Source organism: Streptomyces coacervatus (genome assembly GCF_029223485.1).
Classification (GTDB): Bacteria; Actinomycetota; Actinomycetes; order Streptomycetales; family Streptomycetaceae; genus Streptomyces; species Streptomyces coacervatus.
This window is the reverse complement of record NZ_JARHTP010000017.1, coordinates 1-112,217: the sequence shown is the minus strand read 5'-3', so window position 1 is coordinate 112,217 and position 112,217 is coordinate 1. Positions and strand designations below refer to the sequence as shown.

Below are 112,217 nucleotides of genomic sequence, written 5' to 3'. Positions count from 1 at the left end.
CCGGTGTTGCTGCGCGACCGCACGCCGGCGCAGATCAGGCTGCTGGTGGAGCAGGGGTTCCTGGAGCCTGCCTGAGGCCGGGGGCGGCGGACGGGCGCGCGGCATACCAGTGGCCGACCTGTCCCGGTCCGGACGCCTACGTCGTGCCGCCGACGAAGAAGGGGTCCACCGCGGCCGGCAGCGGTACGGCATATCTCGTACACAAGGGAGCCGGCAAGGGTTACCGGCAGTCGCCCACCGACGTGCACGGTGAGCCGGACCGGCAACAAGAAGTCGACCGGAAACATACCCAAGCCCGGTTCGGTCGAGCGCGTGCCATGAGTGAGGGCCGGGTGAGAGTCCGGGTGAGTCCACAGGTCCGTCGGCTCCGCGTTCACCCCGGGTTCGCCTGTGCGCCGCCCGCGCGTGTCAGTCTCCGTGGGCTGGGCACTCGTGAACGGGAGAAAAGGGGCACGCGGAGCCATGGAGAGCGGACCGGCGATCTTCGCGGGAATGGTGTTCGCCCTGTTCGGCGGGGCGCTGCTGATGTGGACCGTGGTCCGGGTGCGGCACGGTGAGCCGGTCGCCCACGGTGTGAACCCCGTCGCATCGGCGACCCTTGCCAGCCTTGCCTCGGTGATCATGCTGGTCCTCGGAACCTGGTGCTTCACCCGGGTCTGAAAGCCGCCCCGGAGCTGCGGCTCCGTTAATTGAGAGGTGATCCTCCGGACAGGCTCGAAAAGGCTGGTGGGCACTCCGGGCGGCAGGAATGGCGGTAGTCGGGTTACCGTTCGAGTGGCCGTTGCGGGCTTTTCCCGTTTGACACGGGGGCGGGATGTACCGTCACACTCCGCAGCGTCACCATGACCCGACCCCCGGGACGAAGAAACCCGGGGAGGCCCCAGCGTCGACCGGAGAGAAGAGCGAAGTTGTCCCCGACCAGCGAGACCGCACACGGCGGCCGCCGACTCGTCATCGTCGAGTCGCCTGCCAAGGCGAAGACGATCAAGGGCTACCTCGGCCCCGGCTACATCGTCGAGGCGAGCGTCGGGCACATCCGCGACCTTCCCAACGGCGCCGCGGAGGTGCCCGAGAAGTACACCGGCGAGGTCCGCCGCCTCGGTGTGGACGTCGAACACGACTTCCAGCCCATCTATGTGGTCAACGCTGACAAGCGGGCCCAGGTCAAGAAGCTCAAGGACCTGCTGCGCGACTCCGACGAGCTCTTCCTCGCCACCGATGAGGACCGCGAGGGCGAGGCCATCGCATGGCACCTCCTGGAGGTGCTGAAGCCCAAGGTCCCGGTCAAGCGCATGGTGTTCCACGAGATCACCAAGGACGCGATCCGCGAGGCCGTCGCCAACCCGCGCGACCTGAACCAGCGCATGGTCGACGCCCAGGAGACCCGCCGCATCCTCGACCGTCTCTACGGCTACGAGGTCTCGCCGGTCCTGTGGAAGAAGGTCATGCCGCGTCTGTCGGCCGGCCGTGTCCAGTCGGTCGCGACCCGACTCGTGGTGGAGCGGGAACGCGAGCGCATCGCGTTTCGTTCTGCTGAGTACTGGGACCTGACGGGCACCTTCGCGACCGGCCGCGCCGGGGATTCGTCGGACCCGTCGTCGCTGGTCGCCCGCCTGGGGACCGTCGACGGCAGGCGGGTCGCGCAGGGCCGCGACTTCGACTCCCTGGGACAACTCAAGAGCGCGAACACCCTCCACCTCGACGAGGCGAACGCCCGCGCCCTCGCCGCCGCCCTGGAGCAGACGCAGTTCTCGGTCCGCTCGGTCGAGTCCAAGCCGTACCGCCGCTCGCCGTACGCCCCGTTCCGTACGACGACGCTGCAGCAGGAGGCGAGCCGCAAGCTCGGCTTCGGCGCGAAGGCCACCATGCAGGTCGCGCAGAAGCTGTACGAGAACGGCTACATCACCTACATGCGTACGGACTCCACGACGCTCAGCGACACCGCCGTGGCCGCCGCCCGCGCCCAGGTGACGCAGCTGTACGGCGCCGACTACCTGCCGCCGCAGCCGCGGACGTACGCCGGCAAGGTCAAGAACGCGCAGGAGGCGCACGAGGCGATCCGGCCCTCGGGTGATCGTTTCCGCACGCCCGCCGAGACCGGCCTGACCGGCGACCAGTTCAAGCTGTACGAGCTGATCTGGAAGCGGACCGTCGCCTCCCAGATGAAGGACGCGACCGGCAACAGCGTCACGGTGAAGATCGGCGGCACGGCTGCCGACGGCCGGGACGTCGAATTCAGTGCCTCCGGCAAGACGATCACCTTCCACGGCTTCCTGAAGGCCTACGTCGAGGGCGCCGACGACCCGAACGCCGAGCTGGACGACCGCGAGCGCCGGCTGCCGCAGGTCGCCGAGGGCGACCGGCTCAGCGCCGAGGAGATCACGGTCGACGGGCATGCCACCAAGCCCCCGGCCCGCTACACCGAGGCCAGCCTGGTCAAGGAGCTCGAAGAGCGCGAGATCGGCCGCCCGTCGACGTACGCGTCGATCATCGGCACGATCCTCGACCGCGGATATGTCTTCAAGAAGGGCACGGCACTCGTGCCGTCCTTCCTGTCCTTCGCCGTGGTCAACCTCCTGGAGAAGCACTTCGGGCGGCTCGTCGACTACGACTTCACCGCCAAGATGGAGGACGACCTCGACCGCATCGCCCGCGGTGAGGCGCAGTCCGTGCCGTGGCTGAAGCGGTTCTACTTCGGCGAGGGCACCGACAACGGCAACGCGGCCGAGGCGGGCAACGGCGACGGGGACCACCTCGGTGGCCTCAAGGAGCTGGTGACCGACCTGGGTGCGATCGACGCGCGCGAGGTGTCGTCGTTCCCGGTGGGCAGCGGCATCGTGCTGCGGGTCGGGCGCTACGGCCCCTACATCGAGCGCGGCGAGAAGGACGCCGAGGGCCACCAGCGGGCGGACGTGCCCGAGGACCTCGCCCCGGACGAGCTGAGCGTGGAGCTCGCGGAGGAACTGCTCGCCAAGCCGAGCGGCGACTTCGAGCTCGGCGCCGACCCGGAGACGGGCCACCAGATCATCGCCCGGGACGGCCGCTACGGCCCGTATGTCACCGAGGTGCTCCCCGAGGGCACCCCGAAGACCGGCAAGAACGCCGTGAAGCCGCGTACGGCCTCGCTGTTCAAGTCGATGTCGCTGGACACGGTGACGCTTCAGGACGCGCTCAAGCTGATGTCGCTGCCGCGGGTCGTCGGCGCGGACGCCGAGGGCCAGGAGATCACCGCGCAGAACGGGCGCTACGGGCCCTACCTGAAGAAGGGCACGGACTCGCGCTCGCTGCAGACCGAGGACCAGCTCTTCACGATCACGCTCGAAGAGGCGCTGGCGATCTACGCCCAGCCCAAGCAGCGCGGTCGCGCGGCCGCCAAGCCGCCGCTGAAGGAGCTGGGCACCGACCCGGTCAGCGAGAAGCCGGTCGTGGTGAAGGACGGCCGCTTCGGGCCGTACGTCACCGACGGGGAGACCAACGCGACCCTGCGCTCCGGCGACAGCGTCGAGACGATCACCCCTGAGCGCGGCTTCGAACTGCTTGCCGAGAAGCGGGCGAAGGGGCCCGCCAAGAAGACGGCCAAGAAGGCGCCCGCGAAGAAGGCTCCGGCCAAGAAGGCGACGGCCGCCAAGAAGACGGCGGCGAAGAAGACGACGACGGCTGCGAAGAAGACCGCTGCCAAGAAGACCACCGCGGCCGCCGCGAAGAAGGCGACGGCTTCGAAGACGGCGTCGGACGACTGAGCGAAGACGTCTTTCCCCACGGAGACTTCGGAGATTTTCTTTCTCCGGAGACTTCGCAAAACGAACGCCCCGGTATCGCTTTGGTGTCGGGGCGTGCGCACGTCCGGACGCGCGCCCCGGGCTGTCAGTCGGTCCCGATAGGCTGAAAGCATGACGCGAGCCGAGCAGCCAACGGCCCACCAGCCGGACCCCGACGACGCCCTTGTTGCGGACTCCCGCGAGCGCGCCGTCCGCGCCCTGCTGCGCCGACCGCAGCTGAGGCGGCTGTGGAGCGCACAGCTCGTGGGCGGAGTCGGTGACACCCTCGCCCTCCTCGTGCTGGTGCTTCTCGCCCTGCAGGCGGCCATCGCCGAGGGCTCCTTCGGCGGGGGCTACCGCGGCGTGGCGTTCGCAGTGGCGACCGTTTTCGGGGTGCGCATCCTGGCAACGCTGCTCTTCGGGGCCGTCCTGCTCGGACCGCTCACTTCGCTCACTTCACATGAGGGCCCGCTCGACCGCCGCTGGACCATGGCCGGCGCCGACGGCGTCCGGGTCCTGGCGCTGATCGTCGCGCCCCTGTGGATCGACTGGACGCCCGACAACGCGCTGGCCGTTGTGCTGGTCACGGCCTTCGTCACCGGAGTCGCCGAGCGCTTCTGGACGGTGTGCCGGGAGAGCGCGGCCCCCGCCCTGCTGCCCGCCCCGCCGCTGGAGGGCGCGACGGTACGGCCGCTGCCGGACCACATGGACGCGCTGCGCCGTCTGTCGCTGCGTACGTCCTTCGTGGCCATCCCGCTCGCGGCCGCCGCGCTGGTCGCCGCGTCGCTGCTCAACAACCTGCTGGGCGCCGGGATCGACTGGTTCGACCAGCACCAGGCGGCCCTCGCCTCGTATGTGGCGGCAGGCCTGTTCGCCGCGTCCCTGTCCGTGGTGACCTTCCTGGAGCTGCCCGACACGCGCACCCCGCGCGCGCGGTCGCCGCTCGAGGGGCTGCGCCGCCCCAAGACCGGCACGGGCGTGGACAAGGGCCGCACGGGGGCCATCCCGCTGCTGGTGCTGGCTGCCGCCGCCGTCGCGGGTGCGATCTCCGCGGCCGTCGCCGTCTGCGTGCTGCACGCCAAGGACCTGGGCGGCGGCCCGGTGACGTACGGGCTGCTGGTGCTCGCGCTGACGGGCGGTGTCGTCGTCGGTATCCGTACGGCGCCTTCCGTGCTGCCGACCCTGTCGCGGCGCCGGCTGCTCGCGCTGGCGATCGCCTTCACCGGCGTTGCGCTGCTGGCCGCCGGGCTCGTCCCGGACGTCACCACCGTGCTGCTGATCGTCGCGCTGGCCGGCATCGGTGCGGGTGTGGCCGCCAACACCGGACACACCCTGCTCGACCAGGAGGCCGAGGACTTCCGCAGGGCGCGCACGACCGAGCACCTGCACGCGGTGGTACGCGTGTGTGTGGCGCTCGGCGCAGTGATCGCGCCCGTGGTCGCTGCGGGGATCGGGCCGCACCGGATGGAGAACGGCAAGTTCGTGTTCGCGCACGGCGGTGCCGCGTTCACGCTGATGCTGGTCGGCGCGCTGCTGCTGCCGGTGGCCGCGCTGGTCCTGGCCAAGGTCGACGACCGCTCCGGCGTGCCGCTGCGGCACGACCTGCGGGACGCACTGCTGGGCGGCGACGACCCGGTGCAGACGCCCACGGCCGCCGGTTTCTTCATCGCCCTGGAGGGCGGCGACGGGGCCGGCAAGTCCACGCAGGCCGAGGCGCTGGCCGAGTGGATCCGGGCCAAGGGCCACGAGGTCGTGCTGACCCGTGAGCCGGGAGCGACGCCGGTGGGCAAGCGGCTGCGGTCGATCCTGCTGGACGTGTCGAGCGCGGGACTCTCCCACCGCGCGGAGGCGCTGCTGTACGCGGCGGACCGCGCGGAACACGTGGACACCGTGGTCAGGCCCGCGCTGGAGCGGGGCGCGGTGGTCATCTCCGACCGCTACATCGACTCCTCGGTGGCCTACCAGGGGGCGGGCCGTGATCTGTCCCCGACCGAGATCGCCCGCATCAACCGCTGGGCGACGGACGGCCTCGTACCGCATCTGACCGTGCTCCTCGACGTCTCGCCGGACATCGCACGCGAGCGGTTCACGGAGGCGCCGGACCGGCTGGAGTCGGAGCCGGCCGAGTTCCACGCGCGCGTGCGGTCCGGTTTCCTCACGCTGGCCGCGGCCGACCCCGGGCGGTACCTCGTGGTGGACGCGGGCCAGGAGCCCGAGGCCGTCACCACCGTCGTACGGCACCGGCTCGACCAGATGCTGCCGCTGTCCGAGGCCGAGGTGAAGGCCCAGGAAGAGGCGCGGAAGAAGGCCGAGGAGGAGGCCCGCCGCAAGGCCGAGGAGGAGGCCGCGAGGAAGGCCGAGGAGGAGCGGCTGGAGCGCGAGCGCCAGGAACAGCTGGAGCGGCTGCGCGCCGAGGAGGAGGAGCGCAAGCGGCGCGAGCTGGAGGAGGCGCAGCGCCGCGAGGCCGAGCGGCAGGCGGAGGAGGCCCGGCAGCGCGCCGAGGAAGCACGCCGTCGCGCCGAGGAGGAGCAGGCACGGCTCCTCGCGGAGGAGAAGGCACGCGCCGAGGAGGAAGCCCGCCGCAAGGCCGACGAGGACCGGCGGCGCAAGCAGGCCGAGGAAGAGGCCCGGCTGCACGCCGAGGCCGAGGCGCGGCGCGTGGAGAAGCAGCGCAAGGCCGAGGAGGCGCTGCTGCGGGCCGAGGAGGCCAGGCGGCTCGCCGAACAGGCCACGGCCGCCGCGGAGGCGGGACCCAGGCGCCCGACGGCACCTGTGGCGCCGCCGGAGGCGTCCACCGTGCCTACGCCGGTGGTGACGCCGACGAACGTGTCGGCTTGGCCGGCGGAGGAGACCGCCGTGCTGCGGCCGGTGCGCGACGAGCGGCAGGGCGCCGGGAAGACCGGTGACCGTCCTGCCGGCGAGTCCGAGTCCGAGGTGACGGCGAAGCTGCCGCAGCCGCCGGCGCCCACGGGGGCGGCGGACGAGACCGCTGTGCTGCCGCCGGTCGTGCCGGGAGCGGCCGACGAGACGGCTGTGCTGCCGCCGGTGCGCTCAAGAGCCGAGGAAGAGACCGCTGTGCTGCCTCCTGTGCGGGACGAGGATCCTGCGCATCGGGTGCCGCCGGGGCTCTTCCGGGACGAGCACGCGGGCGGGCGACCGGACGGGGCCGAGGACCGTACCCGGGAGATGCCTCAGGTCGACGCCGGGGGCGAGCCGCGGCGGCGGGCGCGCTCGGACTGGGCCGAGGAGACACCGCTGGACGACCTGCCGACGCTGGCCGACGAACTGCTCGGACCGCGTGACGACGAGTACGACGACGGCGCGGGCCGCGGGCGGGGCGGACGGGGGCGTCAGGGCTGAGAGCCTGCCGGTTCGAGTTCGCTGCCGAGCAGTCGCTCGTCCGCCGTTGTCAGTGCCGCCCCGCACAATGGATCCCGCAACGTGAAACGTGACGAAAGGGCGGGGTGACCTGATGACCGTGTGGGACGACCTCGTCGGCCAGGAGAAGGTGGCCGAGCAGCTCGGCGCCGCAGCCCGGGATGCCGATGCACTGGTCACCGCGGCCGCCACCGGCACGCCGCCGCCCGAGGCGTCGAAGATGACGCACGCCTGGCTGTTCACGGGACCGCCGGGGGCGGGGCGGACGCAGGTGGCGCGGGCGTTCGCCGCGGCACTGCAGTGCATCAGCCCCGACCGCGCGCTCGGCGGGGTCCCGGGCTGCGGGTTCTGCGACGGATGCCACACCGCCCTCATCGGCACGCACGCGGACGTCACCACCGTCGCCGCCGTCGGCACACAGATCCTCGCCGACGACATGCGCGACACCGTCCGCAAGTCGTTCACCTCGCCGGCGAACGGCCGCTGGCAGGTCATCCTCGTCGAGGACGCCGAGCGGCTGAACGAGAAGTCGGCCAACGCCGTCCTCAAAGCGGTGGAGGAGCCCGCCCCGCGTACGGTCTGGCTGCTGTGCGCCCCCTCCATTGAGGACGTCCTGCCCACCGTCCGCTCCCGCTGCCGCCACCTCAACCTGCTGACGCCCTCGGTGGACGCCGTCGCGGACATGCTCGTACGGCGGGAAGGCATCGAACCGCCCGTGGCCGCCGCGGCGGCCCGCGCCACGCAGGGGCACGTCGACCGGGCCCGCCGCCTGGCCACCGACCCGGCCGCCCGCGAGCGCCGCGCCGCCGTCCTGAAGCTCCCGCTCCGCGTCGAGGACGTCGGCGGCTGCCTCAAGGCCGCCCAGGAACTCGTCGACGCGGCCGCCGAGGACGCCAAGCAGCTCGCCGAGGAGAAGGACGGCAAGGAGACCGAGGAGCTGAAGGCGGCGCTGGGTGCGTCCCAGGGCGGCCGGATGCCCCGCGGCACGGCGGGCGTGATGAAGGACCTGGAGGACAAGCAGAAGCGCCGCAGAACGCGTACGCAGCGCGACAGCCTCGACCTCGCCCTGACCGACCTCACCGGCTTCTACCGCGACGTCCTCGCCCTTCAGCTCGGCTCCCGCGTCGCCATCGCCAATGCGGACGCCGAGGACACCCTGGAGCGCCTCGCCCGCGGCAGCTCCCCCGAGTCCACCCTCCGCCGCATCGAGGCGATCGCCGCCTGCCGCGAGGCCCTCGACCGCAATGTCGCTCCGCTGCTGGCGGTGGAGGCGATGACGATGGCCCTCAGAGCGGGCTGACGGGCCGGTGATCAACGCGAGGTTGACGACGTAATTCATACGGGCCACGGTGTGCACGGAAAGCATCTGTACAGCTGCGCAGAGTTACGCTCGCCTGATGTACATCAGGCGCAGCTCCCGTCCCCGTCGTCCCAGAACCGCCGCCGCTCTCCTCGCCGCGGCCGCACTGCTCGTCTCCGCCTGCTCCTCCGGAGGCACCGCGAGCACCGGCGGCCGTGCGGCGGAGGCGGTGCTGGCCGCGCTGCCGCAGTCGACACCGTCCGCTCTCTCGCCGTACTACGGGCAGAAGCTGAGCTGGCGCACCTGCGGCGTCCCGGGCTTCGAGTGCGCCACGATGAAGGCACCGCTCGACTACGCCAGGCCGGACGCCGGGGACGTACGGCTCGCCGTCGCCCGCAAGAAGGCCACGGGCAAGGCCAAGCCACTCGGTTCGCTGCTGGTGAACCCGGGCGGGCCGGGGGGTTCGGCGATCGGATACCTGGAGCAGTACGCCGGTATCGGCTACCCGGCGAAGGTCCGCGCCCGCTACGACATGGTCGCGGTCGATCCGCGCGGTGTCGCCCGCAGTGAGCCCGTCGAATGCCTCGGCGGGCGGCAGATGGACACGTACACACAGACGGACACCACGCCCGACAACCGGAAGGAGAGGGACGAACTCGTCGATGCGTACAAGAAGTTCGCGGAGGGCTGCGGGAAACGCTCCGCGGAGTTGCTGCGGCACGTCTCCACCGTCGAGGCGGCCCGCGACATGGACATCCTGCGGGCGGCGCTTGGCGACTCGAAGCTCACGTATGTGGGGGCGTCGTACGGGACGTTCCTTGGGGCGACGTACGCCGGGCTCTTCCCGGACCGGGTGGGCCGGCTGGTGCTGGACGGCGCGATGGACCCCTCCCTGAGCAGCCGTCGGCTGAACCTGGACCAGACCGCGGGATTCGAGACGGCGTTCCAGTCCTTCGCGAAGGACTGCGTGCAGCAGCCGGACTGCCCGCTCGGCCGCAAGGGCACCACGCCCGCCCGGGTCGGCGACAACCTCAGCGCCTTCTTCAAGAAGCTGGACGCGCACCCCATCCCCACCGGCGACGCCGACGGCCGCAAGCTCGGCGAGGCCCTCGCCACCACCGGCGTGATCGCGGCGATGTACGACGAGGGCGCATGGGCACAACTGCGTGAGGCGCTGACCTCGGCGATGAAGGAGCACGACGGCGCGGGCCTGCTCGTCCTCTCCGACAGCTACTACGAGCGCGACGCGGGCGGCCGCTACTCGAACCTGATGTCCGCCAACGCCGCAGTGAACTGCCTCGACCTCCCGGGCGCCTTCGCCGGCCCCGAACAGGTGGAGAAGGCGCTGCCGTCCTTCGAAAAGGCATCCCCGGTCTTCGGCAAGGGCCTCGCCTGGGCCTCCCTGAACTGCGCATACTGGCCGGTGCAGCCCACGGGCGCACCGCACCGCATCAAGGCGAAGGGCGCGGCCCCGATCGTCGTGGTCGGCACCACCCGCGACCCGGCGACGCCGTACCGCTGGGCCCAGTCCCTGTCCCGCCAGCTCACTTCGGCCCGCCTCCTCACCTACGAGGGCGACGGCCACACCGCCTTCGGCCGCGGCAGCACCTGCATCGACTCCACGATCGACGCGTACCTGCTCCGCGGAACCCCTCCCACACAGGGAAAGCGCTGCTCATAGCCCTGCCGCCGGCCCCGGGGATCCGCCACCCGGGGCCGGTACGGAGCACCTCTCGAAACTGTGTAGACTTACCGACGTTGCTGATCGCACCATAGTGCGGACGGCGCGCCGCCTTAGCTCAGATGGCCAGAGCAACGCACTCGTAATGCGTAGGTCTCGGGTTCGAATCCCGAAGGCGGCTCCAGTGAAACCCCAGGTCAGGAAGCTGCCGACCTGGGGTTTTGGCTTTCGGTTTCAGCCGCCGTGGCAGCGGCCCGGCACCGAAAGGCTGAGGCCCCCGCGCTAGCGGCGAGCTGCGCCATGCTCACCCCGGCCCCCTCACCGACCGTCCGGTTCGTGCGCCGAGACAGGGATGGTCTCCTTGCGGAAGAAACTGGGACGGATCGTCTGGTACACCAGCATCAGGACGGCGCCGAGCAGTAGCGCGCCGATGCCGGTGACGAAGACGCCGCCGAGTTGCCAGTGCGGTGGGAACGGCAGTGTCCATGAGGTGCTGCCGTAGTCCGAGGCGGAGTACACGACGCAGGCGTTGAGGAAGAAGTAGAGGAGCAGGACGCCGCCGAGCCCGGGCATGATGCCCTTCGTCCACAGGTCGCGCGGGCTGCGGGTGAGGACCTTGCGGTAGTACCAGACGCAGGCGAACCCGGTGAGCCCGTAGTAGAAGGCGATCATCAGGCCGACCGAGCCGATCGAGTCGGCCAGGACGTTCTCGCTCACCCGGGTCAGCATGACGTAGAAGACGATGGAGGCCAGGCCCATACCCACGGTGGACCAGGTCGGGGTGAGGAAGCGCGGGTGGATGCGGGCGAAGCGGTCCGGGATGGCCTTGAAGGCGGCCATGGAGAGCGTGGTGCGTGCCGTCGGCAGGATGGTCGTCTGGGTGGAGGCGGCTGCGGAAGTGAGCACCATCAGGATCAGCAGTTTGGTGGCGGTCTCGCCCCAGCCCCCGGTGCCGAAGACCTCGGCGCCGAGACTGGAGAGGACGTCTCCGGAGTTGTCCGGGTTGGCGAGGCCGATGCCGTGCTCTCCGACTCCCGCGAAGGCCTGCGCGGATGTGGTGACGAGCACGTAGACGAGCAGCAGGATGACGGTGGAGATGACGGCGGCGCGGCCCGGGGTGCGATCGCGGTCGATGGTCTCCTCGTTGACCGATACGGCGGTGTCCCAGCCCCAGTAGATGAACACACCGGCGAGCACGCTCTTGGTGAGGTCGTCGAGGGAGTGGATCTGGGCGGGGTTGAACCACGACCACTGGAGCTCCGACGAGACGCTCGGCGCAGTTCCCCCGTACACCTTGACCAGCGCGGTGATCGCCAGCAGAAAGAGCACCACGATCTCGATGGTGAGCAGCACTTTCTGGAGGTTCGCCGAGATCTCGATGCCGAGATAGCAGATCAGCGTCATCACCGCGATCCACACCACGCCGACCACGGTGACCCAGAAGGTGTCCTCCGCCAGTCCGTGCGCGCCCACCAGCTGGAAGCCGTACGCCCCGGCGATCTGGGCCAGATTGGCCATCACGATGATGTCGGCCGCGACGATCCCCCATCCGCCGAGCCATCCGGTACGGGGACCGAACGCCCGGGAGGCCCAGGTGAAGGTGGTGCCGCAGTCGGGGTCCGCCTGGTTGAGCTCCTTGTAGCCGTAGGCGATCAGGAACATCGGGACGAAGGCGAGGATGACCACGGTCGGTGACTGGAAGCCCACGATCCCGACGATGACTCCGAGGGTCGCCGCGAGGCTGTAGGCAGGGGCGGTGGAGGCCAGGCCGATCACCGTGCTGGAGAAAAGTCCCAGCGCGCCGCCCTTGAGCCCCTTGTCCGTTGCTCCCGGGCCCGGCGAGGGGTGCACTGCGGGCTGCTCAGAAGGCAGGCTCATGGCGCCCTCCGGAAACGTATGGCGTACTCCGGTCGAAGACCCCGGAGCTGCTGTTCCCAGCATGAACCCGCTCACCGGCAACGAAAAGTCGGGGCCGGTGGGGAAGCGGGGCCCTGGAGGGCCTGCGCCGAACGTGCCCGGTCGGGAAGATACTGACCTGGGGTTCTGGGGTTCTGGGGTTCTGGGGTTCTGTGGTGAGTGGAGGCGGGACATGAGCGGATCCGCGGCTGTCGGTGGTGGCTACTCCGGCACGCCCCTCGCCAAGAAGATCGGCATCAAGCCGGGCCACCGCGTAGGGCTCCGGCACGCGCCGGAGGCCTTCGGCATCCCGGGGCTCCCCGACGACGTCGAGCTCACCCCCGACGGCCCCCGCGGTGCCGACGTCACCGTGGCTTTCTACCGTGCCCATTCCGACCTCGCGGCCGAGGCCTCCGGCCTGGTCGCCGGCCTCGACGATGACGCCATGCTGTGGATCGCCTGGCCGCGCAAGGCCGCCGGGCACGTCAGTGACATTGCCGAGAACGACCTGCGGGAGCTCTTCCTGCCGCTCGGCGTCGTCGACGTGAAGGTCGCCGCGCTGGGGGAGGACTGGTCGGGGCTGAAGTTCGTGAGGCGCAGGGAGAACCGCCGTACGAACCGACCCGCCTGACCCAGGACCATGACCCGCCACGCCTGACCCAAGAGTCGGCGTACTCAGGAAGTCCTCATTGTGAACGGTTAGCATCGCGGCCGGGATTGTCGGCGGCCGGGATGGGGTGAAGGGCATGCAGGACCTGGGAGCGCCGAGGATCGCCGTCGCCGTGGTGACCATGGGAAACCGGCCCGACGAGGTCGACGCCCTGCTGGAGTCCGTGGCCAAACAGGACCTCGCCCCGGCGCGGATCGTGGTCGTCGGGAACGGCTGTCCGCTGCCCGACTTCGCCGAGCGGCTGGCCCTGCCCGGAGAGGTCACCCTGCTCGAACTCGACGAGAACCTCGGCTGCCCCGGCGGACGGAACCAGGCGCTGGCCAGGCTGCGGGAGTTCGGGGACGTCGACATCGTCGTCGAACTGGACGACGACGGGCTGCTCGTCGACGTGGATGTGCTGCGGCGGGTCAGGGATCTGTTCGACGCCGATCCGCGGCTCGGCATCGTCGGCTTCCGGATCGCGGACGAGCACGGTGAGACGCAGCAGCGGCATGTGCCGCGGGTCGGAGCCTCCGACCCGATGCGGGGCGGTTACGTCACCGGGTTCCTCGGCGGCGGGCACGGGTTGCGGACCGCCATGCTCGACGAGATCGGGGACTGGCCCGCCGAGTTCTTCTTCGCCCACGAGGAGACCGATCTGGCCTGGCGGGCGGCCGATGCCGGCTGGCGGATCCTGTACGCGCCCGAACTGCTGCTCCGGCACCCGAAGACCTCGCCGGCCCGGCACGCCATCTACTACCGCGTGAACGCCCGGAACCGGGTGTGGCTCGTGCGCCGTCGCCTGCCGTTGCCGCTCATCCCCGTTCACCTGGGGATCTGGACACTGCTCACCCTCGTACGGACCCGCTCGCGGGCCGGGCTGCGCGCCTGGTTCGGCGGCTTCGTCGAGGGACTGCGGGAGCCGGCCGGCGAGCGGCAGCCGATGCGGTGGCGGACCGTGTGGCGGCTTTCGCGGCTGGGACGGCCGCCCGTCATCTGAGCCTCCGACGCAGAGGACCCGTGATCTGAGCCTCCGACGCAGAGGACCCGTGATCTGAGCCTCCGACGCAGAGAACCGATGATCCGAGCCTCCGACGCAGAAGACCTGACACTCCGCCGACAGATGGAGAAAGAAGGAGGGGACGAGGGTCCTGGTCGTTCACCTCCGCCGACCGGGACCCTCTGGCGTCCCCCGGATCCGGCCGCGGCGGCGTCACTCCCCCGAGTTGCGCGTCTTACGCGCGCACCCCCGGGGCCAGATCCGATGAAGTGATCACATCAGGTGGCGCCAACGGATCGCTAACATGTGGCCAACGGTTCTCCTTTCCGGCCTCGGTCGATTGGCGTGAAGCCGCCGGTCGGCATCGCCGGGCGGCCCTAGCCGTAGCGGATTCCGACGGAGACCGCCGTGAAGTGGGTGGCGGGAAACCGCTGTGATGAGGGCGGAAATCCGCCAAGGACGCAGGAAGGCAGTGGGCGGCGTGAGGCGGTGCGGGCTGCGGTTCGGACTGCTGGGGCCGCCGGTTCTCTACGACGTCCAGGGTGAGGTCGGTGAGAGCGCGGCTGCCCCTGCAGGCATCGGCGACACCGACGTCAAAGCCATCGGCAGCCCCAAGGTCCGCACCCTGCTCGCCGCCCTGCTCCTCGAAGCCGGCCGTGTCGTCTCCGTCGACTCGCTCAAGGACGCTCTGTGGGGCGGGGCACCGCCCGCGTCCGCGCAGGCCTCGCTGCACAACCACGTGGCCCGGCTGCGCCGGCTGCTCGACGACCCCGAGCGGCTGCGTGCGGTGCCGCCCGGTTATGTGCTGCGGGTCGAACAGGGCGAGCTGGACGTCCATGTCTTCGAGCGCCATCTCGCCACGGCGCGCGGTGCGTACGCCGCCCGTAACTGGGAGCGGGTCGTGCGCGAGTGCACGTCCGCGCTGGCGCTGTGGCGCGGCACCCCGCTCAGCGGGCTCCCCGCCGAGCTGGGCGGATACGCCTTCGTCCAGCGTCTGAAGGAGGCGCGGCTGCTGCTTCTGGAGTGGCGTTACGACGCCGAGCTGGCCGTCGGCGGCGCCCGACTGGACGGTCTCGTACCGGAGTTGGCGGCTCTGACCGCCGAACATCCGCTCCGGGAGGCGTACCACCGCCAGCTGATGCTCGCCCTGCACCGCACCGGCCGCCAGGCCGAGGCCCTGGCAGTCCACCGTGACCTGCGCACCCGTCTGGTCGAGGAACTGGGCGTGGAACCGGGCCAGTCGGTGCGGGAGGCACACACGGAGGTACTCCGCACCGCCCCAGCACCGGCTCCGGCCCACGGGCCCGCACTCGCCGAGGGCGAGGAACCCCCACAGGGGCCACCCGCACCCGACGACGAAAGCAGTACGGGTGGTGCGGGTGGCACCCCAAACCCGGCCGAAGGCCGGGTGCCCGCCCACACACCCGCACCGGCCCAACTTCCGCCACCCCCACCCCACTTCACCGGCCGCACCCCCGAACAAACGGACCTGCAGCAAACCCTGCTCAACCGGCGGAGCCACCCCGCCGTGCTCAGCGGCATGGCCGGCGTGGGCAAGAGCGCCCTCGCACTGCAGGTCGCCCACGACCTGCGGGAACGTTTCCCCGACGGTCAGCTGTACATCAACCTGCACGGCGCCACCCCCGGCATGACCCCGCTCACACCCGCCCAGGCCCTCACCGCCCTGCTCCGAGACCTCGGCACCGAGCCACGCCGTATCCCCGAACACCCGGACGCGGCCGCCGCGTTGCTGCGCTCCCTGCTCGCCCCGACCCGCACCCTCCTGCTCCTGGACGATGCCGCGAACGCCGCTCAGGTAAGGCCACTGCTGCCGGCCGGGGCCGGGTGCGCCGTGATCGTCACCAGCCGCTCGCCGTTGACCGCCCTCGACGGCGCCCGGCGCTTCCCGCTCACTCCCTTGGGCGCCGAAGAGAGCGCCGAGCTGCTGCGAGCGGTATCCGGCCGCGGTGCCCTCGACGCGTCGCACGCCCTCGTCGAACTCACCGGCCGTCTCCCGCTCGCCCTGCGCATCGTCGCCGCCCGCCTCGCCGCGCGCCAGGCGCTCACCCCGGACGTGCTCGCCGGCCAACTCGCCGCCACGGAAGGGCGGTTGCACCACCTGGAGTACGACGACCTGAGCGTCCGCCGCTCCCTGGCCGTCGCCCACGACGCGCTCGCCGCCTCGGAGCGCGAGGCGGACCGGGACGCCGCCCTCGTGCTGCGCGGCATCGGCGCCCTCGACCTGCCTGCGTACGGCGCACCCCTGCTCGCCCATCTGGTCGGCACCGATGCGCGCCGTGCCGAGGCCGCACTGGACCGGCTCGTCGACGTGGCCCTCCTGGAGGAGACGGCATACGGCCGCTACGCCCCCCACGACCTGGTCCGCGACTTCGCCCGCGAACTGGCCGGAGACGCCAGTGACATCGACGCCGCCCTGCCCTGGTACGCGGCCGTCGCCGAGCGCACCCTCACCGCGATCGTCGAACCGGGCCTCGACCAGGACGACCGCCGCCGCCCGACCGCGGCCCAGCCACCGGACCACGCGGCCCACGTCGCCGCCCTCCCCACCTTCGAATCCTCCGAACAGGCCTTCGCCTGGGGCGACACGGAGCTGCTGAACATCGTCACGCTGGTCGAGCGGTACGCCGACGACTCCGACCATGCCGCAGGAACCGATGGACAGGCCAAGGACCAGGCCAACGAACAGGCCAAGGACCAGGCCAAGGACCAGGCCCTCAGAGCCGCCCGCATCTCCACGCTGATCCGCCTCTTCTTCCCCTACGTGCTGCGCAGTGGCCGCGTCGCCGAGATGGAGGTGCTCGGCCGGGCCGCCCTGCGTATGGCGCGGCGGCTCGGTGACGAGGCCGCCGAGGCGTATGCGCTGGGCGACCTGGCCGGCCTGCACTTCCTGACCGGGCGGCAGAGCGAGGCCCTCACCCTCAACGACCGGGCGCTGACGATCTGGCGCCGGCTCGACCACGTCTCCTGGATGCGCCGCTGCCTCAACAACCGCGGCCTGCTGCTCGAAGGACTCGGCCGTTACGAGGAGTCCGGATGGGCCCTGCGCCAGAGCCTGGAGTACTCACGGCGGTTGGACGACCCGTACGGCGAGGCCGTGACCCGCAGCCACCTCGGCAACCTGTACGAGCACACCGACCCGCGGGCCGCGATCGAGCAGCACCGGCGCTCGCTCGCCATCGGCGACGAGATCGGCGCCGTGATCGTGCAGCACTCCGCGCACTGCAACATCGGCTACGCCCATCTGACGCTCGGCGAACCGGCCGCCGCCGTACCCCATTTCGAGGAGAGCCTGTGCATCCTCGGCGGTCACGGTGACTGGCACGGCGAGTCGCAGACCCGGCTCGGGCTGGTGCGCGCGCTGCGGCTGCTCGGTCGTACGGAACGGGCCGAGGACGAGTGCGCCGAACTGCTCCGCCGCGCGGACGCCCGCGCCGACCGCTTCACGGGCGGTCTCGCCCGCCACCAGCAGGGGCTTCTGCTGCGGGAGCGGGGCCGCGCCGAGGAGGCGTACGGACTATGGAGCGTGGCGCTCGACGCACTGGACGGGACGGACGAGAGCGCGGTGGTGGCCGAGCTGAGGGAGCTGCTCGGGCAGGCGGACATACGGTGATCCCCGCGCTCCCGCCCAACACCCGCCGCCCGCCGGTCACTTCGCGTCCGCATAGCACTCCACCACCGCCGTAGTGAACGGAAACCGCACCGGTGTCTCCCCGAATGTCAGCCGCCCTGCCAGCTCCGCCGCCTCCCTGATCGCCGTGACCACCGCTTCCGCCTCCTTCTCGGGGCAGTGCACGATCACCTCGTCGTGCTGGAAGAAGACCAGCTCGGCCGCCATGTCCGCGCAGGTCTGCCGCAGTGCGGCGAGCACCAGCAGGGTCCAGTCGGCGGCGCTGCCCTGGACGACGAAATTGCGGGCGAAGCGGCCGCGGGCGCGGGTGTTGGTGGAGGCGTAGCCGGGCACCCACTCGGTCCCGGCGGGGGCCTCGGCCGGGTCGTCCTGCGGGATGCCCGCCTCCTCCGCCGCGTCCTCGCCCGCTCCGGCCGCCGGCGGACAGGTCCGCCCCAGCCAGGTCCGTACGAGGCGCCCCTCCTCGCCCGCGCGTGCCGCGTCGTCGACGTATGCGACCGCCTTGGGGAAGCGGCGTCTGAGCGCGGCGAGGTTCTTGAGGCCGTCGCCGGAGGTCTGGCCGTACACGGCACCCAGCACGGCGAGCTTGGCCTGGGCGCGGTCGCCGGAGAAGGCCCGGTCGGAGACGGACTGGTAGAGGTCGGTCTCGCGGCCGGCCACCTCCATCAGCCCCGGGTCGCGGGAGATGGCCGCAAGCACGCGCGGCTCCATCTGGTCGGCGTCGGCGACGACGAGCCGCCAGCCGGGGTCGGCGACCACCGCGCGCCGGATGACCTTGGGAATCTGCAGGGCACCGCCGCCGTTGGTGACCCAGCGCCCGGTGACCGTCCCGTGTGCGAGGAACTCGGGCCTGAACCGCCCGTCCCGCACCCAGTCCTGCAGCCAGGACCAGCCGTGGGCGACCCAGATGCGGTACAGCTTCTTGTACTCGATCAGCGGCTTCACGGCCGGGTGGTCGACGGACTCGATCTCCCAGCGCCGGGTGGACTTGACCTTGATCCCGGCCTGGGCGAAGGCCTTGATGACGTCCGCGGGCAGATCGGGCCGTACCCGGCGCCCGAAGGCGGCCGACACCTCGTCCGCGAGTTCGGCCAGGCGCCGGGGCTCGCCACCGCCCGCGTACCGCTCGCCGAGCAGCTCGTGCAGCACCCGGCGGTGCACCTCGGCGCTCCAGGGCAGCCCGGCGCGGTTCATCTCGGCGGCCACCAGCATCCCCGCCGACTCGGCGGCGGTCAGCAGCCGCATCCGGTCGGGATGCGCGGTCGCGTCGTGCCGGCGCTGCTGCTCGGCGTACACCTCGACGAGGTCGGGCAGTGGCACATGGACGGTCTGCGGCTCGAAGAGCGGGGACTGGGCACCCGGCTCGGCCGAGCGCAGGGGCGGGTCGGGCGGCACGGGGCCGCCGCGGAGCCGGCCCAGGGCGGCAGCCGCCGAACGAGGTTGGCCGTACCGCCCCTCGTGGCCCAGCAGGAGGGTCTCGGCGTCCTCGATGTCGTAGCACCGCTCCACTCGCACCCCCGTGGCGAGCAGACGCGGATACACCTCGGCCGTGGACCGCCAGACCCACCGCGCGACCTCCGGCCGCCCCCGCACCGCGGTGGCGAGATCGGGCTCCCACCGCACCGCCCCGCCGAGCAGCCCGTCCGGACCGAGGGGGGCGATCTCCACGCCACCGTCCTCGGCCGGAGCGAGCGCCCAGCGGTCGGTCATGGTTGCGAGTGTGGCAGGCGGGTCTGACAACGGCCCCGCAGCCGCTTCAGCTCGGCTCGGGCGGGGCCTGCAAGTACTTCTCCAGCGCCTTGACGAGCTCGGCCTCCACCCGGTCCTTCTCGATGCCGAGGCCGGACAGCACTCCCGAGCCGTGCTCGAACTCCAGCAGGGCCAGCAGGATGTGCTCGGTGCCGACGTAGTTGTGGCCGAGGCGGAGGGCCTCGCGGAAGGTGAGCTCCAGGACCTTCTTGGCGTCGGAGGCGTACGGGACGAGCTCGGGGGCCTTCTCCGCGGCCGGCGGGAGCGCGGCGGTAGCGGCCTCGCGCACGGCGTCGAGCGAGACGCCCTGCAGCACGATGGCCTTGGCGGCCAGGCCCTCGGGCTCGGCGAGCAGACCGAGGACCAGGTGGGCGGGGACGACCTCGGTGTGGGGCGCGGCCTTGGCCTCGTTGTGCGCGGTCATCACCACGTTGCGCGCGCGCAGGGTGTAGCGGCCGAAGCCCTGGTTCGGGTCGAGCGCGGTCGATTCCTTGGGCACGAACCGCTTCTGCGCGGCCTGCCGGGTGACGCCCATGCTCTGGCCGATGTCCGTCCAGGACGCGCCGGAGCGCCGCGCCTGGTCCACGAAGTGGCCGATCAGGTGGTCGGCCACCTCACCGAGGTGATCGGCGGCGATCACCGCGTCCTGGAGCTGGTCGAGGGGTTCGGCGTGAACCTTCTTGATCGCCTCGATGAGGTCGTCGAGGCGTACGGATGACGTGGTCGGGTTCGTCGACATGTGTCAACCGTAGGTTGACACCCAGGTGTCGTCAACCCCGGGTTGACACTCGAAATGCGTCCACGCGTGCGTGCCTACTTCGGCGACGCCGCCAGCCGCACCGCCAGTCCCGTGAACACCGTCCCGCTGAAGATGTTCAGCCCGCGCGCCACCCGTCGGCTGCTGCGCAGCAGCGCGGAGAGCTTCCCGGAGAGCAGGCCGATCGACCCGTCCACTCCGAACCCCATGACCGTGATCGTCAGCCCGAACACCAGGAACTGCTCGCGCACATGCCCGAGCCCGGGATCCACGAACTGCGGCAGGAAGGCGACATTGAAGAGGATCACCTTGGGGTTGAGCAGATTGGTGACCACCCCTTGCCAGAAGGCACGCCGCCGCCCGGGCCCTGCCACCGCGCCCTCCCCGACCGGCACCGCACGGTCCCGGAAGGCCTTGACGGCGAGGTACAGCAGATAGGCCGCACCCGCCCAGCGCAGCACGTGATACAGCGTCGGCAGCGTCAGGAACAGCGCCGAAAGACCGAGCGCCGCGGCGACCGTGTGCACGAACATCGCGCAGGCCACGCCGAACGCGGCCAGCACTCCGGTCCTGGGCCCGCCCCGTCCGCCCATCGCCACGATGAACATCATGTCGGGGCCGGGAGTGATGCAGAGCGCGAAGGCGGCGACGAGGAACGCCGCATACGAAGACATGTCCACCATGCGGCCATGCTTTAACCGGCCCGGGACGGCCGCGACCGAATTTCGGTGCGTGAGACCAGTCCGCGAAAACGCCATGTGAAGCACATGGGGGCGGTGATTGACTCACCTGCCATGACCACGACCACTGCCACGACCACGGTGACGACGAACTCCTCCGCGGCCCCGGCCTCCGCCTCAACTCCCGCCCCCGTCACCGACGTTCCCGCGGTCGTCGACGAGACGGCCCGGCTCCTCACGGAGCACTACGTCTTCCCGGACGTCGCCGAGCAACTGGCCGCGCTCCTGCGCCGGCGCCTGGCGGAGGGGGCGTACGACGTGGAGAGCGCGGAGGAGCTCGGCGGCCTGGTCACCGCGGATCTGCAGTCGGTCAACGGCGATCTGCACCTGCGGCTCAAGTACCACCCCGAGCGGGTGCCGCAGGCCCAGGGCGAGGCCACGTTGGCCGCGATGCGCCGTGACTTCGACGCCTCCCTGGGCGGCGTGCCCCGGGTGCAGCTACTGGAGGGCGGCACCGCCCTGCTCGGACTGGCCCCCGCCCTCTTCCCGCTGTCCTGGGCGGCCGAGCCGCTCTCCGCCGCGCTCACCCTGGTCGCCCGCGCCGACGCGCTCGTCCTGGACCTGCGGGACAACGGCGGGGGAGACCCGGACACCGTCGCCTTCGTCTGCAGCTACCTCCTGGACGAGCGCACCCACCTCAACACCATGTACGCGCGCGTGGGCGACCGTTACGACCAGTCCTGGAGCCTGCCGCACGTCCCCGGCGCCCGCTTCGGCGGCACCAAGCCGGTCTACGTCCTCACCGGCCCCCGCACCTTCTCGGCCGCCGAGGAACTGGCCTACAACCTCCAGCAGCTGGGCCGGGCGACCATCGTGGGGGAGTCCACCCTCGGCGGCGCCCACCCGCGCGAGGGCTGGACGGTCCACCCGAACCTGGAGGCCACGATCCCCGTCGGCCGCTCGATCAACCCGGTCTCCGGCACCAACTGGGAGGGCACCGGCGTCCTCCCCGACGTCCCGTGCGCGGCCCCCGACGCCCTCGACCGGACACTTGCCCTGATCCGAGGCTGACCCGGTTGTCAGTGCCGCGTGGCACGATCGACGAGTGACCAGCACTACGTCCAGCACCGTCGAACGCGCCTTCCGGGCCGCCCTGTACGCCGAGACCGACACCGCCCTCGACACGGGCGCGTCCCTGCTGGCCGGGGACCCGGCGGCGGACGCCGAACTCGCCCGTCGCGGGCGCGAGTTCGTCTCGGCGGCCTGGCGGCGCGGGTGGCAGCCCGCCGATGTCGTCCGCATCGTGCGGCGCGAGCTGGACGACGTACACGTACGGCTGGCATCGGAGCTGATCCGCGCGCAGGCACCGGACGACCGGCCGCGGGGTCCCCGCTGGCGGGCGCAGCTGGACGAGCTCGCCGAGCAGGCCGCCGAGACCGCCGCCGCCCCACCCCGCACCGATCGCTTCACGCACGCGACCACGGTCCTGGAGCTGTACCGCCTGCTGCTGCGTCTGCCGGGCCTCGAACCCCTCGAAGAACACGAGCCCCCGGCCGGCCGGCAGCCCAGGCCCGAGTCCCGCATGCTCACCCGCATCCGTGCGCTGCTCGCCAAGGCGGAGGCGACCGGATTCCCGGAGGAGGCGGAGGCGCTCACGGCCAAGGCGCAGGAGCTGTCGGCCCGGCACAGCATCGACGAGGCGCTGCTCGCTGCCCGGGCGCCGTCCCCCGATGCGCCCGGCGCCTGCCGGATCGGCGTCGAAGCGCCGTACGAGCAGGCCAAGGCGGTATTGCTGGACGCGGTCGCCACCGCGAACCACTGCCGGGCCGTGTGGAACGAGCCGTTCGCCTTCTCCACGGTCGTCGGTTTCGAGGCCGACCTGGAGGCCGTCGAGCTCCTCTATACCTCGCTCCTCGTGCAGGCCACGACCGCGATGACGAAGGCGGAGACGGCCCAGCGAGCGGGCGGCCGCAGACGCACCAAGACCTTCCGGCAGTCCTTCCTCGCCGCCTACGCCCACCGCATAGGCACCCGCCTCGCGGCGGCTGCCGAGACGCAGGTGACGGACGATCTGCTCCCGGTGCTGGCCTCCCGCGAGGTCGCGGTCACGGCCCAAACGGACCGCATGTTCCCCGAGACGACCACGACCCGCCTGCGCGGAGTGAGCGACGAGGCGGGCTGGACGGAGGGCGCGCAGGCGGCGGACCGGGCACAGGTGGGGGCCCGGCCACGGTTGCCCTGAGGGCCGGAGGGCTTGAGGGCCTGAGGCCCCGGGACGTCAGTCGCCGGCCTGCTGGAAGGCGGTCACCGAGGCGTTCGGCTCGCCCGCGGCGCCCTTGAGGGCGACCTCGCCGTACGACCACGTGAAGCTGTGGTCGGCGGTGGAGCCGGGCAGGGTGAACTTGACCGTCTTCACCGGGAGGCTCTTCTTGCCGCCCGTCCCGCCCCGCACGTACGTGATCGTGAAGGAGGCGGTCGCGTCCTTGGCGAGGGTCAGCTTCTGGGTCTTCGCGGCCTTGTCGGCCGGGACGGTGCTGGAGACGTTGCCCGCGTAGAGGTCGACGCCCGGGAAGCCGTTCAGGGTGCACTTGGTGCCGCGGTTGGTGATCGTGACGGTGACGTTGCCGGAGTCCCCGGCGGACGGGGCGGCGCTCGCCGCGACCTGCACGCCGACGGTGTCGAGCGTGCAGGCGTCACCGGCCTTGTTCTTGTTCGTGGAGCTGCTGTCGCCGCCGTTGCCGCCGCAGGCGGTCAGGAGGAGGGCCGCGGCGAGAGCGGCGACGGTGATCGGGGTGGCGCGCATGTGGATCCTCTGGTGCTCTCGGTGCTCTGCGGCGTGACGCCGGTGATCATGGTGCTCTGCGTCGTGGACGCCGGTGATCGCGTGCATGGTTCATCCCGCACGATCCCATGAAGCGGTTGCCCGGCCCTGCCGGACTTGCGCCCGGCCCTGCCGCACTACTGCCCGAGGCTCGCCGTCGGCAGCCCCGACGGCAGGGTCCCGCCCTGCGACCTGGTGTACGTCTCCTTGCCGACGCTGCCCGACCAGGTGATCTCCAGCGAGCTCTTGGACACGGAGTCGACCATCCCCGTCGCCCGCTCCTTGCCGCCCTTCGTGCAGGTGAGGTGGATCATCTGCATACCGACCTCCTTGCCCGCGGTCCCGCTGCACACGGACCCGCCGGTCGAGAAGAGCCCGGCCTGCTTGCCGGTGATCACCAGGGCGACGGCCTTGCCGCCGGTCGTGGCGAGCCAGCTGCCCTGCAGGCTGCCGGACGCGCTCGTCGTCCCGCCGGTGCCGCCGCCCGTGTCCGCGGTGGAGGGCGCTGAGGCGGACGGGCTGGACGAGGACTCGTCCTTGGAACCGCCGCCGCTGCTGCACGCGGTCAGCACGAGCGCACCCGCCAGCCCCGCGGCGGCGGCCGCGATCCGCAGCTGCCGGCGCGACACCGTGCGGGCAGGACGCGTGAAGATCGCCGAAGTCACTGGTAGCTCCCAAGCTCTAGCAGGCGGTGGTCGGCCGCCCGGCCACGTGGCCGAAACGCCCGCAGCAAGCTACCAGCCGCGGCCGTCCGGTCCATGGGGAGCGCCTGTGAGACTTACCGGGAGGATTTGCGCACGCCGCCGCACGCCGCCGCACGCTGTCGCACGCCCCCGGCTCCTCGGCGATCACGACGGCACGTCCCCACTCACCACGAAACTCACCACGAAGACTTGCGCACCCCCGGCAAATACCCCGCATGCGCCTGCCCCCGCAACGAAACCCGCGACAGCCCGAACGCCCGGAAGTACCCCCGCGGCCGTCCGTCCACCTGGTCCCGGTTGCGTACCCGCGTCGCGCTGGCGTCGCGCGGCTGGCGCCGCAGCTCCCGCTGGGCGGCGAGCCGTTCGGCCTCCGTCGACGACGGGCGCCGGATGATCTCCTTCAGCTCGGCGCGCCGCTCGGCGTACCGGGCGACGGTCTCCTGCCGCTTCCCGTTCTTCGCGATCTTGCTCTTCTTCGCCATCAGACCCGCACCCCCCGCGCACGGATCCGCGCCACGGCCGCCTCGACGCCGATCGTGTCGACGGTCTTGATCCCCTTCGTGCTCAGCCGCAGCCGTACGTACCGGCCCTCGCTCGGCAGCCAGTAGCGCTTGCTCTGGATGTTGGGGTCGAAACGGCGGGACGTACGCCGGTGGGAGTGGGAGATGCGGTTGCCGAAGCCCGGCTGGGCGCCGGTCAGCATGCAGTGCGCGGACATGGGTGACGTACCTCTCCTGAAGCGATTCTCAAGCGATGTCGCTAATGGAATTCATTTTCAGTAACATAGCAGCATGGCTCGCAACGAACTCCGCCCGGTCATCAGACTCCGGTCCACCGCGGGGACCGGCTTCACCTATGTGACCCGCAAGAACCGCCGCAACGACCCCGACCGCATGACCCTGCGCAAGTACGACCCGGTCGCCGGTCGTCACGTCGACTTCCGAGAGGAGCGCTGAACCACCGCCATGCGCAATGGAATCCACCCGGCCTACGGTCCCGTCGTCTTCCGCGACCGAGCCGCGAACCACGCCTTCCTCACCCGCTCGACGATGAGCAGCGACAAGACGATCGAGTGGGAGGACGGCAGCACCTACCCCGTCGTGGACGTCGAGATCTCGAACGTCAGCCATCCCTTCTACACCGGCACCGCCCGCGTCCTGGACACCGCCGGCCGCGTGGAGCGCTTCGAGCGCCGCTTCGGGAAGCGGGACGGAGCGTGAACCTGTCGGTCGTGATCGTCGGCGGGCTGCACGCCGACGCCCGCAGGGCGACCGTCGCCCGCCTGCTGGCCGACGTCCCCGGCAGCGTCGTACTCCACCATGACCTCGGGTCGGCCGCGGCGGGCACGGTCGTACGGACGATCCGCGACGCGACCGGCATCGTGTCGGCCGGCGAGACGCCCCTGGTCAACGACTGCGCCTGCTGCGCGCTCCGGGAGGACCTCGTGCCCGAGCTGCGCCGGCTCGCGGACGCGGGCGGCACCCGCCTCGCCGTCGTCGAGCTGTGGGACTCCGTCGAGCCGAAAGCCATGGCCGAGGTGGTCGTGGCCGGCGGGCTCACCGTCACGGGCGTGATCACCGCCGTGGACCCGGCGCTCGTCCTGCCCTGCCTCGGCAACGGCGACGACCTCGCCGAGGGCGGCCTCGCCGCGGCGGCCACGGACCAGCGCACGGTCGCGGACACGTTCGCGCGCCAGCTGGAGTACGCCCCCGTCCTCGCCGTCACCGACTCCGAGGAGGCCGACGACGAGGACCGCGAACTGCTGGGGCAGCTGCATCCGACGGCCCGTCAGGTCGTCATCGGCCAGGGCGACCTGGCGGGTGCCGCCCTCGCGGGCTTCGACGTCGAAGCGGCGGCGGCCGCCCAGCACCCCGCCTGCGCCCTACTCCCCGCCGAGGCCGACGCGCACGGCGTCTCCACCCTCGTGTGGCACCGCGACCGCCCCTTCCACCCGGAGCGGCTGTATGCGGCGCTGGAGGACCTGACCTGCGCCGCAGCCCGCAGCCGGGGCCGGTTCTGGCTCGCCGACCGGCCGGACACCCTGCTGCACTGGGACGCGGCGGGCGGGGCGCTGTGCGTGGAGAGCGCGGGCCCGTGGCTGGCCGCGCTCCCCGACGCCGCCTGGGACATGGTCCCGCCCGTGCGCCGCGCCGCCGCCGCGCTGGACTGGCACGCGGAGCACGGCGACTGCTGCCAGCACCTCGTTTTCACCTCACCCGGCCTCGACCGCGACGGACTCGCGCACCTGCTGGAGTCCTGCCTGCTCACCGATGCCGAGTACGCCGCCGGGCGCGACGCCTGGAAGCGGCTGCCGCCCGCCTTCGACACCCTCCTGGAGGTCTGACCCGCATGGCCCGCAAGCCCGACCGCAACCCCGCCAAGTCCCGCCCCAACCCGCTGGACGCGGCCGGAGTGACGTACATCGACTACAAGGACACCGACCTCCTACGGAAGTTCATCTCCGACCGCGGCAAGATCCGCAGCCGCCGTGTCACCCGCGTCACGGCGCAGCAGCAGCGGCTGCTTGCCCGGGCGATCAAGAACGCCCGGGAGGTGGCTCTGCTTCCGTATGCGGGCCGCTGAGGCTTTGTGGCACCCGGCGCTGGTGGCGTCGTCCCCAGGGGGCTCCGCCCCCTGGACCCCCGGTCGGCCTGAACGGCCTCGTCCTCAAACGCCGGACGGGCTGAAAGACACGTACTGGACCGTCACCTGGAAGTTGGAACAAGAGAGCCGTCGTACACGTCTCTTCCTAGGGAATGTCGTGCTGGCTCCGGGGCATGCGCCGGGAACGGGCGCGGCGCCACGTACGTCACATCTGTAACCACAGAACCACCCGGCGTGCACGTGCATCTGCTCATGCATCCGCACGTGAACAGGGCTATGATCCGGACCAGTTGACCACTGCATCACTGGCCCCAAAGCCACTGCACCACCGGGAGCGACCTGTGGACCACGACGTGTACAACGGCATGGCAGCCACGGCGCTGAACGGGGTGGCCTGGCAGAAGAGCCTGCACAGCAACTCGCAGGGCTCCTGCGTGGAGTTCGCCCGGCTGCCCGGTGGGGATGTGGCCGTGCGCAACTCGCGCTTCCCCGACGGTCCGGCGCTCGTCTACACGCGCGCGGAGATCGAGGCGATGCTCCTGGGCATCAAGGACGGCGAGTTCGACCACCTGATCGCGGGCTGAGGCCTGGTCCGCCCCGGGGGCAACTCGGGGCAATCAGCGCTTTACGCGCAGTAACGCGCGTAGAACCCCGGCGTCAGAGAGCGCCGGGGTGCGCTATTCCGCGGGCAGCGGCTGGGGCGAGTGCGGCAGCCGGAACAGTGCCCAGACGACCTTGCCGCCGAGTGTGCCCGCCATCGGGTGCCAGCCCCAGCCGTCGGCGAAGGAGTCGACGAGGAACAGGCCGCGGCCCGACTCCGCCGAGAAGTCGTCCGCCTCGCGCGCGACCGGGCTGGCGTGGCTCGGGTCGCGCACCGCGCACACCAGGCGCTCCGTCCACCGCATCAGATGCAGCCGCACGGGCGGGCTCTGCTCCGCGGTGCACAGGGTGGCGGCCGGCAGGCCGTGCCGCAGCGAGTTGGTGACCAGCTCGGAGACCACCAGGCAGACATCGTCGAAGCGGTCGCCTATGTCCCACTGGTCCAGCGTTCTGCGGGTGAACAGCCTTGCCTCGCGCACCGCTTCGTAGCGGGCGGGCAGAGCGCAGGAGGCGGCGTTGGACACGGCCGCGGGATCCAGCGGCGGAAGGCCCTGCCTTAACGGCTCGAGCATGGTCGATCCATTCGTCCCCATGCGAGGCACTCCCGAGGAATTCGCGGTCGGTGCGTTGCGATGCTGCGGTTGCGCGAGACCATGGTCTTGGATGCGCGGTGCAGATGCAAGGTGCAGATGCACGTGCACGCGACCGAATTGGACCCTCCCGTACCGCTTGTTGGCCATTTTTTCCGCCATCTTCTCTCCCTCTGCTTGCCAACTCCTTCCCCCTTCCTGTGCAGAATCTTTGGGTTCTTTGCTTCTCTGTAATCGGTCGAGTACTGCTCGGAGTGATTTAGTGGCAGACTTCGGCCCCTGAAGGCGTTGGGGAGGCTGGCGAACGTGAGCGTGGGAGAGCCCGGATCGGTGGTGCGGCGCATGCTGCTCGGCTCGCAACTCAGGCGACTGCGTGAGGCACGGGGCATCACGCGCGAGGCAGCGGGCTACTCGATCCGCGCCTCCGAGTCGAAGATCAGCCGGATGGAGTTGGGCCGGGTGAGCTTCAAGACGCGCGATGTGGAAGACCTGTTGACGCTGTACGGCATCACGGACGAGCAGGAGCGCACCTCGCTGCTCTCCCTCGCCCGGGAGGCCAACGTCGCGGGCTGGTGGCACAGTTACTCGGACGTCCTGCCGAGCTGGTTCCCCACCTATGTGGGCCTGGAGGGCGCGGCGCACCTGATCCGGGCCTACGAGGTGCAGTTCGTGCACGGCCTGCTGCAGACCGAGGCGTATGCACGTGCAGTCGTACGGCGCGGCATGAAGGGCGCGAGCAAGGCCGACATCGACAAGCGCGTGGCGCTGCGCCTGGAGCGGCAGAAGCACCTCGTCTCCGAGGGCGCACCCGACTTCCACGTCGTCCTGGACGAGGCCGCCCTGCGCCGCCCGTACGGCGACCGCGAGGTGATGCGGGGCCAGCTCCAGCATCTGATCGAGATCTCCGAACGCCCCAACGTACGGCTGCAGATCATGCCGTTCGGCTTCGGCGGCCACTCCGGCGAGAGCGGCGCGTTCACGATCCTCAGCTTCCCGGAGTCCGACCTCTCGGACGTCGTCTATCTGGAGCAGCTCACCAGCGCGCTCTATCTGGACAAGCACGAGGACGTCACGCAGTACGAGAAGGCGCTCAAGGAGCTCCAGCAGGACAGCCCCGGACCGGACGAAAGCCGCGATCTTCTACGAGGTCTCCTCCAGCTCTCCTAGGGTTCTCCCCATAAGTTCGCTCAGAGTCCCCAACTCACTTGAGACGCAAGTACGATGACGTGTGATCAGACCGTCACGTTGATCGTGTGTCTGCTAGTGATTTGGGGATCACATGTCGTCGTCCTACTTCACCGACCTGGCCAAGCAGTACATCGACGGTGAGTGGCGCCCGGGCACAGGTTCCTGGGACATCATCGACTTCAACCCGTACGACGGCGAGAAGCTGGCGTCGATCACCATAGCCACGGTCGACGAGGTCGACGAGGCGTACAAGGCGGCGGCCCGCGCCCAGAAGCAGTGGGCCGCGACCAATCCGTACGCGCGCCGGGCGGTCTTCGAGAAGGCCCTCGGACTGATCGAGGAGCGCGAGCAGGAGATCACCGAGGTGATCATCGCCGAGCTCGGCGGCACATATCTGAAGGCCGGTTTCGAACTCCACCTGGCCAAGGAGTTCCTGCGCGAGTCGATCCAGTGGGCGCTGCGCCCCGAGGGCAAGATCCTCCCCTCGCCGGTGGACGGCAAGGAGAACCGCCTCTACCGCGTGCCGGTCGGCGTCGTGGGTGTGATCAGCCCCTTCAACTTCCCCTTCCTCCTCTCCATCAAGTCGGTCGCCCCGGCCCTCGCGCTCGGCAACGCCGTGGTCCTCAAGCCGCACCAGAACACCCCGATCACCGGCGGCTCCCTGGTCGCGAAGATCTTCGAGGACGCGGGCCTGCCCGGCGGCCTCCTCAACGTCGTCATCACCGACATCGCGGAGATAGGCGACGCCTTCATCGAGCACCCGATCCCGAAGGTCATCTCCTTCACCGGCTCCGACAAGGTCGGCCGCCACGTCGCCACCGTCTGCGCCTCGCACTTCAAGCGCTCGGTCCTCGAACTCGGTGGCAACAGCGCGATCGTGGTCCTCGACGACGCCGACATCGACTACGCGGTCGACGCGGCGGTCTTCAGCCGCTACGTCCACCAGGGCCAGGTCTGCATGGCCGCCAACCGTGTCCTGGTCGACCGTACGATCGCCGACGAGTTCACGGAGAAGTTCGTCGCCAAGGTGAAGACGCTCAAGGTCGGTGACCCGAGCGACCCGCAGACGGTCATCGGCCCGGTGATCAACTCCTCGCAGGCGGAGGCGCTTTCGGGCGTGGTCGAGCAGGCGGTCGCCGAGGGTGCCACGGCCCTGGTGCGCGGCGCGACCACGGACAACCTGGTCGAGCCCTCCGTCCTCACCGGCGTCCCCGCCGACTCCGCCCTGCTCCAGCAGGAGGTCTTCGGCCCGGTCGCCTTCCTCATCCCCTTCGACGGCGAGGAGGAGGCCGTACGCCTGGTCAACGACACGCCGTACGGCCTGAGCGGCGCCGTCCACACCGGTGACGTCGAGCGGGGCGTCAACTTCGCCAAGCAGATCGACACCGGCATGTTCCACGTCAACGACGGCACGGTCCACGACGAGCCCCTCGTCCCCTTCGGCGGCGAGAAGAGCTCCGGCGTCGGCCGCCTGAACGGCGAGGGCACCGTCGAGTGCTTCACCACGCAGAAGTGGATCTCGGTGCAGTACGGGCGGAGCGGGTTCCCGTTCTAGTTCTCCTGATTCTCCGGTGACCACGGCGGGCCCTTTAGGACGAAAGCTGTCCTAAAGGGCCCGTAGCTTCGTCGGTGTCAAGAGGCCTTCCGAGGCCCCGATCCGACGAAAGGCGACGGTCATGGTCACGCACGTAGCGGCAGAGGCACAGGGCGACGAGCGCGGGGCGCTGCTTGCGTTCATCGAGGAGCAGCGCGGCGGGATCCGGCGGGCGCTGCTCGGGCTGACCGAGGAGCAGGCCGCGAGCAGGCCCAGTGCCAGCGAGCTCTCCCTCTCCGGTCTGCTCAAGCATGTCGCCGAGGTCGAGCAGGGCTGGATCGCCCGGGCCAAGCAGGAGCCCCCGGCGATCAAGAGGGACGAGACCAACTGGCACGAGACCTTCCAGCTCGTCGACGGCGAGAGTGTCGAGTCCCAACTCGCGTACTGGGAGAAGGTCGCCGCCGAGACCGAGGCCTACATCCGCTCGGTGCCGAGCCTCGACGACACCTTCCCGCTCCCGAACGACCCCTGGTTCCCGCCGGAGGGCCGCGTCTCGGTGCGCTGGCTGTGCCTGCACCTGATCCGCGAGACGGCCCGGCACGCGGGGCACGCCGACATCATCCGGGAGTCGCTGGACGGCGCCACCGCCTTCGAGCTGGTCGCCAAGGAGCAGGGCACGAGCTGGGGCTGACGTCAAGGGTCCTACGCTGGCCCCATGTCAGCGATCCGTCTCCTGGTGCTCGGCGCGGTCCGCCAGCACGGGCGGGCCCATGGCTACCAGGTGCGAGGCGACCTGGAGTACTGGGGCGCGCACGAGTGGTCCAACGCCAAGCCCGGCTCGATCTACCACGCGCTCAAGCAGATGGCGAAGCAAGGACTGCTGCACGCGCACGAGATCGCGCCGTCCACGGCCGGCGGGCCGCCGCGCACGGAGTACGAGACCACCGACCGGGGCACCGAGGAGTACTTCCGGCTGCTGCGCGAGGCGCTGACCTCGTACGACCAGAAGACGGATGTGAAGTCGGCCGCCATCGGCTTCATCGTCGACCTGCCGCGTGCGGAGGCGGTGGCGCTTCTGAAGGAGCGGATCCGGCGGATCGAGGAGTGGCGGGGGGCCGTCACCGAGAACTACGTCCCCGAGGACGGACCCGAACAGCTCGGCCACATCGGCGAGATCATGAACCTCTGGATCCACACGGCCGACGCCGAGGCCGAGTGGACCCAGGGGCTGATCGGGCGGATCGAGGGCGGGGCGTACACGTTCGCGGGGGAGGGCGAGCCGTTCGTCGGCGTCCTCGCCGAGGGTGCGGAGAACCCGTATGCGACGGGGGAGCGGCATCCGGAGGACGACCGCTGATCGGTTTGCCCCTCGGAATTCCCGCGTCAGTGGTGGAATCCGGTGGCCGCGCCCTTGTCCCTGGTTCCCGGGTGCGGTTGCCGGCGCAGCTCCGGCAGCAGGCGGCTGAGGTCCTCGATGAACAGGTCGGCGAGGTCGGACGAGAAGCCGTTGCGGCACACGACCCGCAGCACGGACAGGTCCTCACGGTTGGGCGGGAAGGTGTACGCGGGCAGCAGCCAGCCGTTCTCCCGCATCCGCCGGGACACGTCGAAGACGTCGTACGACGTCACGCCCGGCGCCGTCGTGAAGGCGAACACGGGCAGCTCGTCTCCCCGGGTGAGCAGCTGGAAGTCGTCGAGCGCCTCGACGCGCTCGGCGATGCTCCGGGCCACGTCCCGTGTCGTCTGCTGCACGGCCCGGTAGCCCTCCCGTCCCAGCCGCAGGAAGGTGTAGTACTGCGCGACCACCTGGGCGCCGGGGCGGGAGAAGTTGAGGGCGAAGGTCGGCATGTCGCCGCCCAAGTAGTTGACGCGGAAGACGAGTTCCTCGGGCAGCGCCTCCTTGTCGCGCCACAGCGCCCAGCCGACGCCCGGGTAGACCAGGCCGTACTTGTGCCCCGAGGTGTTGATGGACGCCACGCGCGGGAGGCGGAAGTCCCACACCAGGTCCTCGTCGAGGAAGGGCGCGACCATCGCGCCGGACGCCCCGTCGACATGCACCGGGATGTCCAGGCCGGTGCGCTCCTGGAGGTCGTCGAGCGCCCCGCACAGGTCGGCGATGGGCTCGTACGAGCCGTCGAAGGTGGAGCCGAGGATGCCGACGACCCCGATGGTGTTCTCGTCGCACAGCTCGGCGGCGGCCTGCGGGTCGAGGTGGAAACGGTCGCCCTCCATGGGGACCAGGCGGGCCTCCACCTCCCAGAAGTTGCAGAACTTCTCCCAGCAGACCTGGACGTTGACACCCATGATGAGGTTCGGGCGGGCCGTGGAGGAGGAGTTCCGCTTGCTCCAGCGACGCTTGAGGGCCATCCCGGCGAGCATGCACGCCTCGCTCGACCCGGTCGTCGAACAGCCCACGGCTTCCGACGGATCCGGCGCGTTCCACAGGTCGGCGAGCATCGCCACACAGCGCCGCTCCAGCTCGGCGGTGCGCGGGTACTCGTCCTTGTCGATCATGTTCTTGTCCCGGCACTCCGCCATCAGGATGCCGGCCTGCGGCTCCATCCAGGTGGTGACGAAAGTGGCGAGATTCAGCCGTGCGTTGCCGTCCAGCATCAGCTCGTCGTGCACCAGCTGATACGCCGTCATAGGCGGCAGGGGAGTGTCCGGGAGCCGGTGCTTGGGCGGCGCCTGGGTCATGCCGCCGAGCGGATTGGCCTCCCCGTAGAACGGGTTGACCGACAGCGGGCGTTCGTCGTGCTTCTCGGGACCTTTGTGGAGCGGCATGGTCGTCTCCTTGTGTCGTTGGAGGAACGGATGTCAGCGGATCTGAGTTCCGTCGTCGCGCAGCCGCATCTGGGGCCGGCCGGTCACCAGCAGCCAGGCGGGCAGTGAGGCGAGGCAGAGCAGCGCGATGATCGTCGGGGAGGCCACCAGCACGGCGGCCGTGAACAGGCTCAGCCAGCCATGCCGGGTGACGGCGAGAAGCATGCCCAGGACGCCCGCGGAGACACCGATCGCCGGATCGACACCGGACACGAGCGCGTGCGCGCACAGCCCGAACGCGCCGCCCACGAAGACCGCCGGGAAGATCCGCCCGCCCCGGAAGCCGCAGGATGCGGAGACCAGCAGCGCGGCGAGCTTCACCACCGCCATCTTCATGAACTCGCCCGCCGACCAGCCGTCGGGGTGCTTGGCCAGCTCCGCGATCTGGTCCAGCCCCTTGAAGAGCGTGAGACTCCCGCCCAGGGCTCCCAGCAGCCCCAGGACGAGCCCGCCTACCGGAAGCGCCACCATGGGGTGCCGCAGGCGTTTGAAGACACTGTGGACGTAGGGGAAGGCGTACACCGCGCACATGCCCAGAACGGCGGCCAGCGAGGCGACCACGAGCGCGGCCAGCAGATCGCCCCAGCCGGGATGCCCGCTGAGCGGCGGCAGACCCAGGTCGAGGGTCGGATGCGCCACCAGAGTGGCCGTCATGGCGCCCGCCCCGGCCGCCACCAGCGGCGCGAACACGTTGTCCCACAGCAGCCCGCGCACCTGCCGCCCCACCAGCGCCTCGGAGATCACCAGCGCCGCCGCCACGGGCGTCCCGAACAGCGCGCCGATCGTCGCCGCCTCCGCCAGCGCGATCCAGATGCCGTCCGGCATCCGGGGGATGAACCGCTTCCCCAGCCAGTAGACGAGTCCCACGTTCACCGCGATGATCGGGTTCTCCGGGCCCAGGCTCGGCCCGCCCGCCAGCATCAGCGCGGTCGCCAGCAGCAGCCCCGGGAGCACGACGGGCGGCATGGGGGACGCCTGGAGCCCGAGGGTGGCCGGATCGGGGCCCGCGTGCCCCGGCACCTTCCACACCACGAGCCCGACCGCCACCCCGGTCGCGGTGAGCATGACGAGCATCCACAGGACGGAGTACCGCCCGACCCCCAGCGCGTCCGGCAGGTTCTCCCACAGCACATGCTGAAGGGCCGTCGCTGCCTCACTCACCCCGAGGAACAGCAGGCTGGCCAGCACGCCCACGACCAGAGCGGGAAGGACCAGGGGAAGCAACATGCGCGCGGGTGCTGCAGGGGCGGCGGGCTGCTGCTGCGCGGTGTCGTGGGCCACTAGCTCACGATAAGCGGACAAAACGGACGGAACATCTGGAGTGCCTGCGCCGGGACACGGGCTTGCACCTCACGTGGCGTGAGGACTCACCGTGGAGTGCGTACCGAGAAGGGAGCGGACGAAGTGAGCCACTCGACAGGACAGGTCGGCTACTCGGTGGGACAGGTCGCGGGCTTCGCCGGCGTCACGGTGCGCACGCTGCACCACTACGACGACATCGGCCTGCTCGTCCCGAGCGAGCGCAGCCACGCGGGCCACCGGCGCTACAGCGACGCCGACCTCGACCGGCTGCAGCAGATCCTGTTCTACCGGGAGCTCGGCTTCCCGCTCGACGAGGTCGCCGCCCTGCTCGACGACCCGGCCGCGGACCCGCGCGCGCACCTGCGCCGCCAGCACGAGCTGCTGACCGCCCGGATCGAGAAGCTGCAGAAGATGGCGGCGGCCGTGGAGCACGCCATGGAGGCACGCAAGATGGGCATCAATCTCACCCCGGAGGAGCGCTTCGAGGTCTTCGGCGACAAGGACCCCGAGGAGTACGCCGAGGAGGCGGAACAGCGCTGGGGCGGCACGGAGGCATACGCCGAGTCGCAGCGCCGCGCCGCCACGTACACCAAGGAGGACTGGAAGCGCATCCAGGCCGAGGTCGGCGACTGGGGTGAGCGGTACGCGGCCCTGGTCGCGGCCGGTGCGCAGCCGTCCGGCGAGGCGGCCATGGACCTCGCCGAGGAACACCGGCAGCACATCAGCAGGTACTACTTCGAGGTGCCGTACGAGATGCACCGGTGCTTCGGCGCCATGTACGTCTCCGACGAGCGCTTCAAGGCGTTCTACGACGCCATGCGCCCGGGCCTCGCGGAACACCTCAGGGACGCGATCGAGGCGAACGCGTCCCGCCACACCTCGTAGCCCTCCTGGCCCGGGGGATCACTCCCGGGCCAGGACCACCGCGGTCCCGTACGCGCACACCTCCGTACCCACGTCCGCAGCCTCCGTCACGTCGAAGCGGAACATCAGCACCGCATTCGCCCCACGCGCGCGTGCCTGCTCGACGAGCCGCTCCATGGCCTGGTTCCGGGTCTGCACGAGCGTCTTGGTGAGCCCCTTCAGCTCCCCGCCGATCATCGACTTCAGCCCCGCGCCGATCTGGCTCCCCAGATGCCGGGAGCGCACCGTCAGCCCGAAGACCTCGCCGAGGACCTGCTGGACCCGGTGCCCGGGTACGTCGTTCGTCGTCACGACCAGCACGTCGGGCTGTGGACCCTGACCGCCGCCGTATTCATCGATGCCCATAACCTCACAGCTTTGTGCCAGTCGACGCACAGTGCATCCTGGAGACACCGGTGGAACCTGGGGCGGACACATTGCGTTGATAGCTTTGGGCGGCCCGCACAGGGACGCCGTACCTTCCTCCACCCCCTCAGGAGCCCGGAACCGTGACGACGCTTGCCCTCGGCCCGAGCTGGCTGGATCCGAACAATCTCCTCGACTCGTTCGGCATCTGGGGCCTGCTCCTCATCGTCTTCGCGGAATCGGGCCTGCTCATCGGCTTCTTCCTGCCGGGTGACTCGCTGCTGTTCACCTGCGGCCTGCTGATCACGACGAACCAGCTGAACTTCCCGCTGTGGGCCGCCATCGCCCTGATCTGCCTGGCCGCGATCCTGGGCGACCAGGCGGGCTACATGTTCGGCAAGAAGGTCGGCCCGTCGCTCTTCAACCGCCCCGACTCCCGCCTCTTCAAGCAGGAGAACGTGGTCAAGGCCCACGAGTTCTTCGAGAAGTACGGCCCGAAGTCCCTGGTCCTGGCCCGCTTCGTGCCCATCGTGCGTACGTTCACGCCGATCATCGCCGGCGTCAGCGGCATGAAGTACCGCTCGTTCCTGACCTTCAACGTCATCGGTGGCGTCATGTGGGGCGCCGGCGTCACCCTGCTCGGCTCCTGGCTGGGCAAGGTCGACTTCGTCCACAAGAACATCGAAGCGATCCTCATCCTGATCGTCCTCGTCTCGGTGATCCCGATCATCATCGAGTTCCTGCGCGCCCGCTCCAAGGCCAGGAAGACCCCCGAGCAGTCGGCCCACCACCAGGCCCAGCAGCCCCCGGTCATGGACGACGCGACGACCCAGCTGCGCCGCATCCCGCCGACGGACGACCAGGGCTACCACCACCAGCAGTACCAGCAGCAGCCGCAGCAGCAGCCGTACGACCCCAACCAGCAGCATTACGCCCAGCAGTACCCGCAGCAGACGTACCAGCAGGGCCAGTACGGCGACCAGCAGCAGTACCCGTACAACCAGAACCAGGGTTACTGAAACCGCCCCTCAAGGGGCGCGGGGAACTGCGCGACAAGCCACAAACAAGCTGCACTCGCCGTCAAACAGATCGCACCGAGCTGATAGGCGCTCAGAACCCCCGAGTCCGCTTCGCAGCCCTGCGCCCCGCCGCGGATGCACCCGGCACTCGAAGGAACAACCGCGAGATCTCCGACCCTAGGTTGACCCCGATGGCAATGGCCATGGCCAACGAAGCCGCCGTGGCCAAGGACACCAACCCCTTGTCGACCTCGTTCTGAGCGATCGACAACAACCCGAAATAGGTGGCCGACCCTGGCAACAGGGGCCCGATCGCCGCGGTTGTGTAGGGCAACGCCGAAGCGAACCGATACCGCGACAGCAACTGCCCGAACAGCCCGACCAGCCCCGCCGCCACAGCCGTGGAGGCAACCGGCGAGATCCCACCGGGATAGTGCAGCGCGCCGTACACCGACCACGCGACACCACCGTTCAACGTCACCCACAGCACGGTGGCCCGCTCCTGCTGCAGCAGCACGGCGAACGTCAGTGACAGAAGCATCGACGCCCCGATCTGCCACCCGGGCCGTTCGGCGATGGTCACGGCCGCGTCGGGGTTGAGCTTGGCGCCCAGATTCACCCCGAAATAGAGCACCACCAGCACGCCCACGACGATGCCCACGAACAGGTACATGACCTCCAGCAGCCGCGCCGACGCGGTGATGTAGAACCCGGTCAGCCCGTCCTGTACGCCCGCCACCAGTGCCCGCCCCGGCAGCAGCGCGAACAGCCCACCGGTGATGACCGCGGACGCCTTGACGTCGACGTGCGCCACGGTGAGTGCGATCCCGATGGCCGCGGGAGGCATCGCGGCGACCGTGAACTGGTAGAACTCCGGCAGCCCGCGCCCCGCGCACAGCCAGGCCAGCCGGTCGCCGAGCATCGCGCCCAGCATGGCCGCGATGAAGACGATCCAGTCACCGCCGACGAGCACCGAGGCCGCCCCGGCGAGCAGTCCGCTCGCCCCGGTCAGCACCCAGCCCGGGTACGGGTGCCGGTTGCGCCGGATCTCGGCGAGCCGCCGGTAGGCCTCCTCCAGGGAGATATGGGTCTCCGGGTCGCTGAGGTCGTCCACCAGCTGGAATACGGCCGCCAGCCGCGTGTAGTCGGTGGCCCGGCGGCGCACCGTACGCGACGCCGTCACCGGGTCGTCGACCAGGGACGGCTGATACGAGATCGACAGCAGGGTGAAGGTGACGTTCGGCTCGCAGCGGTCGAGGCCGTAGGACCGGCAGACCGCGAACATCGCGGCCTCCACGTCCTCCGCGCCCTCACCGCCCGCCAGCAGCAACTCGCCGATACGCAGGGTCAGGTCGAGCACGCGCGGGACGGCCGGACCGCCCTCCTCCGCCTTGGGCCCCGGCTCCGGAGCGGGCCGCTCGGCCACCGGCATCCGCAGCATCGTGCGCATCCGGTCCTGCCAGGGCACGTCCTTGGTGAGGCTGACCACCGGTATGCCGGTCGCCGGCGTGAAGGCGACGGGGGCCTGCTTGGCGCTGTAGGTGTCCGGCGTGCTGAACGCCGAACCTTCCGGCTCCGCGCTCGGCGTCTGCAGGACGCCCAGCCCGTCCGGGACGGCGAACTCGGACGTGGTCTCCGACTCGGCGACGCCTCTCGGGGCGGCGAACCCCGCCGGAATGGCGAACTCCGATGTGATCTCCGGATCGAACCCGCCCCTGGCCTCGTCCGACTGCGGCTTGTGGTCCTCCGCCTCCGTCACTTGAGTAACGCTCCCTGTACGACGCGTGCAGCTACGCCAGTATGCGCACAGATGTGCAAACGGGCCGCACGCGTACGCGTGCGGCCCGAGAACACTGCCGGGGCTCAGTGACCGCCGGACTCCTTGAAGCGCTTGTACGACCGCTCGATCTCGACCTCGGCGTCGACCCGGCCCACCCAGTTGGCGCCCTCGACGGACTTGCCGGGCTCCAGGTCCTTGTAGACCTCGAAGAAGTGCTGGATCTCCAGGCGGTCGAACTCGGAGACGTGGTGGATGTCACGCAGGTGCTCGACCCGCGGGTCCGTCGCCGGCACGCACAGCAGCTTGTCGTCGCCGCCGGCCTCGTCCGTCATCCGGAACATGCCGATCGCGCGGCACTTGATCAGGCAGCCCGGGAACGTCGGCTCGTCCAGGATGACCAGCGCGTCCAGCGGGTCGCCGTCCTCGCCGAGGGTGTTCTCGACGAATCCGTAGTCGGTCGGGTAGGCGGTCGAGGTGAAGAGTCGACGGTCCAGGCGGATCCGACCGGTCTCGTGGTCCACCTCGTACTTGTTCCGCGAACCCTTCGGGATCTCGATCGTGACGTCGAACTCCACCGGTGGCTCCTCCATGATCAGCACATAGTTCTGGTGGTTAAGTGTCCCTCACGCAGGTGTGTGATCGCGAAAGGGGCTGGTGGTCGTGCCAGAGCTGAGGCCTTGGCGGGCCGCGAAGCCGCAGGTGGTGCGGGCCGCGAACGCCGTCCGACCGCGTCTGGCACGGGCCGCCGGGACCGTACGCCCGCAGCTCGAACGGGCCGCGAACGCCGTGCGACCACGTCTCGAACGGGCCGCGACTGCTGCGAAACCGCAGCTCGCACGGGTGCGGCCCGCCCGGATCAGATGGCCGAAGACCGTCAGGACCTGGCAGTTCACCGCGGGCGCCGCCACCGCCGGTGTGGCGCTGGCCGTCACCGTGGCGACCGCCGCCGGCCCCTGGGACTCCACCGGTCAGCGTACGGCCGAGGTGGACCGTGCAGCCGCTCTGGACCATACGGGTGGCGCAGATCACGACCGTAATGGCGATACGTCCGATTCAGGCGGTACGACGGCCGGGGGGCCCCGCCCCGCCCCCAGCGCCGCATCCGTCCTGACCGGCCTGGGCGGCGCCACGAGCACCGTCAGGTCGGCCCCGACCGCAACGGCCCTCTCCGGCGTCCTGGACCCCCTGCTGAAGGACGCGGCGCTCGGCGCCCGCCACACCGCCGCGGTCGTCGACGTCGCCACCGGCAAGCGCCTCTACGGCACCGGCGCCGACGACGCGCTGACCCCCGCCTCCGTGACGAAGATCGCCACCGCGGTCGCCGCGCTGTCGACGCTGGGCGCCGACCACCGCCTGACCACCCGCACGGCCCTGGAACCCGACACCAAGGAACTCGTCCTGGTCGGCGGCGGCGACCCGACCCTGACCGCCCACGAAGAGGCGGACGGCTGGGCGAGCCTGAGGGACCTGGCCGACAGGACGGCGACCGCCCTCAAGAAGCGCGGCATCAAGGAGGTCACGCTCTCCTACGACACCACCCTGTACGCCGGACCCGAGCTCCACCCCATCGGCGTCAACGGCAACCTCGCGCCCGTGAGCGCCCTGATGGCCGACGAGGGCCGCACGGACGACTCGACGAGCGGGCCGGTCACGCGCGTGACGGACCCGGCGGCGGACGCGGCGCGCACGTTCGGGACGTTCCTGGCGGGCCAGGGCATCAAGACCACGTCCCCCGGCCCGTCCAAGGCGACGACCCGGGCCGAGAACCTCGCCGCCGTCTCCTCGCCCCCGCTCTCGTCCCTGGTCGAGCGCATGCTGACCAACAGCGACAACGACATCGCGGAGGCCCTGGCGCGGCAGACGGCCGCCGCGACGGGGCAGCGCGCGAGCTTCGACGGCGGCGCGTCCGCGATCGCCGGCGCACTGAAGAAGCTCGAACTCCCCCTCAAGGGCGCCCAGTTCCACGACGGCAGTGGCCTCGACCGGGACGACAGACTCACGGCCGACCTGCTTACCGCCCTGCTGGTGAAGGCCGGCGACCCCGCCCACCCCGAACTCCGCCCGGTCCTGACGGGCCTTCCGGTGGCCGGCTTCACCGGCACCCTGACCAGCCGTTACACGGGCGGCGCGGCAGGTGTCGTACGAGCGAAGACGGGCACTCTGACGGGCGTGAACACCCTGGCGGGAACGGTCGTCGACCAGGACGGCCGCCTGCTGGCGTTCGCCTTCCTGGCATCGGACACGACGAGCCCCCTGGAGGCCCAGTCCGCGCTGGACCGGACGGCCACGGCACTGGCGGCGTGCGGTTGCAGCTGACGCGGCCACCGGCCACGGCCGCCTCCGCCTGCCTCCCGCGGCCTGCCCCAAGTGGGAACGCTCACGTACCGTTGACGCATGACGAGCATCGGTGGTGCCGAGATGGTCGACTGGAATCTCGCGGTGGCGACCGCGACCCGGCTCGTGCGGCCGGGCCCCGACGTGAGCCGTGACGAGGCCCGGGCCGTCGTCGCGGAGCTGCGCCGGCATGCCAAGGCCTCGGAGGAACACGTCCGGGGCTTCACTCGTATGGGCAGGGAAGACACCCACGACACCCCGGTCCTCGTCGTCGACCGCCCCGGCTGGGTCCGGGCGAACGTCGCAGGCTTCCGGGAGATCCTCAAGCCGCTGCTCGACAAGATGCAGGAGCGGCGCGGCAACACCCCCGGCGGCGCGGTCCTCGGCGCCGTCGGCGGCAAGGTCACCGGCGTCGAGCTGGGCATGCTGCTGTCGTTCCTGGCCTCCCGGGTGCTGGGCCAGTACGAGACCTTCGCCCCCGCGACGCGCGAGCTCCCGGCCGGCGAGAACGGCGGCGGCCGGCTGCTCCTCGTCGCCCCGAACATCGTGCACGTGGAGCGCGAACTCGACGTACAGCCCCACGACTTCCGCCTCTGGGTCTGCCTGCACGAGGAGACGCATCGCACGCAGTTCAGCGCGGTGCCCTGGCTGCGCGACCACCTGGAGGGCGAAATCCAGTCTTTCTTGGGTGAGACCGAAGTCGACCCCATGACGGTCCTGGAGCGCATCCGGGAAGCCGCCCAGTCCCTTGCCGGCGGACGCCCCGAGGGCGAGGAGGACGACGGCGGACGATCCTTCGTGGAGATCGTGCAGACCCCGGCGCAGCGGGAGATCCTCGGGCGCCTCACCGCCGTGATGTCTCTCCTGGAGGGCCACGCCGACTTCGTGATGGACGGGGTGGGCCCGGCCGTCGTGCCGTCCGTCGCCGAGATCCGCGAGAAGTTCCAGCAGCGCCGGGCGAAGGGCGCCTCCCGACTGGACATGGCCCTGCGCAAGCTGCTCGGTCTGGATGCCAAACTCAGGCAGTACCGCGACGGCGAACGCTTCGTACGAGCCGTCGTCGACCAGGTCGGCATGGACGGCTTCAACCGTGTGTGGACGTCCCCCAACACCCTGCCGACGAAGGCGGAGATCTCCAAACCGGCGGACTGGGTTGCGCGGGTGCACCGCAAGAGTGAGACGTGAACCACATGGGAAGGTCGTGAAACGAATCCGGCCGACGGCAGGCGAACGCCCCTCCAATCACCCGTCCGAGGGACCGTGAGCCATGGGTAGGCGTGCGATGCTCGGGGAACGGCCCGGTTCTGTCACCATCTACACACTCTGAGTGACCGACCTCGGGCTCACCCCCCGAAAACTTCATGAAGGGAACCGGACATGGGTCCCCATCCTGCGGTCGCGGCGATACGCCTGGCGGTCCGCCACGTCCTCCACGACATCCTCAACGACCACCGCAGCACCGCCGAGTACGCCGGGCTCCCCGGGCAGGCCCCGCACGAGCGCCCCTCGTCGCCGCTCGTGCTCGTGGCGTGCTCCGGCGGCGCCGACTCCGTGGCCCTCGCCTCCGCCCTCGCCTTCGAGGCCCCCAAGCTCGGCATCCGGGCCGGTGGCGTCACCGTCGACCACGGACTGCAGCCCGGCTCCGACCTGCGCGCCGACGAAGTCGCCCTGCGCCTGCGCGAGATGGGCCTCGGCCCGGTCGACTCCGTCGCCGTGACCGTCGGCCGCGAGGGCGGGCCCGAAGCCGCCGCCCGCGACGCCAGGTATGCCGCACTCGACGCCGCAGCCGTCCGCCACGGCGCCACCGCGATCCTGCTCGGCCATACCCGCGACGACCAGGCCGAGACCGTCCTGCTCGGCCTCGCCCGCGGCTCGGGCATCCGCTCCCTGTCCGGAATGGCCGCGGTCTCGGGGGCCGACGGCCGTTACCGCCGCCCCTTCCTCCAGCTCGACCGGCAGACCGCCCGCAAGGCCTGCATGGTCCAGTCGCTCCCCGTCTGGGACGACCCCCACAACGCGGATCCCGCGTACACCCGCTCCCGGCTGCGCCACGAGGGCCTGCCCGCCCTGGAGAAGGCGCTCGGCAAGGGCGTCGTTGAGGCCCTCGCCCGCACCGCCCAGCTCTCCCGCGACGACGCCGACGCCCTCGACGCCTGGGCCGGCCAGGCCGAGTCCACCGTGCGCGACGCCACCGGCCTCCTGGAGTGCGCCAAGCTCTACGCCCTGCCGCCCGCCGTGCGCCGCCGCATCCTGCGCCGCGCGGCCATCGAGGCCGGGGCTCCCGCCGGTTCGCTGTTCGCCCGCCACATCGAGGAAGTCGACCGGCTGATCACCGGCTGGCGCGGCCAGGGAGCCATCAATCTCCCGGGCAAAGTGGTCGCCCAGCGCCAGGGTGGCAGACTGGTGATTCGGCAAGGCTGAAACCTTGCCCCCCTTTGGGGGGTGATGGCGGCCGGTGGGACGACCGAAAGTGATGCGGGTGGACGCGAAAGACATGGGCACCGACCTCAAAGAGGTGCTCATCACCAAGGAAGAGATCGACGCGAAGCTCGTGGAGCTGGCCGCGAAGATCGACGCGGAGTACGCGGGCAAGGACCTGCTCATCGTCGGCGTCCTCAAGGGCGCGGTGATGGTCATGGCCGACCTCGCCCGGGCGCTGTCCACCCCCGTCACCATGGACTGGATGGCCGTGTCGTCGTACGGCGCGGGCACCCAGTCCTCCGGCGTGGTGCGGATCCTCAAGGACCTCGACACCGACATCAAGGGCAAGCACGTCCTCATCGTCGAGGACATCATCGACTCCGGCCTGACCCTGTCCTGGCTGCTGTCCAACCTCGGCTCCCGCGAACCCGAGTCGCTGAAGGTGTGCACGCTGCTGCGCAAGCCGGACGCCGCCAAGGTCGCCATCGACGTGGAGTGGGTCGGCTTCGACATCCCGAACGAGTTCGTCGTCGGCTACGGCCTCGACTACGCCGAGAAGTACCGCAACCTCCCGTTCGTCGGTACGCTCGCGCCCCATGTCTACGGCGGCTGAACCGGGCCCTGGGCCAACGGAGCCGTCTTTGTAGGACGATCGGGAACCCCAGCGGGTTTCGCGCCGTTGGAGCATGCAGACGGGTTTGCCAGCCGTCCCGTGCGGCTTCGCGCGACAATGCTGGGGTACCGTCAGAAGAACTGTCTTATCAAACTCACTATGGCAGGAGGGACGGGGCGACACCGCTCCGTATGGATGGACGTGAAGCGATACTTCCGTGGGCCGGTCATGTGGATCGTGCTGGCCGTCCTTGCCGTGGTCGTGTTGATGCAGGTCGTCGGCTCGTCCGGCGGCTACAAGACGGTGGACACCGGCCAGGTCGTGGCAGCGATCAACGACAACAAGGTGGAGTCGGCCAAACTCACCACCGGTGACGAGCAGACCATCAAGGTCCAGCTCAAGAACGGCGAAAAGGTCGAGGGCAGCTCGAAGATCCAGGCGAGCTACATCGGCGACCAGGGCGTGGGCCTCGCCAACACGCTGCAGACCAAGTTCCAGGACAAGCAGATCCCGGACGGCTACACCGTTTCGCCGTCCAAGCAGAACCCCTTCCTGGGCATCCTGCTCTCCCTGCTCCCCTTCGTCCTGATCGTGGTCGTCTTCCTGTTCCTGATGAATCAGATGCAGGGCGGCGGCTCCCGGGTCATGAACTTCGGCAAGTCCAAGGCCAAGCTCATCACCAAGGACACCCCCAAGACGACGTTCTCGGACGTCGCGGGCTGTGACGAGGCGGTCGAGGAGCTCCACGAGATCAAGGAGTTCCTGCAGGAGCCGGCGAAGTTCCAGGCCGTCGGCGCCAAGATCCCCAAGGGCGTGCTGCTCTACGGCCGTCCCGGTACCGGCAAGACGCTGCTCGCGCGTGCCGTCGCCGGCGAGGCAGGGGTCCCCTTCTACTCGATCTCCGGTTCCGACTTCGTCGAGATGTTCGTCGGTGTCGGTGCCTCCCGGGTCCGTGACCTGTTCGAGCAGGCCAAGGCGAACGCCCCGGCGATCGTCTTCGTCGACGAGATCGACGCGGTCGGCCGCCACCGCGGCGCCGGCCTCGGCGGTGGTCACGACGAGCGCGAGCAGACGCTGAACCAGCTGCTCGTCGAGATGGACGGCTTCGACGTCAAGGGCGGTGTGATTCTCATCGCCGCCACGAACCGTCCCGACATCCTCGACCCGGCGCTGCTGCGCCCGGGCCGCTTCGACCGCCAGATCGCGGTCGACCCGCCGGACCTGCAGGGCCGTCTGGAGATCCTCAAGGTCCACCAGAAGGGCAAGCCGGTCGCGCCGGACGTCGACCTTGCGGCCGTCGCCCGCCGTACGCCGGGCTTCACCGGCGCGGACCTGAGCAACGTCCTCAACGAGGCCGCGCTGCTCACGGCCCGCAGCGACAAGAAGCTGATCGACAACTCCATGCTGGACGAGGCGATCGACCGCGTGGTGGCGGGCCCGCAGAAGCGGACCCGGATCATGTCGGACAAGGAGAAGAAGATCACCGCGTACCACGAGGGCGGCCACGCCCTGGTCGCAGCGGCTTCCCCCAACTCCGACCCGGTCCACAAGATCACGATCCTGTCGCGCGGACGGGCCCTCGGTTACACGATGGTCCTGCCGGACGAGGACAAGTACTCGACCACCCGCAACGAGATGCTCGACCAGCTCGCTTACATGCTGGGCGGCCGCGCGGCCGAGGAACTGGTCTTCCACGACCCGACGACCGGCGCTGCGAACGACATCGAGAAGGCCACCGCAACGGCCCGCGCGATGGTCACGCAGTACGGCATGACCGAGCGCCTGGGTGCCATCAAGTTCGGTGGCGACAACACCGAGCCGTTCCTGGGCCGGGAGATGTCACACCCGCGCGACTACTCGGAAGAGGTCGCCGCGCTTGTCGACGAAGAGGTCAAGAAGCTCATCGAGAACGCGCACAACGAGGCCTGGGAGATCCTGGTCGAGAACCGCGACGTCCTCGACCAGCTGGTGCTTCAGTTGCTGGAGAAGGAGACGCTGAACAAGGAGCAGATCGCCGAGATCTTCTCCCCCATTGTGAAGCGTCCCCCGCGGCCGGCCTGGACCGGCTCCTCCCGCCGCACACCGTCCACCCGTCCGCCGGTGCTCTCCCCGAAGGAGCTCGCACTGACGAACGGCGCCAACGGCGCGACCCCGGCGATCTCCACCGTCAAGTCGACGGCGGCGGAGTCCGCCCCGGCGATCGAGACGGCCCCGGAGGACCGCCCCGAGAGCTGAGGCTCCCCGCCCGGCGCCCTCACCAGGCCCGGAATGAACGCCGCGCCCCCCAGGTTTTAGCCTGGGGGGCGCGGCGTTTTCAGCCATGCCGCAGACGAGGCGCGTGGCCCGCACGCGTGACCCGCACAGGAACGAGGCCCCAGATGACCGACCCCGTGACGCTGGACGGCGAGGGCTCGATCGGCGAGTTCGACGAGAAGCGCGCCGAGAACGCCGTACGCGAACTGCTGATCGCGGTCGGCGAGGACCCTGACCGGGAGGGCCTGAAGGAGACGCCGGCGCGGGTGGCGCGGGCCTACCGGGAGATCTTCGCGGGGCTGTGGCAGAGGCCCGAGGACGTGCTGACGACGACGTTCGACCTGGGGCACGACGAGATGGTGCTCGTGAAGGACATCGAGGTACTGAGCTCCTGTGAGCATCATCTGGTGCCCTTTGTCGGCGTGGCCCATGTCGGTTACATCCCGTCCGTCGACGGCAAGATCACGGGCCTTTCGAAGCTGGCCCGGCTCGTGGACGTCTATGCACGCCGGCCTCAGGTGCAGGAACGACTCACCACGCAGATCGCCGACTCACTGATGAAGATCCTGGAGCCGCGCGGGGTCATCGTCGTCGTCGAGTGCGAGCACATGTGCATGTCGATGAGAGGCGTCCGCAAGCCCGGGGCGAAGACCATAACGTCGGCGGTGCGTGGCCAGCTGCGCGATCCTGCCACCCGCAACGAGGCGATGAGCCTGATCATGGCGCGCTGACGCCGGGCGGGCATGGCCTCAGGCGGCCGACGCCGCCCCGTTGTTGTGCTCGTCGTCGTCCTCCGGGAGCCGGCACACGCGCTCCAGGAAGATGGCCGCCACTATGACCGCGACGCCCGCGACCACCGAAAAGCCGGCGTAGATGGCCTGGTCGCGGCGGGCGGGGATGTCGAGCTGTTCCAGGAGAAAGACGCCCGTGCCGCCGTACATGCCGGCGACGAGGGCGGCGACCAGGGCGCTGGCCTGGCCGAAGACGACCGCGCGGGCCGCCATCAGGGGATCGACGCCCTTGGCCTCGGGGAGGCGCTCGCGCTGGGCCTTGAAACGGCCGCGCAGCGAGAGCGCCGTGGCCAGCAGCACCACCGCGATCAGGGCGAGGACGATGGGGGCGGCGAGGGGGACGCTGGGCAGGGTCCCGATCGAGTTCCAGAGGCGGGCGCCCGCCCAGGACAGGATTCCGGCCACGACGAAAACGCCGGCCAGCACCCTGATGCGCAGCTCTCTCACGGTGTCCCTTCAGCTCCCCCGGGTCCTGCGGACCGTCCCGCGGACAGTGGTCGTCTTGACCTTAACGACTACTCGGGCAGGTGGAGTTCCAGGTCCTTGCGCGGCGTCACGCCCTCTCGGGTGACGGCGTCGAGAAGATCGGCGACCGCGCCGCGGCCGGGCAGCTGAGCTTCCGGTTCCAGGTCGTGCCAGGGGGCGAGGACGAAGGCGCGCTCGTGGGCGCGGGGGTGGGGGAGGGTGAGGTGCGGGTCGTCGTCGATGACGTCGGCGTACGCGACGATGTCCACGTCGAGGGTGCGTGCGCCCCAGCGCTCGTCCCGTACCCGGTGGAAGGCCTCCTCGACCGCGTGGGCCCGCTCCAGCAGCGAGGACGGCGGCAGGGTGGTCTTCAGGACGACGACCGCGTTGAAGTACGACGGCTGGCTGCCGGGCTCGACGCCCCACGGCTCCGTCTCGTACACCGGCGACACCGCCTTGATCCGGACGCCCGGGGTGTCCTCCAGGGCGTCGATGGCCCCCTGGAGGGTCTCCAGGCGGTTGCCCAGGTTCGCGCCGAGGGAGATCACCGCCCGTTTCGGGTTGTGGAGCGTCGTGTCGGCGGCGTCCACCTGCGCCACGACGGAGGCGGGTACCGGCTGTACGGTCGGGTCGCTCGGACCCGCGGCGAAGGACGCGGTCATACTCGGCTCCGGGTGATGGTGACGGTCACGTCGTCGAAGGGGACCGTGATCGGGGCGTCTGGTTTGTGGACGCAGACCTCGACTTCCTGGACCCCGTCGTGCTTCAGACAGGCCTGGGCGATGCGCTCCGCGAGCGTCTCGATGAGGTTGACGGGCGCGCCCTCGACGACGGCCACGACCTCCTCCGCCACGATGCCGTAGTGCACGGTCTTCGCCAGGTCGTCGTCGGCGGCGGCCGGGCGGGTGTCCAGGCCGAGGACGAGGTCCACGACGAAGGTCTGGCCCTCCTCGCGCTCCTCGGGGAACACGCCGTGGTACCCGCGGGCCTTGAGGCCGCGCAGCGCGACACGATCCACGCGAATCACTCCTGCAATCGTCGGTAACGACCGGTCCGTACCGTGTGCGGGCGGCACACCGGCCTCGAACGAATCTACCTGCGGGCACTGACAGGACCGGGCCACGGGGACGTGGCCCATGCCGGGAACAGGAGGATTCATCGCATGTTTCCCCTGGGGAACCCGGCGGCTCACGGGTTGGAAGCCGCCCCTACCCACGGGTCCGTGATTCCAACCACTTCTTGGTCCCCAGGGGGCGCCTACCCACTCAGGAGGGTGTGTCCTCGTCCTCTTCCTCGTCGTTTTCGGCCATGACCGGGGAGGCGTGGTGGGACCAGAGTTTCCAGCCGGCGGGGGTGCGGCGGAACACGTTCGTGGCGACCACCAGCTGGCCCACGAGCGGGCCGAGCTCCTCGCTGCCCTTGGGGGCGGGGCCGCCGCTGAGGATGTTCTCGGTACAGGTCACCAGGGCGCTGTTGCCGGTGACGGAGACATGCACATCGGTGAGGAAGAACTGAATGTAGTCGGTATTGGCCATAATGAGGGCATATGACCTCAGGACCTCGCCGCGGCCGGTGAGCACGGGCCAGCCGGGGTGGACGCACGAGATCACGCCGGTATCGGCCGGGTCGTGGTACTCCTCGTCGACGCCCAGGTCGGACGGGGCGAGCCAGAGCGAGGACAGGTCTTCGAAGTCACCGCGCTCCATGGCCTCGTAGAAGGCGGTGTTGGCGGCTTCCACCTGCTCGACGTCGGTGTGGGGGGCGCTCACCGGGCTCCTTCGGCGGCGCGCGCACCTTCCACGGCGCGCGCGACCCGTACGGCGTCCGCCGTTGCGCGCACCTCGTGCACGCGCACCGCCCATGCGCCGGCGTGCGCCGCGAGTGCGGAGACGGCGGCCGTGGCGGCATCGCGCTCGCGCGCGGGCGGGGGCGCACCCTCCGGTCCGGCCAGTACGCGGCCGAGGAACCGCTTGCGGGAGGCGGCGACGAGCAGGGGGTGGCCGAGGCCGAGCAGACGGTCGAGGTGGGCGAGCAGGACCAAGTCGTGTTCGGCGTCCTTGGAGAAGCCGAGACCGGGGTCGACGACGATGCGGTCGGGGGCGACGCCGCCGGCCAGGACGGCCTCCACGCGTGCGTGCAGTTCGTCGACGACTTCGGTGACGACGTCGTCGTACGCGCCCTTGACGTTGCCGCCCTCCAGGAAGCCGCGCCAGTGCATGACGACGAAGGGGGCGCCGGTTGCTGCCACCACCTGGATCATCGCGGGGTCGGCGAGGCCGCCGCTGACGTCGTTGACGAGGGCGGCGCCGGCGGCGAGGGCCCGTTCGGCCACGGAGGCCCGCACGGTGTCGACGGAGACCGTGACGCCCTCGGAGGCGAGGCCGCGGACGACGGGGATGACGCGCTTGAGTTCCTCGGCCTCGTCGACGCGGGTGGCGCCGGGCCGGGTGGACTCGCCGCCGACGTCGACCAGGTCGGCGCCCTCGGCGACCAGGTCGAGGCCGTGTTTGACGGCGGCCGTCGTGTCGAAGAAGCGGCCGCCGTCGGAGAAGGAGTCGGGCGTGACGTTCACAACCCCCATGACCGCGCAGCGGTCCCACTCCGGAAGGCCCACGACGCGCCCGCGTCCGCTCTGCTTGCTCATACGTTCAGCGTAGGCCCCGGGCCCCGCCCGGAAACGCCGCGGCCCGGACGGGGCTTCCGTCCGGGCCTGTCCTGCACGGTGTCCGGTGTCCCGGTCAGGTACTCACGCCGCGCGTACGTCGCGCTCCGCGACGGCGTGGGTGCACGCGCGCGGGGCGGTCCTGCGGCGGCGCAGGAAGCGCGGCAGCGGGAGGGCGAGGTTGACGAAGCCCTCCGCCTGCATGGCGGCGAAGCCGATGCGCGGCAGGTCGGCCGATGCGCGGTAGACGACGAAGCGGGGTTCCCAGCGGGGCTGGAACTTCGCGTTGAACTTGTACAGGGACTCGATCTGGAACCAGCGGGAGAGGAAGACCAACAGGCCGCGCCAGGCGCGCAGCACCGGGCCCGCGCCGATCTTCTCGCCCCGCGCGAGCGCCGAGCGGAACATCGCGAAGTTGAGCGACACGCGCGTGATGCCGAGTTTCGGTGCCGCCTGGAGAGCGGCGACGATGAGGAGTTCGTTCATGCCGGGGTCGGCGCTGCGGTCGCGGCGCATCAGGTCCAGGGAGGCGCCGTCGGTGCCCCAGGGGACGAAGTGCAGGATCGCCTTCAGGTCGCCGTACTCTCCCGGCTGGTCGTCCGCCTTGTGGGCGGTGGCGATCAGGCAGTCGCCGTCGGCGGCGTCTCCGATGCGGCCCAGCGCCATGGAGAAGCCGCGCTCGGTGTCGGTGCCGCGCCAGTCCTCGGCGGCGTCGCGGATCCGCTCCAGTTCGGCCTCGCCGAGGTCACGTACACGTCGTACCCGGGTTTCGTAACCGGCGCGCTCGATGCGCTTGACCATCTGTCGCACGTTGCGCATCGCGCGGCCGGCGAGGGAGAAATCCGCTACGTCCACCACCGCCTCATCGCCCAGTTCGAGGGCGTCCAGGCCGGTCTCGCGGGTCCACACCTCGCCGCCCGTCTCCGAGCAGCCCATGACGGCCGGCGTCCAGGAGTGCGCCCTGGCCTCGTCCATGAAGCGCTCGATGGCGCCCGGCCAGGCCTCGACGTCGCCGATGGGGTCGCCACTGGCGAGCATCACGCCGGACACGACGCGATACGTCACCGCCGCCTTGCCGCTGGGCGAGAAGACCACGGCCTTGTCGCGGCGCAGGGCGAAGTGGCCGAGGGAGTCGCGGCGGCCGTGCTTCTCCAGCAGGGCGCGCAGCCGGGCCTCGTCCTCCTCCGTCAGGCGCGCGGCCGGGTGTTCGGGGCGGAAGGCGAGGTAGATCGTCGTGATCGCCGTCAGCAGGCCGAGGGCGCCCAGCGAGAAGCCGACGGTCCACGAGGTGTTGCCCTGGTAGTCGACCGGGCCCTCGAAGCCGAACAGGCCGTACAGCACATGCGTGATGCGATCGGCCAGGCTCGGGTCGCCGACCATGCGGTTCGGATGGACGCTGACGATGACCAGTCCGAGGACGAGGGATCCGGCGCCCATGAGGACGAAGTTGGCGAGCGCGCGCCACCTGCTGCGCGGATCGGGCAGCGCCCGGAACTGGTCGCGGTGTCGCAGCAGCGGTGCGAGCAGCGCCAGCGAGATGATCACTCCGATGAGGGAGTGGCGGTAGATGAACTGCGCCACCGCGCCCGCCGGCAGCAGTGCCACGGCGGCCCGCCAGGCCCGGCGTTTGCCGCGCCTCAGGCCGTGCGCGAGCAGCAGCAGCAGAATGCCGGCGCTGAGCGAGAGCGCGGCCGCGAACGGGCCGAACGAGCCCGGCAGCACCTCGGCGATGGTGTGCATACGGCTGTGCCTGAAGCGCGGGAACACGCCCGCGGCGATGTCCAGAACGCCCACAAGTGCGCAGGCTCTGGCGACGAGGACGGGGACCGCCTCGGGGCGCGGACCACGGAATACGCGTCGCGCGCTACGTGATCGGGAGGGAACCCCACCCGACATTTCCTCATCTGTCCTGACAGACATCGCATCCCGTAGTTCTGCGAGAGACCTTGGATCCGGGCCCGAACGGGGCATCCGGCGACATTGCGCCCTCTAGGACGGTGTCTCGGGGAGCAAGGTTCCAGCCTCTCCTCAAAGCCGGTCCAAAGGCCGAGGAAAGTCCCGGACAAGCCTTCGCGAAAGTGTGCAGGAGCCGGGTGGAAACCGCAGGCAGGAAGCAGGTCATGGGTCTTACGAGCAACAAAGTGCTGCTGCTGGCAGTGATGTTCGCCGTACTGCTGTTCGTGGGCACGGTGTGGCTGTGGCCACGCCTGGCGCGGCGCAACTGGCGGGCTGTCAGCGGACGTATCGGGCTGCTGCTCGGCACCCAGCTGGCCCTCTTCCTGTCGGTGGGCCTCGCCGCCAACCAGGCCTTCGGGTTCTACGCCAGCTGGGCCGACCTGTTCGGCCAGGAGACGGACCAGGGTGTCGTCATCAACCACACGGCGCTCGGCGGGACCGGCGGCCCGCTGCAGGTGATCGACACGGCACGCGTGCGTGGAGCAGGCGGTTCCCAGCCGCAGGTCGGCGGTGAGATCCAGAAGGTCGACATCGTCGGTCGTACGACGAACATCGCCACACCCGCGTACGTCTATCTGCCGCCCGAGTACTTCCAGCCGCAGTACCGCACGCGTACGTTCCCCGCGGCTGTCGTCCTCACCGGATATCCGGGCACCGCCCAGGCGCTCGTGGACAAGCTGCACTATCCGAGTACGGCCCAGGGCCTCGCGAAGAACGGCCGTATGCAGCCGATGATCCTGGTGATGCTGCGGCCGACGGTTGCGCCGCCGAGGGACACGGAATGCGTGGACATCCCCGGCGGCCCGAAGACGGAGACCTTCTTCGCGAAGGACCTGCCCGACGCCGTACTCGCGCACTACAGGGTGGGCAAAAAGCCGGGCAGCTGGGGCATCATCGGCGATTCCACGGGCGGCTACTGCGCACTGAAGCTCGCCATGCACCACCCCCGGTCGTACGCCGCAGCGGCGGGTCTGTCGCCGTACTACAAGGCGCCCATCGACCCCACCACGGGTGATCTCTTCCATGGCAACAAGGGGCTGCGCAATCGCGCCGATCTGTGGTGGTGCATCAAGCACCTGCCCGCGCCGGACACTTCGCTGCTCGTCACCAGCAGCAGGATCGGGGAATCCAACTACAAGGCGACACTGAAGTTCATAGAGGGCGTGCGGGCCACGAACCTGACCCGGATCTCGTCGATCATCCTTGACAGCGGCGGCCACAACTTCAACACCTGGCGGCGGGAGATTCCGGCGACGCTGCAGTGGATCAGCGGACGGCTGAGCGACCGGTGACCAGGGTTGCAAGAGGTGATGATCTTGCTGAATTCGGCAAAGGCCAATTCCTGATGTGCTGTGAACGTTTCGGTATGGCTGTGTTTTTGCGGGGCGGGGCGCCAACACTGGTCTACGCGCGGTAAGTTTCTGGCCATGCCACGTGGACGTCACCGCCATTCCCCGCCCTTGCACAGACTGCTGCCACCGTCGGCGATCGCAGGCGTCTCTTTCGTCTGCGCCTTCGGTCCATGGGTGTTCTCACAACAGTCCGTGCTCCGTGTCATAGCCGCGGCCGCCGCGGCCACGGCGATCGTCGGTGCGGCCGTCATGCGCCGCTGGGACACCCAGGCCGGCAAGCAGGTGGCCGACCTCACGCGCGCGCGTGCGAGCGACGAGTGGCGGCACGAGGAGCGGGTCGCCGAGCTGGAGACCGACCTCGAGGAGTCGCGCGAGCTGCGCACCAAGCTGGAGCAGCGGCTGCGGGCGAAGCGTGCCGAACTGGCGGGACTGCGCAACGAACACGCGGCACTGCTGCGGCGCTACGCCACCGCCGAGACCGAGCGTGCCAGTGCCCTGGAGGGCCGCCGCCTGCTCGAGATAGAGGCCGGGGCTCCGGCCCGTGCGCTGCCGCCCGTGCCGGTGGCCGAGGCGGAGGCTGCGGAGACGGAGCTCGCGGAGGAGACCGAGGCTGTGGCTGCCTCGGCGGACGTGGAGGACGCCGACGGGATGCCGGAGGGCCCCGCGGTCTTCTCGCCGGAGGGATCCCACCTTTTCCTCCGGGCGCAGGCGGCACTGAAACGGTTCGACGAGGACGGTGACGGTTCTCCGAAGGACGGCTCCGCGGCGGACGATTCTCGGGAAGGCGCTTCTGCGGAAGCGGAAGACGCGTCTGCGAAGGACGACTCGCAGAACGACGGCCCCTCGGACGACGACCTCCTGAAGGTCGACTCCCAGGAGGTCGACTCCCCGAAGGGCGATTCCTCGCCCGACGACGACGGTTCTCCGAAGGGCGACGGTCCCACCAAGGGCGACACCTCCCCGAAGCGTGAGCCGGTGAAGGCGAAGGCCGGGTCCGCCACGGCCGAGGCCGTCGCCACCACGGTCGAGACGGCCCCCGCCGCAACCGAGGCCGCCGCCGACGGTGGTGCGGAGACCGCGGCCCAGGAGGATGAGTCGCAGGGGCAGCCCGAGGCGGCCGACGGGCATGAGCGCGCGGTCGCCACCACTTTGGCCAGGTACGCCCCGTCCGACCGGCCCGTGCAGCAGCCCGCCGGGCACTTCGTCGCGCCGACCGCGGTGGCCGTCGTACCGGCCGCGCCCGTGCGGCGCCCGGCGGTCGAGGGCGGATTCGACTTCTTCGGTACGAAGACGGAGCAGGCGCAGGACGCCCTGGAGGCCGTGCAGAACGAGGACCTCGCCGATGTCGTCGGCCAGGAGGCGCTCGCCCTCCACAAGGCCGAGGCCGAGGCGGAGTTCAAGCCGGCCGACGAGAAGGCGCGCGGCGCCGGCCAGGTCATCGACCTGACGGCCCACGACGAGACCGAGCAGATCGACGTGCAGGGGCTGCGGAGCGCGGTCTCCTGAAGCTCGCCCCACGGCTGAGGCCCGCCCTACGGCGCCATCCAGCGGTCCGGGCGGGCGTCCCTGCGCCCCGTCCTTGACCTCTCGGCCTGCCCCCGCAGCAACTCGGCCGCCTCCTGGGCGTCCCTCAGCCGGGCCGTCACGGTCTTGTCGGCCCCCGTGTCCACATGCACGCCGGCGAGCCGCCACAGCCGCTCCCAGGGCCCCTGGGTCAGTCGTACGCTCTGCACCTTCGCGTGCGGCACGAGCGCAAGGCTCCGGCGCAGCAGCCCGTGCCGGGCGGCGAACACCGAGTCGGTGACGGCGAGCCCGTAGCCCCGCCACCACACCGGTATGCACCGTCCGGCCCGCCGAGGGGGTCGGGCCAGCGCCTCGGCCGGCGGCACGGTCACCCCGGGCAGCACGCGCGCGACGACCGCCTCGGCGACCGCCCGTGGAGCGACCGGCACCAGCACGGAGTTGGACGACCCGGCCACATCCAGCTCCACCCGCACCCAGCCGCGCCGCCGCCACAGCAGCGGCTCCACGATCCGCACGGTCTGCACCCGGCCGGGCGGCACCGTCTCGTGCGTACGGTCGAGCAGCCCGTGGTCGATGCGCAGTCCGTCCGGTGACTCGCCCACGGTCCAGTCGTACTCGCCGACGAACCGCCCCGCACTGCTCGCGCCCGCCGCGCCGAGCAGTGGCACACCGGTCGCGAGGACCGTCCACACGCTGTGGGTGGCCAGCCAGAGCACCGGTGGGACGACGAGCGCGGCGGCCAGTGAGCACCAGGTGGCGCCCGTCAGCACGACGGAGATCGCGAGGTCGCGCGGGGGCGTGCGCAACAGCTCGCGCACCGGCGCCTCGCCGACTTCGTGCGCGGTCTCGGGCGCGAACCCGGCGGCGCGCGCCAGCAGTTCCGCACGCAGCGCACGCGCCTCGCGCTCCCCGAGGAAGGAGAGTTCGTCCTTCTTGTCGGTGCCCACGACATCGAGTTTGAGCTTGGCGACGCCCGCCACGCGCGCGAGGAGCGGCTGGGTGATGTCGACGGCCTGGATGCGTTCGAGCCGGATGTGCGCGGTGCGCCGGAACAACAGACCGGTACGTATGCGCAGTTCGGTGTCGGTCACCGCGAAGTGAGTGAACCACCAGGTCAGGAAGCCGTACAGGGCGGCAGCGGGGACAAGGACGGCGAGCGCGACCAGCAGGGTCGTGGTCGTCAGCCTGGTCAGCTGCTGCTGCGCCTGGTCGGGGTCGTGCACGGCCCACCCGATGACCACGGCCACCGGCGCCCACGCCCGCCGCAGCGGCGTCACGGGGTGCAGCCGCCGTTCGGTGACAGGTTCCTTTGCGCGTACGGCGTCGTCGACGCCCGGCGTGGTCACAGGCCCGCCGATCGGGCCTCACCGAGCTCGGTGAGCCGGTCGCGCAGCCGTTCCGCCTCGGCCGGGTCGAGGCCCGGGATGGTCGCGTCGGTCGCGGCGGCCGCCGTGTGCAGCTGCACGCTGGCCAGCCCGAAGTGCCGCTCGACGGGCCCGGAGGTGACCTCGACCAGCTGCATCCGCCCGTACGGCACGACGGTCTCCTCGCGCCACAGCACGCCCCGGCTGATCAGCAGGTCGTCGGCGCGCTCGGCGTACCGCCAGGAGCGCCAGTTGCGGCCCAGCAGCACCCAGCCCCAGGCCGCGACCGCGAGCGGCAGCAGCGCGAGGGCGGCCCAGCCGGGCCCGGCCAGCAGCCCGAGCAGCAGAACCAGGGCGAGGGCCAGCAGCCCCAGCCACACCACCAGCAACAGCCGGCGCATCCGCAGCAGCCCGGGCGGCAGCCCGATCCACTCCGGCTCCGCCGACTCGTCCCCCGTCGTCCCCGTCGGTCCCGTGCTCTGCGGGCTCCCCGTCTCCATACGGCCAGCGTACGTAGGGGAGACTGGGTCCATGACTCCCACGACGGAGACCATGGTCGGTATCGGCGGCGCCGCGGAGAGCACCGACATGGTGCTCAACATCGGACCGCAGCACCCGTCCACGCACGGCGTACTGCGCCTGCGCCTGGTGCTGGACGGCGAGCGCATCATGCACGCGGAGCCGGTGATCGGGTACATGCACCGTGGCGCCGAGAAGCTCTTCGAGGCGCGCGACTACCGCCAGATCATCATGCTCGCCAACCGCCACGACTGGCTGTCGGCGTTCTCGAACGAGCTGGGCGTGGTCCTCGCCGTGGAGCGCATGCTCGGCATGGAGGTGCCCACGCGCGCGGTGTGGACGCGCACGCTGCTCGCGGAGCTCAACCGGGTGCTCAACCACCTGATGTTCCTGGGTTCGTACCCGCTGGAGCTCGGCGGCATCACGCCGGTCTTCTACGCCTTCCGGGAGCGCGAGGTCCTCCAGAACGTCATGGAGGAGGTCTCCGGCGGCCGTATGCACTACATGTTCAACCGCGTCGGCGGCCTGAAGGAGGACCTGCCAGCGGGCTGGACCTCACGCGCGCGTGCCGCGGTCGCCGCCGTGCGCTCGCGCATGGACCGCTTCGACGACCTGGTGCTCGGCAACGAGATCTTCCGGGGGCGCACGCGGGGCGTGGGGACGCTCGCGCCGGAGACCGTGCACGCGTACGGCGTGAGCGGGCCGATCGCGCGCGCTTCGGGCGTCGACTTCGACCTGCGCCGCGACGAGCCGTACCTCGGGTACGGCGAGCTGCAGGACACCCTGAAGGTCGTCACCCGGCAGGAGGGCGACTGCCTCGCCCGCTTCGAGGTGCTCCTGGAGCAGACCCATGTCGCCCTCGACCTCGCCGATGCCTGCCTCGACCGGCTCGCCGACCTGCCGCCCGGGCCGATCAACCAGCGGCTCCCCAAGGTCCTGAAGGCGCCCGAGGGCCACACCTACGCCTGGACCGAGAACCCGCTCGGCATCAACGGCTACTACCTCGTCAGCAAGGGCGAGAAGACCCCGTACCGGCTGAAGCTGCGCTCGGCCTCGTACAACAACATCCAGGCGCTGGTGGAGCTGCTGCCCGGGACGCTGGTCGCGGACATGGTGGCGATCCTGGGGTCGCTGTTCTTCGTGGTCGGGGACATCGACAAGTAGCGGACGGCGAGAAGGCACAAGAGGGGCGGGCGGTCAGCCGACGAGTGCGTCCGGAATTCCAACCGGCTGCAGCAGCCAGCCGAAGTCGCCGAGGCCGCCCGGTGCGGTGAGTTCGGCGGCTTCGCCGGCGCTCGCGAGGGCGCGTACGTAGGCGGCGGGCTGCGTGGACGCGAGTGCGAGCGGGGGGCGTGCACCTGCGATGCCGAGGGCGCGCAAGGCGTCGCGCTGCGACAGCAGGCGCGCGCCGGAGGGCGTCCGTGCTGTCCCGCGCGCCGCGCACGCATCCAGTGCGACGTGCGCCGTGATGTCGCACGACCCGTCCGGCACGGGCGCCGTCTCGCGCCCCGCGCGAAAGCCGGTGAGCGTCCCGAACGGGGGGCGCGCGTCGAGGGTGTGCGCATAGTCGACGGCGACCGCGAGCCCCCGGTCGAGCGAACCGAGCGCGGCCGCCCAGGCCTCGTCCCGGGGAAGCCCGATCTCGGCCCGCAGCCCCTCCTCGGCCGGCAGCGGCCACCACCGTGCGAGCCACTCCGCTTCCGCACCGCCGACCGGCTCCCCGAGCCGTTCGGCCCCGTCCTGCCGCACGAGCACCCGCCGCGGTACGCCCGCCGAGTCCACCTCGGCGATGTCCACCGGTACGTTGTCCAGCCACTCGTTGGCGAACAGCAGCCCGGTGACCTGCTGCGGCGGCTCTGGCAGCCACTCGATCCGGTCGTCGAGGCCCTCCGGGCGGTCGGCGATCTCGACGGCGTACGCACGCGTGCGTGCCGCCACCTCGGCGGGCAGCGCGGCCAGCACCCCGCCGACCAGCTCGCCCCTGCCCGCCGCCATATCGACGAAGGCCAGCGCGCCGGGCCGGTCCAGAGCCGCGTCGACCCGGCACAGCAGCCGCGCCACGGCCTCGGCGAACAGGGACGACGCGTGCACGGACGTACGGAAGTGTCCCGCCGGACCCTCGGGTCTGCGATAGAAGCCGCCGGGCCCGTACATGGCGGCCTGAGCCGCCGCCCGCCAGCCCTGCCACCGGCCCGATGTCTCTTCTGTCACCGGCACAGGCTAAGCGTGCAGGAGAACAGGGCCTCCACCTTGGGGAGTATGCGCGCCGGGCGCGGATCGATCCTCCGGTTGACCCCTGCACGCATCTCGCTTCCCTACGCTGGGTTACGTGCAGCGCCTCTATGACTTTCTCCGCAGGCACCCGACAGGGGTCGACACCTTCTGGGCCGTCTTCCTGTTCGGGATCTCGGTCGTGGGCGAGGGCACCGGCCAGGGGATCCGGGGCACCGACTCGCCCGCGGTGATCGTTCCGATCGTTCTTCTGCTCTGCCTGGTGATCGCGCTGCGCCGCCGTATGCCGGAGAAGATGCTGCTGCTGGCGATCGGGCTCGGCCTGGCGCAGGTGGTGCTGAACGTCGAGACGATCCCGGCGGACTTCGCGATGCTGGTGATCGTCTACACGGTGGCCGCGACGGGCGCCCGCTGGGCGTCCTGGCTCGCGCTGGGCGTGGGCCTGAGCGCGGCCCCGGTCGCGCAGGTGCGCTGGTGGTCGGAGAACGTGGGCGCACTGGGGAACGTCGCGAAAGCGATCTTCCTGACAGTTCCGTTCGCGCTCGCCTGGGTGCTCGGCGACTCCATCCGCACCCGCCGCGCCTACTTCGCGCAGCTGGAGGAGCGTGCCGCCCGGCTGGAGAAGGAGCGGGAGGCGCAGGCCAAGGTCGCGGTCGCGGCCGAACGCGCCCGGATCGCCCGTGAGTTGCACGACGTCGTCGCGCACAACGTGTCGGTGATGGTGGTGCAGGCCGACGGCGCCGCCTACGTCCTGGACGCCGCCCCCGACCAGGCCAAGAAGGCCCTGGAGACCATCTCCTCCACCGGCCGCCAGGCCCTCGCCGAGATGCGCCGCCTGCTCGGTGTGCTGCGCACCGGCGAGCACAAGGAGGTCGGCGAGTACGTCCCGCAGCCCGACGTCGACCAGATCGACGAGCTGATCGAGCAGTGCCGTACCTCCGGCCTGCCCGTCGACTTCAAGGTCGAGGGCACCCCGCGCCCGCTGCCCAGCGGCGTCGAGCTCACCGCGTACCGCATCGTGCAGGAGGCGCTGACGAACACGCGCAAGCACGGCGGGCCCAACGCGGGCGCCAGCGTGCGCCTGGTCTACTTCGACGACGGCCTCGGCCTGCTCGTCGAGGACGACGGCAAGGGCGCCCCGCACGAGCTGTACGAGGAGGGCGGCGCGGACGGCCAGGGCCACGGCCTGATCGGTATGCGCGAACGGATCGGTATGGTCGGCGGCACCCTGGACGCGGGCCCGCGCCCCGGCGGCGGGTTCCGGATCAGCGCGCTGCTTCCGCTGAAACCCGCACACTGACGCTTACGCACGCCCCTCGTTGACACCTGTAAAGAACGCTGTAACGACCGCCGAGAACGGAAGAGGCCCCGATGACGATCCGCGTGATGCTCGTCGACGACCAGGTGCTGCTGCGCACCGGGTTCCGGATGGTGCTCGCCGCCCAGCCGGACATGGATGTCGTCGCGGAGGCGGGGGACGGCGTCGAGGCCCTTCAGGTGCTGCGCTCGACCGCCGTCGACGTGGTGCTCATGGACGTCCGTATGCCGAAGCTCGACGGCGTGGAGACCACCCGCCGAATCTGCTCGGAGCCCGACCCGCCGAAGGTGCTGATCCTGACCACCTTCGACCTCGACGAGTACGCCTTCTCGGGGCTGAAGGCGGGCGCCTCCGGCTTCATGCTCAAGGACGTGCCGCCTGGCGAACTCCTCGCCGCCATCCGCGCCGTGCACAGCGGCGACGCGGTGGTGGCCCCGTCGACCACGCGCCGTCTGCTCGACCGGTTCGCGCCGATGCTGCCGAGCGTCGGGCAGGAGCCCCGGCACAAGGAGCTGGAGCGGCTCACCGAGCGCGAGCGCGAGGTCATGATCCTGGTTGCGCAGGGTCTGTCCAACGGCGAGATCGCGGCCCGGCTGGTGCTGTCCGAGGCGACCGTGAAGACCCATGTGGGCCGCATCCTGACCAAGCTGGGGCTGCGGGACCGGGTGCAGGTGGTGGTCCTGGCGTACGAGACCGGGCTGGTGCGCGCGGGCGGGCACGGCTGAGTCACCGGGGGCGTGACTCCCGCGTAACCGGTGACCACTAGGGTCTGCGCATGCTCCTGTGGATCAACGGCCCTTTCGGGGGCGGCAAGACACAGACCGCACACGAGATCCAGCGGCGGCTGCCGGGCAGCGTCATCTGCGACCCCGAGCACGCCGGCTTCGGTCTGCGCCGGATGCTCCCGCCCGAACTGCGCGGCAACTTCCAGGACTTGACGTCCTGGCGGCAGGGGGTGGTCGAGGTGCTCGACCTGGCCCTCACCAAGCGGGAAGGGGTCGTGCTCGCGCCCATGACGGTCACCGACCCGGTCTGCTTCGAGGAGACCGTCGGCCGGCTGCGCGAACTCGGCCATGACGTACGCCACTTCACCCTCCTTGCCCAGCGCGAGACAGTCCTGCGGCGGTTGCGGGAACGCGGCTTCGGACACCTCCTTCAGTACGTCGTCGGGAAGAACTCGGGTCTGGGCAGGGAGACCTGGGCCGTGCAGCAGCTCGACCACTGCCTGGAGCGGCTGCAGGAGCCGGAGTTCGCCGAGCATCTGTGGACGGACCACTCGACCGTGCCGAAGACGGCGGACCGCATCGCCGTGCTGGCCGGACTGAGGCTCCGGCCGAACAACGAGGGTGCGCTGCGGACGCGGATGCGGCAGATGCGGGTGGGGATCCGGCACATCCGGTTCGACTGAGCCGGGCGGCCGGGCGGGCCGCTGCTCAGCGCAGGATGCCCTCCAGGAAATCGCTGCCCAGCCGGGCCACGACCGCTATGTCCAGCTGGTGCTGGACGTACCGGCCGCGGCGGCGTGTGGTGATCAGGCCCGCCTTCTTCAGGACGCCGATGTGCCGGGATATCTCCGGGGCCGTCATACCGAGTGTCTGCGTCAGCTCGCTCGTGGTGTGGGCGCTGCGGGCCAGATAGCGGCAGATCCGCATCCGGACGGGGTGGGACAGGGCGGTCATCCGCAGGGCGAGCTGCTCGACGGAGGGCGGGGCCGCGAGCTCCGGGGCGCCGACCGGGTAGTGCACCACCGGCTGCCAGCCGGGCCGGTACAGGACGGCCAGGTGGGGCCAGCCGAGACTGGTCGGCACCAGGAGGAGGGGGCCGTCCCCCGTGGTCGTACGGCCCACGCTCAGCTTGTCGACGGTGATCTCGGCGGCTGCCTCGTCGACTGTGATCGCCGGGGAGGCGGCGGCCAGCGTCTCGGCCAGGCCCTTGCGGCGCAGAAGGTCGGTCTTGTGGCGGGCGTCCGCAGTGAGCTGGTGGCGCAGCCGTGACCAGGCCTCCGCGAAGAACGCGTCGTCGCAGTCCTTGAGGAACTGCCGCAGCCAGGCCCGGATTCTGGGCGGGTCGGTCAGCAGCAGCTCGGTGAACCGCTCCTGCCGCGGTCCCCGTGCGGCGGCCAGTTCCAGTGCGCGCCGGCGCAGCCCGGCGTCGACGAGCGGGCCGGGCCCGTCGCCGTAGGGCATCGCGCAGCTGAACTCCAGTGCCGCGTCGACGAACTGCTCGTCCGTCAGCTTGTCCAGCAGGTCGAGCTCCTCGGCGAGCGTGGCCCCGGGGAGGGCGGCGCCGCCCGGGATGCCCGCGTACGGCAGGAACAGGTCCGAGAACGTCGTCCGCCACAGGAAGTCGGCCTCGCACATCCGGTCGGCCAAGTGCGGGTCGAGCCGGGCGGTCACGCCCGTCACCCAGCCCTGCAGGCCGGGGTGGTGCCCCGGCTCGGACAGCGCGTGCAGCGCCATGCCGAGCTCGGCCAGGGGAGAGGGGACGACGGCGACCCTCTCCCGCCGCAGCCCCGCGATGTCGATGCGCACGCTCATGACCTCATGGTGCACTCCGCCACTGACAACGCCGACCTCGATTGACGGCGGTCGTCAATCGAAGCGACTTCACGGGCCGCAGCGGCGCAGCCTGGGAGCACCGGGGCAGCCGCGGAGCCTACGGATCCCTGATCACGTCGTATCCACATCCCGAGAAGGCGAACAGCCATGAGCATCACGCAGGAATACCTACTCGACCTCTACCGCGCCCAGAAGCTCGGCGAGCCCGGTCCGCCCGCGCCCGGTGCGGGCGACTGGCAGGTCGTGCGCGAGCTGCGCGACCACCGGCAGTTCCGCGCCCTCGTCGCCGGGCGTCCGGCCCACGGGCGAATACGGCAGGCCCTGGGCCGGTGGCTGCATCTGCGGCCGCGCCCTACTTGCTGACCGCCTCCGCCTCGCCGGCCCCTTCGGCGAGGCGGGACACGAAGTCTGCGACCGCCGCCTTCACATCGTCGGCCGTCCACTCCAGGCCCGCAGCCCGGACGTACACCTCGGTGACGGCCAGGCCCGGGCCCCTCGGACCCCAGGCGTCCCCGAACAGCAGGGTGCCCGTCTCCTCGGCCTGCCGGACGGCGGCCTCCGCGACGACGTCGGGGTCGTACGGCAGCCAGACCTGGAACTCGTTGGTGTGCGGCACCTCGGGGTGGACGCGCATCCAGGGCACCCCGGCCGCCGCGAACCCCTCGCGCAGCGCGGCGGCCACCACGCGCGCGTGCGCCACGTACTCGGGCAGCCGGGGCAGTTCCCGCTCCAGCCCGGCGAGCGCCGACAGCACCGTCGGGAACTGCTGGAAGATCTGGCCGCCGTACCGGTGCCGCCATGCCTTCGCCTCGTCGATCAGTGTCCTGGGGCCGGCGAGCGCGGCGCCGCCGAAGCCGTCCAGGGACTTGTAGAACGACACGTACACGCTGTCCGCCAGGCCCGCGATCTCGTCCAGGGGGCGGCCGAAGTGGACGGTGGACTCCCACAGGCGTGCGCCGTCGAAGTGCACCACGGCGTCCCGTTCGCGCGCGGCCTCCACGATCTCGGTGAGTTCCTCCCACGAGGGCAGCACGAAACCGGCGTCCCTGAGGGGCAGTTCGAGCATCAGCGCCCCGAAGGGCTCCTCGAAGCCGCGTACCTCGTCGGCGGTCGGCAGGCGGGGCTCGCTCGTCACCCGTACCGGGCGCAGGCCGCTGACCTGGCTGAACGCGTTCCGCTCGTGCATCTCCGGGTGGGCCAGTGCATGCAGGGCGACCGTCGGGTCGCCGGTGCGGCCCGCCCAGCAGCGCAGCGCCACCTGCTGGGCCATCGTGCCCGTGGGGAAGAACGCGGCGGCCTCCTTGCCGAGCAGCCCCGCGACCTTCTCCTCCAGGGCCTCGACGACGCCGTTGCCATAGATGTCCGACGGCTCGTCCAGGTCGTACAGGTCCTGTGCGCCGTCCAGCAGCGCCAGGCGCTCCCGGAGCGTGCCCAGGAAACCAGGGCGCGCGAGAACGCGCTCCGCGCTCCGGTACGCGCCGATGCGCCGCTTACGGCGCCGCTTGCGCCGTTCTTCGTCTGATATCTGGTCTTCGTCCGATGTCCGGTCGGACTGCCGCTCGACCTGCTGCGCCGCATCGCTCATGCTCCGGATCATGCCTGGCGCGGGTCCGCGCGAGCACCCGGATTTCCACAGGCTTTCCCGTACGCCGACGCCGTGGCGTAACCCACAGCCTGTGGACAACCGGACGCCCCTCGAACCGATCGCGTTAACATGACGAGAAATCGTCCGGTACCCGGAGCGGACTGGAACGGGAAGGCCGCCGTCGCGTGAGTACAAGCCAACAGCCAGACCCCAGGGACCGCCCCGCACGGCTCACCGTCGGCGTCGTCGGCGCCGGTCGTGTGGGCCCCGCGCTGGCCGCGTCCCTCCAGCTCGCCGGGCACCGTCCGGTGGCCGTCTCCGGAGTCTCCGACGCCTCCAGGAGGCGCGCCGCGCAGCTGCTCCCCGATGTGCCGCTGATGCCGCCGGCCGAGGTTCTGGAGCGCGTCGACCTGGTGCTGCTGACCGTCCCGGACGACACCCTGCCCGGCCTGGTGGAGGGGCTCGCTGAGACCGGGGCCGTACGGCCGGGGCAGCTGCTCGTGCACACCTCCGGGCGCTACGGCGCCAAGGTCCTGGATCCCGCCCTGCGCGCGGGCGCGCTGCCGCTGGCCCTGCACCCGGCGATGACCTTCACGGGCACGCCCGTGGACGTCCAGCGGCTCGCCGGGTGCTCCTTCGGGGTCACGGCGCCCGAGGAGCTGCGGCTGGCCGCCGAGGCCCTCGTCATCGAGATGGGCGGCGAACCGGAGTGGATCGCCGAGGAGATGCGCCCGCTGTACCACGCGGCGCTCGCCCTGGGCGCCAACCACCTGGTCACGCTGGTCGCCCAGTCCATGGAGCTGCTGCGCGAGGCCGGTGTCGCGGCCCCCGACCGGATGCTCGGCCCGCTGCTCGGCGCCGCCCTGGACAACGCCCTGCGCTCCGGCGACGCGGCCCTGACCGGCCCCGTCGCGCGCGGGGACGCCGGCACGGTCGCCGCGCACGTCGCGGAGCTGCGCAAGCACGCCCCGCAGACCGTCGCCGGCTATCTGGCGATGGCGCGGGCCACCGCCGACCGCGCGCTAGCCCACGGGCTGCTGAAGCCGGAACTCGCCGAGGACCTTCTCGGGGTACTCGCCACCGGGACCGACGGCGCCGAGGGAGACGCCCGATGACCACCGCCCTGCTGCGTACCGCCGGCGAACTGCACGCACGCACGCGTACGGGCCGCCGCGCCGTGGTGATGACCATGGGCGCCCTGCACGAGGGCCACGCCACGCTGATCCGCACCGCGCGCGAGATCGCCGGACCGGACGGCGAGGTCGTCGTCACCGTCTTCGTGAACCCCCTGCAGTTCGGTGCCGGCGAGGACCTCGACCGCTATCCGCGCACCCTGGACGCCGATGTCAAGATCGCCGAACGGTCCGGTGCGGACGCCGTGTTCGCCCCTGCCGTGGACGAGGTCTACCCGGGCGGCGAGCCCCAGGTCCGCATCACCGCGGGCCCCATGGGTGTGCGGCTGGAGGGTGCCTCGCGCCCCGGCCACTTCGACGGCATGCTCACCGTCGTCGCCAAACTGCTGCACCTCACCCGCCCCGACCTCGCCCTGTACGGCCAGAAGGACGCCCAGCAGCTCGCCCTGATCCGCCGCATGGTGCGGGACCTGAACTTCGGTGTCGAGATCGTCGGTGTGCCCACCGTGCGCGAGGAGGACGGCCTCGCGCTCTCCAGCCGCAACCGCTACCTCTCGCCCGAGCAGCGGCGCACGGCGCTCACCCTCTCCCGCGCGCTGTTCGCGGGCAGCGACCGGCACGCGGCCCAGGAGGCGCTGCGCGCTCGGGCCCGCGAAGTGCCCGCCACGCATGCGCGTGCCGAGGCGCTCAGCGCCATAGGGGAGTCCCGCGCGGCCGCCGACGCGCACGCCGTCGCCAAGGCGCTTCCCGGCGCCCCGACGGCCGTCCGCGCCGCCGCCCGGCTGATCCTCGACGACGCCGCGCGGCTGTCCCCGCCGCTCGAACTGGACTACCTGGCCCTCGTCGACCCGTCCGACTTCACCGAGATCGAGGACGACTTCACCGGCGAGGCCGTCCTGGCCGTCGCCGCCCGGGTCGGGACGACCCGGCTGATCGACAACATCCCACTCGTATTCGGAAACCTCGGAGCCGCCTCGTGACCAGCACAGGCATACGACTGCACGCGCCCGCCCCCGGGTGGTCCATCGCCGCGGACCTGGTGGTCGTCGGCTCCGGTGTCGCCGGCCTCACCGCGGCCCTGCGCTGCGAGGCAGCCGGCCTGAGGACGGTCGTCGTCACCAAGGCCCGCTTGGACGACGGCTCCACCCGCTGGGCGCAGGGCGGCATCGCCGCGGCCCTCGGCGAGGGCGACACCCCCGAGCAGCACCTGGACGACACCCTGGTGGCCGGCGCGGGCCTCTGCGACGAGCAGGCCGTACGGATCCTCGTCACCGAGGGCCCCGACGCCGTACGCCGCCTCATCGCGACCGGCGCCCACTTCGACGAGTCCTCCGAAGGGGGCCTGGAGCTCACCCGCGAGGGCGGCCACCACCGCCGCCGCATCGCGCACGCCGGGGGCGACGCGACCGGCGCGGAGATCTCCCGGGCGCTCGTCGAGGCGGCACGCGCGCGTGGTGTGCGCATGATCGAGAACGCGCTCGTGCTGGACCTGCTGACCGACCCCGACGGCCGTACGGCGGGCGTGACCCTGCACGTCATGGGCGAGGGCCAGCACGACGGCGTGGGCGCCGTGCACGCCCCCGCGGTCGTCCTCGCGACCGGCGGCATGGGCCAGGTGTTCTCGGCGACCACCAACCCGTCGGTGTCCACGGGCGACGGCGTGGCGCTCGCCCTGCGTGCGGGCGCGGAGGTCTCCGACCTGGAGTTCGTGCAGTTCCACCCGACCGTGCTGTTCCTGGGCGCCGACGCGGAGGGTCAGCAGCCCCTGGTCTCCGAGGCCGTACGGGGCGAGGGTGCGCACCTGGTCGACGCCGACGGCGTGCGCTTCATGCTGGGGCAGCACGAACTGGCCGAGCTGGCGCCCCGGGACATCGTCGCCAAGGGCATCATGCGCCGTATGCAGGAGCAGGACGCCGAGCACATGTTCCTTGACGCCCGGCACTTCGGCGCCGACATGTGGGAGCACCGCTTCCCGACGATCCTCGCCGCCTGCCGCGCCCACGGCATCGACCCGGTCACCGACCCCATCCCGATCGCCCCGGCGGCCCACTACGCCTCCGGAGGCGTCCGCACGGACTCCCAGGGCCGTACGACCGTCCCCGGCCTGTACGCGTGCGGCGAGGTCGCCTGCACCGGCGTGCACGGCGCCAACCGCCTCGCCTCCAACTCCCTCCTCGAAGGCCTCGTCTACGCCGAGCGCATCGCGGAGGACATCGCCGCCGCCCACGCGGAAAACAGCCTCCACGCGCGCGTGCCCGAACCGGTCGAGCACCCCGAGGTGCCCGCGCACCCCCTGCTCGCCCCCGAGGCCCGTTTCGCGATCCAGCGGATCATGACGGACGGCGCGGGCGTCCTGCGCTCCGCCGACTCCCTCGCCAAGGCCGCCGGACAGCTCCAGCAGCTGCACACCGAGGCCCGCGACGCCCTCGACGAGAACGGCAAGACGTCCGAGCCCGGCGTCGACACCTGGGAGTCCACCAACCTCCTGTGCGTGGCCCGCGTCCTGGTCGCCGCCGCCCTGCTGCGCGAGGAGACGCGCGGCTGCCACTGGCGCGAGGACCGCGCCGACCGCGACGACACCGCGTGGCGGCGCCACATCGTCGTACGGCTGAATCCCGACCGCACGCTGGCCGTGCACACCACGGACACCCCAGACTTCCCCCCGACCCGGCAGCAGCACCGTCCCCAGGAGCAGTGACAGAAGTGAGCACCCCCGACCTTCCCCTCGCCTCGTCCGGAGGCTGCGGCGACGGCTGTGCCTGCGGCGCGGACGCCGACGCGGAGTATCTGGAGTGCGGGCTCGACCCCGCGCTCGCGCAGCTCCTGGCCGACGCCGGACTCGACCCCGTGGAGGTCGAGGACATCGCCAATGTCGCCATCCAGGAGGACCTCGACCACGGTGTGGACGTGACCACCGTCGCGACCATCCCCGAGGAGGCCGTCGCCACCGCCGACTTCACCGCGCGCGAGGCGGGCGTCGTGGCGGGCCTCAGGGTCGCCGAGGCGGTGATCTCGGTGGTCTGCACGGACGAGTTCGAGGTCGAGCGGCACGTCGAGGACGGCGACCGGGTGGAGGCCGGGCAGAGGCTCCTGTCGGTCACCACGCGCACGCGTGACCTGCTCACCGCCGAACGCAGTGCGCTCAACCTGGTGTGCCGTCTGTCGGGCATCGCGACCGCCACGCGCGCGTGGGCGGACGTTCTGGACGGCACCAGGGCGAGGGTGCGCGACACGCGCAAGACGACGCCCGGGCTGCGCTCCCTGGAGAAGTACGCGGTCCGCTGCGGCGGTGGCGTCAACCACCGCATGTCGCTGTCGGACGCGGCGCTGGTCAAGGACAACCACGTCGTCGCCGCGGGCGGTGTCGCACCGGCCTTCAAGGCCGTACGGGAGGCCTTCCCGGACGTCCCGATCGAGGTCGAGGTCGACACCCTGCACCAGCTGCGCGAGGTCGTCGACGCCGGAGCCGACCTGATCCTCCTGGACAACTTCACGCCCGGCGAGTGCGAGGAGGCGGTGGCTCTGGTGCACGGCCGCGCAGCTCTGGAGGCGTCGGGCCGGCTCACCCTGGAGAACGCGAAGGCGTACGCCGACACCGGCGTCGACTACCTCGCCGTGGGAGCCCTGACCCACTCCTCGCCGATCCTCGACATCGGTCTCGACCTGCGAGCGGCGGAGTAGGTCCGGCCATGCTGCTGACGATCGACGTAGGGAACACGCACACCGTCCTGGGCCTCTTCGACGGGGACGACATCGTCGAGCACTGGCGCATCTCCACGGACGCCCGCCGCACGGCGGACGAGCTGGCGGTTCTGCTGCAGGGCCTGATGGGCATGCACCCGCTGCTCGGCGACGAGCTGGGCGACGGCATCGACGGGATCGCGATCTGCGCGACCGTGCCGTCCGTGCTGCACGAGCTGCGTGAGGTGACGCGCCGGTACTACGGCGACGTGCCCGCGGTGCTGGTGGAGCCGGGCGTCAAGACGGGCGTGCCGATCCTGACCGACAACCCCAAGGAGGTCGGCGCCGACCGCATCATCAACGCGGTGGCCGCCGTCGAGCTGTACGGCGGCCCGGCGATCGTCGTGGACTTCGGTACGGCCACGACGTTCGACGCGGTCTCCGCGCGCGGGGAGTACATCGGCGGCGTCATCGCGCCCGGCATCGAGATCTCCGTCGAGGCGCTCGGCGTCCGGGGCGCACAGCTGCGGAAGATCGAGGTGGCCCGGCCGCGCAGCGTGATCGGCAAGAACACGGTCGAGGCGATGCAGTCCGGGATCATCTACGGGTTCGCCGGGCAGGTCGACGGGGTCGTGAGCCGGATGGCACGGGAACTGGCCGAGGATCCGGACGACGTGACGGTGATCGCCACCGGCGGGCTGGCACCGATGGTGCTCGGGGAGTCGTCGGTGATCGACGAGCACGAGCCGTGGCTGACGCTGGTCGGGCTGCGGCTGGTGTACGAGCGGAACGTGTCGCGCATGTGAGGGTGGCCCCGCGGCGCAACCGGGTGGCTCGGTCGCGCCACACCCACCCCCTATGTCGAAATATGTCGAATTTGTCTGATTAGCGCGTATCGTCGCCGCATGCCCACGCCATACGGATCCCGCGGCGGCATGGCGTTCGGCGTGGAGGAGCTGCGTGTGCTCCGCCGCGCCCTCGCCCTCGCCCTTCAGTCAGGCCCCACCCCTGCCGGGGACGTCCAGGACTGTCTCCGGCTCGCCGAATCCCTCGACGAAGCCATGCGCGAGGGCGCCAGGCTGCGTGCCTTCCTGGTGGCCGACCTCGCGCGCTACCGCGCAGCCCTGCCCGGCACCACCGCCGACTACCTCGTGCTTCTCGAGGAGGCGCTGAGTGCCGGGTACCGCCCGGACCCCGACGACCTCGCCGCCCTGAGGGCCCTGCGCGGCAACCCGGCCGCCTCCGTCCTCCTGGGCCGCTGCCGGATGCTCGCGGAGCAGGACGTACGCGCCCGCCTCGCGCGCGATCCGGCCCGCGCGGCAGCCCCGACCGTCCCCGCCGCCCGCAGCCGCCTCACGGCCGTTCCGGGCGGCCTGAACGGCGCCGCGGCGGACCCCGCGCCGGACGCCGACCGGGACCCCGCCAGGAAACCCGAGAAGGAGCCCGCGGAGAAGCCGGCGGCACCCAAGCCGGCCCCGGCCCCGGCCGCCCCGAAACCGGCTCGCCCCATCCCGACCCCGGGCGAGGTCTTCCCCCGCCGCAAACCGACTCCGCCGTCCGGCTCCAACCCGCCCCGGCATCTCGCCGCGGGCTGATCCGGCCCGCACGGCCCGGAACCTCCCGGCCCCGCCCCGCCCGCCCCGCCACCCCGTGGCTACCCTGGACGCATGGACTACGTCTCCGCGCTCGTGCCCCCGGTCGTCATGGCCGTGTTCTTCATCGGCGTGATCAGGGTGATCGTGAAGACCCAGGGCGGGGCCAACAAGGCCAAGGAGGACGCGGCCGTCGACGCCGCCATCGCGCGCGCGGAGGGAGTCCGGCAGGGCTCCGCGAAGACGGACGGCTGAGCCCTCCTCGACGGCACACCGTCGGCGTACGACTCCTGCGCGTGCTCGCGCCGCCGAGTCGTACGCCCTTTTTGTTCGCGTTTGTTGGTGAAAGTGCCCGTCCGGCACGCCAATGGGGAGTTCTCCCACTATTGTGCTGAGGTGTGCCTCGCCCATTGGGAGAACTCGAAGACGCGGTCATGACGCGGGTGTGGAAGTGGAACCGCCCGGTGACCGTTCGAGAAGTCCTGGAAGACCTTCAGCAGGAACGGTCCATCGCATACACCACGGTGATGACCGTTTTGGACAATCTCCATCAGAAGGGCTGGGTGCGCCGGGAGGCGGAAGGCCGGGCCTATCGATATGAGGCGGTCTCCACCAGGGCCGCCTACGCGGCCGCTCTGATGAACGACGCCTGGTCGCAGAGCGACAACCCCGCGGCCGCTCTCGTCGCCTTCTTCGGGATGATGAGCGACGAACAGCGACAGGCCCTCAGCGACGCCGTACGCATCGTCCAAGGGCCGGAAACATCCGAAGCGGCCTCGGATACCGGCGGCGATACCGCCGGTGAGAACCCCGGGTCGGCACAGGGGGACGCCGGGCGATAGCGTCCGCTCATGTCAGCAGAGAGCCCCGAAGGTCCCGAAGGCCCCGAAGTCAGCGCTAAAGCCATCACTGTCCGGCGGGCCCGTACCAGCGATGTCCCGGCCGTACGCCGTCTCCTTGACACGTACGTCCGCGGCCGCATCCTGCTCGACAAAGCGACGGTCACGCTTTACGAGGACATCCAGGAGTTCTGGGTCGCGGAACGGGACGACAACGCCGAGGTCGTCGGCTGCGGTGCGCTGCATGTGATGTGGGAAGACCTCGCGGAAGTCCGCACTCTCGCCGTGAAGCCGGGCCTCAAGGGTGCCGGTGTCGGGCATCAAGTGCTGGAGAAGTTGCTGCACACCGCGCGCTGGCTGGGTGTTCGTCGCGTTTTCTGTCTGACCTTCGAAGTGGACTTCTTCGCCAAGCACGGCTTCGTCGAGATCGGCGAGACTCCCGTTGACACCGATGTCTACGCGGAGCTACTGCGTTCCTATGACGAAGGCGTAGCAGAGTTCCTAGGTCTCGAACGGGTGAAACCGAACACCTTGGGCAACAGTCGGATGCTTCTGCATCTGTGATCGCCGATCGCCGTGGCGTATTCCGCCACCGGTGCCCAGGTTCCCTATGTCCGAAACGCGTATGTTTCCGGACGGAGTGGGTGACTGGCCCGCACTCCTCCCCGCACTCGGTCTCGCCCTTGCTCTCGCACTCGGTCTCTCCGAAGGGTTTGTGTTTTTCCGGCAAAAGCGGTTTGCTTTCCGACGTACTGCAGTACTGCATATAACAGGGGACGGCGAAACGGCGGACGCCGCAGACCCCCGGCCCTCAAGTTATGGATGAAAGGAAATCCGGTGGCACAGAAGGTTCAGGTCCTTCTTGTCGATGACCTCGACGGCGGCGAGGCGGACGAGACCGTCACGTTCGCGTTGGACGGCAAGACTTACGAGATCGATCTCACGACCGCCAATGCGGACAAGCTCCGTGGCCTTCTCGAGCCTTACGTGAAGGGTGGTCGCCGTACCGGAGGCCGTGCTTCGGGCGGGCGCGGAAAGGCCCGTGCAGCTTCCGGTGGCAGCCAGGACACCGCGCAGATCCGCGCATGGGCGAAGGAGAACGGATACGAGGTCAACGACCGCGGCCGTGTTCCGGCGTCCATCCGCGAGGCCTACGAGAAGGCCAACGCCTGATCGCTGGTCTATGGCAGGGCCAAAGGCTGGGCGCATGCGCGCCGCAGCCGCAATCGGTGGCACTGCGTTGCCACCGTGTCCACAAGTCGTACGAGATCGGGGGCGCCCCCACCGCCCCTCACGGCCGACAACGTCGGCAGCGAGGCCTCGACCGCGCACCCCGGCTCGGGGGGCCGCAGCCATACGGCGGCCCCCTGCACGCCCGAGCGGCCCGCAGACGGCCGTAGACCGGCCGGCTCCGTCCCGGGCGGCAGCGGCGCGTCCATGACGCAGCCTGCGCCGAGCGCCCTCAGATCGGGCGTCAGCGCGCCCCACTCCAGCCAGTCCAGCAGCCCCGGCAGCTCCTCTGCGCTGCCCGCCGCCACCAGCAGCCGCATCCGGTCGCCCTGGACGGCCACCGGAGAGGCCGGCGAGAGATGGCGCAGGCCCGCCCGGCCCGCCTCGGCGGGGACGTCCAGGACGTCGAAGCGGTCGCCCACGCAGAGCCGTACCGGAGATCCGGGCCTTCCCGCGTGCGCGGGCACTGTCGCCCAGCCCAGTTCGTTCTCGTACCAACGGCCGACCTGATCGCTCGGATCGAGCGGCCGGCGGGGGAGCGGGACCGTAGGGAGGCTGCCAACCATGCCAAGGGCAACCGCGCAAAGGGCTTGCGAGTTACGCTGGGTGTTCTGTCGGATGCGCAGAGTGCCGGAAAAGGGGGCGTGCGGGGGTGCGGGGTGGCGCAAGGTTGTTCGCCCATAGCGGAGCGAACCGGTGCGCGCGGCATGGAGTGTCAGTCCCAGCGGGTAAGACATCCCTAGTGGGAGGGGGCGACACGCAGGCAATGTGGTCTCACGTTCGCCATCGGCGTACTGATGGTGAGGGTAACCACCTGGCCTGCGGGAACATCGTCTCGCACCATCGGGTTGGAGCAGATGTCGGCGTTCGGGGTCAGGAGGCCATCGACGGTGTCGGCAGTTGGAATGAGCGGTCCCCGCTTGCGGGACTAAGCTGCGGAAGGACAGGGAGGGGAAGTTCCCCCCACTGCCTGACCGCTCTGAGGAGCGATTAACGATGTTCGAGAGGTTCACCGACCGCGCGCGGCGGGTTGTCGTCCTGGCTCAGGAAGAAGCCCGGATGCTCAACCACAACTACATCGGCACCGAGCACATCCTCCTGGGCCTGATCCACGAGGGTGAGGGTGTCGCCGCCAAGGCCCTTGAGAGCCTCGGGATTTCGCTCGAGGCGGTCCGCCAGCAGGTGGAGGAGATCATCGGCCAGGGCCAGCAGGCCCCGTCCGGGCACATCCCCTTCACCCCCCGTGCCAAGAAGGTCCTGGAGCTGTCGCTCCGCGAGGCCCTTCAGCTGGGCCACAACTACATCGGCACGGAGCACATCCTGCTCGGCCTGATCCGTGAGGGCGAGGGCGTCGCCGCCCAGGTCCTGGTCAAGCTGGGTGCTGATCTCAACCGGGTGCGGCAGCAGGTCATCCAGCTGCTCTCCGGCTACCAGGGCAAGGAGACCGCCGGCGCCAGTGGCGGGCCTGCCGAGGGCACCCCCTCGACGTCCCTGGTCCTCGACCAGTTCGGCCGGAACCTCACCCAGGCCGCTCGTGAGTCCAAGCTCGACCCGGTCATCGGGCGCGAGAAGGAGATCGAGCGGGTCATGCAGGTGCTGTCCCGCCGTACCAAGAACAACCCGGTCCTGATCGGTGAGCCCGGCGTCGGCAAGACCGCCGTCGTCGAGGGCCTCGCTCAGGCCATCGTCAAGGGCGAGGTGCCCGAGACCCTCAAGGACAAGCACCTCTACACCCTGGACCTCGGCGCGCTGGTCGCCGGCTCCCGCTACCGCGGTGACTTCGAGGAGCGCCTGAAGAAGGTGCTCAAGGAGATCCGCACCCGCGGCGACATCATCCTGTTCATCGACGAGCTGCACACGCTGGTCGGTGCGGGTGCCGCCGAGGGTGCCATCGACGCCGCTTCGATCCTGAAGCCGATGCTGGCCCGCGGTGAGCTGCAGACCATCGGTGCCACCACGCTGGACGAGTACCGCAAGCACCTGGAGAAGGACGCGGCCCTCGAGCGCCGCTTCCAGCCCATCCAGGTCGCCGAGCCGTCCCTGCCGCACACGATCGAGATCCTCAAGGGTCTGCGCGACCGGTACGAGGCCCACCACCGTGTCTCCATCACGGACGAGGCCCTCGTCCAGGCCGCCACCCTGGCCGACCGGTACATCTCGGACCGCTTCCTGCCGGACAAGGCGATCGACCTGATCGACGAGGCCGGTTCTCGGATGCGCATCCGCCGGATGACCGCTCCGCCGGACCTGCGCGAGTTCGACGAGAAGATCGCCGGCGTCCGCCGCGACAAGGAGTCCGCGATCGACTCGCAGGACTTCGAGAAGGCCGCTTCCCTGCGTGACAAGGAGAAGCAGCTCCTGGCCGCCAAGGCCAAGCGGGAGAAGGAGTGGAAGGCCGGCGACATGGACGTCGTCGCCGAGGTCGACGGCGAGCTGATCGCCGAGGTCCTCGCGACCGCCACCGGCATCCCGGTCTTCAAGCTGACCGAGGAGGAGTCCTCGCGTCTGCTGCGCATGGAGGACGAGCTCCACAAGCGGGTCATCGGCCAGGTCGACGCCGTCAAGGCGCTGTCGAAGGCGATCCGTCGTACCCGCGCGGGCCTCAAGGACCCGAAGCGCCCCGGTGGTTCGTTCATCTTCGCCGGCCCGTCCGGTGTCGGTAAGACCGAACTCTCCAAGGCCCTCGCCGAGTTCCTCTTCGGTGACGAGGACGCGCTGATCTCCCTCGACATGTCGGAGTTCAGCGAGAAGCACACGGTGTCGCGTCTCTTCGGTTCGCCCCCCGGATACGTGGGCTACGAAGAGGGCGGCCAGCTGACCGAGAAGGTCCGCCGCAAGCCGTTCTCCGTCGTCCTGTTCGACGAGGTGGAGAAGGCCCACCCGGACATCTTCAACTCGCTGCTGCAGATCCTGGAGGACGGTCGTCTGACCGACTCCCAGGGCCGGGTCGTGGACTTCAAGAACACGGTCATCATCATGACGACCAACCTCGGCACCCGGGACATCTCCAAGGGCTTCAACCTGGGCTTCGCGGCCTCGGGTGACAAGAAGTCCAACTACGAGCGCATGAAGAACAAGGTGTCGGACGAGCTCAAGCAGCACTTCCGTCCCGAGTTCCTCAACCGCGTCGACGACGTGGTCGTCTTCCCGCAGCTGACGCAGGAGGACATCCTCAAGATCGTCGACCTGATGATCAGCAAGGTGGACGAGCGCCTCAAGGACCGGGACATGGGCATCGAGCTCTCCCAGTCCGCCAAGGAGCTGCTGTCCAAGAAGGGTTACGACCCGGTGCTGGGTGCGCGTCCGCTGCGCCGCACCATCCAGCGCGAGGTCGAGGACACGCTGTCGGAGAAGATCCTCTTCGGCGAGCTGCGTCCCGGTCACATCGTGGTCGTGGACACCGAGGGCGAGGGCGAGACCCAGACCTTCACCTTCCGCGGTGAGGAGAAGTCGGCACTGCCCGACGTCCCGCCGATCGAGCAGGCGGCCGGCGGTGCCGGGCCGAACCTGAGCAAGGAGGCGTAAGCCTCACGGCGACGCCAGAAGGGGCCGGTGCTTTCGAGCACCGGCCCCTTCGTCATGCCTGCGTACGGTTACGACAACTGCCCGTTGTAGTCCGGCAGTTTGAACGTCTGGTCGGCGTGGCCGCCTGACAGGTCGGTGGCGCTGTTGCCGATGTTCGCGATGATGTCGTAGCCCTTGTTCTCGATGTCGACGCGCTGGGCGGTCTTGTAGGCGGCGACGTCCTTGAACAGGTCGAACAGGCCGCGGACGTAGAGACCGGAGACGTCGTAGCCGTCGTGCTCCAGGTTCCACTCGGTGGGCGCGTAGATGATGCCCGGGCGGGCGGTGACGAAGAAGAGGGAGACGCCGTGCTCCTGGGCGTACTCGGCGACGTTCAGGACCGGCTTGTTGGCCGGCTGCGGGAAGCTGAAGCCGAAGTCCGTCTCCAGCGTGGTGTTGTCGATGTCGAAGACGATCGCCTGCTTCTTGCCCGGCTCGGCCGCGGCGATGCGCTGCTTCAGATACGGCAGGGCCTGGTCCATCACTGTCTGGCAGTCCTTCTGCCAGGTCGCGTAGTCGACTTTCCCGGTGCTCGTTGCCGCGTTCGCGGGGGCAGCCATGGCCACCAGGGCAGAGGCGGAAACTGCGGTCACCGCTGCGCGGCGCGCCCAGGGGCGTCGAGTTGTCATGGGTGGGGGGTCCTCTCACATCCGTATGCCGTTGTCTTGTGCATGTTCAGGGGCGAGGGTGGCGTGAGGGGAACCGTAGGGTTACCGGGTGGTAAGTGGCCAGAGATGTGCGTCACATGACGGTCGGTTCGGGGAGGGGATGGATCTTGCCGGCCGGTGACATGACGCACAGGAGATTCGGCCGGTACTAGGGCGGATAGTGGACGGCCCGGGACGCGCGAAAAGGGCGGACTTTCTGGAACCCCGGGAGTGATTCCGTCGTCGTGGGTTGATTCGTCCGTTATTGGTGGTGTGTCAATAGGCGGGAAGTTTTGGGGTGAAGTACTAGCTTACGTCGTACATCACGGGTTTTGGGCTTTGCGGGTCTCGGGGTTACCAAGGAATGGTCCATCCGGCGGCCGTCTGTGTGCCGGGTGGTTTTTCTTGCCCCCGTCTCCCCGAGGTTCCTATGTCTTCGCGTGTCACGTCCCGTTCTTCCCGTACGTCCCTGCTGCGCACCCGGGCGGCCGTCCTGGCCGTCGGCCTGGGCGCGTCGGTCGTGCTGGGTGCCGGGGTCGCGGCCGCCGTCGATGCCACCTCCGCCTCCGGCACGGCGAGCGCCGTCAAGGCGCAGGCCGCCGCGCAGGCCAAGGCCGCCGCGAACGCGAAGAAGGCCGCCCATACGGCCGCCGCGAAAAAGGCGGCCGCCAAGGCTGCCGCAGCCAAGAAGGCCGCCTCCTGGATGCATCCGGTGAAGACGTACAAGCTGTCCGCGAGCTTCAACCAGGCCGGCGGCATGTGGCAGTCCACGCACAGCGGGCAGGACTTCGCCGTGGCCAGCGGCACGAACGTCGTCGCGGCGCACGGCGGCACCGTCGTCAAGGCCGGCGGCAACGGCGCCGGTGACGGGCCCGCGTACGGCAACGCCGTCGTGATCAAGCACGGCAACGGGACGTACTCGCAGTACGCCCATCTGTCGCGGATCGACGTCAAGGTCGGTCAGGTCGTCGCCACCGGGCAGCACATAGCCCGGTCCGGGAACACCGGAAACTCCAGCGGCCCGCACCTGCACTTCGAGATCCGTACGACCGCGAACTACGGCTCGGCCGTCGACCCGGTCGCCTTCCTGCGCTCCAAGGGCGTGACCGTCTGAGGGGTGGTCGCGTCTGAGACGTGGTGACCCTCTAGGACGGGTGCGCGGCCCGGTGTGCCTGTGTCACCAGGTCGGTGGCGACCTCGAGGACGGCCTTGCGCTTGGCCTCGGGGTCGGCCTCGATGTCGTTGAGCGCGAACATCCCGGCATGCAGCGTGAACATCGCGCTGACGCAGCGGACCTGGTCGATCAGCTCGGAGTCCGGGTCGATGAGGATGTCGCGCATGCCCATCATGCGGTTGCGGAACGTCTCGCCGATGCGCAGATCCTTCACCGTCCCCTGGTTCTCCTGCATGAAGCGGAAGAGCGGGGCCGCGCCTGCCAGGGTGTCGCTGTAGCGGCGGATGATCTCGTGCTTCATCTCCAGTGACTGCGGCTGCTGCCTGCCCCAGTCGATCAGTTCCACGATCGGCTGTGAGAGGTCCTCGAAGATGCTGACGAGGATCTCTTCCTTCGTCTTGAAGTGGTAGTAGAGCGCGGCCTTGGTGACGTCGAGGCGCTCGGCGATCTCGCGCAATGACGTCTTCTCGTAGCCCTGCTCGGCGAAGAGTTCGAGCGCCACGTCCTGGATGCGCTGGCGGGTGTCTCCGCGGCGCTGCTGCTTGGTGCCGTCCATGGTGCCGCCCATCCTTGCACTCCCCAGAAAACTTACTTGACGCCCGGCTAGTTGCGGGTCTACCTTCCCAGTGTAGTCAACTAGCCGGGCGGCAAGTAAGTAGCTGGCCGGGGGGAATACCCAGGGGAGTGGGGACGATGGCGGACACGCAGACGGTCGAGACGAAGCCGGACAAACAGCCGAAGAGCGTACGGGTCGTGCTGCTCGCGCTCATGATCACCATGATGCTCGCGATGCTCGACAACATGATCGTGGGCACCGCGATGCCGACCATCGTGGGCGAGCTCGGCGGACTCGAGCATCTGTCCTGGGTGGTGACGGCGTACACGCTCGCTACCGCGGCCTCCACCCCGATCTGGGGCAAGCTCGGCGACATGTACGGGCGCAAGGGCGCCTTCATGACGTCGATCGTGATCTTCCTGATCGGCTCCGCGCTCAGCGGCATGGCGCAGAACATGGGCGAGCTGATCGGTTTCCGCGCGATCCAGGGTCTCGGCGCGGGCGGTCTGATGGTCGGCGTCATGGCGATCATCGGTGATCTGATACCGCCGCGGGAGCGCGGCAAGTACCAGGGCATGATGGCCGGCGTCATGGCGCTCGCGATGATCGGCGGCCCGCTGGTGGGCGGCACCATCACCGACAACTGGGGCTGGCGCTGGTCGTTCTACATCAACCTGCCGCTCGGCGTGGTGTCGCTCGGTCTGATCAGTGCCGTACTCCACCTGCCGAAGAAGCGTTCCCAGGCGGGCATCGACTACCTCGGCGTCGCGCTGCTGACCATCGGCATCACCTCGATCGTGCTGGTCACCACCTGGGGCGGCACGCAGTACGCCTGGACGTCCGCGCGGATCATGGAGCTCATCGGGATCGGCGTCGCCGCGCTCATCGGGTTCGTGTTCTGGCAGACGAAGGCCGCCGAGCCGATCGTGCCGCTGCACATCTTCCGCAGCCGCAACTTCACGCTGATGTCGGTCATCGGCTTCATCACGGGCTTCGTGATGTTCGGTGCGACGCTGTTCCTGCCGCTGTACCAGCAGTCGGTGCAGGGCGCGTCCGCCACCAACTCCGGGCTGCTGCTCCTGCCGATGCTCGGCGCGATGCTGGTCACCTCGATGGTGGCGGGGCGGGTGACCACGAACACCGGCAAGTACAAGGTGTTCCCGGTCGTCGGCAGTGTCCTGATGGTCGTCGGGCTGTATCTGCTGTCCACGATGGACACCGGGACCTCGCGGTTCATGTCCGGTGTGTTCATGGCCGTGGTGGGTCTCGGGATGGGCTGCCTGATGCAGATCACCATGCTGGTCGCGCAGAACAGTGTCGAGATGAAGGACATGGGTGTCGCATCCTCGTCGACCACCCTGTTCCGTACGCTCGGCTCCTCGTTCGGTGTCGCGATCATGGGTGCGCTGTTCAACAACCGGGTGCAGGACGTCATGTCCGAGCGGGCCGGGGCGCTTGGGTCGAAGATCACCGAGAAGTCGGCGCAGCTGGATGCGAAGAGCCTGGAGAAGCTGCCGGCGGTGGCTCGGGAGGCGTACCAGCATGCGGTGTCCTCGGGTACGCACTCGGCGTTCCTGCTGGGGTCTGTGGTGGCCGTGGGTGCGCTGGTAGCTGCGGTGTTCGTGAAGGAAGTGGCGCTGCGGGGTACCGGGGCGCCCAAGCCTGGGCAGGAAGAGGTGGCGCCGGCGCCGGTCGTCGAGGCCGTCTGATCCGATCCGGCTGTGAGCTGAAGGTCCCCCGGAAGGTGTCCGCCCCGGGGGGCCTTCGCTGTGTTTCGTCTGCGGGTGTGTGGCCTGGGGGCTGTGCCCCCAGGCCCCCTTCGGCCTGAAGGGCCTCGTCCTCAAACTCCCCCACTCTCGGCTTCGCTCGAGCGGGGGGACCCCCACGACGGGCTGGATGTCAGACCCCCGTGCCACCATCACCGTATGGACAAAATGCGGCAGTTGCGGCTGGCCAAGGACGCCATGGACCGTGACTGGGCCGATTCGGAGCTGGATCTGGGGGTGGTTGCCGGGCATGCCGGGTATTCGCGGTTTCACTTTCTGCGGGCCTTCAAGGAGGCCTACGGCGAGACGCCCGGGCAGTATCTGACGCACCGCCGGATCGAGCGGGCCGAGGAGATGCTCCGCAGTGCGGATCTCAGCGTCACCGAGATCTGCAATCTGGTCGGGTTCAGCAGCCTCGGCACCTTCTCGGCGCGGTTCAAGGCGCGGACCGGGCTGACGCCGAGTGAGTACCGGACCAAGCATGTCGGCCGGGGAGCCGCCCTCATACCGGGGTGTTACGCGATGCTGTGGGCCGGCGGCTTCCCCACCGCAACTTTGAAGAAGCGCCCCGGACCCCGCCCTGCCTACGGTGACGAACAGGACACAACACCGTGACCGAGGCGAGGAGAGCAGAGCCGTGATCTTGGGGCTGGGCATCACCACCGTATGGACGTTCGACCAGCAGCGCACCAAGGCCTTCTTCACCGAGAAGCTGGACTTCGAGGTGCGGGACGAGGTGTCGATGGGTGACATGAAGTGGGTCACCGTCGGTGCCAAGGAGCAGGCGGGGGTCGAGCTGGCGTTGATGAGCCTGGACGGTCCGGGCCTCGACCCGGAGTCCGCCGAGGCGCTGAAGAAGCTGGTCAGCAAGGGGGTGCTGGGCGCGGGGGCGTTCCGTACGGACGACTGCCGCGGGGACTACGAGACCTTCAGGGCGAGGGGAGTGGAGTTTCTGCAGTCGCCCCAGGAGCGGCCGTACGGCATCGAGGCGGTCTTCCGCGACGACAGCGGCAACTGGTACTCGCTGACCGAGCGCAGCGAGGAGCTGGACTTCTCCAAGGACTTCGGGTGACCGGCATGGGGGACGACACGATCGCCGACGCCGTCGCCGCCGACCACACTGCCATACGCGTGGCACTCTGGCGGGCCCTGCACCTCCGGGCCGATCCGCCGCCGCACGTCATCGAGGACGAGATCGGGCTGCGGCTCGCGGATCCGGGTGACGGGTGGCGCGACCGGCCCGACATGGACGTGCACGCCACGCGCCGCACCCGGGCGTCCATCGTGGCCCGGGCCCGGTTCGTCGAGGACCTGGTCGTGGAGCGGGTGGGGGAGGGGGTGGATCAGTACGTGGTTCTCGGTGCCGGGCTCGATACGTTCGCGCAGCGGCGGCCGGAGGCCGGTGCCCGGGGGCTGCGGGTGTTCGAGGTCGACCGGGCCGGGCCGCAGGCCTGGAAGCGGCGGCGTCTCGCCGATCTCGGCCTGGGCGTTCCCCCGTGGCTGCGGCTCGTGCCGGTCGACTTCGAGGGGGACTGGTGGGGGCAGCTGCTCGCGGCCGGGTTCGACACCGGCCGGCCTGCCGTGGTGGCGTCCGCGGGCGTCACGATGTATCTGACCACGGAGGCGGTCGAGGCGACCTTCCGGCTCGTCGCGGGGCTCGCCCCGGGATCGATGCTGGTCACGACCTTCCTGCGGCCTATCGAGGACGTCGAGCCGGAGGAGCGTCCGCAGCTCGAGGTCGCGATGAAGGGCGCCCGCGCGGCCGGGACCCCCTTCCTCAGCTTCTACCGGCCGCCGCAGATCCTCGCCCTGGCCAGCGCGGCCGGTTTCCGGGAGGTCCGGCACATCTCGGCGGCGGATCTCGAACAGCGGTACTTCGCGGGCCGGACGGACGGGCTGCGGCCGTCGCGGGGCGAGGAGCTGCTGATGGCCGTCGTATGAGAGCCGCGGATGTGTGAGAGCTAGGGCAGCATCGGATAGCTGCCCGTGTTCGTCGGCGCATGCTCCGGCAGCCACAGCACCGCCACCGCGCCCTCCGCCGGTACGTGATCCGGTGCCCCCGCCGGGCGTACGTTGCGGAAGGTCAGGCGGGCGCCCAGTACGCGGGCCTGACCGGCGGCGATCGTGAGGCCCAGGCCGTGGCCGTGGCCCGCGCGGTCGGCGCTGCCCGTGCGGAACCGGCTCGGGCCGTCGGCGAGGAGGTCGGAGGGGAAGCCGGGGCCGTGGTCGCGGACCCGGATGACCCGGCCCTCGACGGTGACCTGGATCGGCGGCTTGCCATGCCGGGCGGCGTTGGCGATCAGGTTGATGAGCACGCGCTCCAGGCGGCGCGGGTCGGTCGTGAGCATCGACTCGTGCACCACCCGCACCTCGACGGACGGGTCCTTCGCTGCCACCCGCCGGGTGACGAACTCGCCGAGCATGATGTCCTGCAGCTCGGCCCGCTCGGAGGCGCTGTCGAGGCGGGCCACCTCCAGTACGTCCTCGACCAGGGTGCGCATGGCCTTCGCGCGGTCCAGTACCAGCTCCGTCGGACGGCCCGGCGGGAGCAGTTCGGCGGCCGTCAGCAGGCCCGTCACCGGGGTGCGCAGCTCGTGCGCGATGTCCGCGGTGACCCGGCGCTCGGCCTCAAGCCGCTGCTGCAGCGTGTCCGCCATGGCGTCCACCGCACGCGCCAGATCGTCGGTCTCGTCCCGCACGACCCCGCCGATGGCGTCCCGCACCCGTACGTCCGACTCGCCCTTGGCGACCTGGTTCGCCGCGGCCGCCGCCTTGCGCAGCCGGCGCGAGAGCTGGCCGCCGATGAGCACCCCCAGCGCACTGCCGCCGAGGACCACCGCGATGGAGCCGATCACCAGGGCCTGGTCGAGGTCCTTGAGGATGTCCGTGCTGCGGTCGGTGAACCCGGTGTGCAGCGACAGCACATGCCCGTCCTTGACCGGTACGGCGGCCCAGATGTCCGGCACCCCGCCGTGGTCGATGACGTCGCTGGCCTTGCGGCCATCCAGGACCTTGTCGCGCAGCGCGTCCGGCAGGTCGGGGTCGTCGATCTTGATGTTGGGGAAGTTCGGCCGCCGGTTCAGGTCGTAGTTGCGCTGCGCGATCTCGATGCGCTCATTGGCCAGGTCGCGCGCGTTGTCGAGCATCGAGACCCGGGCCGCGTTGTGCACCACAAGGCTCAGAGTGATCGCCACCAGGCCGGCCACCAGCGCGATCGCCGCGCTGAGCTTCCATCTGAGCCCGGTGTGCAGGCCCGCGCGCTCCATGCGCCGGACCGGGGAGCGAAGGATCCGCCGCATGACCGCCCGCTCAGGCCTTCAGCTTGTAGCCGAAGCCGCGGACCGTCTCGATCCGGTCCTGGCCGATCTTCTGCCGCAGCCGCTGCACATGCACGTCGACGACCCGGGTGTCCCCGCCCCAGCCGTAGTCCCAGACACGCTCCAGCAGCTTGTCGCGGGAGAGCACGGTGCCCGGCGCGGAGGAGAACTCCAGCAGCAGGCGCATCTCGGTCGGGGTGAGCGCGACCGGCTGCCCGGCCCGGCGCACCTCCATGCCCTCGGTGTCGACCTCCAGGTCCCCGAAGGTGAGCACGGCACCGGTCAGCGGGTCCTCCGCGATCTCGGTCCGGTCGCTGCCGCCAGCGTGTCCGAAGCGGCGCAGTACGGCCCGGATCCGCGCGACCAGCACGGCCCCGTCGAACGGCTTGGTCACATAGTCGTCGGCGCCCGCCTCCAGGCCGAGGACGACGTCGATGGAGTCGGCGCGCGCCGACAGCATGATCACCGGAACGGTGGACTCGTCCCGGATCCGACGGCACAGGCTGACGCCGTCCAGACCGGGGACCATCACGTCCAGCAGGGCGATGTCGGGGCGGTCGGCCCGGAACGCCTCCAGACCCGACAGGCCGTCGGGCATGGCGGTGACCGCGAAGCCGTCCCGCTCCAGGGCGAGCTGGGTGGCCTCACGGATGACATCGTCGTCCTCGACGAACAGGACGTGGGTCTGCTCTGCCATCCCGTTGCTCTCTGTCCTCGTGGTGTGCGTGTGTGTGCGTGCGTGTGGGGGTCAGTGGTCCGGCGCGGGCGTGGGCGTGTCGTCGTCGCCGGAGTCGAGCTCGCTGTAGTCGGTTTCGTGGGTGCTGTGCTGGGCGAACCGGCCCGCTTTCCATCTGTACGTGGTCACGGTCTCTCGGGACGGGTTCGACACCGGGTCGTTCGTGTCGTACACCTGCTGGGCCACGGTCAGGTCGGTGCCGTCGATCTCGGCGTAGACCGGCGACTCCTCCGCCTTGAACACATTCTCGTACGTGCCCTTGACGTCCCGGTACACGTATACACCGACGCCCACCTCGTCACCGCAGCTCCAGACATTGACGAGGACGTCGTTGACCGATCCGCCGGTCAGATAGCCGTAGGTGGCCTTGACCGGGTAGCCGTCGCCGCTGCATGGCTGCAGCTCGCGTTTCACCGCCGGGGAGACCTTCGAGTCCTGCTTGATCAGCGAGACCGCGTCCACCCGCCGAAAGCCCCCGGACGGGCTGGGTGAGGGGGAGGCGACGGCACCCGCGATCGCCGATGCGTGTGCCGGGCCCTCGTCCCGGGCACCCGTGCCCCCCTTGCCGCACGCGGTGGTGAAAAGGGCGACGGCGGCGAACACGGCCCCCACCGTGATCACCGCCTGTGAACTGCCTAGGGCCCGTTCGGGCCCGGCCCCGGTCAGGCCGCGCAACGCTCCCGCTCCCCACGCTCCAGCGCGCGTGCGTCCAGATCGCGGCTCTCCAGCTCCTCACGGAGCCGGGCGAGCGCCCGGTGCAGCGTGCTCTTGACTGTTCCGGCCGACATGCCCAGGGCGGCGGCCGTCTCCTCCGTCGACATCTGCTCCCAGTGTCGCAGGACCACGACGCTGCGCTGCTTGGGAGCCAGCACCTTCATGATGTCCATCAGCAGGGCGCGGTCCGCGTGCTGCTCGGTGGAGTCGTCGACCGAGGCGTCCGGCAGCTGCTCGGTCGGGACCTCCTCCAGCTTCCGGGCCCGCCACCACTCGGTCCGCGTGTTGATCATCACGCGCCGCAGGTAGGCGTCCGCGAGCCGCTTGTCCGCGATGCCCTCCCAGCGGCCGTACGTCCGTACCAGCGCCGTCTGGAGCAGGTCCTGTGCGTCCACCGGGTCCGGGACCAGCCGGCGGGCGCTGCGCAGCAGCGCGTCCTGCCGCGTGCGGACATACTCCTCGAACTCGAGCACCTCGCCCTGCGCCATGTCGAACCGCCTCCCGATCCCCGTTCCCGGCCGGCTTGATCGCCGTCGGTCTGTTCCGTAACAGCCCGCTTCTGCCGGGCACGCAAATGAAGCTACGGAGGTGTTGTCACGGCGCTGTCCGAAGCAGCGCTCGGCTAGCAATCGGCTGTCCGTCGGTTGTGTAACGGACGTAGGAACGGGGTAAACAGGTGCACCGAATCGCATGGCTATGGGGCGATTTGGCAGGTCGGCGGGGTGTGATGCGGCGTGATGTTACGAGCGGTTACGTCAACGGCAGCCGATACAAACCACCGGACAGCGGCTCCACGAGACCGTCCGCGACGAGCCCGTCGAGCGCCCGCGCGCGCTGCACCGGCTCGTGCCACACCCGGTCGAGAGCGGCCTGCGGCACGGGCGCGTGGGCCTCGCGCAGCACGGCGAGCAGCTTTCCGCGCACCTGCCGGTCCGTGCCCGCGTACGTCTGCCCGCGCCGCGGCGGCCCGTTGTGCTCGGGCTTGCCCGCGAGCCGCCAGGCGCACTGCGCGGCGATGGGACAGCGGTGGCAGGTCTCGTTCTTGGCCGTGCAGACGAGCGCGCCGAGCTCCATGGAGGCGGCCGCCCACCGCGCGGCGGTCTGCTCGTCCTCGGGCAACAGGGTGCGGGCGAGCTTGCGTTCGGCGGCGGTCGTGGCGTTCGGCGGGTACTGGACGCCGCTGACGGCGCGCGCGAAGACCCGGCGGACGTTGGTGTCGAGCACGGCGTGCCGCTGCCCGTACGCGAAGGAGGCGACGGCCGCGGCCGTGTACTCGCCGATGCCGGGCAGCGCGAGGAGCTGGGCGTGGTCGGTGGGTACGTCCCCGCCGTGCCGTTCCGTTATGGCGACGGCGGCGCCGTGCAGCCTCAGGGCGCGGCGCGGGTAGCCGAGCCGGCCCCAGGCGCGGACCGCCTCGCCGGGCGCCTCCCGGGCCAGGTCGGCGGGGCGCGGCCAGCGGGCCAGCCACTGTTCGTAGACGGGCAGCACGCGGTTGACCGGCGTCTGCTGCAGCATGAACTCGCTGACCATCACACCCCAGGGGCCGGCTTCCGGGAGCCGCCACGGCAGGTCGCGGGCGTTCTCGTCGAACCAGTCGATGACGGAGGCATGGAGGGTTACGTGGCCCTCACCGGGAGGGGAACCAGCGAGCGCGTCGGCCGGGCCGTCGGCGGGGCTGCTGTGCGGGGGCTTCGTGGGAGCAGTCATGGCATTTCCGATCCTGCCATGGCCCCGGTCGGTTGGGCCGCCGTCCCGTGCGCGGTGCGTCGTGCGGACCGGGATGATGATCCGGAAAAGTTGACGAACCGGCGGCGGGTGGGGCCTGCTGAGGCGCCGATCTCTCGTACAGTTTGCGCCGTGGGATCTCTGCGCAATCCTGTCGGGCCGCTCCCCTCCACCATCTACTGGCGACGGAGGGCCGTACTCGTGTCTGTGGTCGCCCTGTTGGCGCTGCTGACCATGTGGATCGTCCTGTCGGGCGGTGGCGGCGCCAAGAAGGACGACGGGGCGAACGGCAACACTCCCGCGCCCACGATCACTGCGGGGCCGTCGAGTTCGGGTCCCGCGATCAGCCAAGCGCCGGGCGGTCGTGACGAGTCGGGCGGCGGGGGCTCCAGCGGGTCGGATTCCGGAGGCAGTTCGGGGTCAGGATCCGGCTCGGACTCCGGGACCGGGGGCTCCGAAGGGGCGGCCGGCGGCGGTACGGGCGGTGCCGGTTCCGGCATCGGGGTCGGCCGGGGCGACGCGATTCCGGCGAGTTCCTCGATCCCCAACTGCACGACGAGCTCCGTGAAATTGTCCGTGCGCAGCCTGCGCAACACGTACTCGCCCGGTCAGACGCCCACGCTGCTGCTGACCGCCGCGAACACCTCGGGCTTCGACTGCAAGATCGATCTCGGGCCGAAGAGCGCGGTGTTGACGATCACCCAGGCGGGCAGCCACAGCAACTACTGGTCCTCCGCGGACTGCCCCCAGGGCTCCGGGAACCTGGTGTTCCGGGTGCCCAACCGCAGCAGTATCACCTACTCCGTGAAGTGGGACCGGAAGCCGAGCGCTCCCGAGTGCGCGACGCCTGCGGCGGGGTCTGCCGGGGCCGGCACGTATCTGGTGGAGGCGGCGGCGCCCGGGTTCGGGAAGGTGCAGGTGTCTTTCGTGCTGTCGGCCGACTGAGCAGGGCCTCTGCGGGCTGTCCAGGACGGTCGGGAAAGGGGACACCCCCGGTCTCGACGAGGCCGGGGGTGTCTCTTCACTGTGGTGTGAACTGAGGTTCAGCTCCAGTGCTGGGCCGCGTTGGTGGAGGCGCCTCGCCTGTCGGTGTAGACCACTCCGGTGCCCCCCGTGTCGAGAACGAGCCCGGTGGCCTTGTCCTTAAGGACCCAGCCGGCGGACTCGTGGATCTCGTACCACTTCTGGTAGTCGCCACCGTTGCAGTCGAGAAGGTACACGTCACCGTCGCTGTTGCTGTCGAGGCACTTCCCGTTGCCGAACTTCATCAAGTAGGTGCCGTCGGACTGCCTGTACTCGGTCCAGTGTGTGGAGTAGCCACTGCCGGAAACCAGACGGACGCGGGAGTTGACGTACGCCAGGTTGTCGCCGGTCCAGTTGTTGTTCCAGGTGACCGGGTTGCCGGCGGCGAATGCCGGCCCTGAGCCCGCAAGGGTCAACGCTGGGGCGAGAACCGCCGCCGCGGCGAACGTTCCTATGAGGCGCTTCTTCATGGAGTTCCCCCTCAGAGTTCGAATTGAGAATCGAACGAAATGGTCGGCGTCAAGCTACCCCGCATGATCACTCCACGCAACGGTATTTGGGTCAACCGGGGGGAAGTGCCCCGACGTTGGGGCATCGGGCCAGGAACTCAGACGTACCGCTCCAGAATGGAGGACTCGGCCAGCCGCGACAGACCTTCCCGAACGCTTCGGGCTCGGGCCTCGCCGACGCCGTCGACGGTCTGCAGGTCGTCGACGCTCGCCGCGAGCAGCTTCTGGAGGCCCCCGAAGTGCTCCACGAGACGGTCGATGATCGCGCCCGGGAGGCGCGGCACCTTGGCCAGCAGGCGGAAGCCGCGGGGCGAGACCGCCGAGTCGAGTGCCTCCGGAGAGCCCGTGTAGCCCAACGCCCTTGCCACCGTGGGCAGTTCGAGAAGCTCGGCGTGGGTGAGGGCGTCCAGCTCGTAGAGGGCCTCGTCGACCGTACGGGAGCGCTTGGCCGTGGGCTCGGGCACGTAGTCCCGGACCACCAGCTCGCGCTCGGGTTCCACGCCGGCGATCAACTCGTCGAGCTGGAGGGCGAGGAGACGCCCGTCGGTGCCCAGTTCGACCACGTATTCGGCGATTTCGGTGGCGATGCGGCGCACCATCTCCAGGCGCTGGGCCACCGCCGACACGTCCCGGACCGTCACCAGGTCCTCGATCTCCAGCGCCGACAGGGTGCCCGCGACTTCGTCCAGGCGCAGCTTGTAGCGCTCCAGGGTCGCGAGGGCCTGGTTGGCGCGGGACAGGATCGCCGCGGAGTCCTCCAGGACGCGGCGCTGACCGTCGACGTACAGGGCGATGAGGCGCATCGACTGGGAGACGGAGACGACCGGGAAGTTGACCTGCTTGGAGATCCGGTCCGCCGTGCGGTGCCGGGTGCCCGTCTCCTCGGTCGGGATCGTCGCGTCGGGCACGAACTGCACACCCGCCCGCAGGATCTTCGACAGGTCGGAGGAGAGCACGATGCCGCCGTCGAGCTTGCACAGCTCGCGCAGGCGCGTGGCCGTGAACTCGACGTCCAGTACGAAACCGCCGGTGGACATGGTTTCGACGGTCTTGTCGAAGCCGAGCACGATGAGACCGCCGGTGTTGCCGCGGAGTACCCGTTCAAGCCCGTCGCGCAGGCCCGTGCCGGGAGCCACGGCGCTCAGTGAGGCGCGCATCAGGCCATCGGCACCGGAGCTCCCACCGGACTTTCCGGGAGCTGCCGCCCGGTCGTTGGCTGCCACTGCACTCCTCCGGTCGCAGGTTCTGGGGCGCCCCCGTGTCGCACATTCTGATCGCACGGATGGGCGAGACCAGGGCAAAGTCTACCGGCGGTCCTCCTCGTCCCGCGGGGCCTCTCGGCGACGGGAGCGCGGAAGGACTCTCAGAGCGTCCCCTATGTCGGCGACTTCCAGGACCTTCATGCCGGAAGGGATCTTGCCGGGGTCGCCCGGAACGAGCGCATGGGTGAAGCCCAGGCGGTGTGCTTCGGCGAGCCGGCGCTGGACGCCCGTGACCCGTCTGACCTCGCCCGCGAGGCCGACTTCGCCGATCGCGACCAGGTTCTTGGGCAGCGGGGTGTCGCTCGCCGCCGATGCCAGCGCGAGGGCGACGGCGAGGTCGGCGGCGGGCTCGGAGAGCTTCACTCCGCCGACCGTCGCGGAGTAGATGTCGCGCTTGCCGAGTGCGCTGATCCGGCCGCGCTGCTCCAGGACGGCGAGCATCATCGAGACGCGGGAGGTCTCCAGGCCCGAGGTCGTACGGCGCGGGGAGGGGATCTGCGAGTCGACGGTGAGCGCCTGGACTTCGGCGACCAGGGGGCGGCGGCCCTCCAGGGTGACCGTCAGACAGGTGCCGGGGACCGGTTCGTCACGTCTGGTCAGGAAAAGTCCGCTCGGGTCGGCGAGGCCCGTGATGCCCTCGTCGTGCAGTTCGAAGCAGCCGACCTCGTCCGTCGTGCCGTAGCGGTTCTTGACGCCCCGGACGAGACGCAGGCGCGCGTGCCGGTCGCCCTCGAAGCTGAGGACGACGTCCACGAGGTGTTCGAGCAGGCGGGGGCCGGCGATGGCTCCGTCCTTGGTGACATGGCCCACAAGGAGAGTGGACATCCCGCGCTCCTTGGAGGCGCGGATGAGCGCGCCGGCCACCTCGCGCACCTGGGCCATGCCGCCTGGGGCGCCGTCGATCTCCGGGGAGGCCACGGTCTGCACGGAGTCCAGGATGAGGAGCGAGGGCTTCACCGCGTCCAAGTGGCCGAGCACGGCGGCCAGATCGGTCTCCGCGGCGAGGTACAGGTGGTCGTGGATGGCCTTGATGCGGTCGGCGCGCAGCCGCACCTGGCTGGCCGACTCCTCGCCCGTGATGTACAGCGTGCGGTGCTCGTCGCTCGCCGACTTCGCCGCCACGTCCAGCAGCAGCGTCGACTTGCCGACGCCGGGCTCGCCCGCCACCAGCACCACCGCGCCGGGCACGAGCCCGCCGCCGAGCACCCGGTCCAGCTCGGGCACGCCGGTGGTGCGCGCGGTGGCCTGGCGGCCGTCGACCTGGCCGATGGGCACCGCGGAGGTGGTGACGCGCCCCGGTGTCGTCGTACGGACCGCGGGCGCGCCGTACTCCTCGATCGTGCCCCACGCCTGGCACTCGGCGCAGCGGCCGAGCCACTTGACCGTCTGCCAGCCGCACTCCGTGCAGCGGTAGGACGGGCGGTCCTTGGTGGACTTGGTACGGGCAGCCATGTCGAGAACCGTAACCGAGCCCACTGACAACGCCCGACGCCGAGCTGATCCGCCGGACCGGCCCCAGGGGCGCGGAAGCTCGTGGAGAGCGCGTGGAGTTGCCGCAATGCGCCTACTCGCGATGGTCGATCTTCGTGGAATCGCGACTGCCGAACGCCATCACAGGACCCGTCGTGGAGGGGCCGCACCGCGGTGGCAGGAGGGTGGGCCGTTGTCGGAGGACGACCGGATCAGGTTGGCGCGAGAGCTGTACGGCGGTCTCGTCGACACCGGGCTGACCGGGTACGAGTCCGCCATCGACGTCGACCCGGACCGGGACCGGGCCCCCGGAGGTCACCCGTCGACTCGATGCGCTCTTCCTGGATCATCGCGGAGTACCGCGGCGTCCCGATCCGGGTGCAGGGGCTGCCGCAGGAGGGTCCCGGCATCGGAATCAGCAGCCACGCACGCGTGCAGGCGTCCTTAGGGGGCGCTGGGGGCGCATCCCCCGGTTACGGCGGCGCGGAGTGGGGCGCGGGAGACCGGGCCGGGCTGCGATGCACCCAGCACGTGGGCCGCCGCCGAAACCTACGCCGGCGCCGGGGGACGAAAAGAGCGCCGAACGAGCCCGCGACCGTGCCCAGCGCATTCACCGGCGCCCGACCCGCGACGGCCCCGCCTCCTCCTGACGGGGGCCACCGCGCCGTTCCGTTCCGCCTCCGTCCTCTGGGCCCTGCACGCGTCCAGGGGCTCCGGCTGGGAGTCCTTGGTCGGGGACGGCCCGGCGGTCGGAATCCCCGACCTGTCCGCCGCCCTGAAGCCGTCGTTCGACGAGCGGCTGCGCGCGGATGCGGTCCTGTGGACTGCCGGCCCGCATCCGCAGCAGTGCGGGCCCGAATGCCTGCGCCTGCGGGAGGAGGTCCAGGCCTTCCTCTCAGGCCTCGGCTCCCTCACCGAACTCCCGCATGAACTCTGGCAGTTGCGCGCCCGCGGCCGAGACCACCGCCTCTCCCTCCTCTACGACGACCCCGAGTCCCCCCTGCCCGCCGCACGTCGCCCGAGCACATGATCCGACACTCCGAGAACCGGCCACCGCAGTCGGTAACCAGCCACGGAACAGGCGGTTCCTGTACCCGATTGAGGGATCGTTTCACCCGTATGGATTAAAAGTGCTCAAGGGGGAAGAAGGGTTCATCACGAGCCGCCTACGGTCCACGGATGAGCAGCAGCCCGGAGACCTCGCCCCGCATCACCGGCGCAGACCAGGCGCGCCGGGAGGCACGTGACCGTGCCGCTGCGCGCACGCTGGCGCAGCGGCCGCCCGCGCGCTACGAGCCCTATCTGGACGGGCTGTTCACCTACTGCCTGTCCGTGCTGTGCGACCACGAAGCGGCGACCGCGGCCCTGGGCGAAGCACTCGCACTCGCCGAGAAGCGCCGCGGTCCGGAGGCGCCGGGCGACCGCCGGGCCTGGCTGTATGCGCTGGCCCGCTGGGCCTGTCTGCGCAAGCTGGCCGAGACCAAGCAGAAACGTCAGGGCACGCACGCGGCGGGCCGGAAGAGTGCCGACAGACAGAGCCCCTCCGACCGCACCGGCCCCACCAACCCTCCCGACACCGACGAGGCCCAGCAGCAGCGCCGCCGCGAACTCGCCCTGCTCGCCTGGCCGGAGGCCGCGGGCACCACCCCCGAGCAGCGTGAGGCGCTCGAACTCGCCGTGCGTCACCACCTCGCCGCCCATGAGGTCGCCGCGGTGCTGGGCCTGGACCTCGCCACCGCCCGCGAACTGCTGGCCTCCGCCGCCTGCGAGGTAGAGCGCACGCGCGCGGCCCTCGCCGTCGTCGAGACCGGCGGCTGCCCGAGCGTCGCCCGGCTCACCGGGGACAACCAGCTGGTGCTGAGCTCGGCCCTGCGCAAGGAGCTCGTCCGGCACGTCGACGACTGTCCGCGCTGCCGCCGCAGCGCCGAGCGCGCGATCCCCGGCCGCTGGCCCGGCGCGATGGTCACCCCCGCCGAGCTGCCGGTTTTGGAGGCTCCCCGCGCGGCCCTGCACATGGCGGCCGCCCATCAGCCACGCGCGCGTGGCGCCGCCGTTCCCCGGTTCGACCGGCGCGGCTTCCCGATGGACCCCAAGGACCGCGCCGCCCGCCGCGACCGCCTACGCGCGCGTGCCGTCACGACGACGGTCGTCGCCACCGTCGTGGCGGCCCCCATGCTCGCCCTGTGGGCCGCCCACCGGGGCGCACCCGAGGGCGCGGACGGGACCTCCGCCACCGCCGGCGAGGCACCCGGCCCGGTCAGCCTGGGCGCCGAGGCGTCGGGCGGCGGCTACGAGAACGCCGGCAACGCCAGCACCAGGCCCGGCGGCCCCTTCGGCAAGGGACACAACCCCGATATCTCCGTGGAGGTCATCAGCGTCACCGGCATCCGCGGAAAGGGCGCCGGTCACCTCGAAGTGTCGGCCGGCAACAGCGGCGACACCACGCTCGTCACCCTCACCGCCGCCGGACCCGCACCGGTGCGCTGGTCCGCGTCCACGGGAACCTCCTGGCTCTACCTGAGCCAGTCGTCGGGAACGCTCAGGCCCGGCGAATCGTTGACGATCAAGGTGTACGTCGACCATCTGCGCGAGCCGTCCGGCTCCTGGAGCGCACGGGTGGCGGTCTCACCGACGGGCGCCGTCGTCTCCATCGAGGGCTACGGCACCGCGCCCAGCCCGACCGCCCCCGGTCCGAGCAGCCCGGACACCCCGCCGCCCTCGTCCGCCCCGGAACCGACCCCGACCGCCTCGGACCCCACCCCGAGCACCCCGCCCTCGTCCCCGGCGCCCACACCCACCGACTCCGCCCCGTCCGACCCGAGGGGCTCGACACCGCCGCCCACGGACAGCGGAGACCCGAGCCCTACGGCGTCGTGAGCGCAGCCGCCGGCGAGCTCAGCGGCCTCGGCGAAGTCAGGTGCGGCACCGAGCCCCGCAGGGGGCGCGGGGCTGTATCGATATGCGGCTCCGCCGCGTGGGCGCGACCAGCCCCCACCGGTCCGCGGTTCGTCACCGCCCTTCCGGCGGAGCTCTTGCTCAGCCGACCGGGTCCGCCGGATGCGGGGCCAGCAGCGGCAGCTGCGAGGCCAGGCGCTGCTCGCACAGCTCGACGAGGCGGTCGTAGCCGGCCTTGCCCATCAGCTCGGTCAGCTCCGGCCGGTAGGACACATACACCGGGTCGCCCGCGCCGTGCGCCGAGGTCGCCGATGTGCACCACCAGTGCAGGTCGTGGCCGCCCGGGCCCCAGCCCCGGCGGTCGTACTCACCGATCGACACCTGCAGCACACGGGTGTCGTCGGGCCGGTCGATCCAGTCGTACGTCCGCCGCACCGGCAGCTGCCAGCACACGTCCGGCTTGGTCTCCAGCGGCTCGCGGCCCTCCTTCAGGGCCAGGATGTGCAGCGAGCAGCCCGCGCCGCCCGCGAACCCGGGCCGGTTCTGGAAGATGCACGAGCCCTTGTACGGGCGGGTCTGCCGGTCCCCGTCCTCGTCCTCCGAGACCCAGCCGTGCTCCCTGCCCTCGTCATGGTGCTGCCAGATCTCGGGCGTGAGCCTTGCCACATACCCGGCGACGCGCTTCTCGTCGTCCTCGTCGGAGAAGTGGGCGCCCAGCGTGCAGCACCCGTCGTCCGCGCGGCCCGCCTGGATGCCCTGGCAGCCGCTGCCGAAGATGCAGTTCCAGCGAGAGGTGAGCCATGTCAGATCGCAGCGGAAGACCTGTTCGTCGTCCGCCGGATCCGGGAACTCCACCCATGCGCGCGCGAAGTCGAGGCCCTTCTCGTCCGCTTCCCGGGCCTTCTTCGACAGCTTTGCCGACTGCTGCGGTGGCTTCGCCTGCGAAGAACCCTTGGCGGACTTGGCTGGTCCTGCCGACTTATCGGCCTTCGCCCTTTTCGTCTTTGGCACAGGACCAGCGTACGGCTCCCGCAGCGCCATCGAATACGGAGGACCGCCCAGCTGGCAGTAGCGTTCCGTACATGAGACTCGGTGTCCTCGACGTGGGATCGAACACGGTGCATCTGCTGGTGGTGGATGCGCACCCAGGCGCGCGCCCGTTGCCCGCGCACTCGCACAAGGCGGAGCTGCGCCTTGCCCAACTGCTCGACGAGAGCGGAGCGATCGACTCCGAAGGGGTCGACAAACTGATCGCCGTTGTCCACGAGTGCCTGCAGGCCGCCGAGGACAAGGGCGTCGAGGACGTGCTCCCCTTCGCGACCTCCGCCGTGCGCGAGGCCAGCAACGCCGATGACGTCCTCGCGCGCGTGCAGGCGGAGACCGGCGTCGAGCTGCAGGTCCTCACCGGCGCGGAGGAGGCCCGGCTCACCTTCCTCGCCGTCCGCCGCTGGTTCGGCTGGTCCGCCGGCAAGCTGCTCGTCCTCGACATCGGCGGCGGCTCCCTGGAGATCGCCTACGGCATCGACGAGGAGCCCGACGCCGCCGTCTCCCTCCCGCTCGGCGCCGGCCGGCTCACCGCCGGCTGGCTCCCCGGCGACCCGCCCGACCCGGAGTCGATAAGGGCCCTGCGCCGCCATGTACGCGCCCAGATCGCCCGCACGGTGGGCGAGTTCAGCCGCTTCGGCGCCCCTGACCACGTCGTGGCCACCTCGAAGACCTTCAAGCAGCTCGCTCGCATCGCGGGCGCGGCCCGCTCGACGGAGGGCCTCTACGTCCAGCGCGAACTCAAGCGCGAATCCCTGGAGGCCTGGGTCCCCCAGCTGGCAGGAATGTCCGCGGCCCAGCGAGCCGAACTCCCGGGCGTGAGCGAGGGCCGAGCCGGCCAGCTCCTCGCGGGCGCATTGGTGGCAGAGGGCGCGATGGACCTGTTCGGCGTGGAGAGCCTGGAGGTCTGCCCCTGGGCACTCAGGGAGGGCGTGATCCTACGTCGACTGGATCACATGGGTTCGGCATAGCGCCCCTATCAGGGGCGCGGGGAACTGCGCGACAAGCCACAATTCACCCGCACCCGCCCGTGGCGATTCCCACAACGGCGAATAGGCGCGCGGCCCAAGGCAACCGCACCCCGTAACCTGTCGGCATGGCGGAGCCAGTGTGCATCCCGGATGCGAAGGTCGCGCTGTCCACGGCCTCCGTGTACCCGGAGTCCACGGCGACGGCCTTCGAGATCGCCGCGCGCCTCGGGTACGACGGCGTCGAGGTCATGGTGTGGACCGACCCCGTCAGCCAGGACATCGAGGCACTGCGCAGACTCAGCGACTACCACCGCATCCCGATCCTGGCCGTGCACGCGCCCTGCCTGCTCATCACGCAACGGGTGTGGTCGACGGACCCCTGGGTCAAGCTCCAGCGCGCCCAGGCGGCGGCCGAGAAGCTGGGCGCGACCACGGTCGTCGTACACCCCCCGTTCCGCTGGCAGCGCCAGTACGCCCGGGACTTCGTCACCGGCATCTGGCGCATGGCGAACGAGACGGACGTGCGGTTCGCCGTCGAGAACATGTACCCCTGGCGCTACCGCGACCGCGAGATGCTGGCGTACGCCCCCGACTGGGATGTGACGAAGGAGGACTACCGTCACTTCACGATCGACCTCAGTCACAGCGCGACGGCCCGCTCCGACGCCATGCACATGGTCGACCGCATGGGAGACCGCCTCGGCCATGTCCACCTCGCCGACGGCAGGGGATCGGCGAAGGACGAGCACCTCGTCCCCGGCCGCGGCAGCCAGCCCTGCGCCGAGCTGCTGGAACGTCTCGCCCTGACCGGCTTCGACGGCCATGTCGTGATCGAGGTCAACACCCGCCGCGCCATGTCGGGCGCCGAACGCGAGGCCGACCTGGCGGAGGCGCTGGCCTTCACACGCCTCCATCTCGCCTCGGCGGTGAAGGTGCCCAGACCGTGACCGGAGCCGCCGACCCCACCGCCCGACGCCGTGGCCGCCGTACCCGCACGGAGTCCGCCGACACCCGCGACCGCATCCTGACCGTGGCCCGCGAGGAGTTCTCCGAGCGCGGGTACGAGAAGACGTCCGTACGGGGCATTGCGAAGGCGGCCGGCGTGGACTCGGCGCTGGTGCACCACTACTTCGGCACCAAGGAGCAGGTCTTCGCGTCGGCGATCGAGGTCGCCTTCGCGCCCGCCCTGAACGCGCCGGAGGCGGTCGCCGAGGGCCCGCTGGACGATGTCGGCGAGCGCCTCACCCGCTTCGTCTTCGGTGTCTGGGAGAACCCCACCACCCGTACGCCTCTGCTGGCGATCCTGCGCTCCGCCGTCAACAACGAGACCGCGGCCGCCGTCTTCCGCCGTCTGATCGCCTCCCAGTTGCTGCGCCGCATCGCCTCCCAGCTGGACGCGCCGGACGCGGAGCTGCGCGCCGAACTGGCGGCCGCGCAGCTGGTGGGCTGCGCGATGATGCGGTACGTGATCAAGCTGGAGCCGCTGGCGTCGGCGGACATGGAGCAGATCATCGCGCGGGTGGCGCCGGTGGTGCAGGGGCATCTGACCGGGCCCTGACCCCCGTGTCTCCGAGACGCGCATTCCGCGATCCGGACACCTTGTCCCGACCCCTGGATGACCGGCGTACGCTCGTCAACAGTCAGAAATCTCTTACGACCGTCTCTGAAGTCTCTGACGACCGTCTCTGAAGGAGCGAGCGACGATGCCCGAGCTGAGGTCCCGCACAGTCACCCACGGCCGCAACATGGCGGGCGCCCGCGCCCTTATGCGCGCCTCCGGTGTACCCGGCGCGGACATCGGCCGCAAGCCGATCATCGCGGTCGCCAACTCCTTCACGGAGTTCGTGCCGGGCCACACCCATCTGCAGCCGGTCGGCCGGATCGTCAGCGAGGCGATCGTGGAGGCGGGCGGCATCCCGCGCGAGTTCAACACGATCGCCGTGGACGACGGCATCGCGATGGGGCACGGAGGAATGCTGTACAGCCTCCCGTCCCGCGACCTGATCGCGGACTCGGTCGAGTACATGGTCGAGGCGCACTGCGCCGACGCCCTGATCTGTATCTCCAACTGCGACAAGATCACGCCGGGCATGCTGAACGCGGCCCTGCGCCTGAACATCCCGACGGTCTTCGTCTCCGGCGGCCCGATGGAGTCCGGTCGCGCCACGCTCGTCGACGGCACGGTCCGTACGCTCGACCTGGTCGACGCGATCTCCGACGCCGTGAACGACAAGATCTCGGACGAGGACATCCTCCGTATCGAGGAGAACGCCTGTCCGACCTGCGGCAGCTGCTCCGGCATGTTCACGGCCAACTCGATGAACTGCCTGACCGAGGCCATCGGCCTCTCCCTGCCCGGCAACGGCTCGGTGCTGGCCACCCACACGGCCCGCAAGCAGCTGTACGTCGACGCGGCCCGCACGGTCATGGACATCACCCGCCGCTACTACGAGCAGGACGACGAGACGGTTCTGCCGCGGAGCGTCGCCACCTTCTCGGCCTTCGAGAACGCGATGGCCCTGGACATCGCGATGGGCGGCTCGACCAACACGATCCTGCACCTGCTGGCGGCGGCCCAGGAGGCGGGCATCCCGTTCGGCCTGGAGGAGATCAACGAGGTCTCGCGCCGCGTGCCGTGCCTGGCGAAGGTCGCTCCGAACGTTGCGAAGACCCGCACGTACTACATGGAGGACGTGCACCGCGCCGGCGGCATCCCGGCTCTGCTCGGCGAGCTGCACCGCGCCGGCCTGCTGAACGAGAACGTCCACTCCGTCCACAGCCCGTCCCTGGCGGACTGGCTGAAGACCTGGGACGTGCGCGGCGGCTCGCCGTCCCCCCAGGCCGTGGAACTGTGGCACGCGGCCCCCGGCTGTGTCCGCTCCGCCGAGGCCTTCTCCCAGTCCGAGCGCTGGGAGGCGCTGGACGAGGACGCGGCGGACGGCTGCATCCGCTCCGCCGAGCACGCGTACTCCAAGGACGGCGGCCTCGCGGTCCTCAAGGGCAACCTCGCCGTCGACGGCTGCGTGGTGAAGACGGCCGGCGTGGATGAGTCGATCTGGACCTTCGAGGGCCCGGCGGTCGTCTGCGAGTCGCAGGAGGAGGCCGTCGAGAAGATCCTCAACAAGCAGGTGACCGACGGCGATGTCGTGGTCATCCGCTACGAGGGTCCCAAGGGCGGCCCGGGCATGCAGGAGATGCTCTACCCGACGTCCTTCCTCAAGGGCCGCGGCCTCGGCAAGACCTGCGCCCTGATCACCGACGGCCGCTTCTCGGGCGGCACCTCGGGCCTGTCGATCGGCCACGCGTCGCCGGAGGCGGCGTCCGGCGGCACGATCGCGCTCGTCGAGGACGGCGACCGCATCCGCATCGACATCCCGAACCGCACGATCGAGCTGCTGGTCGACGACGCCGAGCTCGCCCGTCGCGAGCAGGCCCTGGGCGGCGTCTACGCCCCGAAGAACCGGGAGCGGAAGGTGTCGGCGGCGCTGCGGGCCTACGCGGCGATGGCGACCAGCGCGGACAAGGGCGCGGTGCGGGACGTCTCGAAGCTGGGCTGAGGCTTTGGTGGTGGGGGCCGTCCCTTTCGGGGACGGCCCCTTTCGCTTGCCAGCTGCTACCAGGCCGCCGGGTTGCGGGAGTTCACGGCGAAGACGGTGCCGTCGGGGGCGGTGGCGTAGACGTGGCCGTCGGCGAGGACGGGGTCGGGGATGGTGGCCACCACCTCGCCCGTGTTGCTGCCCAGACGAGCCGGGGTCTGCCCGGCGAGTGTCCCCTTGCGGGCGTCCACGGCGAGCAGACGACCGTCGGCGGCGCTGACGTAGACATGACGGGCGTCGGCGACCGGCGCCGAACCCCGGCTCACCGAGGTCTCGATGTTCCACAGCTGCTTGCCCGTGCCCATGTCGACGGCCTCCAGGGAGCCGCCGGCGGCCAGCAGATAGACCACGTCCCCGCGCACGGTGGCATGGGCGCTCTGGCGGGGCACGGGCAGCGCCACCTTCCGTGCCGACCTGGACCGGGGGTCGTAGCGGACCACCGCCTGCGTATCGCCGTAGACCCTGTCGACGGCCGTGAAGAAGACGGAGCCGCCCGCGGTGCCGAAGGGCTGCAGAGCGCCCTTCAGCCGGGCGTCCCACCGCACATCGCCCGTGGTGGGATCCACGGCGGTGACGTGCGTGCTCGCCCCGTCGCCGGAGACGCTCGCCAGGTACGCCAGGGGATCACCGGCGAAGGAGAAGAAGGCCGACGCGCTGTGCCCCGTGTGCCCCGGCATCGGCCGGGACCACTTGGTGTCGCCGGAGGCGCTGTCCACGCCGGTGACCGTGCCGTCCGCACGGGTCAGCAGGAGCATGCCTCCGGCCTGCTGTGCGGAGTCGTACGCCGGAACGTTCCGCTTCCAATGTGCCTTGCCCGAGGCGGGGTCGAGCGCTTCCAGCCGCCGGCCGTGGTCGGCGAGGGGCTGCACGAGGCCGCCCGACAGGACCGGCGGAGCGCTCCAGCGGGTCTTGGCGGCGGAGTGCCGCCACAGCAGTCGGCCGTCGGAGGGGTCGAGGGCGAACACCGTGCCGGGCCGGGCGCAGAGCAGCTTCCCCGCTCCGTACGAACACCGGACCGGCCCTTCGCTTCCCGCGCTCCCGGACACGGGCTTCGCCGTCCATGCACGGAACCCCGCGGGGGACGTGGTGGGCGCTGTGTCCTTCGGCGAGGCCGGTCCCCCGCCGAGCAGTTGAACCGTGGCGAGCGACCCGCCCGCCACGAGCACGAGCGCCCCGGCCGCGAGCAGCACCTTCTTGCGCAGACGGCGCCCCTTGGACGGCCGCGGCGACTCCGGCTCCTCGACGCGGGGTTCCGCAGGCGGCGCGGTCTCGGCCGTCCTGCGCTGCGCCGGTATGAACGCCTGGGTGTCGTACGAGGCCGCGACCGACCGCAGCTCCCGCATCATCTCGTCCGGAGTGGGCCGGTCCTCGGGCTCCTTGGCGAGGCAGCGCAGCACCAGCGGCGCGAGGCCCTCCGGTACGCCGGTCAGGTCCGGCTCGTCGTGCACGACCTGGTAGGCGACCACGTACGGACTGTCGGAGTCGAAGGGGCCGCGCCCCGTCGCCGCGTGCACCAGGACGGACCCGAGCGCGAAGATGTCGGCGGCGGGCCCGACCTCGCGCGGCCGCCGGAACTGCTCGGGCGCCATGAAGGGCGGAGTACCGATCAACTTCCCGGTCTCGGTCCGCAGTTCGCTGTCCTTTGGCCGAGAAATGCCGAAGTCGATGACCTTCGGCCCGTCCTCGGCGAGCAGCACATTGCTCGGCTTCAGGTCCCGGTGCACCACCCCGACCCGATGGATGTCACGCAGCGCCTCGGCCAGTCCCGCCATCAGCCGGCGCAACTGGGCCGGAGGCATCGGCCCATTCCGCTTCACATGATCGGAGAGGGTGGGACCGGGAATGAACAGCGTGGCCATCCAGGGCCGTTCGGCCTCGGGATCAGCGTCGACGACGGACGCGGTGAAGGCACCGCTCACCCGCCGCGCGGCCGCCACCTCCTGCCGAAAACGCCCCCTGAACTCGGGATCCTTCGCGAACTCGGCATGGACGACCTTCACCGCGAGCTTCATCCCCGAGGTGCTCCGCGCGAGATGTACGACCCCCATACCGCCCGAGCCGAGACATGACTCCAGACGGTAGTGGCCGGCGTACTCGGGAAGTTCCGCTTCCGCGCCCGCTCCGGTGTTCTGCTGTGGCGCCATGGAACCACCCCCGTCCTGTTCGTCCGCGCGCGCGACGCACGGAGCCTAGTCGATGACTCGTGCGATACGGAGGCGGCTTGCTAGCGTTCGCGTGCCAGTTACGTACATGTGTTTCATGGCGTGTTTTAGGGGAATGAACGGGACCCCATGGCAGTCATGGGGCTCAACGGGGGAGGTTTTTCATGTCATTTGACCACGTCGAGGAGACCGAGAGCGGCGCGGGGGAGACCGTCACGGCGGCCGCCGCGGCGACGGCGGACCTGCGCTACTACTCGGTCGCACCGGGCGTCCGCCTCAATGTCCGCCGCGGCCCGGGCACGCAGTACGGCATCGTCCGTGTCCTGCCCGAAGGCGCGAAGGTCCCGATCTTCTGCCAGACGCCGGGTACTTCGGTGGCGGGTCCGTACGGCACGTCGAACATCTGGGACAACATCGACGACGGCCAGTTCGTCGCGGACGCCTACGTCCTCACCGGCAGCGACGGCTACGTGGCCTCGCGCTGCGGCTGAGAGCTTCTGAACGGGGGGAATTACGCGCCGGGCGGTCCAGCGCAGACGGGGGGTTTGTCCACCGGCTCTGGTCCCGCCCGGTCAGTCCCGGAGGGAGCCCGCACCCGCCCCGGAGCCATAATCGTCCCGTGAGCGACGAAACCGGCCCCCAGGACACCGCGGGCTCCCCAGGCCCCCGCCCGGAACCCCTCCGCTTCTTCGGCACCACCTGGGTGAACCACGACGACGGCTACACCCCCCGCCGCGTCGGAGTGGCCGCCGGCTCCCTCGCGACCGTTGTCGCCTCCTGCCTGGTGCTCCGCCTCGCCTACCAGGGCCTCCAACTCGCCGACAGCGGCGCCTTCGTGAGCATCCTCGTCGTCGCCATGTTCGCGATCTGCAGCGCCCTCGCCTTCCGCCATACCTGGGACAGCTTCAGCAAGCGCCCCGACCTCGACCGCCAGGCCTCCCTCCGCGGCCTCCTGGCCATCGGCTTCGTCGGCTCCCTCCTCGCCTACTTCTTCCGCTCCCTCACCGAGGCCCCCGGCGAGAAACTCCACCGCGAGGAGTACGAGGCGGCCCTCAAACAGCACGAGAGGCGCAGCACCCGTCGCACGGGCAACCCGTCGAAGAAGAGGCGCCGGAGCGCCTAAGCGCTCCGCTGGGTGCGGTGATGAGGCTGCGGCCGGTGGGGGCTGGTCGCGCCGTTCCCCGCGCCCCTTACGGGGCGCGGTACCGCACCGGAATTCGGCAAGGCCGCTGAGGCGCACTGAACGGAGAGTCCGGTGACGGGGCCGGCCGGGCCAACTACCGGCCCCGGCCCAATCACCGACCCCGGGCCCCGCCCGCTCTCCAAGCCGCCGCTCCCGGCTCTCCCCTCCCGCCGAGCCGCCGCCTCTCACCAAAAATCTGCTGCCCACTGCACCCAACCGCGCCACGATTGACCCCATGACGGCCTCCTCCCACTCCACCCGCGCCCACTCCTTCAACGCCGCCGCAGCCCAGTACGCCGCCAACCGCCCCTCCTACCCACCCGCCCTCTTCGACGCGATCGAAGACCTGGCCGGCGGCCACCCCCTCACCGGCGCCCGCGTCGCAGACATCGGCGCCGGCACCGGCATCGCGACCGCCCTCCTGCACGCCCGCGGCGCCGACGTGATCGCCGTCGAACCCGGCGAGGGCATGGCGGCGCAGTTCCGCCGCACCCTCCCCGACGTCCCGATCGTCCGGGGCAACGGCAATGCCCTCCCCCTGGCCACCGGCTCCGCCGACTTCCTCACCTACGCCCAGGCCTGGCACTGGACCGAGCCCGCCCGATCGGTCCCGGAGGCCCTGCGTGTGCTGCGGCCCGGCGGAGCGCTGGCCCTGTGGTGGAACACCACCGACCTCGACGTCCCGTGGCTCGCCGCCCAGGCCCGCCGCCTCGAACGCCACTTCGGCATCAGGCGCGAGGTCGACAGGACCGGCAACGGAACCGCCACCGCTCTCGCCGACCCCACCGGCCGCCTCGACTTCACCCGCCGTCAGGTCCGCTGGAGCCGCCCGGTCCCGGTCGACACACACCTCGCCAACATCGGCAGCCACTCGATGTTCCTCGTGCAGAGCGAGGAACACAGGGCGGCCGTCCTCGGCGAGGAGCGCGACCACCTGTTCGCGGCCTTCCCGGACGGAATCGTCGAGGAGACCTACGTCGTCGAACTGCTCGTGGCCACCAACTCATGACCCCGTGCGGCGGCCCACCCCTCCAGGGCCGCCGCACACGCGTGGTCCACATGCCGCAGCCCGCCCAAGTCCAGCCGCACCTCCCGGTCGTGCGGCAGCGCCTCCAACGCGTCCAGCAGCTTCGGCAGCCGCAGGAACGTCGCATGCCCCAGCACCCGTACGACGATCCCCGCCTCGCCCCGGTCCTCGGTCTCCACATGCACATGGCTGATGTCCCACGCCGTCTTCGCCACGGCCAGCGTCAGCCCCACCAACACCCCCTCCAACAGGTTCCCCACCACGATCGCCCCGGCCGTCACGGCCAGTACGACGACCTCCCCGCGATGCTCTCGCCACAGCCCCCGCACCTCCCGCACCGGCACGAGCCTGCACCCGGCGTGCACCAGCAGCGCAGCCAGCGCCGCCACCGGAATCATCCCGAGCACCCCGGGTACGACAGCCGCGAACAGCAGCAACCACACCCCGTGCAGCACCCGCGAGGCCTTGGTCCGCGCCCCCGCCTGCACGTTCGCCGCGCTCCGCACGATCACCGCGGTCATCGGCATCGCCCCGAGCACCCCGCACACCGCGTTCCCCGCGCCCTGCGCCATCAGCTCCCGGTCGTAGTCGGTCCGCGGCCCCCGGTGCAGCCGGTCCACTGCCGCCGCGCTGAACAACGACTCCGCCGACGCGATCAACGCGAACGCCACAACGGTCCCGATCACCCCCACTTCCGTAAGCCGACCGAAGTCCGCCGCCTCCGGCACCCGTACCGCATCGACGAGCCCCCGCACCTCGACCCGCCGCACATCCAGGCCGAACCCACCGGTCACCGCCGACACCACCGCCACCGCCACCAACGGCGCAGGCACCACCCGCGCCCCCCTGCGCCAACGCGGCCACAGCAGCAATACGGCAATAGTGGCACCCGCCACTGACAACGCCCCCGGATCCATCCGCCCGGGCAGCGACACCAGCCCGGCGATCTTCCCGAGCCCGCTCGCGGGCGCGGCCGCGTCGCCCAGCGCATACACCTGCCCGGCGACCAGGAGCAGCCCGATCCCGGCGAGCATCCCCTGCACCACGGCCGCCGACACGGCCCGGAACCACCGCCCGAGCCGCAGCGCCCCGAGCCCGAACTGCACGAGCCCGGCCCCGAGAACCAGCACGCCGAGCGCCCTGAGGCCGTACGTGTCGACAGCCTCGTACACGAGCACCGTCAGCCCCGCCGCCGGCCCGCTCACCTGCAGGCTGCTGCCGGGCAGCGCCCCGGCGACCAGCCCGCCGACGATCCCGGTGACCAGCCCCAGCTCGGCGGGGACTCCGGAGGCCATGGCCACGCCCACACACAGCGGCAGCGCGACGAGGAAGACGACTAGGGAAGCGAACAGATCGGACTTGCGTATGCGACAGCGCATGACAGCAGCACCTCCGTAGGTGAGCGGGAGATGCGTGGGCGCCGAGCCGGGGGAGGGCTCGGCGAAGTGAAATCCATTGTCGGGAACGGGAGTTGGTTCCGCATCCGGTTCGCGTTTCCGGCCGGTGAACGCGGAGGCAAGCAAAGCGGACCCTCCACCTCCGATCACGCCGCCACGCGCCTGCGCCGCCAGGTGCACCCCCTGACGGCATTGCTTGACGACACCGCCACCCAAGAGCATTATTCATCGCATGATGAATTACGAGAACGGCTCTTCCGGCCCACCCGCAGATCCCCCTGTTTCCCAGGCTCCCCCTGCTCCCCAGGCTCCCGCCGTCCGGGCCGACGGCCTCACCGTCATCCGCGGCCCACGCACGGTCCTGCGGGGCCTCGACTTCACCGTCCCGCGCGGCCAGATCACCGGCCTCCTCGGCCCCTCCGGCTGCGGCAAGTCGACCCTCATGCGGGCAATCGTCGGCACCCAGGCCAAGGTCGCCGGCACCCTGGAGATCCTGGGCAGCCCGGCCGGCCACCCCACCCTCCGCACCCGCATCGGCTACGTCACCCAGGCGCCCTCCGTCTACGACGACCTGACGGTCCGTCAGAACCTCGACTACTTCACGGCGATCCTCGCCCCGGGCCGCCCCGCCTCAGACCACCGCCACGAGATCGACCGAGTCCTCACCGATGTCGACCTCACCTCCCACGCCGACGCCCTCGCCGGCAACCTCTCCGGCGGCCAGCGCAGCCGAGTCTCCCTGGCGGTCGCCCTCCTGGGCGCCCCCGAACTCCTGGTTCTCGACGAACCGACGGTCGGCCTCGACCCGGTCCTCCGCCGAGACCTGTGGAACCTCTTCCACTCCATCGCCGCCACCCGCGGGGCCACCCTCCTCATCTCCTCCCACGTCATGGACGAGGCCGAGCGCTGCCACCGCCTCCTCCTGATGCGCGAGGGCGAGATCCTCGCCGACGACACCCCCGACGCCCTGCGCACCCACACCGGCTCCGAAACGGTCGAGGCGGCCTTCCTGCACCTGGTCGACGAGGCGGCCACCGCCGCCCGCGAGAAGGAGACCACCCGATGAACACGACGACGACAACGACCACGCCCGGTACGCCGAAGCCACCCGCCCCCACCGGCGCCCTGAACGCCTCCCGCACCACCGCCACCGCGGCCCGGGTCCTGCGCCAGCTCCGCCACGACCCGCGCACCATCGCGCTGATGCTCGTCATCCCCTGCGTGATGCTGTTCCTGCTGCGCTACGTCTTCGACGGCAGCCCGCGCACCTTCGACAACATCGGCGCATCACTCCTCGGCATCTTCCCCCTGATCACGATGTTCCTGGTGACATCCATCGCCACCCTGCGCGAACGCACCTCAGGCACCCTCGAACGCCTCCTGGCCATGCCCCTCGGCAAAGGCGACCTGATCGCGGGCTACGCCCTCGCCTTCGGCACCCTCGCGATCATCCAGTCCGCCCTGGCCACGGCCCTCGCGGTCTGGTTCCTGGGCCTGGACGTCACGGGCAGCCCCTGGCTCCTCCTCCTGGTGGCCCTCCTCGACGCCCTGCTCGGCACCGCCCTCGGCCTCTTCGTCTCGGCCTTCGCGGCCTCCGAATTCCAGGCGGTCCAGTTCATGCCGGCGGTGATCTTCCCTCAACTCCTCCTCTGCGGCCTCTTCACCCCCCGCTCCAACATGCACCCCGCCCTCGAAGCCATCTCCGACGTCCTCCCCATGTCCTACGCAGTCGACGGCATGAACGAGGTCCTCCACCACACCGACATGACAGCCAACTTCATCCGAGACACCCTGATCGTGGCAGGCTGCGCCCTCCTGGTCCTGGGCCTGGGCGCGGCAACACTGAGGCGCAGGACAACATGACCACGTCAACGCCACCCAGCCCGTCCGGCGTTTGAGGACGAGGCCCCTTAAGGGCCGATCGGGGGTCCAGGGGGCGGAGCCCCCTGGCGGGGCGGAAGGGGCGGAGCCCCTGGGTACGGGACGGGTAGGGGCGGCGGGGGCGAAAACCCCCGGCGGCAACCCCCCCCCCCCCAACCCCCCCCCCGCCCCCCCACCCCCCCCCCCCCCCACCCACCCCCGGTGCGACGATGTACCCCGGACGACGCACCCCCGGAGGGCACCCCAGCCATGACCCAGAGAGTCGCAGTCCTCGGCACCGGCAAGATCGGCGAAGCCCTGCTCAGCGGAATGATCCGCGCCGGCTGGGCCCCCGCCGACCTCCTGGTCACCGCCCGCCGCCCGGAGCGAGCCGAAGAACTCCGCACCCGCTACGGCGTCACCGTGGTCACCAACCCGGAAGCCGCCAAGAACGCCGACACCCTGATCCTCACGGTCAAGCCGCAGGACATGGGCACCCTCCTCGACGAACTCGCCCCCCACGTCCCCGCCGACCGCCTGGTCATCAGCGGAGCAGCCGGCATCACCACCGCCTCCATCGAGGACCGCCTCGCCGTCGGCACCCCGGTCGTGCGCGTCATGACGAACACCCCCGCCCTCGTCGACGAGGCCATGTCCGTCATCTCCGCCGGCACCCACGCCACCGCCGACCACCTCGCCCACGCCGAGGAGATCTTCGGCGCCGTCGGCAAGACGCTCCGCGTCCCCGAGTCCCAGCAGGACGCCTGCACCGCCCTCTCCGGCTCCGGCCCGGCGTACTTCTTCTACCTGGTCGAAGCCATGACGGACGCCGGCATCCTGCTCGGCCTGCCCCGCGACAAGGCCCACGACCTGATCGTCCAGTCCGCGATCGGCGCCGCGACAATGCTCCGTGACAGCGGCGAACACCCGGTCAAGCTCCGCGAGAACGTCACATCCCCCGCAGGCACCACCATCAACGCCATCCGCGAACTCGAGAACCACGGCGTACGAGCCGCCCTCATCGCCGCCCTCGAAGCCGCCCGCGACCGCAGCCGCGAACTGGCTTCCGGCAAGAAGGACTGACGCCCGACCGGCGCCCGCCGGGGGCGGTCACCCCGCCGCGCCCACCACCTCCTTGGTGGCCACCACACGCGCAAAACCGCCCCCGTGCAGCGACACCGCCGACGCCTGCGCAACCTCCTCCGCACTCCGCCGCCAGCCGAACGGCCCCTCCAGATCGAAGGTGTACGTCGCGTCGTACGCGACCACCACGTCGTACCCCAGGTTCCCGCCCATCCGGGCCGTCGTCTCCACGCACATATTGGTCTGGATCCCGGCCACCACGAACTGCGAGATCCCCTCCGCCTTCAGCCAGGCGTCCAGATCCGGCGTCCCGTAGAAGGCCGAGTTCACGGTCTTCGTGATCAGCAGCTCGGCCCCACCGCCCTGCTCCCCACGCCGCCGCTCCACGTACTCCTTGAACTCGTTCCCCTCGTACCCCGGCCGCAGCGGCGACCGGGGCTTCGGCGAGTCATGCCGTACGAAGACGACCGGCCGCCCCGTCGCCTGCCACACGTCGATGAGCGAGGCGATGTTGTCATCCGCCCCCGGGTTGTTCCGCGGCCCCCAGAAGTCGGCCTCGTCGAAGCCCTTCTGCACGTCCACAACCACCAGCGCTGCGTTCTCTGCGATCTCCATGCCCACGATCCTGCCGCCGGGAGCACGCCCACCCCAGAGGGTGAAAAGTCAGCGATCGATGGTTTACTGCCACGCATGGAGAACGCCGCAGAGGATGCCTACCGCGTCGCCCTCGTCGCCTTCCCCGGGATCCGCGCCTTCGACGTCTCCGTCATCACCGAGGTCTGGGGCACCGACCGCACAGACCGCGGCGCCCCCGCCTACGACCTGCGCAGAGTCGCCACCGACACCAGCACCCCCATCCCCATGTGTGGCGGCATGGCCCTCCAGCCGGACCGCACCCTCAGCTGGCTGCCCCGCGCCGACCTAATCGTGATCCCCGGCCTCGACGACCACCTCACACCCGCGCCCACCCCCGTCCTCGACGCCCTACGCCGCGCGCACACCCGCGGCACCACCATCGCCGCCCTCTGCGGCGGCGCCTTCACTCTCGCTCAGGCCGGCCTCCTCGACGGCCGCCGCGCCATCACCCACTGGAACCTCGTCAGCCTTCTCCGCGCACACCACCCACAAGTCACGGTCGTCCCCGACGCCCTCTTCATCGAGGACGACAACCTCTGGACCGCAGCCGGCACCGCGGCCGGCATCGATCTCTGCCTCCACCTCGTCCGCCAGGCCCACGGCGCCGAAGCGGCAGCCACCATCGCCCGCTCCATGGTCACCGCCCCCTTCCGCGCCGGAACCCAGGCACAGTTCATCGAGCACCCCACCCCCCGCGCCGACCGCGACGCCGACACCCTCGCCGCCGTACGCGAGCACGCCCTGCGCCACCTCCATGAACCGCTCACAGTCGCCGATCTGGCTGCCCACGCCGGCATGTCCCCACGCAGCTTCGCCCGCCACTTCACCGCGCAGACCGGCACACCCCCGCTCCGCTGGCTCCTCGACCAGCGCATGGCAGCGGCCCAGAAACTCCTCGAACGAACCGACCTGCCCATGCCCGAGGTCGCCCGCCGCGCCGGCTTCGGCAGCGAGGTCACGATGCGCCAGCACTTCGCATCGCGCCTCGCCACCAGCCCACGCGCCTACCGAGCAGCGTTCAGCACGACCCCGGTATCGACAGGAACCGCCGGCAGCAACCCGATCGCGCGATAGGCGGCATCCACGGTCGGCCGGGCCAACACCCGCGCCCTCTCCGCACCATCCCGCAGCACCCCCTCCACATAGCCAGGATCAGCGCACAGCGCCCTGTGCCTCTCCTGTACGGGCCTGAGGAGCTCGACCACGGCCTCTGCGGTGTCCTGCTTCAAGGACCCGTACGACTCATATGCACCGCTCAAGGCCTCCGGGTTCCCACCCGTGCAGGCCGCCAGGATCTCCAGCAGATTCGCAACGCCGGGCCGCTCCTCCCGGTCGTACACGATCTCCCGCCCACTGTCGGTCACGGCCCGCATGATCTTCTTCCGCACGACATCCGGCTCGTCGAGCAGATAGACGATCCCCGGCCCGGAGTCGTCCGACTTCCCCATCTTCGAAGTCGGCTCCTGCAAGTTCATGACCCGTGCCGCGACCGCCGGAAATGTGGCCCTCGGCACCACGAACGTATGCCCGTACCGCTGGTTGAACCGCACCGCGAGATCCCGCGTCAGCTCCACATGCTGCGCCTGGTCGTCCCCCACCGGCACCTCGTCCGCCCCGTACACCAGGATGTCCGCCGCCATCAGCACCGGATACGTCAGCAGGGACAGCCGCACGCTCCCACCCCGCTCACGCTCGCGCGCGGCCTTCTCCTTGTACTGGATCGTCCGCCGCATCTCGCCGTCGGTGGCCACGCACTCGAGGACGTACGACAGCCGCGCGTGCTCATCGACATGACTCTGTACGAACACGGTGCACAGCGCCGGATCCAGCCCCACCGCCAGCAACAACGTCGCCGCCTGGCGACTGAGCCGGCGCACCCGAGCCGGATCGTGGTCGACGGTCAGCGCATGCAGATCGACGATGCAGAACAGCGCATCCGCCCGGTGCTGGTCCACCGCGGCCCACTGCCGCATGGCTCCCAGGTAGTTGCCCAGCGTCAGGTGCCCGGTCGGCTTGACCCCGCTGAAAACCCGCGTCATCTCTTCTCCACCTCCTGGTCGAGGCCACCGTCCCGGCCGGCCGACCCTCAGGAGCCCTGGAGGGAGAAACGAGAACGGCCGCCGAGGCGGCGGCCGTTGAACACATACGTGAGTACGGCCGCCGTCAGGCGGCCCACCACTGCTGGGTGCACGTATGCGTAGTCATGTCCCTCAGCGTACGCCTCCCGGGTGTCGTCCGGAGGCAAGTTGACACACCTCCATCCGCTACGTAGTGTTCTCCGAGTTGTCCGACGTGAGCGCCGACTCCGGTCGGTCCCCGGACAGCCACTTCGCAAGTACCAACCACTACTCGACGGCCAGTCGATCTGTCTGGCGTCGCGTTATTGGCATGCGTATTTACGAAATGAGGAATCCACGTTCGAAAGAACGCGGACCCCGATTAGCTCGGGGGCCGGGAATCCGCTAAAGTCTCACTCGTCGGAACGGCCCAGCGGCCGCGAAGACAGCCCCCGCTGACTGGGAGTCAGGCCCGAAAGGATCTGATAAAGTCTGAACCGCCGGAAAGGGAAACGCGAGAGCGGGAACCTGGAAAGCACCGAGGAAATCGGATCGGAAAACGGTCTGATAGAGTCGGAAACGCAAGACCGAAGGGAAACTGCCCGGAGGAAAGCCCGAGAGGGTGAGTACAAAGGAAGCGTCCGTTCCTTGAGAACTCAACAGCGTGCCAAAAATCAACGCCAGATATGT

General features: G+C 70.6%; 107 protein-coding genes and 1 tRNA gene (1 of these 108 running past the window's edge). 66 read left to right on the top strand and 42 right to left on the bottom strand.

Going from position 1 to position 112,217, the window contains the following annotated elements:
• The 7 genes from P2Q00_RS35185 to P2Q00_RS35155 form a co-directional block, all read left to right on the top strand.
• Positions 1 to 75 carry the end of a DUF7059 domain-containing protein gene (locus P2Q00_RS35185; protein ID WP_275777838.1) on the top strand. It extends 1,461 nt beyond the left edge of the window, so 75 of the gene's 1,536 nt are visible here — the last part of the coding sequence; its start codon lies beyond the left edge, outside the window; its stop codon occupies positions 73 to 75.
• A 387-nt stretch (positions 76 to 462) separates the two neighbouring features.
• Entirely contained in the window at positions 463 to 660 is a 198-nt protein-coding gene (locus P2Q00_RS35180) for a hypothetical protein (protein ID WP_275777836.1), read from the top strand.
• A 248-nt stretch (positions 661 to 908) separates the two neighbouring features.
• Entirely contained in the window at positions 909 to 3,740 is a 2,832-nt protein-coding gene (topA, locus tag P2Q00_RS35175; RefSeq protein WP_275777834.1) for a type I DNA topoisomerase, read from the top strand.
• 150 nt (positions 3,741 to 3,890) lie between these two features.
• Complete coding sequence (gene tmk / locus P2Q00_RS35170; protein WP_275777832.1) at positions 3,891 to 7,118, top strand: dTMP kinase; 3,228 nt, start codon at positions 3,891 to 3,893, stop codon at positions 7,116 to 7,118.
• Positions 7,119 to 7,230: 112 nt separating this feature from the next.
• The gene (locus tag P2Q00_RS35165; protein ID WP_275777830.1) at positions 7,231 to 8,436 is read left to right on the top strand and encodes a DNA polymerase III subunit delta'; all 1,206 of its coding nucleotides are present in this window, start codon (positions 7,231 to 7,233) and stop codon (positions 8,434 to 8,436) included.
• 97 nt (positions 8,437 to 8,533) lie between these two features.
• Complete coding sequence (locus tag P2Q00_RS35160; RefSeq protein WP_275777828.1) at positions 8,534 to 10,117, top strand: alpha/beta hydrolase; 1,584 nt, start codon at positions 8,534 to 8,536, stop codon at positions 10,115 to 10,117.
• 107 nt (positions 10,118 to 10,224) lie between these two features.
• A tRNA-Thr gene (locus P2Q00_RS35155) sits at positions 10,225 to 10,301 on the top strand.
• A gap of 134 nt (positions 10,302 to 10,435) precedes the next feature.
• Here the strand turns inward: P2Q00_RS35155 and P2Q00_RS35150 are convergent.
• Positions 10,436 to 11,995 (bottom strand): APC family permease, encoded by a 1,560-nt coding sequence (locus tag P2Q00_RS35150; RefSeq protein ID WP_275777826.1) that lies wholly within the window; start codon positions 11,993 to 11,995, stop codon positions 10,436 to 10,438.
• Between the two features lie 211 nt (positions 11,996 to 12,206).
• Between P2Q00_RS35150 and P2Q00_RS35145 the strand changes: the two genes are divergently transcribed.
• The 3 genes from P2Q00_RS35145 (at position 12,207) to P2Q00_RS35135 (ending at position 17,293) form a co-directional block, all read left to right on the top strand.
• Positions 12,207 to 12,644: a DUF3052 domain-containing protein gene (locus P2Q00_RS35145; protein WP_275777825.1), complete on the top strand. Its 438-nt coding sequence runs from the start codon at positions 12,207 to 12,209 to the stop codon at positions 12,642 to 12,644.
• A gap of 124 nt (positions 12,645 to 12,768) precedes the next feature.
• Positions 12,769 to 13,662 carry a glycosyltransferase family 2 protein gene (locus tag P2Q00_RS35140; RefSeq protein WP_275778133.1) on the top strand — a complete coding sequence of 298 codons (894 nt, stop codon included), beginning with the start codon at positions 12,769 to 12,771 and terminating at the stop codon, positions 13,660 to 13,662.
• Between the two features lie 472 nt (positions 13,663 to 14,134).
• Positions 14,135 to 17,293: an AfsR/SARP family transcriptional regulator gene (locus P2Q00_RS35135; RefSeq protein WP_275777823.1), complete on the top strand. Its 3,159-nt coding sequence runs from the start codon at positions 14,135 to 14,137 to the stop codon at positions 17,291 to 17,293.
• A gap of 36 nt (positions 17,294 to 17,329) precedes the next feature.
• On the opposite strand, the gene P2Q00_RS35130 is transcribed toward P2Q00_RS35135, so the two are convergent.
• The 3 genes from P2Q00_RS35130 to P2Q00_RS35120 all read right to left on the bottom strand — a co-directional run bounded on the left by P2Q00_RS35130 (position 17,330) and on the right by P2Q00_RS35120 (position 20,500).
• On the bottom strand, positions 17,330 to 19,021 hold the full coding sequence (locus P2Q00_RS35130) for a bifunctional 3'-5' exonuclease/DNA polymerase (RefSeq protein ID WP_275777821.1): 1,692 nt from the start codon (positions 19,019 to 19,021) through the stop codon (positions 17,330 to 17,332).
• Positions 19,022 to 19,067: 46 nt separating this feature from the next.
• Positions 19,068 to 19,799 (bottom strand): Clp protease N-terminal domain-containing protein, encoded by a 732-nt coding sequence (locus tag P2Q00_RS35125; RefSeq protein WP_275777819.1) that lies wholly within the window; start codon positions 19,797 to 19,799, stop codon positions 19,068 to 19,070.
• A gap of 74 nt (positions 19,800 to 19,873) precedes the next feature.
• Positions 19,874 to 20,500, bottom strand: a complete 627-nt coding sequence (locus P2Q00_RS35120; protein WP_275777817.1) for a LysE family translocator — start codon at positions 20,498 to 20,500, stop codon at positions 19,874 to 19,876.
• 111 nt (positions 20,501 to 20,611) lie between these two features.
• On the opposite strand from P2Q00_RS35120, the gene P2Q00_RS35115 reads away from it, so the two are divergent.
• The gene (locus P2Q00_RS35115) at positions 20,612 to 21,568 is read left to right on the top strand and encodes a S41 family peptidase (RefSeq protein WP_275777815.1); all 957 of its coding nucleotides are present in this window, start codon (positions 20,612 to 20,614) and stop codon (positions 21,566 to 21,568) included.
• Between the two features lie 34 nt (positions 21,569 to 21,602).
• Positions 21,603 to 22,739 carry a DUF2786 domain-containing protein gene (locus P2Q00_RS35110; RefSeq protein ID WP_275777813.1) on the top strand — a complete coding sequence of 379 codons (1,137 nt, stop codon included), beginning with the start codon at positions 21,603 to 21,605 and terminating at the stop codon, positions 22,737 to 22,739.
• A gap of 36 nt (positions 22,740 to 22,775) precedes the next feature.
• Here the strand turns inward: P2Q00_RS35110 and P2Q00_RS35105 are convergent, their stop codons facing one another.
• The 4 genes from P2Q00_RS35105 to rpmB all read right to left on the bottom strand — a co-directional run bounded on the left by P2Q00_RS35105 (position 22,776) and on the right by rpmB (position 24,740).
• On the bottom strand, positions 22,776 to 23,300 hold the full coding sequence (locus P2Q00_RS35105) for a DUF4232 domain-containing protein (protein ID WP_275777811.1): 525 nt from the start codon (positions 23,298 to 23,300) through the stop codon (positions 22,776 to 22,778).
• 155 nt (positions 23,301 to 23,455) lie between these two features.
• Positions 23,456 to 23,983 (bottom strand): hypothetical protein, encoded by a 528-nt coding sequence (locus tag P2Q00_RS35100; protein ID WP_275777809.1) that lies wholly within the window; start codon positions 23,981 to 23,983, stop codon positions 23,456 to 23,458.
• Between the two features lie 215 nt (positions 23,984 to 24,198).
• Positions 24,199 to 24,504 carry a 30S ribosomal protein S14 gene (gene rpsN / locus P2Q00_RS35095; RefSeq protein ID WP_275777808.1) on the bottom strand — a complete coding sequence of 102 codons (306 nt, stop codon included), beginning with the start codon at positions 24,502 to 24,504 and terminating at the stop codon, positions 24,199 to 24,201.
• Positions 24,504 to 24,740, bottom strand: coding sequence for a 50S ribosomal protein L28 (gene rpmB / locus P2Q00_RS35090; protein WP_055721790.1), 237 nt, complete (start codon positions 24,738 to 24,740; stop codon positions 24,504 to 24,506). Before rpmB ends, rpsN begins: the two co-directional genes overlap by 1 nt.
• Before the next feature lie 73 nt (positions 24,741 to 24,813).
• On the opposite strand from rpmB, the gene rpmG reads away from it, so the two are divergent.
• The 5 genes from rpmG to P2Q00_RS35065 all read left to right on the top strand — a co-directional run bounded on the left by rpmG (position 24,814) and on the right by P2Q00_RS35065 (position 27,210).
• Positions 24,814 to 24,978 carry a 50S ribosomal protein L33 gene (rpmG, locus tag P2Q00_RS35085; protein ID WP_020141033.1) on the top strand — a complete coding sequence of 55 codons (165 nt, stop codon included), beginning with the start codon at positions 24,814 to 24,816 and terminating at the stop codon, positions 24,976 to 24,978.
• Between the two features lie 9 nt (positions 24,979 to 24,987).
• The gene (locus tag P2Q00_RS35080; protein ID WP_275777807.1) at positions 24,988 to 25,242 is read left to right on the top strand and encodes a type B 50S ribosomal protein L31; all 255 of its coding nucleotides are present in this window, start codon (positions 24,988 to 24,990) and stop codon (positions 25,240 to 25,242) included.
• Positions 25,239 to 26,366, top strand: a complete 1,128-nt coding sequence (locus P2Q00_RS35075) for a CobW family GTP-binding protein (RefSeq protein ID WP_275777805.1) — start codon at positions 25,239 to 25,241, stop codon at positions 26,364 to 26,366. Before P2Q00_RS35080 ends, P2Q00_RS35075 begins: the two co-directional genes overlap by 4 nt.
• A gap of 5 nt (positions 26,367 to 26,371) precedes the next feature.
• Positions 26,372 to 26,605: a 30S ribosomal protein S18 gene (gene rpsR / locus P2Q00_RS35070; RefSeq protein ID WP_275777804.1), complete on the top strand. Its 234-nt coding sequence runs from the start codon at positions 26,372 to 26,374 to the stop codon at positions 26,603 to 26,605.
• Between the two features lie 386 nt (positions 26,606 to 26,991).
• Positions 26,992 to 27,210, top strand: a complete 219-nt coding sequence (locus P2Q00_RS35065; RefSeq protein ID WP_275778131.1) for a DUF397 domain-containing protein — start codon at positions 26,992 to 26,994, stop codon at positions 27,208 to 27,210.
• Between the two features lie 93 nt (positions 27,211 to 27,303).
• Here P2Q00_RS35065 and P2Q00_RS35060 read toward each other — a convergent pair whose 3' ends face one another.
• A complete protein-coding gene (locus tag P2Q00_RS35060) occupies positions 27,304 to 27,819 on the bottom strand; it encodes an ATP-binding protein (protein ID WP_425579561.1) in 516 nt (171 codons plus the stop codon).
• Between the two features lie 327 nt (positions 27,820 to 28,146).
• Here P2Q00_RS35060 and P2Q00_RS35055 point away from each other — a divergent pair, with 327 nt between their 5' ends.
• The 4 genes from P2Q00_RS35055 (at position 28,147) to P2Q00_RS35040 (ending at position 31,895) form a co-directional block, all read left to right on the top strand.
• Positions 28,147 to 28,983 (top strand): Sco1979 family transcriptional regulator, encoded by an 837-nt coding sequence (locus P2Q00_RS35055; RefSeq protein ID WP_500692203.1) that lies wholly within the window; start codon positions 28,147 to 28,149, stop codon positions 28,981 to 28,983.
• A gap of 112 nt (positions 28,984 to 29,095) precedes the next feature.
• Positions 29,096 to 30,559, top strand: coding sequence for an aldehyde dehydrogenase family protein (locus tag P2Q00_RS35050; RefSeq protein ID WP_275777799.1), 1,464 nt, complete (start codon positions 29,096 to 29,098; stop codon positions 30,557 to 30,559).
• Between the two features lie 121 nt (positions 30,560 to 30,680).
• Positions 30,681 to 31,229, top strand: a complete 549-nt coding sequence (locus tag P2Q00_RS35045) for a DinB family protein (RefSeq protein WP_275777798.1) — start codon at positions 30,681 to 30,683, stop codon at positions 31,227 to 31,229.
• A 24-nt stretch (positions 31,230 to 31,253) separates the two neighbouring features.
• Complete coding sequence (locus P2Q00_RS35040) at positions 31,254 to 31,895, top strand: PadR family transcriptional regulator (protein ID WP_275777797.1); 642 nt, start codon at positions 31,254 to 31,256, stop codon at positions 31,893 to 31,895.
• 26 nt (positions 31,896 to 31,921) lie between these two features.
• Here the strand turns inward: P2Q00_RS35040 and gad are convergent, their stop codons facing one another.
• Positions 31,922 to 33,322 (bottom strand): glutamate decarboxylase, encoded by a 1,401-nt coding sequence (gene gad, locus P2Q00_RS35035; RefSeq protein ID WP_275777796.1) that lies wholly within the window; start codon positions 33,320 to 33,322, stop codon positions 31,922 to 31,924.
• Between the two features lie 33 nt (positions 33,323 to 33,355).
• Positions 33,356 to 34,642: an ion channel protein gene (locus tag P2Q00_RS35030; RefSeq protein WP_275777795.1), complete on the bottom strand. Its 1,287-nt coding sequence runs from the start codon at positions 34,640 to 34,642 to the stop codon at positions 33,356 to 33,358.
• Between the two features lie 123 nt (positions 34,643 to 34,765).
• Between P2Q00_RS35030 and P2Q00_RS35025 the strand changes: the two genes are divergently transcribed.
• Positions 34,766 to 35,548, top strand: coding sequence for a MerR family transcriptional regulator (locus P2Q00_RS35025; protein WP_275777794.1), 783 nt, complete (start codon positions 34,766 to 34,768; stop codon positions 35,546 to 35,548).
• Between the two features lie 18 nt (positions 35,549 to 35,566).
• On the opposite strand, the gene P2Q00_RS35020 is transcribed toward P2Q00_RS35025, so the two are convergent.
• Positions 35,567 to 35,932 (bottom strand): YbjQ family protein, encoded by a 366-nt coding sequence (locus P2Q00_RS35020; RefSeq protein WP_275777793.1) that lies wholly within the window; start codon positions 35,930 to 35,932, stop codon positions 35,567 to 35,569.
• 143 nt (positions 35,933 to 36,075) lie between these two features.
• Between P2Q00_RS35020 and P2Q00_RS35015 the strand changes: the two genes are divergently transcribed.
• Positions 36,076 to 36,951: a DedA family protein gene (locus tag P2Q00_RS35015; protein ID WP_275777792.1), complete on the top strand. Its 876-nt coding sequence runs from the start codon at positions 36,076 to 36,078 to the stop codon at positions 36,949 to 36,951.
• 91 nt (positions 36,952 to 37,042) lie between these two features.
• Here the strand turns inward: P2Q00_RS35015 and P2Q00_RS35010 are convergent, their stop codons facing one another.
• Positions 37,043 to 38,710, bottom strand: coding sequence for a threonine/serine exporter family protein (locus P2Q00_RS35010; protein WP_275777791.1), 1,668 nt, complete (start codon positions 38,708 to 38,710; stop codon positions 37,043 to 37,045).
• A gap of 104 nt (positions 38,711 to 38,814) precedes the next feature.
• Positions 38,815 to 39,306, bottom strand: a complete 492-nt coding sequence (locus tag P2Q00_RS35005; RefSeq protein WP_194078292.1) for an inorganic diphosphatase — start codon at positions 39,304 to 39,306, stop codon at positions 38,815 to 38,817.
• A 79-nt stretch (positions 39,307 to 39,385) separates the two neighbouring features.
• On the opposite strand from P2Q00_RS35005, the gene dacB reads away from it, so the two are divergent.
• From dacB to folE, 6 genes are all read left to right on the top strand, one after another.
• Positions 39,386 to 41,047 (top strand): D-alanyl-D-alanine carboxypeptidase/D-alanyl-D-alanine endopeptidase, encoded by a 1,662-nt coding sequence (gene dacB, locus P2Q00_RS35000; RefSeq protein ID WP_275777790.1) that lies wholly within the window; start codon positions 39,386 to 39,388, stop codon positions 41,045 to 41,047.
• Between the two features lie 78 nt (positions 41,048 to 41,125).
• Positions 41,126 to 42,250 (top strand): zinc-dependent metalloprotease, encoded by a 1,125-nt coding sequence (locus tag P2Q00_RS34995; RefSeq protein WP_275777789.1) that lies wholly within the window; start codon positions 41,126 to 41,128, stop codon positions 42,248 to 42,250.
• A 192-nt stretch (positions 42,251 to 42,442) separates the two neighbouring features.
• Positions 42,443 to 43,486, top strand: coding sequence for a tRNA lysidine(34) synthetase TilS (gene tilS / locus P2Q00_RS34990; protein WP_275777788.1), 1,044 nt, complete (start codon positions 42,443 to 42,445; stop codon positions 43,484 to 43,486).
• A gap of 52 nt (positions 43,487 to 43,538) precedes the next feature.
• Positions 43,539 to 44,099: a hypoxanthine phosphoribosyltransferase gene (gene hpt / locus P2Q00_RS34985; protein ID WP_030043337.1), complete on the top strand. Its 561-nt coding sequence runs from the start codon at positions 43,539 to 43,541 to the stop codon at positions 44,097 to 44,099.
• 195 nt (positions 44,100 to 44,294) lie between these two features.
• On the top strand, positions 44,295 to 46,334 hold the full coding sequence (gene ftsH, locus P2Q00_RS34980) for an ATP-dependent zinc metalloprotease FtsH (RefSeq protein WP_275777787.1): 2,040 nt from the start codon (positions 44,295 to 44,297) through the stop codon (positions 46,332 to 46,334).
• Positions 46,335 to 46,477: 143 nt separating this feature from the next.
• The gene (gene folE / locus P2Q00_RS34975) at positions 46,478 to 47,083 is read left to right on the top strand and encodes a GTP cyclohydrolase I FolE (protein WP_275777786.1); all 606 of its coding nucleotides are present in this window, start codon (positions 46,478 to 46,480) and stop codon (positions 47,081 to 47,083) included.
• An 18-nt stretch (positions 47,084 to 47,101) separates the two neighbouring features.
• On the opposite strand, the gene P2Q00_RS34970 is transcribed toward folE, so the two are convergent.
• The 6 genes from P2Q00_RS34970 to P2Q00_RS34945 all read right to left on the bottom strand — a co-directional run bounded on the left by P2Q00_RS34970 (position 47,102) and on the right by P2Q00_RS34945 (position 52,166).
• Positions 47,102 to 47,590 (bottom strand): DUF3180 domain-containing protein, encoded by a 489-nt coding sequence (locus tag P2Q00_RS34970; RefSeq protein WP_275777784.1) that lies wholly within the window; start codon positions 47,588 to 47,590, stop codon positions 47,102 to 47,104.
• A gap of 68 nt (positions 47,591 to 47,658) precedes the next feature.
• A complete protein-coding gene (gene folK / locus P2Q00_RS34965; protein WP_275777782.1) occupies positions 47,659 to 48,270 on the bottom strand; it encodes a 2-amino-4-hydroxy-6-hydroxymethyldihydropteridine diphosphokinase in 612 nt (203 codons plus the stop codon).
• Positions 48,267 to 48,626, bottom strand: a complete 360-nt coding sequence (folB, locus tag P2Q00_RS34960) for a dihydroneopterin aldolase (protein WP_275777780.1) — start codon at positions 48,624 to 48,626, stop codon at positions 48,267 to 48,269. Before folB ends, folK begins: the two co-directional genes overlap by 4 nt.
• A gap of 247 nt (positions 48,627 to 48,873) precedes the next feature.
• On the bottom strand, positions 48,874 to 49,377 hold the full coding sequence (locus tag P2Q00_RS34955; protein WP_275777779.1) for a nuclear transport factor 2 family protein: 504 nt from the start codon (positions 49,375 to 49,377) through the stop codon (positions 48,874 to 48,876).
• Positions 49,374 to 50,252 (bottom strand): dihydropteroate synthase, encoded by an 879-nt coding sequence (gene folP / locus P2Q00_RS34950; RefSeq protein WP_275777778.1) that lies wholly within the window; start codon positions 50,250 to 50,252, stop codon positions 49,374 to 49,376. Before folP ends, P2Q00_RS34955 begins: the two co-directional genes overlap by 4 nt.
• Positions 50,253 to 50,354: 102 nt before the next feature.
• A complete protein-coding gene (locus P2Q00_RS34945) occupies positions 50,355 to 52,166 on the bottom strand; it encodes a phosphatidylglycerol lysyltransferase domain-containing protein (RefSeq protein WP_275777776.1) in 1,812 nt (603 codons plus the stop codon).
• A 224-nt stretch (positions 52,167 to 52,390) separates the two neighbouring features.
• Between P2Q00_RS34945 and P2Q00_RS34940 the strand changes: the two genes are divergently transcribed.
• Both P2Q00_RS34940 and P2Q00_RS34935 read left to right on the top strand, forming a co-directional pair.
• On the top strand, positions 52,391 to 53,518 hold the full coding sequence (locus P2Q00_RS34940; RefSeq protein WP_275777775.1) for an alpha/beta hydrolase: 1,128 nt from the start codon (positions 52,391 to 52,393) through the stop codon (positions 53,516 to 53,518).
• A gap of 135 nt (positions 53,519 to 53,653) precedes the next feature.
• A complete protein-coding gene (locus P2Q00_RS34935; RefSeq protein WP_275777773.1) occupies positions 53,654 to 55,084 on the top strand; it encodes a hypothetical protein in 1,431 nt (476 codons plus the stop codon).
• A 26-nt stretch (positions 55,085 to 55,110) separates the two neighbouring features.
• On the opposite strand, the gene P2Q00_RS34930 is transcribed toward P2Q00_RS34935, so the two are convergent.
• Together P2Q00_RS34930 and P2Q00_RS34925 are read right to left on the bottom strand one after the other, a co-directional pair.
• On the bottom strand, positions 55,111 to 56,448 hold the full coding sequence (locus P2Q00_RS34930; RefSeq protein WP_275777772.1) for a PH domain-containing protein: 1,338 nt from the start codon (positions 56,446 to 56,448) through the stop codon (positions 55,111 to 55,113).
• On the bottom strand, positions 56,445 to 56,966 hold the full coding sequence (locus tag P2Q00_RS34925) for a PH domain-containing protein (RefSeq protein ID WP_275777770.1): 522 nt from the start codon (positions 56,964 to 56,966) through the stop codon (positions 56,445 to 56,447). Before P2Q00_RS34925 ends, P2Q00_RS34930 begins: the two co-directional genes overlap by 4 nt.
• A 31-nt stretch (positions 56,967 to 56,997) precedes the next feature.
• On the opposite strand from P2Q00_RS34925, the gene P2Q00_RS34920 reads away from it, so the two are divergent.
• Complete coding sequence (locus P2Q00_RS34920; RefSeq protein ID WP_275777768.1) at positions 56,998 to 58,149, top strand: NADH-quinone oxidoreductase subunit D; 1,152 nt, start codon at positions 56,998 to 57,000, stop codon at positions 58,147 to 58,149.
• Positions 58,150 to 58,182: 33 nt separating this feature from the next.
• Here P2Q00_RS34920 and P2Q00_RS34915 read toward each other — a convergent pair whose 3' ends face one another.
• Positions 58,183 to 59,196, bottom strand: a complete 1,014-nt coding sequence (locus tag P2Q00_RS34915; protein WP_275777767.1) for an SAM-dependent methyltransferase — start codon at positions 59,194 to 59,196, stop codon at positions 58,183 to 58,185.
• Positions 59,197 to 59,314: 118 nt separating this feature from the next.
• Between P2Q00_RS34915 and P2Q00_RS34910 the strand changes: the two genes are divergently transcribed.
• The 3 genes from P2Q00_RS34910 to P2Q00_RS34900 all read left to right on the top strand — a co-directional run bounded on the left by P2Q00_RS34910 (position 59,315) and on the right by P2Q00_RS34900 (position 61,943).
• On the top strand, positions 59,315 to 60,517 hold the full coding sequence (locus P2Q00_RS34910) for a sensor histidine kinase (RefSeq protein ID WP_275777765.1): 1,203 nt from the start codon (positions 59,315 to 59,317) through the stop codon (positions 60,515 to 60,517).
• Between the two features lie 71 nt (positions 60,518 to 60,588).
• Entirely contained in the window at positions 60,589 to 61,260 is a 672-nt protein-coding gene (locus P2Q00_RS34905) for a response regulator (RefSeq protein ID WP_275777763.1), read from the top strand.
• A gap of 50 nt (positions 61,261 to 61,310) precedes the next feature.
• Complete coding sequence (locus P2Q00_RS34900; protein ID WP_275777762.1) at positions 61,311 to 61,943, top strand: AAA family ATPase; 633 nt, start codon at positions 61,311 to 61,313, stop codon at positions 61,941 to 61,943.
• 25 nt (positions 61,944 to 61,968) lie between these two features.
• On the opposite strand, the gene P2Q00_RS34895 is transcribed toward P2Q00_RS34900, so the two are convergent.
• Positions 61,969 to 63,072: a DUF5937 family protein gene (locus tag P2Q00_RS34895; protein WP_275777760.1), complete on the bottom strand. Its 1,104-nt coding sequence runs from the start codon at positions 63,070 to 63,072 to the stop codon at positions 61,969 to 61,971.
• A gap of 168 nt (positions 63,073 to 63,240) precedes the next feature.
• On the opposite strand from P2Q00_RS34895, the gene P2Q00_RS34890 reads away from it, so the two are divergent.
• A complete protein-coding gene (locus P2Q00_RS34890) occupies positions 63,241 to 63,456 on the top strand; it encodes a hypothetical protein (protein ID WP_275777758.1) in 216 nt (71 codons plus the stop codon).
• On the opposite strand, the gene P2Q00_RS34885 is transcribed toward P2Q00_RS34890, so the two are convergent.
• A complete protein-coding gene (locus tag P2Q00_RS34885) occupies positions 63,446 to 64,678 on the bottom strand; it encodes a threonine aldolase family protein (RefSeq protein ID WP_275777756.1) in 1,233 nt (410 codons plus the stop codon). The genes P2Q00_RS34890 and P2Q00_RS34885 overlap by 11 nt on opposite strands.
• 185 nt (positions 64,679 to 64,863) lie before the next feature.
• Here P2Q00_RS34885 and P2Q00_RS34880 point away from each other — a divergent pair, with 185 nt between their 5' ends.
• The 10 genes from P2Q00_RS34880 to P2Q00_RS34835 all read left to right on the top strand — a co-directional run bounded on the left by P2Q00_RS34880 (position 64,864) and on the right by P2Q00_RS34835 (position 73,096).
• Complete coding sequence (locus P2Q00_RS34880) at positions 64,864 to 65,793, top strand: Rossmann-like and DUF2520 domain-containing protein (RefSeq protein ID WP_275777754.1); 930 nt, start codon at positions 64,864 to 64,866, stop codon at positions 65,791 to 65,793.
• Positions 65,790 to 66,791: a pantoate--beta-alanine ligase gene (gene panC / locus P2Q00_RS34875; protein WP_275777753.1), complete on the top strand. Its 1,002-nt coding sequence runs from the start codon at positions 65,790 to 65,792 to the stop codon at positions 66,789 to 66,791. The genes P2Q00_RS34880 and panC overlap by 4 nt, the downstream gene beginning before the upstream one ends.
• The gene (locus P2Q00_RS34870) at positions 66,788 to 68,509 is read left to right on the top strand and encodes an L-aspartate oxidase (RefSeq protein WP_275777751.1); all 1,722 of its coding nucleotides are present in this window, start codon (positions 66,788 to 66,790) and stop codon (positions 68,507 to 68,509) included. The genes panC and P2Q00_RS34870 overlap by 4 nt, the downstream gene beginning before the upstream one ends.
• 5 nt (positions 68,510 to 68,514) lie before the next feature.
• Positions 68,515 to 69,492: a carboxylating nicotinate-nucleotide diphosphorylase gene (nadC, locus tag P2Q00_RS34865; protein WP_275777750.1), complete on the top strand. Its 978-nt coding sequence runs from the start codon at positions 68,515 to 68,517 to the stop codon at positions 69,490 to 69,492.
• 8 nt (positions 69,493 to 69,500) lie between these two features.
• Positions 69,501 to 70,298: a type III pantothenate kinase gene (locus tag P2Q00_RS34860; RefSeq protein WP_275777748.1), complete on the top strand. Its 798-nt coding sequence runs from the start codon at positions 69,501 to 69,503 to the stop codon at positions 70,296 to 70,298.
• 129 nt (positions 70,299 to 70,427) lie between these two features.
• Positions 70,428 to 71,087, top strand: a complete 660-nt coding sequence (locus tag P2Q00_RS34855) for a hypothetical protein (RefSeq protein ID WP_275778124.1) — start codon at positions 70,428 to 70,430, stop codon at positions 71,085 to 71,087.
• 72 nt (positions 71,088 to 71,159) lie between these two features.
• Positions 71,160 to 71,339, top strand: a complete 180-nt coding sequence (locus P2Q00_RS34850) for a hypothetical protein (RefSeq protein WP_275777746.1) — start codon at positions 71,160 to 71,162, stop codon at positions 71,337 to 71,339.
• A gap of 179 nt (positions 71,340 to 71,518) precedes the next feature.
• Positions 71,519 to 71,926 (top strand): BlaI/MecI/CopY family transcriptional regulator, encoded by a 408-nt coding sequence (locus P2Q00_RS34845; protein WP_425579567.1) that lies wholly within the window; start codon positions 71,519 to 71,521, stop codon positions 71,924 to 71,926.
• A gap of 9 nt (positions 71,927 to 71,935) precedes the next feature.
• A complete protein-coding gene (locus P2Q00_RS34840) occupies positions 71,936 to 72,487 on the top strand; it encodes an amino-acid N-acetyltransferase (protein ID WP_123966682.1) in 552 nt (183 codons plus the stop codon).
• A gap of 273 nt (positions 72,488 to 72,760) precedes the next feature.
• The gene (locus P2Q00_RS34835; RefSeq protein WP_007498879.1) at positions 72,761 to 73,096 is read left to right on the top strand and encodes a histone-like nucleoid-structuring protein Lsr2; all 336 of its coding nucleotides are present in this window, start codon (positions 72,761 to 72,763) and stop codon (positions 73,094 to 73,096) included.
• A gap of 8 nt (positions 73,097 to 73,104) precedes the next feature.
• Here the strand turns inward: P2Q00_RS34835 and P2Q00_RS34830 are convergent, their stop codons facing one another.
• Complete coding sequence (locus tag P2Q00_RS34830; RefSeq protein ID WP_275777740.1) at positions 73,105 to 73,719, bottom strand: SCO3374 family protein; 615 nt, start codon at positions 73,717 to 73,719, stop codon at positions 73,105 to 73,107.
• A 430-nt stretch (positions 73,720 to 74,149) separates the two neighbouring features.
• Between P2Q00_RS34830 and P2Q00_RS34825 the strand changes: the two genes are divergently transcribed.
• Positions 74,150 to 76,678: an ATP-dependent Clp protease ATP-binding subunit gene (locus P2Q00_RS34825; protein ID WP_275777738.1), complete on the top strand. Its 2,529-nt coding sequence runs from the start codon at positions 74,150 to 74,152 to the stop codon at positions 76,676 to 76,678.
• A 68-nt stretch (positions 76,679 to 76,746) separates the two neighbouring features.
• Here the strand turns inward: P2Q00_RS34825 and P2Q00_RS34820 are convergent, their stop codons facing one another.
• Complete coding sequence (locus tag P2Q00_RS34820) at positions 76,747 to 77,346, bottom strand: HAD family acid phosphatase (protein WP_275777736.1); 600 nt, start codon at positions 77,344 to 77,346, stop codon at positions 76,747 to 76,749.
• 448 nt (positions 77,347 to 77,794) lie between these two features.
• Here P2Q00_RS34820 and P2Q00_RS34815 point away from each other — a divergent pair, with 448 nt between their 5' ends.
• Complete coding sequence (locus tag P2Q00_RS34815) at positions 77,795 to 78,478, top strand: M23 family metallopeptidase (RefSeq protein ID WP_275777734.1); 684 nt, start codon at positions 77,795 to 77,797, stop codon at positions 78,476 to 78,478.
• A 31-nt stretch (positions 78,479 to 78,509) separates the two neighbouring features.
• Here P2Q00_RS34815 and P2Q00_RS34810 read toward each other — a convergent pair whose 3' ends face one another.
• Positions 78,510 to 79,106: a TetR/AcrR family transcriptional regulator gene (locus tag P2Q00_RS34810; RefSeq protein WP_275777733.1), complete on the bottom strand. Its 597-nt coding sequence runs from the start codon at positions 79,104 to 79,106 to the stop codon at positions 78,510 to 78,512.
• A gap of 125 nt (positions 79,107 to 79,231) precedes the next feature.
• Between P2Q00_RS34810 and P2Q00_RS34805 the strand changes: the two genes are divergently transcribed.
• The 4 genes from P2Q00_RS34805 to P2Q00_RS34790 all read left to right on the top strand — a co-directional run bounded on the left by P2Q00_RS34805 (position 79,232) and on the right by P2Q00_RS34790 (position 82,801).
• Positions 79,232 to 80,803: an MDR family MFS transporter gene (locus tag P2Q00_RS34805; RefSeq protein WP_275777731.1), complete on the top strand. Its 1,572-nt coding sequence runs from the start codon at positions 79,232 to 79,234 to the stop codon at positions 80,801 to 80,803.
• A 216-nt stretch (positions 80,804 to 81,019) separates the two neighbouring features.
• A complete protein-coding gene (locus P2Q00_RS34800) occupies positions 81,020 to 81,475 on the top strand; it encodes a helix-turn-helix transcriptional regulator (RefSeq protein ID WP_425579562.1) in 456 nt (151 codons plus the stop codon).
• 22 nt (positions 81,476 to 81,497) lie between these two features.
• Positions 81,498 to 81,932 carry a VOC family protein gene (locus tag P2Q00_RS34795; RefSeq protein WP_275777729.1) on the top strand — a complete coding sequence of 145 codons (435 nt, stop codon included), beginning with the start codon at positions 81,498 to 81,500 and terminating at the stop codon, positions 81,930 to 81,932.
• 5 nt (positions 81,933 to 81,937) lie between these two features.
• A complete protein-coding gene (locus P2Q00_RS34790; RefSeq protein WP_275778120.1) occupies positions 81,938 to 82,801 on the top strand; it encodes a class I SAM-dependent methyltransferase in 864 nt (287 codons plus the stop codon).
• Positions 82,802 to 82,821: 20 nt separating this feature from the next.
• On the opposite strand, the gene cseC is transcribed toward P2Q00_RS34790, so the two are convergent.
• The 5 genes from cseC to P2Q00_RS34765 all read right to left on the bottom strand — a co-directional run bounded on the left by cseC (position 82,822) and on the right by P2Q00_RS34765 (position 87,334).
• Positions 82,822 to 84,159 carry a two-component system sensor histidine kinase CseC gene (cseC, locus tag P2Q00_RS34785; RefSeq protein ID WP_275777728.1) on the bottom strand — a complete coding sequence of 446 codons (1,338 nt, stop codon included), beginning with the start codon at positions 84,157 to 84,159 and terminating at the stop codon, positions 82,822 to 82,824.
• A 10-nt stretch (positions 84,160 to 84,169) separates the two neighbouring features.
• Positions 84,170 to 84,874, bottom strand: coding sequence for a two-component system response regulator CseB (gene cseB / locus P2Q00_RS34780; protein ID WP_266519037.1), 705 nt, complete (start codon positions 84,872 to 84,874; stop codon positions 84,170 to 84,172).
• Between the two features lie 51 nt (positions 84,875 to 84,925).
• A complete protein-coding gene (locus P2Q00_RS34775; RefSeq protein ID WP_275777724.1) occupies positions 84,926 to 85,588 on the bottom strand; it encodes a hypothetical protein in 663 nt (220 codons plus the stop codon).
• Positions 85,576 to 86,115, bottom strand: coding sequence for a SigE family RNA polymerase sigma factor (locus P2Q00_RS34770; RefSeq protein WP_123966700.1), 540 nt, complete (start codon positions 86,113 to 86,115; stop codon positions 85,576 to 85,578). Before P2Q00_RS34770 ends, P2Q00_RS34775 begins: the two co-directional genes overlap by 13 nt.
• Positions 86,116 to 86,377: 262 nt before the next feature.
• Positions 86,378 to 87,334 carry an HhH-GPD family protein gene (locus P2Q00_RS34765; protein WP_275777720.1) on the bottom strand — a complete coding sequence of 319 codons (957 nt, stop codon included), beginning with the start codon at positions 87,332 to 87,334 and terminating at the stop codon, positions 86,378 to 86,380.
• Positions 87,335 to 87,484: 150 nt separating this feature from the next.
• Here P2Q00_RS34765 and P2Q00_RS34760 point away from each other — a divergent pair, with 150 nt between their 5' ends.
• On the top strand, positions 87,485 to 88,297 hold the full coding sequence (locus P2Q00_RS34760) for a hypothetical protein (RefSeq protein ID WP_275777719.1): 813 nt from the start codon (positions 87,485 to 87,487) through the stop codon (positions 88,295 to 88,297).
• A gap of 98 nt (positions 88,298 to 88,395) precedes the next feature.
• On the opposite strand, the gene P2Q00_RS34755 is transcribed toward P2Q00_RS34760, so the two are convergent.
• The 3 genes from P2Q00_RS34755 to radA all read right to left on the bottom strand — a co-directional run bounded on the left by P2Q00_RS34755 (position 88,396) and on the right by radA (position 91,598).
• Complete coding sequence (locus P2Q00_RS34755; RefSeq protein WP_275777718.1) at positions 88,396 to 88,845, bottom strand: RICIN domain-containing protein; 450 nt, start codon at positions 88,843 to 88,845, stop codon at positions 88,396 to 88,398.
• 137 nt (positions 88,846 to 88,982) lie between these two features.
• Positions 88,983 to 90,107, bottom strand: coding sequence for a DNA integrity scanning diadenylate cyclase DisA (gene disA, locus P2Q00_RS34750; RefSeq protein ID WP_275777715.1), 1,125 nt, complete (start codon positions 90,105 to 90,107; stop codon positions 88,983 to 88,985).
• 81 nt (positions 90,108 to 90,188) lie between these two features.
• The gene (gene radA / locus P2Q00_RS34745) at positions 90,189 to 91,598 is read right to left on the bottom strand and encodes a DNA repair protein RadA (RefSeq protein WP_275777714.1); all 1,410 of its coding nucleotides are present in this window, start codon (positions 91,596 to 91,598) and stop codon (positions 90,189 to 90,191) included.
• A gap of 745 nt (positions 91,599 to 92,343) precedes the next feature.
• On the opposite strand from radA, the gene P2Q00_RS34740 reads away from it, so the two are divergent.
• Both P2Q00_RS34740 and P2Q00_RS34735 read left to right on the top strand, forming a co-directional pair.
• Positions 92,344 to 92,646, top strand: coding sequence for a hypothetical protein (locus tag P2Q00_RS34740; RefSeq protein ID WP_275777712.1), 303 nt, complete (start codon positions 92,344 to 92,346; stop codon positions 92,644 to 92,646).
• Positions 92,647 to 92,795: 149 nt separating this feature from the next.
• Entirely contained in the window at positions 92,796 to 94,493 is a 1,698-nt protein-coding gene (locus P2Q00_RS34735) for a BACON domain-containing protein (RefSeq protein WP_275777711.1), read from the top strand.
• Between the two features lie 159 nt (positions 94,494 to 94,652).
• Here the strand turns inward: P2Q00_RS34735 and P2Q00_RS34730 are convergent, their stop codons facing one another.
• Entirely contained in the window at positions 94,653 to 95,522 is an 870-nt protein-coding gene (locus P2Q00_RS34730; protein ID WP_275777710.1) for a DUF3109 family protein, read from the bottom strand.
• A gap of 71 nt (positions 95,523 to 95,593) precedes the next feature.
• Here P2Q00_RS34730 and P2Q00_RS34725 point away from each other — a divergent pair, with 71 nt between their 5' ends.
• From P2Q00_RS34725 to ilvD, 4 genes are all read left to right on the top strand, one after another.
• The gene (locus P2Q00_RS34725) at positions 95,594 to 96,526 is read left to right on the top strand and encodes a Ppx/GppA family phosphatase (protein WP_275777709.1); all 933 of its coding nucleotides are present in this window, start codon (positions 95,594 to 95,596) and stop codon (positions 96,524 to 96,526) included.
• 125 nt (positions 96,527 to 96,651) lie between these two features.
• On the top strand, positions 96,652 to 97,473 hold the full coding sequence (locus tag P2Q00_RS34720) for a sugar phosphate isomerase/epimerase family protein (protein ID WP_275777708.1): 822 nt from the start codon (positions 96,652 to 96,654) through the stop codon (positions 97,471 to 97,473).
• On the top strand, positions 97,470 to 98,084 hold the full coding sequence (locus P2Q00_RS34715; RefSeq protein ID WP_275777706.1) for a TetR/AcrR family transcriptional regulator: 615 nt from the start codon (positions 97,470 to 97,472) through the stop codon (positions 98,082 to 98,084). Before P2Q00_RS34720 ends, P2Q00_RS34715 begins: the two co-directional genes overlap by 4 nt.
• A 145-nt stretch (positions 98,085 to 98,229) precedes the next feature.
• Entirely contained in the window at positions 98,230 to 100,083 is a 1,854-nt protein-coding gene (gene ilvD / locus P2Q00_RS34710) for a dihydroxy-acid dehydratase (RefSeq protein WP_275777704.1), read from the top strand.
• Between the two features lie 56 nt (positions 100,084 to 100,139).
• Here the strand turns inward: ilvD and P2Q00_RS34705 are convergent, their stop codons facing one another.
• Positions 100,140 to 102,266, bottom strand: coding sequence for a serine/threonine-protein kinase (locus P2Q00_RS34705; protein WP_275777702.1), 2,127 nt, complete (start codon positions 102,264 to 102,266; stop codon positions 100,140 to 100,142).
• A gap of 182 nt (positions 102,267 to 102,448) precedes the next feature.
• Here P2Q00_RS34705 and P2Q00_RS34700 point away from each other — a divergent pair, with 182 nt between their 5' ends.
• The 3 genes from P2Q00_RS34700 to P2Q00_RS34690 all read left to right on the top strand — a co-directional run bounded on the left by P2Q00_RS34700 (position 102,449) and on the right by P2Q00_RS34690 (position 104,476).
• Positions 102,449 to 102,775, top strand: coding sequence for an SH3 domain-containing protein (locus P2Q00_RS34700; protein WP_275777701.1), 327 nt, complete (start codon positions 102,449 to 102,451; stop codon positions 102,773 to 102,775).
• Positions 102,776 to 102,903: 128 nt separating this feature from the next.
• The gene (locus tag P2Q00_RS34695; RefSeq protein WP_275777699.1) at positions 102,904 to 103,407 is read left to right on the top strand and encodes an EamA/RhaT family transporter; all 504 of its coding nucleotides are present in this window, start codon (positions 102,904 to 102,906) and stop codon (positions 103,405 to 103,407) included.
• A 295-nt stretch (positions 103,408 to 103,702) separates the two neighbouring features.
• Positions 103,703 to 104,476 (top strand): class I SAM-dependent methyltransferase, encoded by a 774-nt coding sequence (locus P2Q00_RS34690; RefSeq protein WP_275777697.1) that lies wholly within the window; start codon positions 103,703 to 103,705, stop codon positions 104,474 to 104,476.
• Here P2Q00_RS34690 and P2Q00_RS34685 read toward each other — a convergent pair.
• A complete protein-coding gene (locus P2Q00_RS34685; protein WP_275777695.1) occupies positions 104,440 to 105,873 on the bottom strand; it encodes a SulP family inorganic anion transporter in 1,434 nt (477 codons plus the stop codon). The genes P2Q00_RS34690 and P2Q00_RS34685 overlap by 37 nt on opposite strands.
• 250 nt (positions 105,874 to 106,123) lie before the next feature.
• Here P2Q00_RS34685 and P2Q00_RS34680 point away from each other — a divergent pair, with 250 nt between their 5' ends.
• The 3 genes from P2Q00_RS34680 to proC all read left to right on the top strand — a co-directional run bounded on the left by P2Q00_RS34680 (position 106,124) and on the right by proC (position 108,834).
• Positions 106,124 to 106,957, top strand: a complete 834-nt coding sequence (locus tag P2Q00_RS34680; protein WP_275777694.1) for an ABC transporter ATP-binding protein — start codon at positions 106,124 to 106,126, stop codon at positions 106,955 to 106,957.
• Positions 106,954 to 107,754 (top strand): ABC transporter permease, encoded by an 801-nt coding sequence (locus tag P2Q00_RS34675; RefSeq protein WP_275777693.1) that lies wholly within the window; start codon positions 106,954 to 106,956, stop codon positions 107,752 to 107,754. The genes P2Q00_RS34680 and P2Q00_RS34675 overlap by 4 nt, the downstream gene beginning before the upstream one ends.
• 267 nt (positions 107,755 to 108,021) lie before the next feature.
• Positions 108,022 to 108,834: a pyrroline-5-carboxylate reductase gene (proC, locus tag P2Q00_RS34670; RefSeq protein ID WP_275777691.1), complete on the top strand. Its 813-nt coding sequence runs from the start codon at positions 108,022 to 108,024 to the stop codon at positions 108,832 to 108,834.
• 27 nt (positions 108,835 to 108,861) lie between these two features.
• Here proC and P2Q00_RS34665 read toward each other — a convergent pair whose 3' ends face one another.
• Positions 108,862 to 109,449: a cysteine hydrolase family protein gene (locus P2Q00_RS34665; protein WP_275777690.1), complete on the bottom strand. Its 588-nt coding sequence runs from the start codon at positions 109,447 to 109,449 to the stop codon at positions 108,862 to 108,864.
• A gap of 75 nt (positions 109,450 to 109,524) precedes the next feature.
• Between P2Q00_RS34665 and P2Q00_RS34660 the strand changes: the two genes are divergently transcribed.
• The gene (locus tag P2Q00_RS34660; protein ID WP_275777689.1) at positions 109,525 to 110,544 is read left to right on the top strand and encodes a GlxA family transcriptional regulator; all 1,020 of its coding nucleotides are present in this window, start codon (positions 109,525 to 109,527) and stop codon (positions 110,542 to 110,544) included.
• Here P2Q00_RS34660 and trpS read toward each other — a convergent pair.
• Both trpS and P2Q00_RS34650 read right to left on the bottom strand, forming a co-directional pair.
• Positions 110,475 to 111,509, bottom strand: a complete 1,035-nt coding sequence (gene trpS, locus P2Q00_RS34655) for a tryptophan--tRNA ligase (RefSeq protein ID WP_275777686.1) — start codon at positions 111,507 to 111,509, stop codon at positions 110,475 to 110,477. The two genes, P2Q00_RS34660 and trpS, sit on opposite strands and share 70 nt — an antisense overlap.
• A 47-nt stretch (positions 111,510 to 111,556) precedes the next feature.
• Positions 111,557 to 111,715: a hypothetical protein gene (locus tag P2Q00_RS34650; protein ID WP_275777684.1), complete on the bottom strand. Its 159-nt coding sequence runs from the start codon at positions 111,713 to 111,715 to the stop codon at positions 111,557 to 111,559.
• Between the last annotated feature and the right edge of the window lie 502 nt (positions 111,716 to 112,217).

Excerpts from the sequence above, each read along its gene's own strand:
- P2Q00_RS35065 (WP_275778131.1), top strand. The coding sequence starts at position 26,992 with ATGGCAGCCACGGCGCTGAACGGGGTGGCCTGGCAGAAGAGCCTGCAC.
- ftsH (WP_275777787.1), top strand. The coding sequence starts at position 44,295 with ATGGACGTGAAGCGATACTTCCGTGGGCCGGTCATGTGGATCGTGCTG.
- tilS (WP_275777788.1), top strand. The coding sequence starts at position 42,443 with ATGGGTCCCCATCCTGCGGTCGCGGCGATACGCCTGGCGGTCCGCCAC.
- P2Q00_RS35040 (WP_275777797.1), top strand. The coding sequence starts at position 31,254 with ATGTCAGCGATCCGTCTCCTGGTGCTCGGCGCGGTCCGCCAGCACGGG.
- P2Q00_RS34830 (WP_275777740.1), bottom strand. The coding sequence starts at position 73,719 with ATGGTTGGCAGCCTCCCTACGGTCCCGCTCCCCCGCCGGCCGCTCGAT.
- ilvD (WP_275777704.1), top strand. The coding sequence starts at position 98,230 with ATGCCCGAGCTGAGGTCCCGCACAGTCACCCACGGCCGCAACATGGCG.
- P2Q00_RS35150 (WP_275777826.1), bottom strand. The coding sequence starts at position 11,995 with ATGAGCCTGCCTTCTGAGCAGCCCGCAGTGCACCCCTCGCCGGGCCCG.
- P2Q00_RS34895 (WP_275777760.1), bottom strand. The coding sequence starts at position 63,072 with ATGAGCGTGCGCATCGACATCGCGGGGCTGCGGCGGGAGAGGGTCGCC.
- P2Q00_RS34770 (WP_123966700.1), bottom strand. The coding sequence starts at position 86,115 with ATGGCGCAGGGCGAGGTGCTCGAGTTCGAGGAGTATGTCCGCACGCGG.
- P2Q00_RS35045 (WP_275777798.1), top strand. The coding sequence starts at position 30,681 with ATGGTCACGCACGTAGCGGCAGAGGCACAGGGCGACGAGCGCGGGGCG.
- cseC (WP_275777728.1), bottom strand. The coding sequence starts at position 84,159 with ATGCGGCGGATCCTTCGCTCCCCGGTCCGGCGCATGGAGCGCGCGGGC.
- P2Q00_RS34840 (WP_123966682.1), top strand. The coding sequence starts at position 71,936 with ATGTCAGCAGAGAGCCCCGAAGGTCCCGAAGGCCCCGAAGTCAGCGCT.
- P2Q00_RS34685 (WP_275777695.1), bottom strand. The coding sequence starts at position 105,873 with ATGCGCTGTCGCATACGCAAGTCCGATCTGTTCGCTTCCCTAGTCGTC.
- P2Q00_RS35060 (WP_425579561.1), bottom strand. The coding sequence starts at position 27,819 with ATGGGGACGAATGGATCGACCATGCTCGAGCCGTTAAGGCAGGGCCTT.
- P2Q00_RS34825 (WP_275777738.1), top strand. The coding sequence starts at position 74,150 with ATGTTCGAGAGGTTCACCGACCGCGCGCGGCGGGTTGTCGTCCTGGCT.
- P2Q00_RS34810 (WP_275777733.1), bottom strand. The coding sequence starts at position 79,106 with ATGGGCGGCACCATGGACGGCACCAAGCAGCAGCGCCGCGGAGACACC.
- rpsR (WP_275777804.1), top strand. The coding sequence starts at position 26,372 with ATGGCCCGCAAGCCCGACCGCAACCCCGCCAAGTCCCGCCCCAACCCG.
- P2Q00_RS34675 (WP_275777693.1), top strand. The coding sequence starts at position 106,954 with ATGAACACGACGACGACAACGACCACGCCCGGTACGCCGAAGCCACCC.
- P2Q00_RS34800 (WP_425579562.1), top strand. The coding sequence starts at position 81,020 with ATGGACAAAATGCGGCAGTTGCGGCTGGCCAAGGACGCCATGGACCGT.
- P2Q00_RS35125 (WP_275777819.1), bottom strand. The coding sequence starts at position 19,799 with ATGTCGACGAACCCGACCACGTCATCCGTACGCCTCGACGACCTCATC.
- proC (WP_275777691.1), top strand. The coding sequence starts at position 108,022 with ATGACCCAGAGAGTCGCAGTCCTCGGCACCGGCAAGATCGGCGAAGCC.
- P2Q00_RS34815 (WP_275777734.1), top strand. The coding sequence starts at position 77,795 with ATGTCTTCGCGTGTCACGTCCCGTTCTTCCCGTACGTCCCTGCTGCGC.
- P2Q00_RS35050 (WP_275777799.1), top strand. The coding sequence starts at position 29,096 with ATGTCGTCGTCCTACTTCACCGACCTGGCCAAGCAGTACATCGACGGT.
- P2Q00_RS35160 (WP_275777828.1), top strand. The coding sequence starts at position 8,534 with ATGTACATCAGGCGCAGCTCCCGTCCCCGTCGTCCCAGAACCGCCGCC.
- P2Q00_RS34725 (WP_275777709.1), top strand. The coding sequence starts at position 95,594 with ATGAGACTCGGTGTCCTCGACGTGGGATCGAACACGGTGCATCTGCTG.
- P2Q00_RS34885 (WP_275777756.1), bottom strand. The coding sequence starts at position 64,678 with ATGAGCGATGCGGCGCAGCAGGTCGAGCGGCAGTCCGACCGGACATCG.
- P2Q00_RS34735 (WP_275777711.1), top strand. The coding sequence starts at position 92,796 with ATGAGCAGCAGCCCGGAGACCTCGCCCCGCATCACCGGCGCAGACCAG.
- P2Q00_RS34805 (WP_275777731.1), top strand. The coding sequence starts at position 79,232 with ATGGCGGACACGCAGACGGTCGAGACGAAGCCGGACAAACAGCCGAAG.
- rpmB (WP_055721790.1), bottom strand. The coding sequence starts at position 24,740 with ATGTCCGCGCACTGCATGCTGACCGGCGCCCAGCCGGGCTTCGGCAAC.
- radA (WP_275777714.1), bottom strand. The coding sequence starts at position 91,598 with ATGGCTGCCCGTACCAAGTCCACCAAGGACCGCCCGTCCTACCGCTGC.
- P2Q00_RS34660 (WP_275777689.1), top strand. The coding sequence starts at position 109,525 with ATGGAGAACGCCGCAGAGGATGCCTACCGCGTCGCCCTCGTCGCCTTC.
- P2Q00_RS35130 (WP_275777821.1), bottom strand. The coding sequence starts at position 19,021 with ATGACCGACCGCTGGGCGCTCGCTCCGGCCGAGGACGGTGGCGTGGAG.
- P2Q00_RS34665 (WP_275777690.1), bottom strand. The coding sequence starts at position 109,449 with ATGGAGATCGCAGAGAACGCAGCGCTGGTGGTTGTGGACGTGCAGAAG.
- P2Q00_RS34790 (WP_275778120.1), top strand. The coding sequence starts at position 81,938 with ATGGGGGACGACACGATCGCCGACGCCGTCGCCGCCGACCACACTGCC.
- P2Q00_RS34900 (WP_275777762.1), top strand. The coding sequence starts at position 61,311 with ATGCTCCTGTGGATCAACGGCCCTTTCGGGGGCGGCAAGACACAGACC.
- P2Q00_RS34765 (WP_275777720.1), bottom strand. The coding sequence starts at position 87,334 with ATGACTGCTCCCACGAAGCCCCCGCACAGCAGCCCCGCCGACGGCCCG.
- rpsN (WP_275777808.1), bottom strand. The coding sequence starts at position 24,504 with ATGGCGAAGAAGAGCAAGATCGCGAAGAACGGGAAGCGGCAGGAGACC.
- P2Q00_RS35105 (WP_275777811.1), bottom strand. The coding sequence starts at position 23,300 with ATGCGCGCCACCCCGATCACCGTCGCCGCTCTCGCCGCGGCCCTCCTC.
- folP (WP_275777778.1), bottom strand. The coding sequence starts at position 50,252 with ATGAGCAAGCAGAGCGGACGCGGGCGCGTCGTGGGCCTTCCGGAGTGG.
- P2Q00_RS34705 (WP_275777702.1), bottom strand. The coding sequence starts at position 102,266 with ATGGCGCCACAGCAGAACACCGGAGCGGGCGCGGAAGCGGAACTTCCC.
- P2Q00_RS34995 (WP_275777789.1), top strand. The coding sequence starts at position 41,126 with ATGACGAGCATCGGTGGTGCCGAGATGGTCGACTGGAATCTCGCGGTG.
- P2Q00_RS34680 (WP_275777694.1), top strand. The coding sequence starts at position 106,124 with ATGATGAATTACGAGAACGGCTCTTCCGGCCCACCCGCAGATCCCCCT.
- P2Q00_RS34945 (WP_275777776.1), bottom strand. The coding sequence starts at position 52,166 with ATGTCGGGTGGGGTTCCCTCCCGATCACGTAGCGCGCGACGCGTATTC.
- P2Q00_RS35080 (WP_275777807.1), top strand. The coding sequence starts at position 24,988 with ATGCGCAATGGAATCCACCCGGCCTACGGTCCCGTCGTCTTCCGCGAC.
- folE (WP_275777786.1), top strand. The coding sequence starts at position 46,478 with ATGACCGACCCCGTGACGCTGGACGGCGAGGGCTCGATCGGCGAGTTC.
- cseB (WP_266519037.1), bottom strand. The coding sequence starts at position 84,874 with ATGGCAGAGCAGACCCACGTCCTGTTCGTCGAGGACGACGATGTCATC.
- P2Q00_RS34905 (WP_275777763.1), top strand. The coding sequence starts at position 60,589 with ATGACGATCCGCGTGATGCTCGTCGACGACCAGGTGCTGCTGCGCACC.
- P2Q00_RS34940 (WP_275777775.1), top strand. The coding sequence starts at position 52,391 with ATGGGTCTTACGAGCAACAAAGTGCTGCTGCTGGCAGTGATGTTCGCC.
- P2Q00_RS35165 (WP_275777830.1), top strand. The coding sequence starts at position 7,231 with ATGACCGTGTGGGACGACCTCGTCGGCCAGGAGAAGGTGGCCGAGCAG.
- P2Q00_RS35020 (WP_275777793.1), bottom strand. The coding sequence starts at position 35,932 with ATGGGCATCGATGAATACGGCGGCGGTCAGGGTCCACAGCCCGACGTG.
- P2Q00_RS34700 (WP_275777701.1), top strand. The coding sequence starts at position 102,449 with ATGTCATTTGACCACGTCGAGGAGACCGAGAGCGGCGCGGGGGAGACC.
- folK (WP_275777782.1), bottom strand. The coding sequence starts at position 48,270 with ATGACCGCGTCCTTCGCCGCGGGTCCGAGCGACCCGACCGTACAGCCG.
- gad (WP_275777796.1), bottom strand. The coding sequence starts at position 33,322 with ATGCCGCTCCACAAAGGTCCCGAGAAGCACGACGAACGCCCGCTGTCG.
- P2Q00_RS34855 (WP_275778124.1), top strand. The coding sequence starts at position 70,428 with ATGGCGTTCGGCGTGGAGGAGCTGCGTGTGCTCCGCCGCGCCCTCGCC.
- rpmG (WP_020141033.1), top strand. The coding sequence starts at position 24,814 with ATGGCTCGCAACGAACTCCGCCCGGTCATCAGACTCCGGTCCACCGCG.
- P2Q00_RS34690 (WP_275777697.1), top strand. The coding sequence starts at position 103,703 with ATGACGGCCTCCTCCCACTCCACCCGCGCCCACTCCTTCAACGCCGCC.
- P2Q00_RS35120 (WP_275777817.1), bottom strand. The coding sequence starts at position 20,500 with ATGGTGGACATGTCTTCGTATGCGGCGTTCCTCGTCGCCGCCTTCGCG.
- hpt (WP_030043337.1), top strand. The coding sequence starts at position 43,539 with ATGCGGGTGGACGCGAAAGACATGGGCACCGACCTCAAAGAGGTGCTC.
- P2Q00_RS34935 (WP_275777773.1), top strand. The coding sequence starts at position 53,654 with ATGCCACGTGGACGTCACCGCCATTCCCCGCCCTTGCACAGACTGCTG.
- trpS (WP_275777686.1), bottom strand. The coding sequence starts at position 111,509 with ATGACGCGGGTTTTCAGCGGGGTCAAGCCGACCGGGCACCTGACGCTG.
- P2Q00_RS35145 (WP_275777825.1), top strand. The coding sequence starts at position 12,207 with ATGAGCGGATCCGCGGCTGTCGGTGGTGGCTACTCCGGCACGCCCCTC.
- P2Q00_RS34820 (WP_275777736.1), bottom strand. The coding sequence starts at position 77,346 with ATGACAACTCGACGCCCCTGGGCGCGCCGCGCAGCGGTGACCGCAGTT.
- P2Q00_RS34920 (WP_275777768.1), top strand. The coding sequence starts at position 56,998 with ATGACTCCCACGACGGAGACCATGGTCGGTATCGGCGGCGCCGCGGAG.
- P2Q00_RS34850 (WP_275777746.1), top strand. The coding sequence starts at position 71,160 with ATGGACTACGTCTCCGCGCTCGTGCCCCCGGTCGTCATGGCCGTGTTC.
- P2Q00_RS35115 (WP_275777815.1), top strand. The coding sequence starts at position 20,612 with ATGACCACGACCACTGCCACGACCACGGTGACGACGAACTCCTCCGCG.
- P2Q00_RS34925 (WP_275777770.1), bottom strand. The coding sequence starts at position 56,966 with ATGGAGACGGGGAGCCCGCAGAGCACGGGACCGACGGGGACGACGGGG.
- panC (WP_275777753.1), top strand. The coding sequence starts at position 65,790 with ATGACCACCGCCCTGCTGCGTACCGCCGGCGAACTGCACGCACGCACG.
- P2Q00_RS34720 (WP_275777708.1), top strand. The coding sequence starts at position 96,652 with ATGGCGGAGCCAGTGTGCATCCCGGATGCGAAGGTCGCGCTGTCCACG.
- P2Q00_RS34890 (WP_275777758.1), top strand. The coding sequence starts at position 63,241 with ATGAGCATCACGCAGGAATACCTACTCGACCTCTACCGCGCCCAGAAG.
- tmk (WP_275777832.1), top strand. The coding sequence starts at position 3,891 with ATGACGCGAGCCGAGCAGCCAACGGCCCACCAGCCGGACCCCGACGAC.
- P2Q00_RS34860 (WP_275777748.1), top strand. The coding sequence starts at position 69,501 with ATGCTGCTGACGATCGACGTAGGGAACACGCACACCGTCCTGGGCCTC.
- P2Q00_RS34845 (WP_425579567.1), top strand. The coding sequence starts at position 71,519 with ATGACGCGGGTGTGGAAGTGGAACCGCCCGGTGACCGTTCGAGAAGTC.
- P2Q00_RS35180 (WP_275777836.1), top strand. The coding sequence starts at position 463 with ATGGAGAGCGGACCGGCGATCTTCGCGGGAATGGTGTTCGCCCTGTTC.
- P2Q00_RS34755 (WP_275777718.1), bottom strand. The coding sequence starts at position 88,845 with ATGAAGAAGCGCCTCATAGGAACGTTCGCCGCGGCGGCGGTTCTCGCC.